Source organism: Nocardia sp. NPDC058519 (genome assembly GCF_042719755.1).
Lineage (GTDB): Bacteria > Actinomycetota > Actinomycetes > Mycobacteriales > Mycobacteriaceae > Nocardia.
In genome coordinates this window covers 434,354-524,863 of record NZ_JBHXNK010000001.1, presented here as the reverse complement: position 1 = coordinate 524,863, position 90,510 = coordinate 434,354, and the positions used below count along the sequence as shown (strand labels likewise).

The window sequence follows — 90,510 nt, the reverse complement described above, 5'->3', positions numbered from 1 at the left end:
CAACATCCCCTCCACGACCAGGCGATTGTTGGAGAAGTTACGGCCCACCCGGCCATCGGATTTCGGTAACAACAGCTCGAGCAGTTCCCACTGGTAGTCCGTCAGAACCTGATGCCGATCACCGACAGTCGCCGCCACGGCGAACATGATGCCCCACCCGAGGACCTATCGGACGAGAACCGGAAACTCGATTGGGAGACATGACCTAGGGCGTGGACATTGACCACGCGCCCGTTCTCGCGAACTTTCAACACCAGGGCGTCCGCGGCGACGAATGTGTAAGGGCGTTGATCGAGGGGTCGGGTGCGTAATGCTTCGACCTGGGTGTCGAGGTCGGCGGCCATGATCGAGACCTGCGACTTCGACAACTGTGTGACCCCGAGAGACTCGACGAGTTTCTCCATCTGCCGGGTCGATACTGCGAGTAGGTTGCAGGTCGCGACCACCGAGGTCAGGTCAGGGCTCGTTCAGCGCGTTTGCGGCGTTCGAGTAGCCAGTCGGGGAAGTAGGTTCGCGACCGCAGCTTCGGGATCGCCACGTCCATGGTCTCGACGCGGGTATCGAAATCTCTATGGCGGTAGCCGTTTCGGGAGTTGACTCGGTCCTCGCTGCGTTGCCCGTAGTCGGCGCCGCAGAGGCTGTCGGCTTCGGCGTTCATGATGGTGTGCACGAAGCTAGAGCATGTCCCGCAGCAGATCAGGGCTGGCCGCGGCGAGTTGGGTGTCGAAGGGCTTGCTCGGGTCGATACGCTGAATATCGGTCATAGCGTGATGTCTCCTTCAAGTGACTTCGGACGGTCTCTTCAAGGGTCACGCGGTGACCACCTCGTTTCCGGCTACGACACGCGCTCGGAGCTGGGCGGCTCCGCTGGTCGGGTCGTACACCACGCTATTGGACGCAACCTCGCCGAGGGCGCCCGCGTGCATGGTTGGACGCCACATTGCGATCGAGAAGCTCTGATCGCAGAGCGTCGGCGGTGTGCCGTGTCGGGAAGGAGTCGGCGGGTGCAAGACTTGAGCGGGCCCACCGGTAACCCCGCGCTTTCGTCGTCGAGGTGGCATCGGTGTCAGGCTTTGCCGAGAGGCGATTGTTCGAGAACTGAAGGTGGGGTCGTCGGTGGGTTTAACTCTTTGTGCTGGTCAGCCCCCTTCGTTTGCTCCTGACGATCTCGGCGAGGGGAACCGGGCCGCTTTCCTGTCGTTTGGCGGGGGATTAACGTTCTGACCAACGATCAGCGAGGGGCCGAGTGTCTGCTGCTGGTCTCGTGGCAACCCGCGGATAGGTGCCGCGCGGTTTGGCCCCCGCGAAAGTTGCGATCAATGCGTCGGACTTCCATTGCGACCGAGCATGATTCGCGAGTACGTCAATTTGCCTATCCGGTTACGGCGGTCGCCGCGCTGGGCTACTCGTTGGGGTTGGGCTCCGCGCACCGGTCCTGTCCGGGCCGGCGGGCTCATGACGCTCTATGTGGGGGTCGGGGGTTCGAGTCCCCTTAGCTCCACTCCACTCGTAGAACGGCTCATGCTCATGGAGAGCATGAGCCGTTCTCGTTTCGTCGTGCCCGCGAACTGGCGTGTCGAGGGATCAGCCCAGGTGGGCGCACAGCAGCCAGGCGGGAACCGACTTGCGGCCACTGGGCTCGTCACGGATGCCCTCGAACCGGAACTTCGGGCCGTCGGCCGTCGGCCCGAAGTCGCCGACTGGCATGTTGCCATGGATTCGCGCCGGCCTGCGTCGGCGGTGACCGGCGATGGCCCCGGAACGGGCACTTCGGGCAGGGTGGCCCGGTCGAACACCAGCGCGAAATACGACGCGCCCGGTGCGGCGGCGCGCACGATCGACTGCTGGTAGCTCGCCCGCGACTCGACCGGTATCGAATGGCACAGCGTGCTGTCGACGATGGTGCCGAAACGGCCGTCGTAGGCGGTGAAGGAGGTGACATCGGCGACCTCGAAGGAGGCGTTGGCCAGGCCGCGGCGGGTGGCCTCGGTGCGGGCCAGCTCGATCGCGGTGAAATGGCCAAGGCAGTTGGGGCTGGTTTTGAGGGGAGCGCGATAAAATTGATCATGCGGCGGAGTTTCACCTCGGAGTGACCTGCGATGGGCGCTCGACCGGCAGGCGATCAAACCGCTGCCTTCGATCCGTTGGCCGATCGGGCAGCGAGCGATGAGGCGCGGCTTGTGGACGTGGTCGAGGCATTCACGGCGGCATGGGAATCGGCTGGAACGCCACCCGATCCGGCGAAGTTTGCGCTGGAGGGTGACACGGTCCGCCGGGCCTCGCTGATCGGACTGATCAAGGTCGACCTGAAGTACCGCTGGCTGCGCTACGACCGTCCGAAGCGGCTCGCCGATTACCGGGTACGGTTTCCGGAGCTGCGATCCGGCCCGATGCCCCGGCAATTGCTCTACGAGGAGTTCCACATTCTGCGTCGCGTCGGCGTCCAGGTCGACGTCGACGAGTACGTGCGGGAATACCCCGAGTACGCCGAGGAGCTCGATGTGATCCTCCGGCCGGGTGACCCGTACGAAAGCACGCTCATGGAGCGGCCGAGCGTGCCGATCGCCGGTGAGGAGCTCGAGCCCGGGGACCGGATCGACGACTTCGACCTGGTGCTCGAGCTCGGCCACGGCACGTTCGCCAGGGTGTTTCTGGCTCGGCAACGCTCGATGCAGCGACTGGTGGCGGTGAAGGTTTCCGCCGACCATGGCACTGAACCCCAGACCCTCGCCCAGTTGGAACACGAATACATCGTTCGGGTGTACGACCAGCGGTTGCTGCCCGACCGCGTGCTGAAACTCATGTACATGCAGTACCTGCCTGGTGGAACGCTGGAATCGGTGCTGAAACGGGTCCGCGAGACCGCACCGGAGCAACGCGGTGGACGGCTACTTCTGGACGCCGTCGACGAGGCGTTGGCGGAGAAAGGCGAGATGCGTACCTCGAGCGTCGGCGTGCGTGACGAGATCGCCGCTCTGTCGTGGCCGGAGACGGTGGCCTGGCTGGGACGTCGGCTCGCCGAGGCGCTGGACTACGCCGAGCGGCGGGGTGTGCTGCACCGCGACGTCAAGCCGGCGAACATCCTGCTCTCCGCTGACGGGGTGCCGAAGTTGGCCGATTTCAACATCAGCTTCAGCGATCACCTCGCCGGCAGCAGTCCGGTGAAATACTTCGGCGGGTCCCTCGCCTACATGTCGCCTGAGCACCTCGAAGCGAGCCACCCCGCGCTGCCCGGCACTGTCGACGATCTCGACACGCGCAGCGACATCTACGCCCTCGGCGTCGTGCTGTGGGAGTTGCTGACCGGGCGACGACCGTTTGCCCGGATCGAGGCGAAGGATTCACAAGAATACGTCGAGCAGCTGCTCGAAGTGCGGCGCCGCCCGATCGCGCGGGAATTCCTGGACGATCTGCCCGCCGACTGCCCGGCCTCGCTGCGCCGAGTGCTGCTGACATGCCTGTCGCCGCAGCGGAAGGATCGGTGGGCCCACGGTGCGGAGCTGGCCCAGCAATTCGAGCTGTGCCTCGACTCTCGGGCCCGGGATCTGGTGGATGCGCCGCAGCGCAGCCGCCGGCCGACCGGGCCGCTGTGGCCGATACCGATTATCGCGATAGCGATCGGGGTACCGAACGTGGTCGCGGCCGGGTACAACTATTACTACAACAGAACTCTCATCGTCAGTAAACTCACCCCCGAGGCTCAGCAGTCCTTCAACTATGTCGCGGGGGTGCTGTATCCGCTTGCCATTGCGGTCGCCACAATACTGATTCTGTACATTTCGCGCCGCCTCATTCTAGTACTCGTAGGTCTGCGCTTCGGATGGACCTTTCTCGATGAGACTCTCACTCGGGCACGCATCGACGCGCTACGGCTCGGCAACCGGGTGGCGTGGATTGCTTTCGGGTTCTGGGTTCTCGGCGGTGTGGTTTTCCCGGTGCTGCTGAATCTGATCGCCGGGGGCGTTCCGAGCGGCACATACGCGCATTTCTTGCTGTCGGTCGTCGTGTGCGGCGCAATCGCGGTGGCGTATCCGTACTTCGCGATCACCTGGTACGTGGTGCGGTGCCTGTATCCAATTTTCCTGGTACGCGGGCGTTCCGACACCGCCGACGTCGACCACCTCCGCAGGCTCGCTGGGCGCACCGGCTTCTACCTCACCGTGGCAGCCGCGATACCGCTGGTCGGCGTCACCGGTATCACCTTCCTGCCAGGGACAGAAATCGAATCCGTTGTCTGGGCGGTCCGCATACTGGGTGTCGGCGGCATCGTCGGCTTCGTGCTCGTCTATTTGCTGTTCGACGTCATCGAGAAGGATCTCCAGGCGCTCGAACGCGTTGCCGGCATCCAGGTGACCATTCAGTGAGCGGCGTCAGCACTTGCCGGGCGGCATGATATCCCTCTAATGACGGCAGTGGCCTTGACTGGGCCCCGATCGCGGGTCCACCGGCTATGCGAGTTGTAGCTGTTGCTACTCGGTCGGTGGGTCTGCGATCCGGAGGCTGTCGCGACGCAGCCGCGCATCCGCTGTGAAGCTGACACAGCTGCAATCGACCGTCGTAACTCAGGCTTCGCCTTCGGTGTCGCGGCGGGTTCCCCAGCCGTCAATCGCGTTGTGAAACCATTCGAAAGGGTGGGGTATGTCCACATCGCTGATATCCGGTTGGCCGATGTGGGGATCCACCTTATCGAACGGCAGTATGGCTGACAATGCGTCGCAGACAGGTGAGCGGCCGAGAATGATGCTGCCCATCAACGATTCCCAATCATCCCATGGGGAATCTTCTTCTTCGTCGTCGATAAAGTCTTCGTCGCTGCCCAACGGTATCTCGCCTGGCATCTCTACCTCGGCCTCGCGATACTGCTCCTCGGTCGAGGGGGCGTCGGCCACCGCGAAGGCGAACAGGAGTTCGTCGAAAAACGAGTGCGGATGCTCAACCGGATGCAACCCGTGGGTCAGCATTTTGATGTGGCTTCGCATTGCTGTGCCCGCGTGCCGTAGCCACAGTTGATTCCCTGCGATGGGAAAGAGTGCGCGGGGATCGATCGAGTCGAAAGGTGATATCTCATCAATTTCACAGCTGTCGGCCATCGCGCGTAAGTAGTCCTGCCACAAATCGATCGTGCCGACAATGATGAAAGCTTGCCTTGGAGTGAGGAGTGTGGATCCGCTCCATGCGCGATCGTACTTTTCCGCCTCTGGATCAGCACGCTTCGTCTTCATTGAACCGGCTCGCTCCAGCTTGATCCGATTCTCCTCGCGAACGGAGTTCGGGTCTCGTATCCAGCGGGCAACGGTAGACAGTGATACGCCTGCGAGGCGAGCCAACTCCGGTTGCGTTCGTGCCATGCCACCGAGCGTACCAAGTGAAGTGTCACTGACATGTCAGCTGGTGCAGCAATCGCCGACGGCACTCGTCGATCGGTGGAATCAGCCCCGATTGCTACGAGCAGTACCTGACAGGCGCAGCCCACGCTAGGGAACCTCAGCATCGGATCCGGGGATACGCTTAGTCGGCTACCGTTCTCTCCACGGTTCTCCGCTCCTTCGGAGTGGACGCGGTGGTTACCTAGGTTGGCCGTGGGTGTCGCGTCGGGGGACACCGCGGCGTTCGAGCGCGGTCCGGATGGTGGTGTGGGCGACGCCGAGGTGCTCGCCGATGCGCTGGAGTGATTCGCCGTCGTGGTACCTGGTGATGGCGTAGTTGACCTCGTCGTCGCTGAGTCGTCGTTGTTCTCGGATGTTTGCGCCGCCGGTGCGGAGGATCGTCAGGACGCTGGCTTTAGCGAGTTGCCATTCGACGGCGAGATGCTTGTCGGATGAACCGGCTTCGTAGGCGGCGATGATCGCGCCGCGGTCAGCGTCGGTCAGTCGGCGCTGTAGCTGGTGTGCGCGCCGGGCTGCAACCCGGCCCGCTGGTGGTGGAGTCGGGACTCCAGGGTCTGGAAGCGTCGCCAACAGTGCCTGGATTGTGTCTACCTGTGCGTTTATGTTGTAGTAGCGTCCCCCAACGTCCACCTTGAAGAAACCCTCTCCGACTTGCGTCGGAGAGGGTTTCTTCTTGTCCTGACCGATGTCGTTCGCCATCGAAGTGTCCTCATTGTGTCCTAACCGCTTTCGAGAGTTCCGCCGACGCGGCGTCCCGGGAAGGAACTTGACCCTGGCAGGCTGGCAGTGCGTGACACCCAGCAAGAGGTCCGCCGCTGGTGAGGTCGACGCTGTTGCCTCCCTGGCTCCGCTGTGCCTAGGCTTTGCGATGTTGTCGTGAGGAGGGGCTCGTGTGTCAACCGAGCAGGATACGCCGGGAACAGATTTCGCGATTGTTCCCGCCGAGGTGACTGACGCGGGCGTCTACGTCGAGCAGGTCGCCACTTCACTGATCAACGAACTCAATTCGCTCGACCGCGAGGTCACGAGCGTCCTTGATAATTGGAAGGGTGCGGCCACAGACGCATTCGGTGATGGCTGGACAGGCACCAAGGACGGTGCTGCCACGGTGTTGGACGCACTCGCGGCCATGGGTGAACGTCTCGGCGTGGCAAGTAAGACCATTGCGGACCGAGATATATCCAATGCCACGAACTTTTCGTCGCTGGACCTACCGAAACTGAACCTGTAATGGTCGACAACGCTCGCGATTTCACCTTCGATACCGATGAACTCGACCGGCTAGTCAGCCGCGCCAACGGATTCATCGGGTTTCTCGCCGAAAGCCTCGACGGCATCAACCACCGAATCGCCACCATCCAACAAAACTGGCAGGGATGAGCGATGTGACTGAATTTGCGTTCGATGAATACGATCCGAAGAATTACTCGCTTGAGGTAACGGCCTGGCCGACGGATCCTGATACGCACACTGCCCTGCAACGCTATATTCGGGAGCGTTCCCACGGCAATTCGGTGGGATTTGCTGCTCCGATGATGAGCTTCGCGGGCGCCAACCTCGTGGGGATGGATTTGTCAGAAGCGTATCTTTTCGGCGCAAACCTCGATTCTGTGGTGATCGCGAGGGTGGACCTGAACAGAGCAGTGCTTAGTGGCGTCAGCATGAAGAGAGCTGACCTATCGGGATCGTACATGCATAAAGTCGAGGCTGTAGAGATCTATGGCCCGCACGTAAATCTTTCGCGGTCAAATCTTTTCAGGGCCGATCTCGTCGGCGCTGAACTGTTCGGTGCCAACCTTGTCGATGCCCAGCTCAGCTCAACAAACCTCGGAAGCTGCAATCTGGAAACAGCCGATATGCGCGGATGTCAGTTCGGCCCGAGTCGTACATATCTCTCTGACGCGCGAATGGCTGGGGTGCTGATTGAGGGGGCGATTGGCGAGATAGTAGGACCGGTATTTGTCGACGATGGCCGGCTGCTAGACGGGGAGGAATTGCAGGCGTGGTTCGCGGCCCGTGGCGCGCCTGATATGAAAGTATCTACTCGCTAACTGTTGTGGGTCATGAGGTTGTTGACGCCGACGTAGGGGCGAGATGAAGGGGACGGATCTCCCGGCGGCAGGATGGAAAACACCACATCCTTCGTCCGCTCGACAGGGAAGACCCGTCCGTGACCCACCGTAATGCCTACTTTCCATCGAAGGCCGTCGCCGCCTCGTGGCCCGCTGCCGTACCCGCCCGATCGCCCACGTCGCCGCGGAGATGGGTATCTCACGTCAGTGCGCCTCGAAATGGGTCAACCGATATCGCCGGTTCGGTGAGCTGGGCCTGGCCGACCGTTCCAGCGTCCCGCAGCATCAGCCCACCGCGACAGCAGGCGAGGTCGTGGCTCGGATCGAGAAGCTGTGCCGGGACAAGAAGTGGCCGGCACGACGCATCGCACACGAATTACGGTGCGACAGAGTCGATATTGCAGTCACCACCGTCCCGCGGCAGCTGCAGCATCTGGGCCTGAACCGGCGACGGTTCATCGACCCGACCGGCGAGAACAACCGCATACCACGCCGAATCGTGGCCCAACGACCTGTCCACAGGGTCCATGTCGACGTCAAGAAAGTCGGCCGCATCCCCGACGGCGGCGGCTGGCCCGCCCACGGCCGCGACTCCGCCCAGGCCAAGACCGTCGAAACCGCAAGAGGCGCGGCGCCAAAGCCGAATATGTCTACCTGCATTCCGCGGTCGACGGCTACTTCCGCCTGGCCTACACCGAGGCTTTCGACGATGAAAAGGCCGTGACCGCACGAGGATTCATGGACCGAGCACGAGCGTTCTTCGGGGCGCACGGCATCGTCTTCCTCGAGCGGATCGTCACCGACAACGGCTTCTGCTACCGAGCCGCCGACTTCGCTACCGTCCTGCGTGGTGCTCGCCATCAGCGGATCAGGCCTTACACGCCGCGTCACAACGGGAAAGTGGAGCGCTACAACCGGATCCTGGCCGAGGGGTTCCTCTACGTCCGTGAATGGACCTCAGAACGCCAACGGCCCACGCCTTCGGCATCTGGAATATCCACTACAACTACCATCGTCCGCATTCGGCTGCCAGGAACCAGCCACCAGCCAGCCGCCTCCGCGCGGGCGTCACCAACGTCATGGCCTCATACACCTAGTTGGACCAGTCCGGTCCGGATAGTCTGATGACTATGAAATCCATTCCGGCCCACTGGATCCCGCACTGACGTGAGGACGGTGAAGTCATCGGTTGGATCGATCTGGAGTCTCAGGCTCCTGACCTCGTTCCCATCGATCGTCTGGGCTGGTTCCTTGATCAGGTCTCGGACTGGGGCGACGCCGAGGAGGCGCTCGAGTACCGCGGTTTGCGATTCCTTGCGAACCGATTCCATTACCGCGGACACATGGTGCGAATCCGGCAACTCTATGAGGACCGCATCATCGTCACCACCGCGGTCTCAGACGCCATCGGAGATGTCGGCCAAGAATTCGTCCTTCCCTTCCCCGCCAGGACAGAACTCACAGAGGTCCAGACCCGCTGAGCGGCCCGTTCGGCGAGCACTGGTACGTAGCAATGTTCGAACAATCACAGCGGGTCGGCCGATCACCACGGCGGCGGTCGGCGATGACCGCGACGGCCCTCGGTCTCCGCCTCAAGGCGTGCCCGGACCGCGTCTACCGTGTGCTCCGGCGCGACGGGTTCGGGCCACACGATCACCCCGAACAGCACGAGCAGCGGCAGGCCGATCGCGACAGCGAAACCGAGCACCGTCATCACCCGTCCGCCCGCTCGCCTGCCAGGTTCAGCACCGGCGGTTGATCGTCGCGCGCTTCGGCCGCCGTGAGCCAATCGGCCACGTTGTCCAGCGACCCCGTCACGACCACTCGGAACGGGCTGTACAGCTCCCAGCCATAAGGCGGTTCGTGCGCCTTGCGGATCGCCATCGAGCGCAGCGCGGCCCGTTCGGTCAGTTCGTCCAGGCGGGGTTGTACCGGGCCGCTCACGATGTCCGCCGCTTCGGTTCCCACCGATCGAGCGCGGCGAGTAGCCGCCGGATCACTTCGGGTGGCGCGATTTCTACCGGGTGCGGTGGTTTCGTGTGCGGCGTGCGCTGGGGCAGTGTCACGGGTCCCCTGTGGGTCATTGTCGATGCGCCCACCGCCGCAGAGCTTTCGCCATCGTCGACGCTGCTCGCTACGCCCGATGTGCCGAGCAGCGTTGCCCGGCATACCCCGGCGGTGGGGCTGTGTGAACTGTGCGTCTGTCACGTACCGGGGTCCGGTGGTCGCGAACCACCGTGCGAGGTAGGGGGATTCCCCCTACCTCAGATCGTGGTGTGGCACGCCTACCGGGCCTTATCCTGGGAGGAACCTCCTCGCGGAGATCCGCACCCCCCGTCGACCTATCAGGGGTCTCTGCGAGTGGTCAACCCGCGAAGAAGGCAGGCCGCTATGTCGACCCCTGACGAACTCGCCGTGAAGGCGATCGGCGAACGCATCCAAGCAATCCGCACGCGTACTGGCCGGACACGTGCCGTTGTCGCTGGTCTGGTCGGCCGGTCCGAGGACTGGTTACGTGATGTCGAGAAAGGCCGGCTCCAGCACCCACCCGGCCTGGAGATGCTGCTGCGCATCGGTCAGGCACTGGGCGTGCGGGACCTGACCGAGATCACCGGGGAGCATGAGTTGCTGGTGGGCATCTCCCGGCGCGCAGGGCATCCCGTTGTTCCGGCGATCCGTGAGGCCATCGAGGGCGTGGACCTGACACCGGTCCCATCGCCGGTCGATACCGCCGAACTGGCCGCCCGCGTCGAACGCGCGTGGAGGCTGTGGCACACCTCCGATACGCCCCGGGCAGACGCCGGTGCGATGCTGCCCGAACTCATCCGAGATGGCCGCCGGGCGCTGCGCACCCTGGACGGGCAGGAACGCCGGGCCGCCGCCGCTGCCCTGTCGGGCGCGTACGCACTATCAGAACAGGTGCTTGCGTGGGTCGCTGACGCCCCGCTGCTCTGGCTTGCCGCAGACCGGTGCATGTCCGCAGCCGAGATTGCCGACGACCCGGTCACTCTGGCGTCCGCATCGTGGGTACTCGGCAACGTTTGGCGCAGCACGGGCCGCGAAGATGATGCGTATCGCCTGGCGGCCGATGCGGTCGCCCTGCTCGAACCTCAGCTCGATGACGACGCCGACGCGCGTGCGCTCTGGGGTGCCTGCCAGCTTCACGGCGCGATCACCGCCGCCCGCATCGGCCGCGAAGGCGATGCACTGCGCGGCATTGATCAGGCTATGGGTATGGCGAAGGCGATGCCGACCGGCAGCGCGCACCCGTGGACGCTGTTCGGCGTGGCCAACACCGAGATATCGGCCGTGTCCGTTCAGGTGGAGCTGCGAAAGTCGGGCGGTGCATTGGACGCGGCGAGTCTGGTCGACCCCGATTCCGTGCCGTCGATCGACCGGCGGGCACGGCTGTGGCTGGAACTGGCGCGTGCCTACGCCCAACAACGCGATTGGTTGGGGACGCTGGGCGCGCTGCGCACCGGCACAGCCGTGAGCGAAGAGTCCATGCGCTGCCATCCGCTGGCGCGGTCCCTGGCGGGCGAGTTGGTCACGCATGGGGGTCGGATCACCGAACGGGAATCGCGTGCGTTGGCCGGTCGATTGGGCGTCACGGCATGACCTTGCCGCGCAGGTGAGCGTGGTGTTCCGCTGTGCCCCAGTGTGCCAAGACAGGCAGAAACACAGTGGAAGGGGCGGTACGCATCGAACTGCGTACCGCCCCTGACCTGGGCCAGATGGACGGAGCCCCGCCCGCTGGAAATCCCTTGCGACACTGGCAGTGTGGGGTCATGGGTTCGAGTCCCCTTAGGTCCACTTTCGAGAGCGCCGCCGACAGCGGACAGACGGTCGTCGGTGATGCCCGTAAACGGCCTGCGTCATGCGCTACGAATGCCCGTTCCGGCCAGCGACCGCATCGGACGGTCATGTCATTGCTTCGGCACGTACGATGGGCCGGTCCAGTTCAGATCACCCTGCTTGGAACATGTGGCGTTGAAAGGGAATTCGGTCGTGTCGGACGTTGCCTTGTACTACCCGCACCTTTGGATTCGAGACGAGACTTGGCTGAAGTCGGCGCTCTTGCACTGGCCGCGGATTGCGCGCATGGTGCCTCGAGACGGCGATCACGGATACGGCGGATGGGGCAACGACCCGGAATCGGTAGGGCCGTGGCGGGGTTGCCTGCCTGGCGCAGTCCATTCGACGCTTGAGGCATATCCAGGCACACTCCTGGACATCGCGGTGGCGAACGTCGAGGAAGAAGTGGCCGATGCCTTTGCTGACATTGTCGGTGCGCGCGCCGATGAATTGCGGTCGAAGTACGGCATCGCAGGCATCCTGGGTGAGATGCCGCGCTATGGCTACCTGGCCAACAGTCGTTGCGCGGGCCAGGGTCTTGATGGTCTCGAGTGGATTCACGAACACAAGATGGTCTGGACGCTCACCGAGGCGTTGGTCGATGCTGAATTGGCGGTGAGGCACCACCGCTGGTTGGGGATGCATCCCAAGCTTGCGGCGGTGTACATGTGTTCGTTGGCCGAGCGGTTGGCACAACAGAATCGGATGGCCACGATCACCGACGAGCGGCACCTACTTCCCGCACTGAACGACTGGTCGGTCGCTACGATGGCCGCGTATCTCCTGGACGGTATCGGTGACTCATCCCCGGGAACAACCGCCGACGAGGTCGGCAGGCTTTTCACACTTCTCGCCGTGACGGCCGTCATCCCGAAAGACCTCGCCAGCATCCCGCTCGAGCAAATCCTGATGGTCAGAGAGCGGTTGCTGCCCAGGCAGCTTGCCTACCGCAAGTACCTGGACACCCTCACCGACACGTTTGCCGACCTTGCCACGGTCAACGAACCGACCGTCCTGCAAGAGCACCTGCGCATGCTGGTTCGCAGCGAGATCGAGCCGCGGGTCGCGGAACTCGAATCGGATCTGCGAACCGTCGGATTCCAACCGGTGCGTTCAGTGCTCGGTATGAAGGCGTTGACTCCGTCCGCTCTGGTCGCTGCCGCGGTGAATCAGATCGGCCTTCCTCCTGTCGTTTCAGCAGGGAGTGCGGCGGCGGCATGCTTGATCGGCGCCACCGCCGACGCCCGGCAGAAGTCTCGCGATGCGCGTGACGAATCGCCGGTCTCCTATCTGGTCGGCCTCAAACGCGACCTCTCACCAAAGGATGTGGTTTCCCGCGCACGCAATTTTCTCCACCGCCGGTGACCGTCAGGTGTGATCCCAGGGGTTGATGACAGGCACGTCCATCGGCTCGAAGTCTTTGACATTACGAGTCACCACCGTCATACCGTGCTCGTTCGCCGTTGCCGCGATCATCGCATCGCGCTCGGGGCGAGGATCCGGCACGTGCAACCGTGCGGCGCGTCGACCTACGGCCAGGTCGAGTGGCAGGATTCGGTTCGCGAATACGTCGAGCACATCGTCTTCGAGCCACCTGCGCAGCCGACTGCCTTGGGCGGAGTCGCGGCGTTCAATCCGGCAGATGCCGACTTCGACCTCCATGATCGTGACAACGCTCAGAAACAGATCGGATGGTCGCCGTTGCGCCGCCCATGAGCGCACCGCTGGGTCCACGGACTGTGACGATTTGCGCAACTCGCTGATGACGTTGGTATCGAGGAGAAAAGTCACAGGTCCGCGACCCTCAGCTCCACTTGCAGTGGCGCCGGTTCGAACTCGATTTCGTCATCCATGCTCAGCCGGGAAACAAGATCCTGACTGTCGGCCTTCAGTCGTCGATAGTCGTCAATAGACAAGAGCACAAAAGCGTCCTCGCCCCGATCCGTGATCACCACCGGCCCCTCAGTCGCAGCCCGTTTCGCAGCGCTGACATCCTGGTTGAACTCTCGAGCACTCATCGAAGACATTGCAGCGACTCCTAATGTAGGTACGTACCTACGATACCTCGGCTTGTGGCCGCCGCAAATAGTTCCAAGGGGTGAAGGTGGCCGACACGTTGCCCGGAGCAAGCCTGGTCAGGCGTCGATACGGTTGGCGGACCTGTGTTGGTCGCCCGACGTTCGGTGACCGGCACTCACCGCGAATACCGGGAACCCGTCGTCCCTGGGACACGGCTGGAATTGGACGCGCACCGGGCAGTTCCGGGGCGGGAGCTCGCCTTCGATGGAGGTGTAGACCCACGGTCCCTCGTCCAGTTCGACGATGGCGATCGTCAGCGGCTGCGCGCCGCGCATTCCGGTCGCGGCGCGATCCACTACCCGCCAGGACACGATCGAACCGGCGCCCGACGACGGCAGCCACTCGAGGCTGCCGGATGCGCAGGACGAGCAGCCGACAGTCACCGCCGCGTACAGCGTGTAGCAGCAGGTGCACCGGCGGATCATCAATATGTCTTCCACGTGCCGCGTGGTGTCTTCGCTGGTTCTACCGCTGGCGGCTGGATCGGGTGGGTACATCGGACCTCCGGGAATTGGCTTCGCTTCAGCGTCCTCCGACCACGGCCTCGCGGGGACGGTCGATATACCTGTTTTTCGGAAACCGGTCTGTTCTGAAGCCGGCACTCGGCAGGTGGCAGTGCCGTGGGTCGATCGGGTTCTGTCGTGGTGAACACGGCGTAACCTGGCGTTCTAGACCGTTCCTCCACCGAATGTGAGGCATGCTCGATGCCGCCAACCAGTCAGGGCGCGCTGGGAAATCTCCCCGCGGAATTGACTCAATTCGTCGGCCGAGGACGTGAGATCGCCGAGGTCAGACAGTTGTTGTCCGTGTCGCGGCTGGTGACCTTGACCGGTATCGGTGGAGTGGGCAAGACCCGGTTGTCGATCCGGGCGGCCGAGGACGTGCGCCGGGCGTTCGACGACGGGGTCTGGCTGGTCGAGTTCGGCAGGGTTCGCGAGCCGGATCTGGTGGCAGGGGCCGCCGCGTCCGCGCTGAAACTGACCGGGCGGACGGCCCAGACGCCGCAGGAGCTGCTAGTCGACTTCGTCGCCACGCGCCATCTGCTCCTGGTGCTCGACAACTGCGAGCACCTGGTGGACGCGATCGCCTCGCTGGCCGAATCGCTGCTGCGTGCCGCACCGCGGTTGCACATCCTCGCGACGAGCCGGGAGCCGATCGGCATCGGCGGGGAGGTGGTGGTTCCGGTGCCGCCGCTGTCGGTGCCAGGGGCGGAGAGGTCGCCGAGCCTGCGCGCGATGCTGCGCTGTGACGCGGTCGCGCTGTTCGTCGACCGCGCGCGCTCTGCCGTCCCCGGCTTCGAACTGACCGAGGACAGCAAGATCACCGTCGCGAGCATCTGCCGGCGACTCGAGGGCCTGCCGCTGCCCATCGAGTTGACGGCGGCCCGGCTGCGGGCGATGTCGCCGGAGCAGATCCTGCAACGGCTCACCGACCGATATCGACTGCTGACCGGTGGCGGTCGCGCGGCGCCGAGCCGTCAACAGACGCTGCGCCAGTGCGTCGACTGGAGCTACGACCTGCTGACCGACCGTGAGCGAGAGCTGTGGGCGCGAGTGACGGTGTTCGCCGGCGGTTTCGAATTGGATGCCGCGGAGGCGATCTGTGGTGACGGACTCGAACCCGGCGATGTACTCGACCTGGTCGGCTCGCTGGTGGACAAGTCGGTCTTGATCCGTGAGACCTGCGGTGCGGGCGGCGTCCGGTACCGGATGCTCGAAACGCTGCGCGAGTACGGCCGGGAACGGTTGCGTGCCGGCGGCGACGAGATGGCGTTGCAGCGCCGCCACCGGGACTGGTTCGAACGCCTGGCGCTACGGGCCTACAGCGAATGGATCGGGCCGAAACAGCTGGAATGGATCGATCGGCTGAACCGGGAACAGCCCAATCTGCGTGAGGCGATGGAGTTCTGCCTGGCCGGGCCCGACGAGGCGGGATCGGCCGAACGGATCGCGCTAGCGCAGTACGAGTTCTGGGTCGCGCGGCAGCGGGTCAGTGAGGCGCGGTACTGGCTCGGGCGCGTGTTGGAGAGACCAGGCGGGGCCACCTTGCCGCACATCGCGGCGCTGTGCGCGGAGACGGTGCTGGCCGCGATGCAGACAGACCTCGAGTCCGGGTCCGCGCGAATCGAACAGGCACGTTCGTTGGCCGAGGGCAGCGGCGACGAGGTGTTGTCCGCGTATCTCGATGGTGCGCACGGCTTGCTGTCGTTGTTCTCCGGCGACCTCACCGGTGCGCGGGCACAGCTCGAGCGGGCCGTGCCGGGGTTCGAGGCGTGCGGTGATGTCTTGCATCAGGTGTCGACCTTGCTCGGCCTCGGCGTCGCGTGCGGTCTGCTGCAGGAAGCGGACCGCGCCACGGCCTGTCAGGAGCGGGCGCTGGCGCTCACCACCACGCGCGGCGAGTCGGTCTACCGGTCCTATGCGATCGCACAGCTCGCCTATACGACGGTCGAGCGTGGCGACCTCGAGCGCGGATCGATGCTGGTCAAGGAGAGTCTGCGGGTCTCCCGGATGATCGAGGACGGGCTGAGCGTCGCGAGCTGTCTAGCGACCTTGGCCTTTGTCGCGGCCGAGCAGGGCCAGGCGCAGCGGGCCGCGGTGCTCGTCGGCGCCGCCATGGCGGTCGGAGAATCCGTGGGCAGCCAGGCGGTCGGTATTCTCGAGATGTTCGACCACCAGACCCAGGCGCAGCAGTACGCCATCAATGCGCTCGGGCAGCGCGCCTTCGAGGTGGCGCTGCGCCGGGGCCGCGATCTCGACATCGACGCGGCGCTCGCCTACGCCCTCGAGGAGGATCCGTCAGCGGCGGCGGAGGTTCCCGCCGCTATGGCCGTACTGACCCGCCGCGAGAAGCAGATCGCCGAACTCGTCGCGGAGGGTCTGACCAACCGGGCCATCGCGGAGAAACTCGTTATCTCGCAGCGCACGGCCGCAGGGCACGTCGAGCACATCCTGAGCAAACTGCACTTCGCGACCCGCGCACAGGTCGCGGCGTGGGTGGTCGCCCATCATCGAACGTAGCCATCCACGCCGACGCTAGGCGACCTCGGTGGTGGACCGGTCGCTGGTCAGCGTGAGCGCGCCCAGTGCGACGACCGCGCTGACGACCATGGCAATCGCCATCGGAACGGCCGTGTGTTCGCCGCCGATGCCGACGAGCGGCGAGATCACCGCGGCCAGCAGGAACTGGAGCGCTCCGAGGACGGCCGAACCGGTGCCCGCGGCTCGGCGTGCCTGCCCGAGCGCCGATGTCGTGGCATTGGCGATGACAAGGCCGAGGCTGCTCATCGCACACCAGAGCAGGGCGAGCGTGGCCCACAACGCGGGTCCGACGAGGCTGTTGACCAGCATCGATGCCGAGAACACGACAAGCAGCACGAGACCGATCCGCAGCGTCGCGCGATCACCGAAGCGGGCGACGAGTCCGCCGTTGGCGATGCTGAAGATGACCAGACCCAGCGCGTTGGCGGTGAAGGCGAGCGAATACCAGGTGGTCGACAATCCGTGGAGGTCCTGCAGGACGAACGGTGAGGCGGAGATATAGGCGAACATCACGCCGAAAGCGAACGCGTAGGCCAGCGTGTAGCCGACGTATCGACGGTTGCGCAGGAGGGTGCGGGCATCGCGCAGGGTCGCGGCGACCCCACCGGTGGTGCGCCGCTCTTTCGGGTGGCTTTCGGGCACCATCGTCAGCACGCACACGAACATCAGCACCGACAGCGCGGCCAGCGCCCAGAACACCGCGCGCCAACCGCTGCCCGCGACGATGACGCCACCGAGCAGGGGAGCGATGATCGGAGCGATGGCGTTGACGACGATCAGCAGGCCGAACAGTTTCGCCGCGGCGGCGCCCTGAGCCCGATCGGAGATGACGGCCCGGCCGAGCACAATGCCCGCGGCACCGGCGAATCCCTGGATGAAGCGTGCCCCGGCCAGCACTTCGATGGTGGGAGCGAGCGCGCATGCCGCGCTGAAAAGCGCGGTGACGAGGGTGCCCGCGAGTAGCAGCGGACGCCGACCGTAGCGGTCCGACAGCGGTCCGATGACGAGTTGCCCGAGGGCCAGACCGATCAGGAACGCGGTGAGCGTCAGCTGGATCGCTGACGCGCTGGTGCCGAATTCCGCTGCCATCTGGTGGACCGCGGACTGCTCGACAAGCGGGCCGACCCCGAGGACGGTCGCTCGTACCGGCTGCACGAAACGGAGTTGGCCGAGCACAACAATCGGCTGATCGACGACATGTGGACCAGCGGAATCCGGCGGCTCCTGGACGAGATGACTCCTGAGGAAGCCGCGAAACTCACCGAAGCCGCCGCGCTACTCGCGCGTCTCGGCGCGATGTCCGGTCCGGGCACCAAGTAGCTTGGCTTACCAGGGGCGCGCCGCTCGGAGGCACGCTGCCGCGGAAGCTGTTTCCGCACACCCACTCGACCGCCCAACGAAGAGAGCTGATCAATGCCGACCCCCACCGCGCGCGCACAAATCGGTGTCACCGGCCTGGCTGTGATGGGTAGCAATATCGCCCGCAATTTCGCCAAGCACGGCTACACCGTCGCACTGCACAACCGTTCCGTTGCCAAGACCGACGCGCTGCTCGCCGAGCACGGCGGCGACGGCGATTTCGTCCGCACCGAGACCGTCGAGGAGTTCGTCGCGGCGCTGGAGAAGCCGCGGCGGGTGCTGATCATGGTCAAGGCGGGCGACGCGACCGACGCCGTGATCGAGGAACTGGCCGCCGCGATGGAGCCGGGCGACATCATCATCGACGGCGGCAACGCCCTCTACACCGACACGATCCGCCGCGAGGCCGCCCTGAGCGAACGCGGGCTGAACTTCGTCGGCGCCGGAATCTCGGGTGGCGAGGAGGGCGCGCTCAACGGTCCCGCGATCATGCCGGGCGGGCCGAAGGAGTCCTACGAGTCGCTCGGCCCGCTGCTGGAGTCGATCGCGGCGCAGGTCGACGGCACCCCGTGCTGCACCCACATCGGCCCCGACGGTTCCGGGCACTTCGTCAAGATGGTGCACAACGGCATCGAGTACGCCGACATGCAACTGATCGGCGAGGCCTACCACCTGTTCCGCGACGCGCTCGGTTTCGATGCGGGCCAGATCGCGGAGGTGTTCACCCGGTGGAACTCCGGGGACCTGGAGAGCTACCTGGTCGAGATCACCGCCGAGGTGCTCGCCCAGGTCGACGCGAAGACCGGCAAGCCGCTGGTCGACGTCATCGTCGACGCTGCCGAGCAGAAGGGCACCGGCCGCTGGACGGTCAAGTCCGCGCTCGATCTCGGTGTTCCGGTCACCGGCATCGCGGAGGCCGTCTTCGCCAGGGCGCTGTCGGGCTCCCGAGCCCAGCGCAAAGCCGCGGTGGGTCTGGCATCGGGCACACTCGCGGACAAGCCCACCGATGTCGAGCAGTTCACCGAGGACATCCGGCAGGCGCTCTACGCCTCCAAGGTTGTCGCCTACGCGCAGGGCTTCGACCAGATCGCCGCGGGCAGCGCCGAATACGGCTGGGATCTGCGCCCCGGCGATCTGGCGACGATCTGGCGAGGCGGCTGCATCATCCGGGCCCGCTTCCTCAACCGGATCAAAGAAGCCTACGAACAGGACCCCGCCCTGCCGAGCCTGATCCTCGCGCCGTACTTCCGCGAGGCCATCGAGACGGCCATCGACAGCTGGCGGCGTGTGGTGTCCACCGCCACCCTGCTCGGTATCCCGGTCCCGGCGTTCGCGTCCTCACTGTCGTACTACGACGCGCTGCGCGCCGAGCGCCTCCCGGCCGCCCTCACCCAGGGCCAGCGCGATTTCTTCGGCGCGCACACCTACGAGCGCATCGACGCCGAGGGCAAATTCCACACCCTGTGGAGCGGCGACCGCAGCGAGGTTGCCGAGGGCTGAGCCGAACGCGGGTACGCCGGACAGGATCACCGGCGAGTCTGTGAACGAATGGCCCGGCTTTCGAGCTGGGCCATTCGTCTTTTTCGGAATTCTCGTGGGTGCGAATCACCCGGCGTTGCAGGTCGGGGTCGGGGCGGTGCCGCTGCGGCGGTCGAGCGTCCACTGGACGAGCTGCGGGGTGAGTGGTGAGTCGGCCGCTACGAGGCTCATGTGGCTGAGGCCGGGGAAGGTGCGGTAGTCGATCGGCTCGCCCGCTGTGCAGCGCGCATCGATCCAATTCTGTTGCAGCGCAGGCTTGACGAGTGGGTCGGCGAGTCCTTGCGCGACCAGTACCGGGGCGGGGAAGGGGCCGACGGGGGTCTGGCGCTTCAGCTTCGTGCCGAATTCGCCGTCGAGCAGGCGATCCGGGAAGACCTGATTCGGTATCTGTGAGCCGCGCAGGAGTGCGGGCAGGGCGTCTTTGCCGTTGAAGCACAGGTCTTGGATCTTCTCGACCCCGCGCTCCGAACCCGGGGTCAGGTGCTCGTCGAGCCGGAGTTCGGGGTAGAGGCGATTCCAGGTGGTCGCGATATAGGCCGAGATGGTCTTGCCGCCGACCTCGGTCTTGTCGGACTCCGCGAGGCCGAAGAGGTCGGCGGCGGGGGCGAAGGCGGCAACGCCTTTCACGTCGAGCTCGGGGGCGTAACCGCGCGCGATCTGCCCGGTCCACAGGGCCGCCTGGCCGCCCTGCGAATGGCCCCACACCACGGTGTCGGTGGTCGTCGAGATCTCGTCGAACTCCCGCGCCGCTCGCGAGGCGTCGAGGACGTTGCGCGCCTCGGCCTCCCCGACCAGGTACGGGTGGGTGCCCTGTGTCCCGAGCCCGATGTAGTCCGAGGTGACCGCGACCCAGCCGTGCTGGGTCACCATCTCCTGCAGCGCTGTCCCGGCGCCGTCGTCGAAGGGCGCTGCGGCGAGCGACGGCGCGCACTTCGGCGCGATCCCGGTGGTGCCGTGGGCGAAGGTCAGCAGCGGGTACGGATCGTCCGACGGGTGCTCCGGGGCGAGGATCGTGCCACTCGACACGGCGGCCGCGCCGTCGGGATGCGTTGTCGTATAGAGGATTCGCCATCCGCGCGCACCGTCGGGAACGCCCTGGTCGAGCGGCTCGGAGCGCAGCAGTCGGCCGGGTTCGGTGGGTGCGTTCGCCGGCGCCGTATAGAAGGCGCCGGGTTCGGGCAGTGGCACGCCGGAGAGGAGCCGAACGCTGCCGTAGGCGAGCAGCACTGCGATCACGAGCGCCGAAGCGGCGGCGATGGTGCGGGTCCAGCCGCGCGTGGTTCGGTGCCGACGGCGGTTGACGTCGCCGTGCCCCCGGAGCTCGAGCAGTGCGGTGAACAGCAGTTGCAACCCGAGGAAGACGAACCACGCCGCGACCCCGAACCGGAACAACACGATGGTGAGGACAGGCCAGGAGAACGCGACAACGCCGACGGTGATACTCGCGACCGCGGTGAGCCCCGCGGTGATACGCCGATCGACACTGCCCACCCGGCCCACATGGCCCCGGCCGTCACCGCGCACAGCCTGCCACGCGGCGAGCAGCCCGTGAACGATGAGCGCCGCCCCGATGAGGAAGGCGAGCCCCGGCGCCCCGGCACTCGGCCAGAGCGCCATCGCGACACCCAATACGACGAGCACGCCACCGAGCACCCGTGCGTGCAGTGGAACGCCGCCCCGAGTCTGCGGGATCAGGGCCGCCGCGATCCCCACGAGGGCGAAGCCGACTCCGGTTACGAGGGCAACGGTCTGCACTCGCAGGGGAGCGAAGAACAGCAGCGCGCCCACCCCTACGGCCGCGATCCCGATCGCGGCGCGAAGCGGTATCGACAGCGCGCCTACCGCCCCCAACACTCGGCTACGCACTGACGAGCCAGCTTCGGTCCCGGATGCCCCCGCCATTGCGTCTTCGTCCAACGAATCGTCGCTCAACTCAGCCTCTTTCGTCGCGGGTTCAGCCAGGACCCCTGATCGTCCGCCGCGACCAGAAGGACAAGCGCATCGAGGAGATCGAAGAATATCGTCTGGGTCGGTCAGACCGTCGTCGCCGAGCCATAAGGCCGTCCGCGGATTTCACCGGTCGGTTCGAGCGTGAAGGTTCCGTCAAGGACGATCGTCGGATCGGGTGTGCGCCGGGATGCTGCGGCATGATCGGCGAGTATGGGCGCAGTGGACGGTGAGCAGGCGTGACAGTGGTCCCCGAACCTGATCTCGAGCTTCGGAATTCCGTCGCCAGAGCCGCCGCGCAGGCGGATCTAGGGCGGCACCTCGCGACCTATACCGCGGCGGAACCGAGCACGCGCCGACCCGTTATCGAGGCGGTAGGTGTTGTCCTCTTCACGGTGGTGACGGTGACCGGGTTCGTGACCGGAGCCGAAATCATAGGCATTCTCGGTCTCACGATCGTGGGGATGCTCGGTGGTCGGTTGCTGTTCGATCTGCTGCGGTTGGGTTATGCCAACAGTCGCAACCGCAAAGCGCGACTGGATCTGTACGAGCACGGACTCATCGTGATCGTGCGGGGGGCTCCACGGACCATTCGCTACGACACCACCGCACTGAAGCGCAATGTCGTCCAGCTCGTGAGAAATCCAGCACCGGAACAGGTTTCGCACTCCTACACGCTCACCGACTCCGTGGGCGATCCGATCGTGGTGCGACACGCGATCGCCCATCCGGAGAAATGGGGTCCGGCGATCGACAAGGCCGTAACGGCCGCGCAATTGCCTCGGTCGATAGCGGTGCTCGACGCGGGTGGACGGCTCGACTTCGAACACTTCTGGATGACGTCCACGCGGATCGGTGCCGGGAAGCGATCGGCAGCGTGGTTGCAGGTGACAGATGTCGAGGTGAGCAAGGGGTGGGTGAGCATCCATGTGTCCGGACAGTCCACACCGCTGGAATCGCTTCCGGTGAGCCTGATTCCGAACTTCACCGTATTCCTGAAGCTGGCGGAGCGGATGCGAGCGGAGTACGGCCCGCCGCCGTCGTAGGGCGAGCATCAACGTTGCGTCAAGACGAGATCGGTTGTCCCGCAATATATATCAAGGAAGCGTCAATACTCGATAATGAATCTTTCCCGCCCCGTGCGCCGATGCCATCGTCTGAGATCGGTTCATCGGTGAAAGGGGCCAGGCGTGGCATCGAAAGTCGGGGTAACCCCGGAGCAAGTGCGTGGTGCGGCAGGCAAAATGGGTGATCTGCGCGATCGGATGAACACCATCCTCACCAACTTGGCGGCCTCCCTGGACGCCAAGGGTGCGCCCTGGGGCGGCGACGGTTACGGCAGCACCTTCGCGGACGGCGATCAGGGTTATATCGCGGCACGTGAGAACCTCACGACGGGGATCGGCAATACCGCCAAGACCTTCGACTCCTACTCCGATGGGCAGTACAAGGCCGTGGAATTACTGGCCCGCACCGAACAGCGGTCGACGGACTCGTTCACGTAACGCATGTCCATCACTATTCCCAGTGAGCTGGAATGGCTCGGCTGGATCGCCGGATCGGATTGGCCCGACGGCGACGAAGACCAGATGTGGGCGATCGCCGAGGACTGGCGCACTGCCGCCGCCGAAATCCGGGAACTGCTACCGGATTTGGCCGCTGCCAAGACGGCGACCATCGACGCGTACCCGTGGGGCGACGGCGTCGTGGCCATGACCACGGCATTGGACAAGCTGGACCGGGGCCCGGAGTCGCTCGAGGAACTGGCCAAGGTTCTGGACTACGTGGCCGAATCCGCGGATGCCCTGGCCACCGAGATCGAGTACACCAAGATCCTGGTCATCAGCTCACTGGGAATGCTCGCCGCCGAAATCGCGCTGGCATGGCTGTTTCCGCCGACCGCGCCCGCGGTGCAAGCGGCAGCGATCGCCATCACCCGCGTGGCGGTGCGGCTGCTGGCGAACCGGGCGATCGCCGCCATCGCGCGATTCGCCGCGAAGACCGGTATTGCCGCGGTCGCCAAATTCACGGTGAAGCATGTCGCCATCAGCACCGTGCTCGGGGCCGGGCAGGACCTCGCGATTCAGGCGTACCAGGTCGGCAAGGGGCATCGGGACGGGATCGACTGGGAACGAGTGGGCACCACCGCCTACACCGCCGCGGCTGCAGGCGCGGTCGGTGGTCCCGCAGGCGCGCTGTTCGGCAAGGCGGCCGGGAAATTGCCTGTGCCCGACGGGAAATGGACCGCCAAGGGCGTCAATGGTCTGAAGGGCGCCGCTGTCGGCGCGGGATCGGGCATGGTTGGCGCGTTGGGGGCTTGGGGCGTCGGCGGTATCGCCAATGGGTGGACGTGGGATCCGCGACTGCTCACCAGCGGTGCGGCCTACGGTGTGTTGACCGGTGGCAGTAAGGGTTTCCGTCATTCGCCGACCGGCGGTCGCCCCGGTGCGAACGGATTCAATGCGGCGGACCCCGCACGCTTCGGTGGACCGGACGGCAGTAGTGCGCCGGCGCGCGCCGAGAGCGGCCATCGCGCCGGGGATCCGGCTAACAGTACTTCCGGGGAAAATCGGTCGACCGGCGGCAACCAGCCTGGAAACAGTGGTACCGGGAATGCGGTTGGCGAGAACGGTTCCGGGTCGCGGGCTGGGGCTGCTGCTAGCAGCGGTGCCGGGAATCAGACTGGGCAACTGTCGAATTCGAGTGAGGGAACCAGCACCGCCGGCGGCGAAACTCGTTCCGGAATTCCTGGTGGCCCCGAAAGCGCGGGCGCGAGAGAAGGCTCGTCCGGGCAGAACAATGGGAACGAGTCCGGTGCTTCGCCGAAGGGGGCGACCGCGACACACGGAGGCGACGGATCGTCGTCGAATCCTGTGCACGAGAACGGAACCCCCTCGGTGTCCGAATCGCCACAGGGCGCCCGCAACACTGGTGACGGTGCCGCCGGCGGTGAGGGCTCGAACGGTGCGGCCGAAGGAAATGCGGCTGGCAGCCGTGCCGCTGTTGGTTCGGAAACCGTTGTGCAGGAGGGGAACAACGGTGTGAATCCCAGTGGCGAAGCTGTCAACAGCGCTCGTCCGGAGTCGAACCCCACACGGTCCGCACCGCCGACCGGGGTGGGTGACGGCAGCCAAGCCAAGCCGACCGGGGTGGGTGACGGCAGCCAAGCCAAGCCGACCGGGGTGGGTGACGGCAGCCAAGCCAAGCCGACGGCGGTAGGTGACGGCAGCCAAGCCAAGCCGACGGCCGGTGCGGAAAACCGCCCGCAGCCGACCTCGCCGAGGGGCCACGAACCGACCACGCCCCGGGCGGGTACCCCCGAACCCGCCGCGGCCGGTTCCGAGCCGCGCGCCGGTGCCGCCGAACGCCACACCAACCTGTTCGAGGTGCTACCGGGCGTCGAGGCCGGTCCCGCGGGAAAGGAAGCCACACCCCAGGCCAACACAGAAACCCGCGCTCCGCGAGAGGAACAGTCGCAGCCGGAGGTTGCGCCGAAGCCGGAAGGCGAGCAGGCGAAGAACCCCGACGCGGCGCTCGATTCTGCGCGGGACAAGTTGCGCGGATTGGGCATCGATCCGAGCGGTATGACGCCGGAGCAGATGCGAAATGCCGCGGACGACGCGTTCTCGAAGCGCGTGGACGAGTTCGCGGAGAGGACCGCGGCGCTCGAGGGAGCGGGGTTGCGGCCGAACGAATTGATGGCGCAGCGCCGGGAGTTGCAGGCGCAGATCAACGAGTTCATGAACCAGCGCCGGGAGCTTCGGGCCGATCTCGACGGACTTCGAAATACCACCGAGACCTCCCCGAACCCGACGCTCGATCCCCAACCGGCACCTGAGCCGCAGCCGACACCTGACAGGGAGCAAACCCCCGAGGGCGAGCAAGTACCCGCACGACAAGAGCGGCCGGACGAGTTTCCCGATACGACGTCGAAGATCCCGTATACGCCGCGATACTTCAGCGTCCCGCCGATCGAGGAGTTCGAGGCAGCTGCTCCTCCCGATGATTCTGTCTGGGAGCCGGAGCCGGAGCCGGAGCCGGAACCGGAGCCGGAACCCGACCCTGAATGCCTTGTTCCAACAGTGGGAGCTGACGACCGAGATGCTGGATAACGCCTATATCGAGAAGCTGACTTGGGATAGGCAGGCGGACGCCGCGTATCTCGCGATTCGGTCCGACCGATCGGGCCCGCGATGCGTGGCACGGAGTGAGTCGGCGCACGACTCCGAGAACGGCCTCGAGGTCGTTCTCGACTTCGAGGCCGACGGTCCGCTGCTCGGCGTGGAGTTGCTCGACGCAGCGAAGCAGTTGACTCCAGCGATGAAGGAAGCTGCCCTTGACATCACCTCGGGTAACCGCTCCGAGTAGAGGATGGGGTCCGGTCGTCATCGATCTGCAACCCGTTCACCCGGCCGTGGCCTCCATGCGCCATGCTTGTCCCGTGGTTATCGCGTCTGATGTCGTCCCCGTGCGTGGCAGTGAGTACTCGGTCCTGTTGCGCCGCGTCCGGGAGGCGGACCTGCTCGACCGGCAAGTGGGGTACTACGGGTGGAAGAGTGCGCTGACCGCGGTGGCTTTCGTTGCTGGTTGGGCGGCGTTTTTCGCCATCGGTGACTCGTGGTGGACGCTGGCCGTCGGGGTGTTCCTGGCGGCGGTGTTCTCGCAGATCGCGTTCCTCGGCCACGATGCGGGGCACAAGCAGATCTTCGCCGGGCGGCGGGCCAACTATCTGTACGGCCTGATCGCCGGCAATCTCGCGATCGGGCTGAGCATCGGCTGGTGGACCAGCAACCACAACCGCCACCACGCCCATCCCAATACCGAGGGCGCCGACCCGGACGCGATGGGCGTGCTCGCGTTCTCCGGTGACCGCGCGCGGGCCGGTAAGGGGTGGCGCCGATTCATTTTCCGCTACCAGGCGTGGCTGTTCTTCCCGCTGTTGCTGCTCGAAGGTGGCAGCCTGCACTGGAAGAGCATCGTCGCGGTGTTCCGCTGGCCGATCCCGAACCGCATCTGGGAAGGTGCGCTGCTCGCCACCCATTTCATCGGCTTGCTCTCCGCGGCGTTCCTGGTGCTGTCGCCGGGTAAAGCGTTGGTGTTCATCGCCGTTCAGCAGGGCCTGTTCGGTCTGTACATGGGCTCCACCTTCGCCCCGAACCACAAGGGCATGGAAGTTCTGCCCGAAGGTGACAACACCGACTTCCTGCGCAGGCAGGTGCTCACCTCACGCAATGTGCGCGGCAGCTTCCTCGTCGACACCGCCATGGGCGGCCTGAACTACCAGATCGAGCACCATCTGTTCCCGTCGATGCCCCGCGCCAACCTGCGCCGTGCGCAGCCGATGGTCGCCCAGTTCTGCGCCGAGATCGACGTTCCCTACTGCGAGACCGGCCTGTTCGAGTCGTACCGCCAGGCGATGGCCCACCTGAACGAGGTCGGCCGCCAGACTGTGCGGTAGCGCCTACTCGCCGACCGTCGCGTTGTAGGCGGCGGTGAGTTCTGCGAGCACCCCGTCGTCGGGCAGCGGCGCGCCGCGCAGATGGGTGGCGCGCAGTTCATCCATGAACCGGTCCCACATCGGGGGGCCACCCGCGGCCAGCAATTCCGCGCGCACGGTCAGCTCCGGCGCCGTGTGCAACCACCGCGCGCCCCACGCGCCCAGCGCGGCCAGCACTGGAACGAGCTGAATCGCGGCTTCGGTGAGGTGATATTCGACCTTCTGACGGTGGCTCGGGTCGTCGTCACGAGTGAGTAGCCCCGCGGCGACCAGTTTGGCGAGGCGAGCGGCCAGGATGTTCGAGGCAATGCCCTCGATGGATCCGGTGAGCAGCTCCCGGAAGTGCGTATACCCGCCGAACATGATGTCGCGCAGGATGATCAGGCTCCATCGGTCGCCGAGGAGCTCGACCGTCAGATTGATCGGGCAGCCCGACTTGCCCGGCGCCACCGGCAACTTCTCCGGAGAAACTGGTTGCGACATAGGATCAGTCTAGGATACGTTCGTGACTGCTTGCACATTGCAATCAGAAAGGGCACTCCGATGGCTCAGATGGTTCGCGTTCAGAACTTCAGCGTTTCCCGCGACGGGTACGGTGCGGGGGAGGGACAGAGTCTCGACCGCCCCTTCGGTCACGCCGACCCCGCTGACTTCATGTCCTGGGCGGGCGCCACCGCGCACTGGCCCAACCGCACCGATCCCGGCGGCACCTACGGCCTCGACGACTACATCACCCGCGACTTCCCCTTCAACATCGGCGCGGAAATCATGGGCCGCAACAAGTTCGGCCCGCAGCGCGGACCGTGGGAGAACTACGACTGGCAGGGCTGGTGGGGCGACACCCCGCCGTTCCACACCCCGGTTTTCGTCCTCACCCACCACGAGCGCCCGTCATTCACCCTGGCCGACACCACTTTCCACTTCATCGATGCCACTCCGAAGGACGCACTCGTCCAGGCCCTCGACGCCGCCGACGGCAAGGATGTGCGCATCGGCGGCGGCGTCGCCACGGTCCGCGAGTTCCTCGCCGCCGACCTCATCGACGCGATGCACATAGCAGTCGCACCGGTGGAAATCGGTGCGGGCGAACGACTGTGGGAAAGCTCCGACGAATACGACGACCGCTTCCACCACGAGCAGATCCCCAGCCCCAGCGGAGTGGTACACAACTTCTTCTGGCGCCGATAAATACCACCTGAACTGCGCAGCAGCGATAATGATGTGGTGCCAACAGATCCCGTGCTGCTCGACAACCTGACGCTGGAACAGTCCTCGATAGTCGCGAACAACGCGATGAACCGCGGCCGGGGACTGTCCGGCGTGAACAGCTACACCCGAGAACTCGGATTCGACCCCTACGAGGTACTCGCCGAGCGCCTGCGCGCCGACCCCACGGCACAGGTCACCTGGATCGACGTCTGTTGCGGCTCGGGCCGCGCGCTGCTCGAGGCAGAAGCGCGATTCGACCGAGAATTCCCGGCCGCCGACCTCACCATCATCGGCATAGACCTCGTCGACTTCTTCCTCGGCACACCCCGCACCCCCCGTCTGCGTCTGCTCGCCACCTCGGCGACAACGTGGACTCCACCCCGCAAGGCCGACCTGGTCACCTGCGTACACGGCCTGCACTACATCGGCGACAAACTCGCCCTCATCGAAGCGATGACGAGCTGGCTCGCACCGACGGCCCGATTCGCCGCCGACTTCGACCCCACCGAAATCCGCCGCCCCAACGGCTCCCCGGCAACCGACACCGTCATCGAAACCCTCCGAGCGGCCGGCTTGACCTACGACGTCCGCCGACACCAGATCCACGGCGACGGCCGCCCCGACTTCGCGGCCGTCTACCTCGGTGCTGACACCACCGCAGGCCCCGGCTACACCGGCCAGCCCTCGGTGGTCTCGTACTACGACTGGTGATTCAGGGGTCGGTTCAGGGTGCAACCGACGGAATTCAGCGGAGGGCGACCTCGGCGCCGCCCGAGAATGCGGAGTCGTGCAGTTCGAGTGTGGTCGGCACGGTTCCGGCGGGCACGTCGAAGACGACGACCACCTGGATCGAGTTTCCCGGGTTGATGTCCGACATCATGGCGGTGCCGTCGTTGACGTTGATTCCAGCCATGGTGTCGTTCTCGAACTCTCGGCCGCGGTCATCGATCATCGTCTGGTTGCTCGAGAAGTACGACTGCGGCTTGTTGCCGATGTTGGTCACTGTGAGGTGAACCAGGATGTACTCGCCCTGCGCCGTCTTCTGCAGGTAGGGGTTGTCTCCGACGACCTTGACCGGTGCGTCGACCGCGTTCACCGTGAACTCGAACTTGCCGTCGCGCACCGCAGTTCCGGCGGGCGCGGGGGCGTCTTCGTCGGGCAGTGGGGCTGCCGGGTTGCCGGGTGCGGTGGGTTTGCCCGCAGCAGTGGTGAACGTCGTAGTGGCCGTGGCTTTGTCGCTGCTGCCCGATAGTGCTGATACACACCCGCCGAACCCGCAGAGCGCGACGAGGACGCCGACCACCACCAGGATGATCGTGTTCGCGTTGCTCTTCTTCGGTGGTCGCGGTGGATACGGATACCCCGGTTGCCCGCCGTACGGCTGTTGTGGGTACGGCTGCTGCGGATACGGCGGGGTCGTCAAGTGTGTTCCTCTCGGGGGTCTGTTCAGGCACTTCCATTCGGTAGAGAGATCTCTGGTGACTATCGAGGTGTTACGTACCTAACAGAGTCCAAGTGTTTGGGCCGCGCGACGAGTGGGAAAGGGTGGTCAGAGGCGGGGGTCGGTGGGCACGGATTCCATGGCGAGGATCGCGAAAACCAGCTCGTGGACTCGCCACAACGGCTCGCCCGTCGCGACGGCATCGAGGGCTGCCAGGCCGAGGGTGTGTTCGCGGAGGGCGAGGGTGCGTTTGCGGCTGAGGGTGCGGTCGCGTAGGCGGGTGAGGTGGGTGGGGGTGGTGTAGTCGGGGCCGTAGATGATGCGGAGGTATTCGCGGCCTCGGCATTTGATGCCCGGTTGGGCGAGTTTGCCTTTGGTGCGGTGGGCGAGGCCGGCGTAGGGCTTGATGACCATGCCTTCGCCGCCCGCCTCGGTCATCTCCAGCCACCAGGTGGTGGCTTCGGCTTCGGCGGCGGGGTCGGACAGATCGACGATTCGGCGGCCGGTGGGGCGGAAGGTCACCGGGTCGGCGGCTACCAATCGGTCGCTGATGTCGAGGTGCCAGCCGTGGTCGCGGTCGGCGTAGGTGGCGCCTTCGGAGGCCAGGAGGGCGAACGGTGCGATCTGGACGCCGTCGAGTCCTGTTGTCGGCCAGCAGTATCGACGGTAGGCGGCGGTGAAGTTGTCGGCGTTCTCGGCGCGGGCGGCGGTGCGGTCGCGCAGTTCGCCGAGGTCGAGGCCACGGGCCAGGCCGGCGTCGAGGGCCGCGACGGCGGCCGGAAGTGCGGACCGCGCGGCCGCGCCTGCCGCCGCGTACTGGGTGCGGATCAGCCCGGCAGCCTTGGCCGACCAGGGCAGCAACTCGCAGTCCAGGAGCAGCCAGTCCGAATCGAGTTCGTCGAAAAGTGGTGTGGCTGCGGCACGTACGCGTTCCAGGAGGGCTTCGGTGAGGGCCGAATCGTTGAAGAACGACCGTCCGGTGCGGGTGTAGATCGCACCGGAGCACCCGTCGCCGACTCCGAACCGAGCCGCGGCCCGGTCACGGCACACGAGCACCACGGCCCGCGACCCCATGTGCTTCTCCTCGCACACCACCTTGTCCACGCCCGCCGCGCGATAGTCGGCGAACGCCTCCGTGGGGTATTCGAGATAACCCTCGACGGTCGAGGTCGACGGTGGGGACATGGTCGGCGGCAACCACAGCAGCAGCCGGGGGTCGATCGCGAACCGGCTCATCACCTCCAGCGCGGCCGCCGAGTTCTCGGCGTCGATGATCACCGTGCCGTGCTCGGTGCGGATGTGCCTGCGCCCGGTGACATCGGCGAGGTCGAGAGTCTCGTTGTCGCGGGCGGATTCGGCGTCGGCGAGCGGCCGGATCGGCTCGTAGTACACCTGCTCGGCCTGCACCGCGACGAACGTCTTCTCCGGGTAACGCATCGCCGTCAACTCACCGCCGAACACCGCGCCGGTGTCGAGGCAGACGGTGTTGTTGATCCACTCCACCTTCGGCGTCGGCACGTGCCCGTAGACGACCGTCGCCGCACCGCGATAGTCCCGGGCCCATGGATAACGCACCGGTAGGCCGTATTCGTCTGTCTCCCCGGTGGATTCGCCGTACAGGCAGAAGTCGCGCACCCGTCCGGAAGCCCGGCCGTGGTACTCCTCTTTGAGTCCGGCGTGTGCCACGACGAGGCGCCCACCGTCCAATCGCAAGTGGCTCACCAAGTCGTGGATCCACTGCGCGGCAGCTGAGACGAATTCCGGTGTCTCACTGTCCAATTGTTCGAGTGTCTCGGCCAACCCGTGCGACACCGTGACGTTCTTGCCACGCAACTTCTTGAGCAGCTTCTGCTCGTGATTGCCCGGCACACACAGCGCATGGCCGTTCGCGGTCATTCCCATCACCAAGCGCAGCACGCCCGGCGAATCGGGCCCACGGTCGACCAGGTCGCCGACGAATACCGCCTGACGCCCCTCCGGGTGTGTGGCATCGACCGGTCGACCCGCGTCGTCGCGAACCAGCGTCCACCCGAGTTCGCCCAGCAGCGTTTCCAATTCGGCCCGGCAACCGTGCACATCGCCGATGATGTCGAACGGCCCCGTGAGTTCACGCCGATCGTTCCACGCCTTCTCGTAGGTGATCGTCACGTCCGCCGGATCGCTGACGACGTGCACCTTGCGAAAACCCTCACGGCCGAGCTCGCGCAGCGAACGCCGCAGGTCCTGACTCTGCCGCTTGAGCACATTGCGACCGAAGTCGCGATCGGTGCGGCCCTGAGTGCGTTCCCACGCGACAGCTTCAGGTGTGTCGATGACGATCGCGACCGGCAGCACATCGAAAGACCGTGCCAGCGCGACCAATTCGGCCCGCGCGTGCTTCTGCACATTGGTCGCGTCGATGACGACCCGCCGACCGGCGCGCAGCCGGATTCCGGCGATGTGACCGAGCGCGTCGAAGGCGTCCTTCGTTGCGGACTGGTCGTTCTCGTCGTCGGCGACCAAGCCGCGGAAGAAGTCCGACGACAGCACCTCGGTGGGCTTGAAGTGCTCGCGGGCGAAGGTGGATTTACCGGAGCCGGAGATGCCGACGAGCGCGATGAGCGACAGTTCGGGGAGGTCGATGTTCATAGCGCGCCTTTACGTTCAGGCCCGGAGGCGGTAGCGGAGCGTGACCACGCAGGGCCGAGTAAAGGCGCCGATATCACAGGGGCCTTCCGGAAGAGCGCTAGTTGGGTGGGGGAGCCGGTCTGCGGGTCGTGGTCGCCGACCGGGCGGATGTCGACGGTGTAGCCGAACATCTCGGCTACACGGGCACACCATGCGGCGAATTCCGCACGGGTCCACTCGAATCGGTGATCGTCGTGGCGGTGACCGTCGAGGGTTTCGTAGTGCACGTTGTATTCCACGTTCGGTGTCGTCACGATCACCGCGCCGGGTGCGGCATGCCCGAAGACGGCGCGTTCGAGCGCGGGCAGCCTGGACTCGTCGAGGTGTTCGATCACCTCCATGAGCACCGCGGCGTCGAAGCCTCGCAGCCGGTTGTCGTGGTAGGTCAGGGCCGACTGGATCAGGGTGATCCTGGCCCGCTGGCGGTCCGACATCCGATCGAACTTCAAGCGCCGCTCCGCCATCGACAGCACCGCGCTGGAGACGTCGGCGCCGACGATTTCGGTGAACCGGGGTTCGGCTTGCAGCGCGAGGAGCAAAGCGCCCGGGCCACAACCGAGATCGAGCACCCGCGATGCGCCGGTCTCGGCCAGTGCGGCGAGCACAGCTTCTTTCCGGAGTTTCACCAGCGGCGTGCGGCGCTCGGCGGCTTCGACGCGTTCGACCGCGTCCCCGGGGATTTCGGTGTCATCGAGTGGCTCGTCCACCGAACGCAGACGTTCCAGCGCGGACAGCATCAGCGTCCGTCGCCCGGCCAGATAGCGCCGCGCGATCATTTCGCGGTCGGGATGGGCACCGAGCCAGCCCTCGCCCGCGCGCAACAGCTTGTCGACCTCGTCGGCATCCACCCAGTAGTGCTTGGCGTCGTCGAGCACCGGCAACAGCACGTAGAGGTGGTTCAGCGCGTCCGCCAGCCGCAGCGTGCCGGTCAAGCGGAGGTGGGTGTAGGGCGAAGGGCCCCATTCCGGGAACTGCGGATCGAGCGGCACCGATGTGGTCGACACCGTCCAGCCCAGCGGCGCGAACAGCCTTTCGACGATTTCGGTCCCACCCCGGCACGGTACGGCGGGCACCTCGATCTCCAGCGGAATCGCCGTCTGCGCCAACTCGGCGCGGTCGCGGCTGGTCCCGTTCAGTGCCGACCGGAACACCTTGCCCAACGCCACCGACAGCAGGCTCGACGCCACATACGGCCGATCGTTCACATAGCGCCCGAGCGCGGAACCGTTGTGGCCCTTGGCCGGTCGCGCCAACTCGACCGGGTCGACATCGAGCAGCAGCGCGACCGTGCAGCGGTCGGCATCGGCTCGAGGATAGAAGACGTGTGCCGTGCCGCCGGTGGTCGTGAACGACTGCACGCGGTCGGGATGTTTGACCACGAGGTATCCGAGGTCCGTCGCCGGCGTGTGAGTCGTAGAGATCGTCAAGAGCACTTGCTGATCCTGTCACGCCCCGCCAGCGGTTTTCGCCGAGTGTCAGATCATCGGAAGTCGAACGACGGCGGGATGGCGACGATCACGCCCGCCGCCCACGCGCCGTACACGGGGAGGTAGTCGGTCTGCCAGCGTTCGAGAGCGGCGAAGGTCTTCGTGCCGCGCAGGAAACCGAAGCCGAGGTGGCCCGACCACGTCAGGTTCACCAGCAGCACCACATTCATGCCGAGCGCGACCACCTTGTTCGGGGTGGAGCCGAATTCGGCGATGCGGGTGAGCATGGCGGCCAGCATCATCACGTCGACGACCAGTGCGGTGACCACCAGGAGTAGTTGCAGGCGGTCGAAGAAGCCGGGTGGGGTCAGCGGATCGCGGGCGGAGATCGTGTAGAGGAGCAGGCCGAGAACCAGAACGAGGATCAGGTCCATCAGGATGAGCAGATCGCGGTCGATGGCGGTCAGGCCGCGGGTGGTCGCGAGGGCCGCCAGCAGCGCGAGCAGCATGACGATGGTGAGCGGGGTGAAGACCCGGGTGAGCACCGGCGCGATGTTCTCCACGACGTTCTGTTTCGCCTCGACCAGCCACGCGGCGACGATCACCGCGCCCGCCGCGCCGAAGGGCAGCACCCAGTCTTCGATCACGGGCTCGATATCGAAGTCGAGGGTCCCGAACGCGCCGACCGTCAGCCCGATCAGCACGCCGCCGCCGAGCGCCAGCAAGGTCAGGTAGACGAACCATTCCCCGGTGAACCGGATGAAATCCATCCGCCGCCGCCCGGATCGCCAGTCACCTCCCGTGTATGCCAGGCCGACCACCAACCACAGCAGGATCGGCGCGTGGATCGCGGCGATGACCTCGGTCGCCCCGTCGGGCTCGAACGGATAGAGGTTGAGGACGAGTGCGGTGAGGACGAACGGGATGAGCAGCACCCCGGCCACCCGTGCCGAAACCTGTCGCTTCCACGCGAAATATCCGGCGAGGAAAGGCAATACGAGCAGGCTGAGGTTGCGGCCAAGCACGGGACCGTCCAGCCAGGTGAAGCCCGCCTTCACCGCGAGCGCGGCCCCTACGGCGAGTGCGAGGACCACCATCAGCTCTCGATTGCCCCCACCGCCCTGAGACTTCTCCGGCACCAGAACGAGCTGCTTCCAAAGTCTTTCGGAATGCTCGCGGGAGATCGCGTCCATGCTGCCCATTCGCTTCACCGCGACGATAAATGCCTCGTCGCCGGACAGTCCCGCGCCTTGAAGTGTCGAGATCTGTTCGCGCAGATGGGTTTCCATCTCGTCGACATCGGCGACCGAGACAGCGCGATGACGTTGGACGTACCCGCGCCACTGATCGATGAGTACCTGTAAATCCATCACGCCCATCCCTTCGCCACGCCTCGGCTGCATGGTGACGGCCGGACTGCTCGAGCCTCGCCGGGCCCACCGTGTCGAGGAAACCTAGCAGCTCCAGGCCTCAGGGTGCGGATGTCGCACCCTAGGGTGAGGATTCCGTTGAATAGCCTAACGACCGTGCCGAGGGCCCCGATGAAGTGTGCATGTACGCGCTACCGCGCGTAGGGGACACAGAATCGAGGAACCATGAAGAACGCAGTTCGGATGGGTGCGCTGATCGCCGTCGCCGCGGCGCTGGTCGCAGGCTGCACTGACGAGAGTGGTTCAGGGACAACCACTTCGACCTCCCGCGCGCCGGCCGCCTCGTCGGCAAAGCCCGCGCCGGGCACCCAGGCGCCGGGGTCGACCGCGCCCGAGGAGACCTCCGCACCTCGGCCCGGCGACACCACAGAGCCCGAAACACCGCGGGTCACACCGCCTCCGTCGATCATCCCGGTGCCCGACACCACAGCTCCCGCCCCCGCCAACAACATCAGTGGCCCGGGTCGCTGCATCGATACGTCCTCCACCGGCGTGCAGAATGCTCTGGCGAGCCTGACCGGCAGCTGGGTCGCCGGGCAGGCCTCCGCCGATCAGCCGGGCAACTGCGGTGAGCTGCTGTGGGTGCGCGCCATCGGCGGCAACTCCGCGGGCGCCCCGATTCACGTGCTGTTCTTCCACAACGGAAAGTACCTGGGCACAGGCACTTCCGAGCCGTACGCCTTCACCACCGTCGCCGGTTCGAGCAGCACTGCCGTCACCGTCGAGTACCGGTGGCTGGCCGCCGACGAACCCTTCGCCACACCCCAGGGCGGACCCGCGACGATCACCTACTCGTGGACCGGTTCGAGCGTCGTGATGAGTGGTCCGCTGCCGTCGCAGGTCACCCAGCCCCACCGCTGACGGGCATCAGCGCTCCGGATGCAGCACCAGCACAGTGATCTCACTGGGTGCGAACACCCGTAGTTGCGGACCCCAGAAGCCGGTGCCGCGGCTGGTGTAGAGCTGGGTGTTGTTCGCGTGCCTGCTCAGGCCGGCGACCACCGGCTGGTCGAGCCGGACGAGATAGTGGAACGGCCAGATCTGCCCACCGTGGGTGTGGCCCGAGATCTGCAGCGCGACGCCCGCCGCCGCGCTGTCGGCGATCTGTTTGGGCTGGTGGGCCAGCAGCACCACCGGGACATCGGGGGCGCCGCTCAGGGCGGCGGGCAGGTCGGGGCCGTGGCCGGGCAGGCCCTTGCCGGTCGGGTCGTCGATCCCGGCGACGACGAGCTGGTCGTCGTCGCGGGTGACGACCCGGTGCTGGTTGTGCAGCGGCTCCCAGCCGATCGACGCCATGTGGTCGATCCAGCCCTGCGCGTCGCCGAAGTACTCGTGGTTGCCGGTGATGTAGAACCGGCCAAGTGGCGCCTTCACCTCGGCCAGCGGGTCGACCTGGGCGTGCCGCTTCGCCACCGACCCGTCGGCTAGGTCTCCCGCGTGGCAGGCGATATCGGGCTGCTGCGCGTTGACCACCTCGACCACCCGCTCCGACCATCGCCGCCGGTCGAGCGCGGCGTAGTGGGTATCGGTGACGACCACCACGCGCAAACCGTCGAGCCCGTCGGCCAGCCCGCGGATCGCCACGTCGACGGTGCGCACCCGCGGCACCCGCCGCGCCTCGTAGACACCCCACGCGACCAGTACCACCGAGATCGCCAGTACCCCTGCCGCGACGAGCCGCGCGGCGAGCGCACCGTCGACACCGGCCACGGCCAGTGCGCCACGCGCGAACACCCCGATCACCGACCAGGAGAACACCACCCACAGGACCCCGAGCAGGGTGTCGCCGACGATCACCGCCGGATCGGACTGGGCGGGCCCGTGCCCGAGGAACATCGTGAGCGGCAGGCACCCGAGGGCGGCCACACCGATCGCCGTCCCGATCCAGAACAGCGTGCCGCTGCCACCGGTCGGTGCCGAGACCAACGTCCACCAGGGCACCCCGAACAGCAGGGCGAGGACCAGCGACAACATCATCAGGCGTACGGCGAGCTTCACGGGGTCCCGTTCTGGGCAGGGCGGCCGGGCGCGGCCACGAATCGACCTCCCAGGGTAGCGCTCCGTCCGGGGCGCTCCCTCGCCGAGAATCCGCAGCACCGAGCGCACGCGCGAAGCGGGCTGCCCCACTGCGTAATTCGATATTCCCGGGGATCGTTGTGCGCGCTATGCTGCCCGGCAGGGCCCCGCACGCAGGTTTCATACCGCGGCGGGTCGAGTGGGGAGCGGCGCGGCCGCACAAACGGAAGGTCAGTACACCGATCATGCGTGGCGTAATTGTGGGAGGGGCGCGGCAGCGCCGTCACAGATCCGGGCTGTTCCGGCGGGTCATGGCAGGTGCGGTGGTGGCGGTGCTGCCGTTCGGCGCGTCGGTCGCGCCCGCCGCCGCCGATGCCGACCCGTCCGCGATCGACTTCCGGGTGGACACGTCGATGGGGGAGATCAACACCAGGATCATCCGCGCGGCCGACGGCAACACCGATCGGGTGGTCTACCTGCTCGACGGCGAACGCGCCGAGGACGATCTGAACGGCTGGGAGAAGCACACCACCATCCCGGCACAGATGGCGAAGTTCAATATCAACGTCGTGATGCCGGTGGGTGGGCAGTCCAGCTTCTACGCCGACTGGGAGCAGCCGAGCAGCTTCGGCGGCGTCAATCCCGACGGGTCGCTGCTGCCGAGCGCGGACTCCGGTTCGGCGATCGGTGGCTGGGAGGACACCCAGGGCAAGGCCAACACCTACGAGTGGGAAACCTTCATCACCAAGACCCTCCCGGACGCCATGAAGGCCCGGCTGGGCTTCAGTTCGACCCGCAACGGTGTGGTCGGTCTGTCCAGCGGTGGTAGCGCGGCATTGTTGATGGCGGCCTACTACCCGGAGCAGTTCACCTACGCGGGCTCGCTGTCGGGCTATCTGCACATGTCCATGCCGGGCATGCGTGAGGCGCTCGGCGGGGCGATGATCGCCAGCGGTGGGTACAACATCGAGGCGATGGCACCCGCGGGCAGCGAGAAGTGGCGCCGGATGGACCCCTACGGCTTCGTCGAGAAGCTCATCGCCAACAACACCCGCCTCTACGTCTCCGCGGGCAGCGCCAAGCCCGCCGACCAGGATCTGTCCTCGATCGACGCGATCACGCAGGGCATGCCACTGGAGGCGATCGCCCTCGCCAACACCCGTTCGTTCGAAAAGCGGGTAACCGCACTGGGTTACGAGAATGTCAGCTACGACTTCCCCGACATCGGCATTCACAACTGGGGCACCTGGGAGCAGGTCGCCATCCGCCTGATGCCGGACATGGCACGCAATATCGGCAAGCCACTGCCCGCGGGCGCGACGCCGCCCGGCGGTGGCGCACCGCCCGCCGGTGGACCACCGGCCGGTGGACCGCCCGCTGGTGGCGAACCGCCGAAGTAGCCTCTGCCACAACAGAAACCGCCGCTACCCGTGTTCGGGTAGCGGCGGTTCGTGCTTGTGGAGGTCAGCTGGTCTTGATCGGGGAGACGGTGGTCAGGCCCCAGCGGGTTTCGGTGTGGACGTCGATGTCCGCCGGTGGCGCGGCGAGGGTTCGGATGAGGCGTTGGAGTTCGCCCCAGTCGCGGGTCCAGTCGTCGGCCAGGTAGGCGGGGATGGTGCGGGACTGCATGAGCAGGCCGGTCCAGCCGAGGGGGCCGCCGCCGGTGTCGCCCTGCCACGTCTCGGAGACCTGTGCGTTGAGCTTGTCGGGCTGGATCCGCCAGATCGGCATCTCCGCGACACCGTGTCGATGATCGAACGGGCGCTGGCACGGGAACGCCAGTCCTACATGCCAATCCGCGAGGACCGGGTCGGAGCTGCCGACGACGGTGTTCAGGCTCGACAGCTTCGGCAGGCGCGGCGGGGTGAGCGCGAGCCACTGCATGGGGTTGGGCTCGCCCGCGTCGGCGACGAGCCGAACGGCTGTGGTGCCTGCGGGAATTCGATCCAGTGCGACCGGGATATTGCGCCAGCCCGGAGCGCCACCGACCGTCGGCGGGATCACATCGCCCAGGGCGGTGATGGTTCCGTCGCCGTCGCGACGAGCGAACTCCACCCGCAACCGCTGCCCTGGCATGCGCGAACCATCGGGCGCGGTGGACTCGATCCGTCCGGCGACCGTCAGAATCAGCACGCGGTACGCCGGATTCTGTTGTGCGGCAGCGAGATCCATTCGATACCACTGGGTCGTCAGCTGCGTTCGCTGCGGCTCACCACTCGAGTAGCTGCCGAGCACCGGTGTGCGTTCGGGAGCGAGGCCGAACGGCAATGCGACCGTGCTCCCGTTCACTCCCGCCACTGCGGGCCCGGACACGCCCGGTGGTCCCGGCGGTCCCGCATTCGGACCGCTCGGCGGTGCGCCTCCACCCGGGCCGGGCCCCGCGCCGCCGGGGCCAGGTCCCGAACCCGAAGGCGGGGCGGCGGATTGGCCCGGGCCGGGATCAGGGGCGAGGCTTCCGACACCGTTCGGGGTGAAGCCGGTGTTCTCGGCGGCCAGCCCGTCGGCGACGGTGCCGCTGTACGGGGTGAGCAACGAGTCCGCCGTATTCGTCTCGACGAGAACGTCATCCGCCATCGCGCACTGATCTCCCGCCAGCGCGCGCAGATTCGACAGCCCGACCGAGTAGGCCGGATACTGCGAAACAGCCGCGGACACCAGCGATCCCACTTCGAACAACACCATGGCCGCCGCGGCGATCGTCAGCGGCGCGACAGCCGATACCCGGCGCTTCAGTCCGTCGGTACCGCGATCGGTGGGGTTCGCGAAGGGCGCCCGGTAGTACTGGCACAGGGCAGTGAGCAGCGCTGCGGCCGTTGCCGCGAGGAAGATCGTCGATACCTCGATGCCGCCGAGGGTGGGGGCGCGGTCGGGCCAGGGGACTCCGTAGCCCGAGACGTACCACCAGCCGTTGGAGCCGGTGAAGCTCACGGCCAGCAGGAACAGGACGGCGGCGGCGAACAGGGTGCGCAGGTAGCCGGGGCGGGTGCGGGTCAGGGCGACCGCGGTGATCGCTGCGAGTGCGGCTGCCAGGCCCGCGTAGACGCCGAAGTGGTGGGTCCACTTGGTGGGGGTGAACATCATCAGCAGCAGGGCCATGAAGACGACGGCGAGGATTCGGGTGACCGGTCCACGGGCGGTCGCGGGGATCCGGTCGCGGCGCAGAGTCGCGACGATGCCGACGGCGAGGCACAGGAGCATCGCGAGGATGCCGAAGCGGCGGGCCAGGGAGCCGTCGGGGTTGACCGACAACAGGGAATCCCAGCGGGTGCGTTCCTCGAACCAGGACATGTCGGGGCCGACGAGCTGGCGGACACGGGTGGCTTCGAGGACGGTCGAGAAGGTCTGGTCGGCGAAGACGACGACCAGCACGAGAGTGCCCGCGGCGACGATCGGGACCACGAGTGCGGTGTACCGGAGGAACACGGCTCCGCGAGTGCTCGCGACGGTGCCCGAATCCGGTGTGGCACGGGCGATGATCGTCCGGAGGACGGGCCGCGAACCGGCCAATAGTGCTGCCACGCAGATCAATCCGGTGGGACCGGCCGCGAGGGAGAACGCGGCGATCAGCACCGCGACGGCGGCGGGCAGCAGGCGGCGGGTGGCGATCGCCCGTTCCATCGAGCACCAGGTGAGGAGCGCGCCGACCGCGATCAGCGGTTCGGGGCGCAGGCCGTTGTTGTAGGGAAGCCAGATCGCCAGGAACACCAGCGCCGCGGTCCAGCGCGCCACTCGGCTCGAACTCACGCCGGAACCCAGGCGTGGCAACACTTCCCGGCTGAGCACCAGCCAGCACACGAACCCGGCGAGCAACGCGGGCAACCGCATCCACAGCCCGGTCTCACTGACCCGGGTCATCTGCGCGAGCACCTCGTAGGGCCACCCGAACGGGGCCTCGGCGACCTGGAACCACCGGTAGTAATTGGCGGTGTAGCCCGCTTCCTTCGACGCGCGCGCCATCGTGAGGATGTAGCCGTCGTCAGAACTGTTGGCGCCGATCACATGCCACCCGACCAAGGTCGCCGCGACCGCCACATCGAGACCGCTGAATCGCCACCAGCGTGCGGGCAGGATGCGACGCGCCCGACGACCGTCGCGAATATCGCCGCGGTGCAAGCAGATCAACGCGAGCAGCGCACACAACACCGCGCCGATGATCGCCACCAGTTTCCAGCCACTCGGACTCGACGAGAACCGCGCATCGATCTCGGCATGCAGCCGCGCGTCCCCCATCCGTCCACGATCCAATTCGGTGAAGACGCCGACCACTTGCGGCCGCATATCCGCGTCCACGGTCGTCTTCATCGGCGATCCGTCGGCCCTGGTCATGCGGGTGAGTTCGGCGGTCGTGCTCGCCGCAGTGGAAACCACCGTCAACGCACCGCATCGAGCATCCAGCGCATTCGCAGGCACAGCGTTTCCCGGAGCGCCCCCGCCATCCGGACCGGCCGGTGGCTTCGTAGGCGATGACTGTGCACCGCCGGGCGGAACCGAGCCCGAAGGGGGAGGGCTGCCAGGAGCGGGAGCACCGTTGGGCGGCGTGCTGCCGGGAGGCCGGGTGCCGGGCGGTGGGTTGGCCCCGGCAGGCGGGGGCTGCGTGCCCTCGGCGTCGGCGCCGGGCGCGGCCGCTCGCACCGGATCGGTGCCTGCGATATCCGCGATCGACGCACTCAACAGCAGCTTGTCGCGGAGCACCACGGACAGCGTCCGACCGGCTCCCGGCCGGTCCTCGATCCGCGCCACCAATCCCTTCGACCCGGCGCGCGGCGCCTGGGCGGGCACTGTGGACAGCACGGTCCCGCCGGTCATATCGCGCAACGCCGTACACGGAATGCTCAGATCGAGCGACAGCGGCACGTAGTCCACGAGCGGCGCGCTCAGTTGCATCGACTGCGGCTGCGGCCAATCCAGGCTCGCGCGCTGCTGCTGAACCGGCAGCAACGGAGTCGCCACCGCCAGCGCCACACCCAGTGCCCCCGCCGCGATCCCGATTTTCTGCATTCGGCCGAAGCCGGAAGAATCTCCACCCACAAACGAGATGCTAGCCACTGTCGTTCGGTCGTTGTCGCCTCAGCGCGGGCGACGGAGTTCGGTGACGGCGATCCGCGCCGCCTCACCGATGGCGGCGTCGACCACCGGCAGCATCGGGTCGGCGCGGGCGGCGCGGGTGAAAACCGCTACCGCTACCGGTGTTTCGCCGGGGAACTCGACGACGGCGACTTCGTTGCGGATCACCCCGATCGTGCCGGTCTTGCCCGCGACGAGCACTCCGCGATGGGGGAATCCGGCGGCGATACGGTGCGGCCAGATCTGCCTGCTCATCACCGTGCGTGCGAATTCGGTGCTCGCCGTGGACAACATGTCGCCCGACCACAGCTTCCACAGGAACCGTGTCATCTCCTCGGGTGTGGTCGCGCTGGCGTAGGAGGGGTCGTAGGCGGAAACCGTCCACGCCTCGTCGTTGTCGGCCAGCGCCGCGAAAGCCTCCGCGGTGCTGTGGGTATCGGTATCGCGCACGAGGCTGCGGTGCTGGTCGGCCGTGCCGCCGACGATGCGGGTATCCGTCAGGTCGAGTTCGTGTACGAGCTCGCCCACCGCGGCGAGGCCGACTTCGCCGAGCAACACGTCGGCGGCGGCATTGTCGGACACCGTCATCATCGACGTCGCCAGATCGCGGCGGCTCAGCGTGACCGGATCACGCAGTGCCGCAATGCCGGTCGGGCCAGGAGTGCAGTCGGCGGGGTTGATGGTGAGTCGGCCCGCGGGGTCGATCCGGTCGCGGTCGACCTGCCGCAGGAACGCCGCCAGCAACAGCAGCTTGTAGACCGACGCGATCACCACGCGGTCGCGCCCACCGACAGAGACCTCGCCGGGGGAGCCGTCGCAGCGCCGGGCGTGTAACCAACCGGCACAGCCCGCGTCCGCGAACACGGCACGGATCCTGGCACTCGCCGAGTCGGCAATGCCCAGCACGCCGTAACCGTCCCGGCTCGCACCGGGCGGACTGATCGCTTTCGGCGCGTCGAACGTGCTCATCGCAGCCGCTCCCGATAGAGCACCCGATCCAACGCATCGGCATGCGCGCCGGCATCGACCCGGCGAATGACCCTGACCCGCACGGCAATCGACTGCGGCGCCAGCGTGAGCCAAGCCACCCCCGGCGTCGGTGTCGGCAGTGTGGCGGTGACGCCGAAACTGGTGCCCGCGGCGACGGCGGCCAGCACCGCCCGATCGTCGGGAGCCGCGAGCGGCGCCGCGTCGAGCCCACGTTCCCGCAGCAGATCGATGATGCTGTCGAAGGCGGGTGGGTTCGCGGCGCGAGGCGGATGCGCGAAGTTCAGCCCGGCCAGCATCGGGAAGGTCGGCCGCTCGGCGGTGGTGGTGCGGTGATCGGCGGGCACCACCAACCAGCGCGGTAACTTCACCACCGGTCCGGCCTCGACACCGTCGACCAGCGCCGGATGTTCGACCACCGCCACATCGCACACCCCCGCCCGCACCTCGGCGACGAGATCGACGGTCGTGCCCAGCGTCGTCGCCACGCTGCCACCCGCGGCGCGCAGACCCGTGACACACGCGGTGACCAGCCGATCGGGCAGCGCGCTTGTCGCCGCGAACCGCACGGTCCCGCTGAGCTGCGCGATCCGCTGTGATTCGGCGAGCAACCGGTCGGCGTCGTCGACGAGCAGCCGGGCACGCGGCAACAGGTGCCTGCCCGCCGTGGTGAGTAGTGCGCCCTGGTTGGTGCGGCGGATGAGTTCGATGTCGAGATGCTGTTCGAGGCGGCGCAATCCCTGCGACAGGGGAGGTTGGGTCATGTCGAGCGCCGCTGCCGCCCGCCCGAAGTGGCCCTCGTCCGCGACGGAGACGAAGAACCGGAGGTGGCGGATCAGATCCATATCGCCATTGAACCAGCGCGCTTGCCGCCACTCGGTCGATCGGCGAGACGCCGCCGGTGACGATCGGCCGTCTGCCCGGCCTTACCGCTTCCGACCTGCGGTGATATTGAGCGCGACTTGTCCAGGCCGGTGTCCGATATTGGCCTCGTGGTGGCAGGCGATGATGTTGTGCACCGGTGACCCCCACCGCACTGAAGCACCGAGCGCCGCGCCTTCGAACCCGATTCGCCGCCGTCACGCTGGCGATCTCGGCCGTGACATCGACCGCCTGCTCGAGCAATGACGTAGTACCGGCGCCACCGTCGACATCCGCGCTCGCCTCGTCGACCGCGCCTTCATTCGCCGAAATGGAGGCGAAATACGGTGCACGACTCGGCCTCTCGGTCGTCGACACCGGCAGTGAGGCGACGGTGAACTACCGCGAGGGTGAACGCTTCCCGATCGCTTCGACCTTCAAGGGTTTGGCGTGCGGGGCTCTCCTGCAAGCACATCCGCTGTCCACCGGCTACTTCGACCAGGTCATCCACTACACGGCGGCCGACATCGTGGTGAACTCCGCCGAGACGGAAAAGCACATCGACACCGGGATGACCGTCTCCGCGATCTGCCACGCCGCGATCACCGTCTCCGACAACACCGCGGGCAACCTCATCCTCCGATTGCTCGGCGGCCCACCGGGTTTCACCGCCTTCCTGCGCACCCTCGGCGACCATGTCTCCCGTCTCGACCGCTGGGAGCCCGAGCTCAATACCGCCATCCCGGGCGATGAACGGGACACCACGACCGCCGCCGCCCTGGTCGCCGACTACCGCGCCCTGGTCCTCGGCACAGCCCTCGCCGACCCCGAGCGCGCCCAGCTCACCGACTGGTTGCTCGCCAGCGCCACCGGCGCCAAACGCATCAAAGCGGGCCTGCCCGCCGACTGGAAGGTCGGCGACAAAACCGGCACCCCCGCCTACGGCTCCGCCCTCGACGTAGCCGTCGCCTGGCCGCCCGGCCGCGCGCCGCTCGTCCTCGCCGTCCTGACCACCAAGCCCGAACAGAACGCCGAGCCGTCCAATGAACTCGTAGCAGAGGTAACGAAAATTGCTGTGGGCGAGATCAATTAGCGCAATCGGCCCTACCGACCAGGAGATCCATACCCCATGACGCGAACCCTCACCTCTTCCGCGACCATTCGCCGCGCCGTCGGAACCGCGGCGCTCGTCGCGGGTGTCGCCGCGATGGTCGCACCACCGGCTGCGGCCACCGTCACCAGCATCGCGCTCGCGCCCACGTTCACCATCGGCCTGCACACGATCGGAACGGGCTGCCCCTACACCGTCAACGTCACCGTGGACGACAACACCAAGCCGGTCTACTTCTTCGAAGAAGGTCAGGGCCCCAGCGGCTTCGCCGAGGCGATGCCGGTGAACGGTGTCGCCAAGGCCACCTGGATTCCGTCCAGGACCGACATCACCTACATCTACGCCGTCCAGCCGGACGCATGGCCCGAGACCAGGCAGTACGTCAGCGTCGGCACCGGCATCAATGCCGGCTCCGCCTGCATCGCCCTCTGACCCAGCCCAGCGAACGGCCCGATGAACTCGTCTGTTCATCGGGCCGTCGTCGTTGGATGAACTTCCCGCTCAGCCGACCTGCCACCCCGACGCCACCGACCGCGCGCACCGTCGCGGTTCATCGCCCGCGGCGACGAAAAGGGCGGTGAGCATGGGGATTCCGAGGTCGAGTGCCGTCGGCGGGAGTGGTCCGGTGGCGACGAGGCCGGCCAGTCCGTGGCCGATGGCCCAGCTCTGGGTCGCCAGGTCGAGCGGGTCGGTGTCGGCGTGGAACCGGCCGGTGGACCGAGCCGATTCCACCGCGGTGACGAGGCGGTGCAGGGTGGCGTCGGCGGCCTCGGCGTCTTCGAGATCGAAGCCCGCGTCGAACATCAGCCGGTACAGGTCCGGGTTGGCCATGGCGTTGGACAGATACGCGCTGCCGAGTGCCGCCAGGTCGTTGACCGGGTCGTCGGTGGTCGGCACCGTCGTCAGGCGGGTGGCGAGGCGGGTGAAACCTTCCTGCCGGACCGCGCGCCACAGGCCGTCCATGCCGTCGAAGTAGGTGTAGACCGCCATGGTCGATACCTCGGTGCCCGCGACCAGACCGCGCAAGGTGACGGGTTCACGGGCGCCCACCATGTGCGCCGCCCGTTCGATCAGCATCGACCGCACCGCGGGATTCCTGGTTCTGGCCATAGCGTCAGAGTACATATCAATGCTATGTTATGGGTCGGAACCCTCGGACGATGGGAGAGATCGTGGCTGTGGAACTGGTGAATCCGGACGGACTGCCCAAGCCGGAGGTGTATCGGCAACTCTCGATCGCGACCGGGTCGCGGCTGGTCTTCCTGGCCGGGCAGGTCGCGCGCGATGGTGACGGGAATCCGGTCGGCGCAGGGGATTTCGCCGCTCAGGTCGAGCAGGCGTATCTCAATATCGGCACCGCGCTCGGGGCGATCGGTGGTTCGTTCGACGATGTCGCGAAGCTGACCATCTATGTCGTCGACTGGAACGCGGACAAGTACCCGCTGCTCGGCGAAGGTGTCGCCAGGGCGGCGGCGAAGTTGGGGGTCGATCCGGTCAAGCCGATCACGCTGATCGGGGTGGCCGCGCTCGGTGAACCGGATCTGCTCGTCGAGGTCGAGGCGACAGCCGTACTCGACTGAGGATCACGGCACTCCGGCCACCAGGACTTCGGTCGATGCCGAACGGTATCGACCCGGGGCCGTGTCGAATTCGCGTTTGAAGGCTTTACTGAAGGCGTATTCGGAGCTGTAGCCGGTGCGCCTGGCCACGGTGGACAGTGGGTGGTCGGTGGCGCGGAGCAGGTGGGCGGCGGTGAGCATGCGCCAGCGGGTGAGGTAGGTCAGTGGGGGTTCGCCGACGAGGTTGGTGAAGCGTTTGGCGAAGGCGGCGCGGCTGAGACCCGCTCGGGCACCGAGGGATTCGACGGTCCAGCCGTGGGCGGGGTCGTCGTGGACGGCGCGCAGAGCGCGGGAGATGTCGGGGTCGGCGACCGCGGCGGCCCAGCCGGATGTCTCCTCGGTCTCCGCGAGCCGGGCGCGCAGCAGGTAGAGCAGCAGCAGATCCAGTAGCGGGGGTATCGCCGCGTCGGCGCCGGGGTGGGTGTCGGTGAGTTCGTCGGCGAGCAGGTCGACAGCGGCGCGCAGCGACGGATGGGTGCCGAGCCTGGCCGGAATGTGCACCACCTCGGGCAGCTCCGCCAGCAGCGGGTGGGTCCGGTCGGCGGCGAGCTGGTAGGAACCGCACAGCAGGGTCGCGGGCGCACCCGGTCCCGCCACGATCCGGACATCCTCGGGTCCGGCGGTCTCGGTCACCGGGCTGTCGAGCTGGTCGAGCAGAGCGTGGGCGACACCGCGCGGCATGAACACCGCGTCACCGGCACCCAGTGCCAGTGGCTCCGCGGCGGGCCGCGTCAACCAGCACGAGCCCTGGAGCACCACGTGGAAGCCCGCGCTCTCGATGCGCGGATACGCCCGGCCCCACGGCGCGTGCCGCACGAACATGCCGGAGGCCGGGCTGCCGGTCTTCGCGGTGGCGAGTACGTCGCTCAGTAGGTCCATGTTCGAAAACGGTACTCGTCGAGACGATTGGATATCTGGGCAAGATTCTGGATGATTCAATGTCTCACATATGGCTCATACGCTGAGTTCATCAGCCCGATGAACAAGGAGAACGACATGAAGATCGCCGTCTACGGAGCCAGTGGCCACGTCGGAACATTCGCGGTGCGGGAGCTGCGCGAGCGCGGCATCGAGACCGTGGTCGTCGGCCGCGACGCCGAGCGGCTCGCCGGTCTCGGCGCCGAGGTCCGCGTCGCCGCCGCCGACGATCACGCCGCCCTCGTCGCCGCGTTCGCCGATGTCGACGCCGTGATCAGCACCCTGCCCGACTACACCGGCACCGGCGAAACAGTCCTGCGCGCTGCCATCGCGGCAGGCACCCACTACGTCGATGTCGCTGGCGAACAGCTCTTCGTCGAGAAGGTCTTCGCTGAATACGGCCCGCTCGCGGTCGCAGCCGGCGTGACGCTCTCGACCGCGACCACCGAAGCTGGGATCTTCGGCGACCTGCTCGCCCACCTCGGCGCGCAGCGGCTCGGCGGCGCCGACGAGATCGTCCTGAGTCACGTCGCCGCGCCCGGCGGCGAGGGCTCGCGCGGGAGTATGCGCACCGTCTTCGAGAATCTGGAAGTCTTCACCAGTGGAGGCTTGTCCTGGTCCGACGGCGAATTCCATACCGGCCCCCAGCCCCGCCGCGCTACCTTCCTACTCCCTGACGAGACGGAACCTATTGCAGTGATGAAGTTTCCACAACCCTCGGTCGTGACCATTCCGCGCCACACGGCGGTGCGCTCGGTGGAGGGCGTACTCGCGAAGTCGATCTTCGAGATCGTCGGCACCGTCACCGAGGCCGATCTCGATGCGGCGCCCGAGACGCCGTCGGTCCCGGCCGCGTACTCGATGGTTGTCGACATCCGTCGCGACGGCCGGACACTGCGCGGCATCGGCAGCGGTCCCGACGCCTACCGCAACAGCGCCCAACTCGCGGTCGAGGTCGCGACGCGCATCGTGAGCGGGGCGGGCAAGCCGGGCGCACACTCACCCGCCGAACTGTTCGAGCCGGTCGAATTCCTCGACGACCTCGCTACTTTCGGTATGACCTGGTCGCTCCGGTGACGGTGCGCCTACGCTGGATCGCCGCGCCCGTCGCCGCTGTGGCCGCGCTGGGCCTGGTGGCGTTCGGTGCGCGCGATACCGAAACCTCATGGTCGAGTGCCTGGGCGACCGCGCTCCAGTACCCGATCTACCAGAACTGGTCCGCGATGGGTTTCTCCGATCAGACTGTGCGACAGGTGATTCGCCTGTCGCACGAGGGCCCGCAAGTCAGAGTCCGGTTGTCGAACCGCTACGGAGAGTACCCACTGCCTGTCTCGGCGGCGACGGTCGCCGCCAGTGCGGGCGGAGCCGCTGTCGTCCCGGAATCGGTGCGGGCGTTGACCGTTGGTGGGCAGTCCACCTTCGTGATTGCACCAGGGGGCGAAATGGTCAGCGATGCGGTGGACACGGCGGGGGCGTCGATGGCGGTGACCCTCTACTTCGCCCAACCCACCGGCCCCGCGACCCAGCACGGCCAGGCGCTCGCCACCACCTACCGGGCACACGGCGATCACGCCGCCGATCCGTCGGCGGCACCCTTCACCGATACCTCCCAATCCTGGTACTACCTGGCAGGCGTCGACACCCTGCGACCGAGCGCGGGCGATGTCACCGTGGCCTTCGGCGACTCGCTCACCGACGGCTACCGCTCCACCCTCGACGCCGACCAGCGCTACCCCGACCAGCTCGCGGCGGCGGGCCACCACGGCCCGGTGGTCAATGCCGGAATCAGCGGCAACAGGCTGCTCACCGACTCGACCGTGCTCGGCGACAGCGCCCTCGCCCGTTTCCGCCGCGACGTCCTCGAACAACCGGGCGTCGGCACCGCCGTCGTGTTGATCGGGATCAACGACATCGGGCTGTCGGGTAGCGCGGGGCCGGACGGGGCGGTCTACCCGGAGGTTTCGACAGATCAGCTCATCGCCGGATACCGCGAACTGATCACCCAGGCGCGGACTAACGGTGTGTACATCGTCGGCGCGACCATCCCGCCGTTCGCCGGGTCGACCTACTTCTCGCCAGAGAAGGAGCGATTGCGCACCGAGGTGAACACTTGGATCCGGGAGTCGGACGCGTTCGACGAGGTGGTCGATCTCGAACAAGCGCTGACCGCACCCGGTGATCGCACCCGCCTCGCCGCGGCGTTCGACAGCGGTGATCACCTGCACCCCAATGACTCCGGCTATCGCGCCATGGCGGTGGTCATCGCACGAGCCCTCGCCACGTGATCACCGTCTCGCCGCACGGGCCGCGACCAGGCTGGACGCTGACCCGTACCCCAACGGCCGGTGAACCCTGATCGGTCGAGTGGCAGGTAGGGCGGGGGCTCGATATGCTCGATTCCGACTTCGAAACAGGCTGCCTTGCTGCGTGTTTGATCGACCACTGATGGCTGGGGGCCTGTGAGTACTGCGGAAGTACTGCCGATGGCGCAGACGGTAGCCGCACCGGAGGCCTCCGGTGACAGCGCCGGATCCGCGGTGCTCGGCGCCGGGGTGGCGGTGGTGGCGATCGCCGCCGTGACCGCGGTCTTCACCCCGCAAGCCGTCGGCATCCCGGTGCTCGCCGCCGCGGTGGCCGCGGCACTGTTCGGCTGCCCCGCGGTCTGGTTCGCACTGCGTCAGCGCGCGCGGGCGCGCGCGAGTCTGGCCACCGCCCAGCGTGCCGAACAGCAGCTGGCCGCCACCGTGGCCGAGGCGAGCGCACGCCTGACCCAGGCCGACGAACACACCGCCGCGTACGCCTGGGAAGCACAGGAGAATTCGCGGCGGGGCGCGGCGGCACTGGCCGCGTTCGCCGGTGCCGCGGGCCGTATCCAGGCGATGACCACCTCGATGCTGGCCGAGCTGCGGGAGATGGAACACCGCCACGCCGACCCTCGGGTGCTCACCGACCTGCTCCACATCGACCACCGCACCGCCCAGGCCGGACGACTCGCCGACAGCATCGCGGTCCTGTCCGGTGCGCGCACCGGCCGCCGCTGGGCGAAGCCGATTGCGATGGAATCGATTCTGCGCGGCGCGATGGGTCGCGTGGCCGGGTATCAGCGCGTGCGGCTGAGGGCGATCGCCGAGATCGGCATCGCCGGGCATGCCGCCGAAGGCGTGATGCACACGCTAGCCGAACTCCTCGACAATGCCTGCAACTTCTCGCCGCCCACCACCGAGGTGCACGTCTACGCCGCGGAAGTGCCCGCGGGCGTGGTGATCACGATCGAGGACAGCGGCCTGATCATGAGCGATTCCGCGCTGCGCCGCGCCGAAGCCGCCGTCACCGGCCGCGATCACAAGGGCAAGGGCGCCGACCTGGCCTCGCTGTCGGGAACCCGGCTCGGGCTTGCCGTGGTCGGGCATCTGGCGCGCAAACACGAACTCACCGTGTCGTATCGGCCGTCGGCGATCGGCGGCACCGCGGTCGTCGTTGTCGTCCCGCGAGAGCTCACCGCGCGCGCCGAACGTCGCAGCCGCAATGTGGTGGCCGCGCCGCGCTTCGCCGAGCCCGCCACGCTGAGCCAGTTCGACAGTCCGATCCCGCGCAGAACCGACACCGGCACCATGGATTTCAGCGCGCCTGCCGGTCAGCACGCGCGACCCGAGCCCGACACTGCTCCGTCCTCCTCGCCCACACTGCCGAAACGCCGCCGGGGCGACACCCTGGCCCAGGTCCACCCCGAAGGCCTGTCTACCGCGCCGGCCGCCAAGGCGCCACCGGCCAAGCCCACCGCCCTCGGTGCCTTCCAGCGTTCCGCGCCGGGCCGCACCACCGCAAGCCACGAACCGGGCAGCGCCGCCGCGGCTCCCGACCCACAGGAGGACCGATGACCACCACCGCCCCCGCGAATCTCGGCTGGCTGCTCGAGAAGCTGCTCGCCCGCACCCCGCGCGCCAGGCATGCCCTGCTCCTGTCCGGTGACGGGCTGAAGATCTGCCATACACCCGAACTCGATGTCGATCGCGCCGATCAGCTGGCCGCCATCGCCGCGGGGTTCCAGAGCCTGTCGCACGGGGCATCCGTGGAGTTCGGTGACGGGCGTGGCGGCGTTCGCCAGTCGATGACCGAGTTCTACGGCGGCATCCTGTTCGTGGTCGAGGCCGGGCGCGGCGCGCACTTGGCGGTGGTCGCCGCCGAGGACGCCGATGCCGGTCTGGTCGGGCACACCATGCACGAGCTGGTCGAACAGCTCGGCGAGCACCTGGCGGCGGCGCCCAGACGCGGAGCGATCGATTGACCAGGGCAGGTCGCGACGACGATCCCGACCGCTTCTACACCCTGACCGGCGGCCGGGCGCCCGCGACCGAGGACTTCGACCTGGTCACCCTGGTGGTCAGCGAGTCGGCCCCCAGCGCGGGCATGTCCTCGGAGCAGGCCGCGGTCCTTGACATGTGCCGGGCGCCGACCGCGGTGGTGGAGATCGCGGCCGAGCTGCGCCTGCCCGTCGGTGTTGCCACGGTCGTGCTGTCGGACCTGCTGGCCGCGGGCAAGATCACCGTGCGCCCACCGCTGTCGGCGGCGATGTCGCTGGATGCTTCCACCCTCGAGAAGGTGCTCGTTGGACTTCGCAAGCTCTGAGAACGTGCCCGAGCGGGCTCGAGCGCCGCTACACAGCACGGCAATGCATGGGCTGAAGATCGTGGTCATCGGCGGATTCGGTGTCGGCAAAACGACATTGGTGCGTTCGGTGAGTGAGATCCGGCCACTCGACACCGAGGCCACCATGACCGATGTCGGGGCAGGCGTCGACGACACCAGCGGTGTGCCGGGCAAGTCGACCACCACCGTCGCCTTCGACTTCGGCCGGATCACCCTCGACGACGAACACGTGCTGTATCTGTTCGGAGCGCCTGGGCAGCAGCGGTTCTGGTTCCTGTGGGACCGGCTGTTCGCCGGTGCGCTCGGCGCGATCGTGCTGGTCGACCAGCGCCGGATCAGCGACTCCTGGTACGCGATCGACCGGCTGGAGCATCAGGGCACCCCGTTCGTGGTCGCCTGCAACGACTTCGGTGATTCCCACGCCGCCGACGATGTGCGTGAAGCGCTCGATCTCGATCCGGCGGTGCCGCTGGTGATGTGTGACGCGCGCTCGCGCGAATCGAGCAAACAGGTGCTCATCACCTTGGTCGAGCATCTGTATTCCGCTGTCCCGCAGGGAGAAACCGTCTCATGAGCACACCGACCGGCGCGTGCCCGATCACCGGCGCGGTGCCGTTGAGCGGCCCCGAGTTCCACATCGAACCGCACGAGGTCTATCGGCGGATGCGGCGCGACCACGGTCCGGTCGTGCAGGTGGAACTGCCCGGCGGGTTCCCGGCCTGGCTGATCATCGGTTACCGCGAACTGCACCAGGTGACCAGTGATCCGCTGCTCTTCCCGCGCGATGTGTCGCTGTGGAATCAGTGGCCCAATGTGCCCGACGATTGGCCGCTGCTCCCGATGGTCGGGCGGCCCATGCCCTCGATCTACTTCACCGCGGGTGCCGAACACCGCAGGCATCTGGCGATGGTGGAACCCGCGCTGGACGCGGTCGACCACTTCGAATTGCGCCGTGCCTGTGAGGAAATCGCCGACCGGCTCGTCGACAGGTTCTGTGGTCGAGGCACCGCCGACCTGATGGCGGAATTCGCGGTGATGCTGCCGGTGCTGGCGCTGGCGCGCATTCTCGGCCTGCCCGATACCGATGCGGCCGACCTCGCCCTGGTGATGAAACTGCTCGCAGACGGCGGCGCCGACGCCCAAGCCGGGCACGCGCGCTTCGCCGAGCACATGGCGCGGCTCCTGGCAGCCAAGAAGGCCCGTCCCGGCGGGGATCTGGTGTCGCTGATGCTGGCCGATCCCGAGCCGTTCACCGACGAGGAATACATGATGGACCTGATGGCGATCACCGCCGCGGGCCATCTGCCCACCGCCGACTGGCTGGGCAGTTCGATGCGGTTGATGCTCACCGACGACCGTTTCGCCAACGCGCTGGGCGGCGGCAGGCGCAGCGTCGGCGAGGCCATGAGCGAAGTGCTCTGGGAAGAGGGACCGACCTCGATCCTGGCCGGGCGGTGGGCCGCGCGCGACACCCGCCTGGCCGATCAGACGATCCGGGCGGGCGACATGCTGCTGCTCGGTCTCGCCGCCGCCAATCTCGATCCGCATGTGCGCCAGTCGTTCACCGAGGGCGGCTCGGTGCCGACGGGCAACAACGCCCACTTCGCGTTCAGCTATGGCGAATACCGCTGCCCCTTCCCGGCGCAGCAGATCGCGGAGATCATCTCCAGGACCGGGATCGAGGTGCTGCTCGACCGGCTCCCCGACATGGACCTCGCAGTACCCGCCGACCAACTCACGCGGCGACCTTCGGCTTTCCTTCGGGGCATGACCGCTCTGCCCGTTCGTTTCACACCAGTTCGACCCGTCGGAGGTTTCTCGTGAGTTCGCCATGCCCTTTCGCCATCGACCCCATGGTCGGTGACCTCGACGGAGAGACCGCCCGACTTCGATCACTCGGCCCGATCACCCGGATCGACCTGCTCGGCGTGCCCGCCTGGACCATCACCGACCACGCCGTCGCGCGCCAGCTGACCACCGACACCCGGCTGGTCAAGGACATCAACGCGTGGTCGCTGTACGCCGACGGCGTGGTGACGAACCAGTGGCCGCTGATCGGCATGGTCGACGCGGGTCGTTCCATGTTCACCGTCGACGGCGCCGAGCACCGCAGGCTGCGCCTCAAGACCGCGCAGGCACTGGCCCCGCGGCGGCTGGAAGAGCTACGCCCGGTGATCGAGCAGCTCACCGCCGAACTCCTCGACGACCTCGCCGCCGCCGGTGCCGACGGCGCGACGGTGGACCTCAAGGAGGTGTTCGCCTACCCGCTGCCGATGCGCGTGGTCGGCGACCTGATGGGAGTCGCGCGCGAGGACCACGCGCAGCTGCTCGACTGGTACAAGAAGTTCTTCTCGGTGATGACCCCGCAGGACGAGCGACTGCGGGTGATCGGCGAACTCGACGTGTACTTCACCGACCAGGTAAGGCAGAAGATCGCGGACCCGGGTGACGACCTCACCTCGGCGTTCATCAGCGCCGACGAGGGCGGCGAGCCGCTCACCGAGGAAGAGGCGATCGGCAATATCAAGGCGCTCGTCGCCGCCGGGCACGAGACCACCGTGAGCCTGATCATCAACACCGTGCGCGCGCTGCTCGGCGAACCCGAACAGCTGGCGAAAGTGCTTGCCGGCGACGTGGAGTGGAAGCAGGTGATCGAGGAGTCGCTGCGCTGGGACGGCCCGGTCTCGCACCTGCTGATGCGTTTCGCCACCGAGGACATCGCCGTCGGCGACACCATGATCGCCAAGGGCGAGGGCGTGGTGATGTCCTACCGCGCCGTCGGTCGCGACATCGCGGTGCACGGCGAGACCGCCGACGAGTTCGACGTGACGCGCTCGACCGCCAACCGCCACTTGGCTTTCGGCTACGGCCCGCACATCTGCCCCGGTGCCGCCCTGTCGCGTCTGGAAGCCGCGATCGCGCTGCCCGCGCTGTTCGCCCGCTTCCCCCAGCTGCGACTCGCCGTGCCCGACAGTGAGATCGGCAATCTGCCGGTACTCACCCAGAACGATCTGGCCGCGTTGCCGATCATCCTGAGCTGACCGGCGTCGCGTCGCGCCCGGTGGATCCTTCGCCGGGCGCGACGCTTTCCGGGCTACAGGCCCAGATCGCGGCCGATCAGTTCCTTCATGATCTCGTTGGAACCCGCCCAGATCTTGGTGACCCTGGCATCCATCCACGCCCGCGCGACCCGGTATTCACGCATGTAGCCGTAGCCGCCGTGCAGCTGCACGCACGCGTCGAGCACCTCGTTCTGCACCTGCGCCGACCACCACTTCGCCTTCGCGGCGTCGACCGCGGACAGCTCACCGGCAGCGTGCGCGGCGATACCCTGATCGACGAACGCCTGTGTCACTTCGACTTTGGTGACCAGCTCGGCGAAAAGGAACTTGTTGTACTGGAAGCTGCCGATCTGCTGACCGAAAGCCTTGCGCTCCTTGGCGTATTGCAGCGTCTCGTCCAGGATCGCGGCAGCGTGCGCGAGATTGGAGACCGCGGCGCCGATGCGTTCCTGCGGCAGCCGCTCCATCATGGCGATGAAACCGCGGTCGAGCTCGCCGATCCGGTTGGCGTCGGGGACGCGCACATTGTCGAAGAATAGTTCGGCGGTATCGGATTCGGGCTGGCCCACTTTGTCGAGCTTGCGCCCGCGGGTGAACCCTTCCATTCCGGTCTCGATCGCGAACAGGGTGATGCCCTTGGCCTTCTTCTCCGGGCTGGTGCGTGCGGCGACGATCACCAGGTCGGCGTTGAAACCGTTGGTGATGAACGTCTTCGAGCCGTTGACGATCCAGTCGTCACCGTCGCGCACGGCGGTGGTCTTCAGCGCGGCCAGGTCGGAACCGCCCGACGGCTCGGTCATGCCGATGGCGGTGATGATCTCGCCGGTGCAGAATTTCGGGAGCCAGCGCTGCTTCTGCTCGTCGGTGGTGAGCTCGACCAGGTAGGGCGCGCACACGTCGTAGTGGATGCCGAACGAGGACGACAGCGCCGCGCTCGCCTTGGCCAGCTCCTCGCCGAGCACGGCGTTGAACCGGTAGTCGCCCGCGTCGCTGCCACCGAACTCCTCGGGCACGCAGAGGCCGAGGTAGCCCAGTTCGCCTGCCGCGAGCCAGGTTTCGCGGTCGATCGCCCGCTCTTCGACGAAGCGTTCGGCATTCGGCTCGATCGTGCGCTTGATGAACTCGGCGACCGACGCGCGGAAGGCGTCGTGGTCCTCGGTGTAGACGGAGCGCTTCATGGTGTCCTTTCGCTGACTTACTGTTCGGGCCGTTCGCCCAGCAGAACCAATGACGCCCGGACAACTCTGGCCGCGTCGGGTTCCTCACCGCTGATCACATCGGTGTAGATGAAGGTCTCGGTGATCCGCACCAGCAGCAGGGCCAGCTCGGACACCGGCAGGAGCGGATCGAGAGAATCTGCCGAAATCTCTTCGGCCAGTAGATCTTCCACGATCGCCACGATGCGGTGCTGGACCGATCCCGCGCGCGTGGTGAGCAGTCGCAGCGCCCGTTCGGGTTCGCGCAACAGGAACTGGCGGAAGGCGTGGGAGGTGTTGGTGGCCTGTGCGAAATCGCCGAGGATCGTCGCGATGCGGTACGCGCCGCGACCGGGAGCGGCGGCGGCCGCGCGACGCAATGTCGGTTCGGCGACCGACCAGATGACCTCGGCGAGCAGTTCGTCGCGCCCGCCGACCCACCGGAACAGCGTCGCCCGGTTCACTCCGAGCGCGACGGCGAGTTCCTTCATCTCGAGTCGGTGCCCGGCCAGGAATACGGCCCTTGCGGCCCGGAACGCGCTCACGGGATCGGGCCGCGCTGCCGCGTCCTGGAGTCGTTTCTCCAGTGCCGTCTGCTCGATCACGTCACCTCCATGCACCGTTTCCTACAGTGTATGAACCGTGCAACGTCTGTCAATATGTTGCACTCCGGGCACAAAAAAGGGCACAAAAAAACTCCCCGGTCACCATGACCGAGGAGTTCTCGTTGTAGCCCCGACGGGATTCGAACCCGCGCTACCGCCTTGAGAGGGCGGCGTCCTAGGCCGCTAGACGACGGGGCCAGAACAACAGCTCACCGGGGTGAGCCGCGCGAACATACGATAGCCGACGACCTGGTGATCGACCAAAACGGGGGTTGACCGCCCCTCGGCGCCGGGGCAAGGTGGGGCCATGACCAGCAAAGAGCTGCGCGGTGGGGTGGAGATGAGCAATCTCGATCAGCCGCTGTTCGACGGGGCGCAGGCAACCAAGCGGGATCTGGTCGACTACCTCGAGTTCGCCGGGGAACGGTTGCTCCGGGTGGTGCGTGGTCGCCCGCTGTCGGTGGTGCGGGTTCGGCCGGGGCAGGAGCCGTTCATGCAGAAGAACCTCCCGAAATACACCCCGGAGTGGGTGCCGCGGACGCAGGTGTGGGCGGAGAGTTCTCGCCGGGAGATCACCTACGCGCTCTGCGACGATCCGCGGACACTGTTGTGGTTCGGTAATCAGCGGGCGGTCGAGTACCACGTGACGCTGTTCCTCGCGGAGCGGGTGCCAGAGCCGACGCACCTCGTGCTCGACCTGGATCCGTCGCCGGGACAAACCTTCGGCGACGCGGTGGCGGGCGCTCGGTTGATCCGGGACGCCCTCGCCGCCGACGGGCTGGCGGGTGCCGTGAAGACCAGCGGGTCCAAGGGTTTACACGTTTTCGTGCCGGTGGTGCCGGGAATCGACGTCGAGGATGCCGCCGCCGCCACGCGGGCGGTGGCGGCCAGGGCCGAACGCATCGATCCGTCGGTCGGCACGACCGCGTTCATCCGGGAAGACCGCGAGGGCAAGGTCTTTCTCGACGCCACCCGGGCCGGCGGCGCCACCGTCGCGGCCGCCTACAGCCCACGCATCCGGCCGGGTGTCACGGTGTCGTTCCCCCTGCTCTGGTCCGATCTCGACAACGTGACACCCGCCGATTTCACGCTGCGGACTGTACCGGAGCTGATCGGCGCCAACGATCCATGGGAATCGGAAATGCCTGCTCCACAGCAACTTCCCCAGGATCTGATCGACGAAGGCCACACCATCCCGGTGGCCAGGGTCCAGGCGATGCACGAAGGCAAACGACGCGCGCGAGCCCGTCGGGAAGCATGACGGGCCGCGCTGCCGCTTACGGTGCGTAGCGCAGGATGCCCGCGATCTGTGCCCCATCGGGCATGTCCTGAGCGCGCACCGCGAGGACGTCGCCGCCGGTGAGCAGGACGCGGCGGGTGATCTCGTCGAGTACACCAGGGGTTTCGGTATCGGTCGGGTCGCCGAAGACGACCGCGCCCTCCGGGGAAACCGTCCCGGGAACCGAGGCGTCGATATCGACGAGCACGGTATCGATCGCTCCCGCGGTCGCGGCACGCGCGAGGTCGGAGACGTCGGTGCTGGCTCGGCCTTCACCGCGACGTTTGTCCAGCAGTTCGGCCAGTTCGGCCAGTTGCGTCGAGTAGTGGCGGTCCAGGATCTTTCTGGAGCGTTCGGCGAGGTCTTCGTCGGAGACGTGCTCGGGGTTGCCGGGGATGCTCTCGGCCAGCAGGCCGTCGTAGCTGCTCACCGACCGGTACAGAGAATCACTTGGCTCGGAGGCGGCCAGAATGAGCGGAACGTCGCGTCCGGCCAGGACGGCTCGTAATTCGGCGTCGATCGCGCGGGCGTACTGGCGCACCCGCATCTTGCTGCCTTCGTCACCTTGGACACGGCCTTTCGGGGCCCGATCGCCGAGGCTCGCCTTTCCGGCATAGTCGGCGGCACTGCTCGGAAGTCCTTCGACAGGCACGGTCCGCGCGGGTCGATCCGGGGTGACCTCGACCAGACGCACCCCGCCCTCGGCGAGTGCGAGCACGAACGCGGACTGCGGGAAGGTCACGGCCCGCACGAGTCGCGGGAGGTAGAACCGATCCCCGACGGTTTCCGCGGCGCTGAGCGCGTTGGGCAGCCGGTAGGTGCGGATTCGGGTCGGGGTGGCGAGGACGACGAGAGTACGAGCTTGGTACCGCCAGAACTCGGCGTCCTCGATCACCGCGTCGAATTCCTCCTGCAACGCTGTGCGCGCGCCGGGGTCGGTGACGAGGTCGAGTGTTCGCCGAGCTTGGTTGGAGAACGCGATCCGGTTCTGGTCGGGGTTCGCCGTATCGGATTCGGTGGGCGTGTAGATCGAGACGCACCAGCTATCGGTCACTGCGGCGAGAGCTTTGAGCTCGCCCCGGCTGGGGATATCGGTGTGTAGCACGACGGCCTCCGCATCTGTTGGTCGGACGACGCGCGCCGACACCAGCTTGTGGACATAGCACTCCCGCGTCAGCATACGCTCGGCTAACAGGCATTCGGCGCGCGTCACCGGCTCGGTCTCGGATGACGCGGGCGCACTGCCGAATTCGACAGTGCGCCATCGCTGTTCGGCGGCGATCAGCCGGCGAGTGACGCGACGCCCGCCTGGGCGAACTTCTCGTCGAGGTCGCCGCTCGGGGCGCCCGCTACACCGATGCCCGCGATCGGGGCGTTGTTCGCCTTCACCGGGGCGCCGCCGCCGAGGAAGAGAGTGCCGTCGATGTCGGCCAGGTGCGGAGCCGACTCCAGGCGCTTGGCCAGTTCGGTGGTGGGGGCGTTCCAGGAGACGGCGGTGAAGGCCTTCTGCTGGGCGGCGTCGTAGGACTGCGGGCCCGCGCCGTCGCCGCGCAGGGTCACGATGACGTTGCCGTTGCGGTCGACCACCGCGACGCTCACGCGCTGGTTCTCCTTGGCGGCGGCGTCGAGGGCGGTCTGCGCGGCCTTGGTGGCGGCGGCGATCGACAGGTGGGTGGACTGGGCCAGGTTGGCGTCGGCGGCGTTGACGACGACAGGGGTGCGGGTCGCCGGGTTCTGATCCTGCGCCTGCACGGTCACTACGCCGACCACACCGGCGGCGACGACACCAGCGGTGGCGCCGGCGATGATGAGGCGATTGCGGGTGGTGGACTTGGCGGACATGGCTGCTCCTGTGCGGCTCTCGGCCGGTCGGCGGTCTGCCGTGGCCTGTTGATATCCATCCTGTTCGCTCGGCGGCCCCGCCGAATCGGCGTAGTGGCTGTACTCCACGGCCGGATCGGCCGACACTCGAGTCATCCGATCGGATGACCCACCGCGAGCGATCGCCGGGGAGAATTAGAGGTTGCCCAGGCTGAGCCCTTTCTCGGCCGCCTCGATAGCGGCGGACCGGCGGGTGCGACGAAGGAATGCCCGCAGGAGGGAAGATCGAGGTCGATCGGGGGCAAACCGCGGCGCCAGCCGCCGAAAGCACAGGTGGATGGCATGACTCAGTTGCTCGGCGCCCAGCGCGACGACACGCGCCTGCTCGCCGTCATCGTCCACAGTGCCTTCTATGTACTGCTGGCCGCATCGTTGATGCGGTGGCTGATCCGGCACAGCGAGACCCGCTCGACGCCGTTGATCGTCGTTCTTTCCCTGACTTTGGCGGTGCTGTACGCACTGAGTGAGTTGCGGCAGTCGGGTCGGCTCGTGTGGTTCGCGATGCTGGTACTCACCTGGTCGGTGCTGGTGGTGCTCGCGCCGAGTTTCGCCTGGTGCGCGGTGCCATTGGTGTACACGGGCCTGCGGATTCTGTCGGAGCGGGTCGCGGTGATCCTGGTCGTCGCGCTCACCGCGCTGGTGGTGTCGAGTCAGGTGCGCATCGCCGGGTGGCTCGATCCGAATCTGGTGCTCGCCCCGCCCGCGGTGGCGGCGGTGACCACGGCCCTGTTCGTCGGTATGCGCCGTCAGGCCGAACGGCAGGCCGCGCTGATCGATGACCTGGTGCGGACCAGGCAGGAACTGGCGGCCACCGAACGCAGGGAGGGCACGCTGGCCGAACGGCAACGGCTGGCCATGGAAATCCACGACACCCTGGCGCAGGGACTGTCGAGCCAGCGCATGCTGCTGCAAGCCGCCGACCTGGTGTGGGACAGCGATCCGCAACTCGCGCACACGCACCTGCGATCGGCCGCGGCCGTCGCCGAACGCGACCTGACCGAGGCGCGCCGGTTCGTCCACGACCTGGCCCCGGCCGACCTCGCCGCCGGTGGCTCGCTGCCTGCCGCGCTGGCCGCACTCGCCGAGCGAGAGACCACCGACACCCTGACCGTGCGCTGCCATATAGAAGGCACACCGGGCCCGTTGCCCCAGCGGGTCGAGGCCACCTTGCTGCGCATCGCCCAGGGCGCGCTGGCCAATGTGCGCGAACACGCGGCGGCGGCCACCGCCACGATCACGCTGACCAGCCTCGACGATCAGATCGTGCTCGACGTCGCCGATGACGGGCGCGGCTTCGATCCCGAGGAACCGGCAGACCCCGCACAACATCGCGGACACGGCCTGCCCGCGATCCGGGCCAGGGTGCGGCAACTCGGCGGCACCTGCACCGTGGAGTCCGCGCCCGGCGACGGCACCGTGCTCTCCGCCGCCATCCCGCTCGCCACCGGCCCGACGATCACCAGCGCAACCTCGTTCGACAGATAGGCGCATTAGCATCGGCGTCTGTGACCACCACCGTGCGCCTGTTGATCTGTGACGATCACGCTGTCGTCCGCGCCGGACTGCACGCGCTGCTGTCGAGCGCGCCCGATATCGAGGTCATCGGGGAGGCCGCCGACGGACCGACCGCGGTCACGCTGGCCGCGAGCCTGCACCCTGACGTGGTGCTGATGGATCTACAGCTCGGCACTGACATGGACGGCGTCGAAGCGACCCGCCGGATCACTGCCCAGCCCGCCCCGACCCCGCACGTCCTGGTGCTGACCACCTACGACACCGACGCCGACATCACCCGCGCGATCGAGGCGGGGGCTACCGGATACCTCCTCAAGGCCGAACGGCCGGAGGAACTGTTCGCCGCGATCCACGCCGCCGCGAGCGGGCACACCGCCTTGTCCGCCCCGGTCGCCGCCAAGGTGATGGCCAAGATGCGCAACCCCGGCCCCACACTCACCGCCCGCGAGCGCGACATCCTCGGCCAGCTCGCCCACGGCCTGGGCAACCGCGAGATCGCCCGCGCCCTGCACATCAGCGAGGCGACGGTGAAAACCCATCTGGGCCGCATCTACGACAAACTCGGCGTCGACACCCGCGCCGCGGCGGTAGCGGTGGCCACCGAGCGGCGTTTGCTCGCCTGACCGGTCCGACCTACGCGGGCGCCAGAGTGGCGGCGCCGAAGGACACGCGGAAGCGCTCGCACCAGATACTGACCGACTTCACCGTCGACAGATCGGTGCCCGCGGGCAGCTCATAGTTCTGGCTGCCCTCGTTTCCTTTCAGGGAGCCGAGGTCGATGTGGTTGCCGTCGTCGAAGTTGTGCCAGTCGTCGACGATCACCGGCTGATCGGTGAGCCAGACGTGCAGGTCGGGCCCGTCGGAGGTGTTCAGGTCGACGATCCGGAGCACGATTGTGCCCTCTGACGTGCGCTGGAGCTGCGCGGTGCCGGAGGTGCCGTGCTCATGGGAGATGAAGGCGCCCTCGGCGATCACCGGGGGCGGCGCACCGTCCACCGCGACGATCGGTGCCTCGTTGACGGTCACCGTGGTGAACAACCGCCAGGGCTGGAACAGGTAGAGACCCACGGTCACGGCCGCGACCAAGCCGATGGCGATGACGGTGAACAGGGTCCGGCGAGTGCTCATTGCGCCTCCTTCTCACCCATCATCCCCCGGCGCGGCCCGTACCGCTTGCCCGAATTGCCGGAAAAGAAACGTGACCGGGGTCTCCGAATCGATATGAGCCCCGTCACATTACGACGCTATAGCGACAGTAATGTGATTACGGATTTATTACGGTCGACCAGCGGTGAACAGTGTTCCTTTGAACAATATCCGCTACAAACAGGTCCGTGATCGGTACGTGATCTCAGCACGCATTCCGGCTACATTCGATCACGGCTTGAACAACAACCCGAGCCGAATCGAATCGCAGAACGCCGGAAAGCCTGCCCCGCGATTCGAGGATCCCCGACATGACTGAGGGGCAGGGACGCGGTAGTTTTCATCATCGAGTCGGTGGGCGCAGGCAGGAAATACTTTATGTCTTTGAATCGCAAGTTCACCACCCGTGCCCTTGGTATTGCCGCTGTTGCCGGCGCGATGATCGCCGTTCCGGCCGGTCTGACCACCGCAACCGCCTCGGCGAACAACTGGGACGCCGTGGCACAGTGCGAGAGCACGGGCAACTGGAACATCAACACCGGTAACGGCTACTACGGCGGCCTGCAGTTCTCGCAGAGCACCTGGGAAGCCTACGGTGGTGCGGGCACTGCCGACAACGCCAGCCGTGAAGAGCAGATCCGCGTGGCCGAGAACGTGCTGGCCGCGCAGGGCCCCGGTGCCTGGCCCGTGTGCAGCGCCTACCTGTAAAGGGCGCTGACAAGTAAACTTTCCTTGTCGGGAAACGAATTACCCGCTATTCGATGCACACGTCGAATAGCGGGTTTTTTCGTTTTCCGGAGAATCCAGCCGATACACCGTGAGCGATGCGGCGAGCATGCGTGAATCCGACGGATCGGCCGGGTCGAGGCCGGTGAGTTCGGCAATCCTGCGCAGTCGATAGGTAAAAGTATTCGGGTGCACGTGAATCAGCCGTGACGCGGTTTTGCGGTCGCCACCGTGCACGAGATGCGCCTCCAGCGCGTCGATCAGGTGCGGACTGCTCAGGAGCGGAATCACCCGCTGCGCCAGACGTTCTCGGGCCGGACCGGGCCGGGTGAGCTGGTATTCGAGCAGTAGATCGTCGAGTCGATAGCAGCCGCCGGGCTTGCCGCGTAGTCGCGCCAATTCGGTCAGTTCGGTCGCGTCCTTGGCCGCGGCCGGAATCGCATCACGGCTGACACCGGAGAATTCGGCCAGATACACCGGTACACCGAACTGTGCGCGCAGGCGGTCGGCGAGTTCGTCGAACTTCGCCGCGTCGACGACGTCGGTTTCGGAACTGTGACTCAGCAACGCGATGCCGTGGGCGCCGTCGAAGGTGGCCGGGGTGGTGGTGCCGGTGAGTTCGTCCAGGGCGCGCTGCAGTACCCGGATCCGCCGCCTGGTCACCAGGTTGGCCGCGGTGCCGACGCGGGGTGGCTCGCTCAGGTGAACCGCCAGCACCGTGTACTGGTCGGCGAGGATCGTGTCGGCGCGGGCGGCGAGTTCCTCGGCGGGCAGACCGCGGACCAGCGCCGAACACAGCTCCCGGCGCGCCTCGCGTTCGGCGTGATAGATCGACTGCTCGACCTCGGTGTAGGTCTCCACGACCGTCATATTGATGTGACGCAGCAGATCGAGCAGGCGGCTGCCGACCCGCGCCATCTCCGCGGTCTCGGTGGGCAGGGCCAGCGACAGCGCCTCGGCGAACACCGACTGCGCCGACCCGTGGATCGCGCCGATCAGCATCGGCAAGGGCAGCCGGTCCTCGGCGTGGCGCTCGGCGACCGGGGCGACGAACGCCGCGACCTCGGCATAGGTGAACTCCCGGTCGGCGCCGATCGCCTCGAGCACGGCCCGCCCGCACGCGTAGATGGTCGGCAGCACTTCCGCGGTGAAGTGGCCGTCGGGTAGCTCGGCGGGTGCGTTGGCGCCGAGACCGTCGGCGAGCATGCGCTCGGAAATCTGTGGCCATCGTGTCAGCAGACGAGCGGTCAGCGCGGGCAGCGCGGGGAGTTCGGAAACGGGGTGTTCGGCGAGCATGACTCGATTGTGTCCGACGACAGGCCGGTACAGGAGCATCCGAGCGAAAACGAACAGAACTTGGCTCCCGTGCCAATCTTGTCCAGAGTTTCTCGTTCCCCGGTGCAGTGACATCACTGTGCCCTGGGTCATAGATTCGCAGAGTGCGTAAGAGCTACCTCGATCGCGCCGCGTGCTCTCGATCCGGAAGGCAGTCCCACCTTGACCCGTACGTCCAACCCCTGGTTCTTCGGTGGCGGCAGCAGCCTATGACCGTCGACACGTCGGCAGCGACCTGGCACGACGCGCCTGTGCTGCCGCCCGACGACCCGTTCTACGCCACCCCGCCCGGTATCGAAGCGCTCGCGCCGGGGACGGTGGTGCGGTCGCGGCCGGTGGAGGTCGCGCTGTTCGGGGTGTTCCGGCAGCGGATCACGGCGTGGCAATTGCTCTATCGCACCTGCGATCTCGACGGTGCGCCGGAAGTCTCGGTGACGACGGTGCTGCTGCCGTGGGGTGCGTCGGGGCCACGGCCGCTGGTGTCGTTCCAGTGCGCGATCGACGCTGTTGCCCCGCAGTGCTTTCCGTCGTACGCGTTGCGGCGCGGTGCGTGGACGCTCGGTTCGATCGCGCCGCTGGAGCTGCCGATCATCGCGATGGCCCTGGAGCAGGGGTGGGCGGTGTCGGTGCCCGATCACGAGGGGCTCGGTGGTCGGTTCGGGGCGGCACGTGAGCCCGGATACCGTGCGCTGGACGGGATTCGGGCCACCCTCGCCTTCGCCCCGGCGGCGCTGGCGCCGACCACTTCTGTTGCCCTGTGGGGCTATTCGGGCGGTGGGCTGGCGACGGCGTGGGCCGCGGAACTGGCCGCCGAGTACGCGCCGGAGCTGAACATCGTCGGCGCGGCGGCGGGTTCACCGGTGGGTGACCCGGCCGCCGCCTTCGAGCGCCTCAACGGTGGGTGGTTCGCCGGGTTCCCCGCGGCGTTCGTCGCGGGTTTGCGGCAGGCCTATCCCGAGCTCGGTCCGCTGCTGCACGATCACCTCGACGCGCGATACCGCGGTCTGCTCGGTGAAGCCGAAGAGCGCAGTACCTTCGCGCTGCTGCTGCGGTTCGCCCGTCGCGATGTCGCCCGGCATCTGCGCGGCGGCATGGGGGAGTTGCTCGCCGAACCCGTCCTGCGCCGCATTCTCGCCGACATCGAACCCGGCACCCGCGCGCCCGCGGCACCGCTGCTCATCGTCCAGGGGGTGAACGACGAGGTGATCGCCGTCGCCGATATCGACGCCCACGTGCGGCGCTATCAGCAGGCCGGGGCGACGGTGCGCTACCTGCGGGTGCGCCGAGGCTCGCACCTACCGCTCGAATTCCTCATCGTGCCTGCGGTTCTCGACTGGCTCACCGACCGATTCGCCGGCCGTCCCGCGCCGACCGGTACGTGCACCGTGGCCTCTGTCGCCCGTTCACCGCGTGCCATCCGCACTCATCTCGTGTTCGTGCGCCTGGTGCTGCGCATGCTCGGCGGTATGCCGATCGGTGGGATGGATACGGGGGTCTCACCTGAACGAGCCGGCCTGTGTCGCGGCGATTCCGAACATGCGCACGTTGTCGCTGATGCCGCGGTCGCCGTCGAATGCTGAGTCCGTGCTCTCGCCAAGGCGGGTGGTCGGTCGGGTCTCCACCACGGCGGTGAGCTGAGCGCCGCCCTGCGTCGGCCCGCTGACGGCGGCGAACTCATCGGTGGAGCTCACCGGGCCTCGGCCTCGGCTGTCGCTCGCAATCCTGCCTCGGCGTGCGCGCTCACCCGAAACACCATCGCCGCGGCGACAGCGAGTTCGCGCGCCGCGTCGTTCCTCGACGGTGTCATCCCCGCGTTCCTCACTACCGGGCCTCATCAGCGGCCGTCGAGAACATAGATGCGCCACGTCCCGGCAGCGGTTCGCCGCGAACCGTTCGTCCCCCGCACGGCATCTGTGTCGGTGAGGGGTTTCACCGACGTCGTCGTCATCACCGCGGCGTCGGTGAAGTACTACTGCCCCTGGGAGTGACGGCGGCGCCGCCGCTCGCCGAGTGGAGCCGCAGGGGGGTTCCACGGGGTCGGCGGCGCGCCCTCCCAGGGCATCTGAACCCGATTGCCGGACAAGCACTTCCGGTAATCGGGTTCCTGCACTGCGCCGTGACCGTGAGGATCAGCTCAAGCCGGCGACGATCGCGGCCCGCACCGGATCACCGGCGGGTAGGCCCTTGGCCACCCGGCGCCACGCGTTGCGCCCCGCCGTGAGTGAGCAGCGCACCGCGTCGGTGACCGCCGAGGTGTGCGTGCTGCCGAGTGCGGCACCAGGCAGCAGCGAGATCTCGAGATCCTCGGACATGGTGAGCGCCCTGGTGACGACCTGCCCGGTGAGCGTGCCGTCGGCATCGGCGTAGAGGACGACGAGCAGTTCGGTGCGCTCGGCACCGAGACTCACCGCGACCCGCACGATGTCGCCCGCCGCGGCCCGGGCGCCGAACGAGTGCACCGAGATCCGCGTCTGCTCCGCGCCGGCGGGCGAGCGGGTGAATTCGATACCCAACTCCTGGTCGAGCTGTTTCTGCACCGCGCGGATCGCCGTCGTCTCGCCCTCCGACGACGCGGCGAGCGGTTGCACGGTCCAGCCGGGCACCGCCATCACGGCGCGGCGCGCGCTGAAGGCGGCCGAGCTGGGCGACACCGCGCCGCCGCGTAACAGTCGCTCGGCGATCCGTGCCCCGGCGGCGGCGGACTCCGCGTCGACATCCGGGCTGTCGGACTCGGCGAACGCGATCAGCACATCGATATCGACCGGCAGACTCAGGCGGTCCGCGTCATGATCCGGCGCCATCACGGTGTCTCCTCGTTGTCCCCGTCGCGGGCGTCGAGCTGCGCGCGCACTGCCTCGCGAAGCAACTTGGCGCCTGCCGCGCGTAATCGCTTGACCTTCTCCTGGCTGAACCGCAGGTCGCGGGCCACCTCACCGGTTGTCTGCACATCGGAATAGCTGCCGTCGGTGGCGATCACGAAGGTCGCGCGGAGCACGGCCGCGGTCTCCGCGTGCGCGATCGAGGCCAGCGCGTTCCGCAGAATAGTGCGGTCGGCGAGCCGGTTCTCGGCGTCGCCACACCGATGGTCCTCGAGTACCAGGACGGCCGACTCGTAGTCGACCCGGTGACCGGGGTGGCGCTTCTCGGCGGTGCGACTGCGCCGATCCTGCAGCACTTGCCACTGAAGCTTCTTGAGCACCAGCGCTTTCCAGTGCCGGATCCGCTCGGTGGGCAGCGTCGCGGTGAGCTCGACCATCGTGTCCTGGGCGACATCTTCGAAGTCGCTGCGCATATCCGGGTCGAGCCGATCGAGGACGTAGCGCGCTTTGATCGCCGCATAGCTCGACATGGTGACCAGGTCGGCGCCGAAGATGTGGTCGATGACCGCGGGACGTAGACGTTCGGGGACTTCGCTCCACGCGGCGCCGAGCCACCGGTCCAAGGGCTCAGAACTCACCTGGTACCCCCACTCGGCCTGCGATGGGCACACCACGGCTCGTTTCCTCGACGCCGTCGATGCTACCCGCGCCGCAGGCCGGGCCGAGGTGGGACAGCGGACCGCGGTGCGGGATCGAACATGTCGCATCGCGGAGCCTCCTGTCGGGTCGATCGGCTCCTACACAGATGCGGTTGCCGCCCTCAGCGGTTCGCCGATGGCCACGCGCGATCAGGTCGGGCACGCCGGGGAGGCGACCATGAACGAGAACGCGATCTGGCAGTACCAGGCCTTTTCGACCTTCCACTTCCCGTCCTCGGCGACGAAGTTCACGATGATCGGCTGCGGCGGGCTGTTGTTGATCGACGCGGTGCCGTCGGCGAGCATGCCGGGTGGTGCGGTGCGGGTACCCGTGATGGTGATCGTGATGGTGGCGCCGCCCTGGCGGGGGGCGTCGGCGACCCGGTTCGGCAGTTCGGGGTCGCTCCCGATGCCCTGGATGAGCTCGAGCTTCTCGGCGTTGGGCACTGTCGTGTCGAGCAGCAGCCGCATCAGCTGCCCGACCTCGTCGGCACTCGGCAGTGGCAGCGGTGCGGAAATCTCTTGCGCTACAACTTTTGTCGGCTCGGTGGTGTCCTCGGCGGCGGCACAGCTCGCCGACATCGCGATCACGGCGAGCAGGGCAGCCGCGGTCAGGGTGCGTCCGGCGCTGTGTCGTCTCGACAACGTGGTCCTCTGGGGCAATCGATGGTGTGCTGGAATTCAATCGTATCGGGGCATTCTCGGGAGGGTCTGGCGGTGATGCCTGGCGGGAGACGGGGGAGACATGGCGGTCGAATCGACCGATGACTCGGTGCTGATCGAGCTGACGGGTGCGCCGCAACGATGGCTGACCCTGTGCCGCGATGCCGTTGCCGCCGGGCCCGATGCCGCGCGCGGGCTGTTGGAGCACCGCCGGGAGACAGGTGTGCTGGCACGGCAGTCGCTGGCTCGCTGGAAGAACCTCGCCACGGACGACGATCTGCTCGAGGAGGAGGCCGAGGATCCCGATGCGCAAGACCGCCGGATCACCGCGGATCTGTCCGCGGCGCGCGCGATGGCGGTGCTGGCGCAGGCACTGACCGGTTCGATCGATACCGACGACGCGTGCGAGACCTTCCTCGATCACGCAGAACGCGCCGGGCTGACCTCGGTCGGCACCATGTTGCTGCCCGCCGGTATTCCGATCACCAGTGCGAATGCCCCGCTCGGCGAGATCGTGCGCCATCTGCTCGGCCAGGGCGGTCGCGCGGCGCGCGGGTACGCCATCATGGCCGCGCTCGAGCTGGCCGGGCACACCCTTCCGGTCGTGCGCGCCAGCCGGATCAGCGTGCTGTTCTCGAGCTTCGGCGGCGGTGGCGAGGTGGGCGTGCTTCGCCTCGACCAGGTTCGTGGCGGACCGAGCGGCCTGCATCCCGACCCGGCGCGGATGGGCTTCCTGCAGGCCGATCGCGAATTCACCGACAGCCTCGAAAGAGCGTGGCGTATCAGCAGACTGGCCGGCACCGACGCGTGTGTGCTGTGGTCGGTCTCGACGCACGGCAGCGCACCGGCCAACGACGTCAACGGCGCGTCGATGGGCGCGGCGTTCGCGGTCGCCCTCGACGACCTCGCGCCGCGGCACGCGCTGCTGCGACGGCTACGGCCCCGCCGGCTCGACCCCGAGTGCGCGGTCACCGCCGGGCTGTCCGGCGCGAACCTGACGGCCGTCGGCGGCTACGCGGGCAAACTGACTGCCGCGCAACGCTCGTCGCTGCGCGTGGTGGTGGCGTCGGAGGCCTATCGGGAAGCCGCGGGCGAGGCACCACAGAACTACGCCGACCGGATCTCGGCCGCCCGCACCGTGTCCGAAGCGATCGCGAGGACTCGCACACGGGCTAACCTCGCGCTGTGGATCGTGTCCGTCGCCGCGGGTCTGGCCGTGCTGCTGGCGGTGGTGTCGGTGACCAACCTCGTCCAGATGCGCATCGAGAACACGGCCGCGCGAGCGGAATCGAATTCGCGGCTGTTCGCCGGCGTCGCCCGCGGCGGGGGCAATCTCAATCCCGCACTGTCCCAGCAGATCGCGCTCGCCGCCTATCGAACCGCCCCGACCGAGGAAGCGCGCTCGGCACTGTTGGAGAACACCGCGACGAACGCGCCCATCCGGATCAGCCCGGGTGTCGTGCTCGGCCGCGGCGTGGTCTTCGATCCCGACGCACCACGCGTCGCGACCACCCCGCAGGGCGACGTGATCGCGATCGGCGAAGGCGACGGCTCCGTGGAATTGGTGCGGGTGACCGAGTCCGGCGTCGACCGGTGGCCACGGTTCGCCACCGGCAGCGGACACATCCGCGGCGTCGCGATCAGCGCGAATCACGAATGGTTGGTGGTCGCGGGCGACCTGCGATCGGCGGTGTGGAACATCGCCGACCCCGGCGCACCGCGCCAGGTGAGCGAGCTACCGCTGTCCGGCCGGATGCCGTCGTCGGTCGCGCTGAGTCCCGACCTCGAGTTCGTCGCCATCGGCACGCACAGTGCGACGATTTCGAGCTGGCGACTCGGCGACGATCCCGCGCACCCGATCGCCATGCCGATGCTGTCCTTCTCGGGCCAGCGGGTGGAGGTCGCCCTGAGCGATCGCACGCTGGTCGCGGCGGCGCCGTCGTTGTTCGGCGGAATCTGGACGACCACTGTGCGCGGCTGGAACACCGCGACCCTCGACCGCGATCGGACACCGGCGTTCGACCGCCGCATCGAACGGCCCGGCGGTGCGGAGGCGAGGTCGGTCGAGTTCACCGGCGACGGCACCGTGCTGGCCGTCGGTCTCAATCCGGGTGAGGTCGCGCGCTGGCGAGTCGGTGCGACCACCTTCGACCCGATGCCCGCTGTGACGAGGGGCGCCAACGAGTACCTCGACGTGTCGCTGACCGCGGACGGTCGATCCGCCGTGATCGTCGGCGGCGACACCAGGGCCCGCATCCGCGACCTGGACACCGGCGCGGAACTGGTCACGCTCCCGATCGAGATGGTCGCGCATGCGCGCTTCCTGCGCGGTGGAAGATCGCTGGTGACCACGAGTTTCGACCATGCCGTGCACGTTTTCGAGTTGCCGGGTCCGGTGGTGTCGACCAGCTCGCTGACGCTGTTCCGGTTTCCGCTCGACCAGCCCGTCCTGCCGCAGGAGCTGTTCCCGCACCTGCGCATGCTGGCCAGAACGCCCTTCGCCACCGATCGAACGCTGCTCGACGGGGATCCCGCCGGTCTGATCGACGTGGTCGCGATCGCCCCGGACACGACCAGAGCGGTGACCAGAACCGAATCCACGATCCAGGTATGGGACATCACCGACCCGGTGCATCCGCGTCGGGTCGGTGCGCCGCTCAGCGCGGCAGGCGTCGACATCCGCGCCATCACGTTCAGTCCCGACGGCGCCTTGGCCATCGGCCGCAGCCTGACCCAGACCGTCGAAATGTTCGACGTCTCCGGCGAACCCCGATTGCGGTCGAGTGTCCGATTCGGCCGTGGCTACCCGACCTCGCTCGCCTTCAGCCCGGACGGCAGCATGCTCGCCGTCGGCAGCCACCGCACCGGCAATGTCAGCGTCTTCGCGACCACACCGGACGCGCCGCCGATCGCTGAACTCTCCGATCTGCGAACCCCGGGACAGACCATGTCGCTGGCGCTGAGCTCGCGCGACACCCTCGCGGTAGGCACTTTGACCGGCGCCTTCGTCTACGAGATCGGCAAGCCGGGTACGCCGCCGCGCGCTCTGCCCGTCCCCGTGGGTGCCAATGGCTCCGCTGGTTCGGTCGCCTTCGATCCGGACGGTACCCGGCTGGCCATCGACGACATCGTCAGCGGCACCATTCTGCTGTGGGACTACTCCGACCCCGTGAACCCCACCACGTACGCCACCATCGCTCGGGGTCAGCGCCACCGGCAACCCACCATGCTGGCCTTCGCCGCGGACGGCGCCGTCCTCACCGAATCCGCCGTCGACGGCACCCTGCGTCGATGGCGCACCGACGCCGCCGCCCAGGCCGACCGGATCTGTGCCAGCGGCACCACCCCGATCACCCGGGAGGAATGGGCAGGCGCGCTTCCCGGCCACGCCTATGTGAACACCTGCCCGGCGCGCTGATCAGTGACCGCCCGACCGGCGGATTCCGTATTCGTGTGACGCTGTGTAGCGGTGCCCCTATTTCTTGGGGCAATGGAAATCTGTCCTTATCGGATGGATCGATATAAATCTCATCTAGTTCTCAGGATTAGTTAACAATTATTGGGTATCGCGCGAAAATGCCAGGTGGGGACGCCGTTGTGGCTGAACTGTTACCAGCATCACTAAATCAGGAAAACCGTAACTCGTGGCGTTTGAGCGTCGATACGCCATTCGTAAGCCAGCTCCGGCTGGGCCTATGCGAGAAACAGAGGAATTACTATGATCCCCGTTATCATCGACACCGGTAGCGCCGCCCTGAACGGCCTCTTCGATACCTTCGGCGCCGCACTGCACGGTCTGGTCAACACCCTGTGGACCGGTTCCTTCGGCGGCTGATACAGCCCCATAGGTTGATGAAACGACCTGGTCCTCGCTAGCGCGTGACCGACGAGAAGGCCTCGCACCAGATGGTGTGGGGCCTTCCCTCGTCAGTGAGTGTGGGGTGCTCGATCGGACACGTGCTTCGGGCCGTGCGAGTCGGCGCACGGGTGGGAATCGCGGTGGCCGATGTCGAGGAGTTTCGGGCTGGCGTGGTCGACCTGCAGGGTGACGTGCTCGATGTGGTGGTCGTGGTCGAGCATGTGCGCGATGTCCTCGCGGACCGCATGGCAATCGTGGCCGGGCTGCACGAGAACGTGGGCCGACAGCGCGGGGGAGCCGGAGGTGATCTCCCAGATGTGCAGGTCGTGCACCTCGGTGACGCCGTCGCGCGCGGCCATGTCGCGGCCGATCAGCGCGGGGTCGAGGTGTTCGGGCGCGGCCTCGAGGAAGATCCGGCTCGACGCCTTGATCAGCCCGATACCGGCCTTGATCATCAGCGCCACCACGATCAGCGTGGCGACCACGTCGGCCTGTACCCAGCCGGTGAGGATGATGACCAGCCCGGCCACGGCGGTGGCGATGAACGCGAACAGGTCGTTGAGGATGTGCTGGTAGGCGCCTTCGACATTGAGGCTGGTGCGGTCGGCGCGGCTGATCATCCAGGTGGCGAGCACGTTCACGACGATGCCGACCAGCGCGGTGATCAGCACCAGCCAACCGTGCACCTCCGGCGGCTCGAACAGTCTGCGGATCGCCTCGTAGCCGAGCCAGAGCGCCAGCAGTAGCAAGGTCAGACCGTTTGCCTGGGCCGACAGGATCTCGGCCCGCTTCCAGCCGAACGTCATCCGCCCGGTCGCCGGTCGCGCCGCGAGCCGGATCGCCCACAGCGCCAGCGCGATCGAGGCGGCGTCGGTGGTCATGTGCGCCGCGTCGGAGAGCAGTGCGAGCGAGTCGGCGATGATGCCGACGGTCACTTCGCCGATCAGGAAGGTGACGATCACCGCCAGCGCGCCGGCCAGCCAGCGCCGATCGCTGTCGGCCGATACCCCGTGGTCGTGCCCATGCCCTGCGCCCATCGCGTTCCCCTCTTCTGCGGTTCGATCGGTCGCAATCATATGCACACATCGCTATGTGTGCAATTCGTTCTTGGTCGAGCATGGTCTTCGCTGGTCATCGGATGTTGCCGAGTCCGAATCCACCCTATGCCCGAGCGTACGGTCGCGGTGCTGCGCACCGAATCACTCTCGAGAGTGAGGTGCGGTGGACTGTTTGCCGACACACTGGGACGTCGTGGAAGTACTCCGGGAACATCCGTCGCCGCTGGACGCGCTCGTCGCCGCCGTCGTGACGGCCGCGACCGTCGTGCCCGCGCTCGTTGTCGGTGCGCCGTGGTGGGTTGTCTGGTTATCGGTCCTCGCGTCGGTGCCGGTGTTGTGGCGGCGTCGGGCTCCGGTGGGAGCGCTGTGCGTGGTCGGCCCGGCGATCACCGCCCTCGGCTGCGTGCACGCGTTGCCGGTGCTGCCGTTCGGCACGGTTGTCTGTGTGTACACCGTCGCGGCGTACTGTTCGGCGCGGCAGCGGCGGATGACCTTTGTGCTGGTCGCGGTGGGAATTCTGGTGTCGCTGCTGGTGCCACGCGAGACGGCCGACTCCTACGCCTATGCCGCGATGTCGTTCATGACGGCATGGGCACTCGGGTCGGGGGTCCGCGCGAAGCAGGCCCAGATCGACGCACTCGCCGAACGGACCCGGCGCCTCGACGACGAACGCGACGCCGCCGTGGTCCGCGAGCGGCTGCGGATCGCCCGGGATATGCACGATGGGCTCGCCCATACGGTGGGTGCGATGATCGTGCGTGCCGAGACCGGTCCGCTGCTCGACCGGGCGGACGCCGACGTGGCCTTCGCGGCGATCGCCGACGGTGGGCGTGACGCCTTGCGCGAACTGCGCCACAGCATCGGTGCCCTTCGCGAGGACGATCCGCCGCATCAGCCAGGGGTGGCCGCCATCGCCGATCTCGTCGCGCTCGCCGAACACCGGGGTCTGGCCGCTCGTTTCACCGAACACGGAGCCCGCGTGCCGATCTCACCGCAAGCCGATGCCGCCGCGTACCGGATCGTGCAGGAGGCACTGACCAATACGGGCAAGCACGCGAAGGCGACACGGGTCGAGGTGGCGCTGATCTGGTCATCGAGTCGGCTCGGAGTACGAATCGCCGACGACGGCACCGGGGCGGACGGTGGTCGGGCGGGTGACACCGGTGCGGCGGGCTTCGGTTTGGTCGGGATGCGTGAACGGGTGCACGCCTGCGGTGGCCTGCTGCGGGTGGAGCCGACGCGCTCGGGTTTCGTGGTATCGGCCGATCTGCCGCTGGCACAGGGGAGTTGACGATGCGAGTACTCGTCGTCGACGACCAGGAATTGTTCCGCACCGGGTTCCGCCTCATCCTGGAATCCGAACCCGACATCGAGGTGGTGGGGGAGGCTTGCGATGGCGTGGAAGCGGTGACGGCGGCCCGGCGGCTCACGCCCGATGTGGTGGTGATGGATGTGCGGATGCCGCGACTGGACGGGGTGGCCGCCACCGCTCGCATCTGCGCGGAGACTGCGGCAAAAGTGCTGGTACTCACCATGTTCGACATCGATGAGTACGTATATTCCGCCTTGCGGGCGGGTGCGAGCGGGTTCCTGCTCAAAGACGCGCGCAGGGCCGAATTGATCGGTGGGGTGAGGGTTGTCGCCGCCGGCGACGCGCTGCTGGCCCCCTCGGTGACGCGGCGGCTGATCGCCGAGGTCGCCGCACGTGCGTGTCCGCATCCGGAAGCGTCCGCGCAGCTGGCCGGGCTGACTCCACGGGAACACGACATCCTGCGAGAACTCGCCGCAGGCCGTTCCAACACTGAACTCGCGGCCCGGCTGGTCGTCACCGAACACACGGTGAAAACCCATGTCAGTTCCGTTCTCTCGAAGCTGGGACTGCGCGATCGGGCGCAGGCGGTGGTATTCGCCTACGAATCCGGGATGGTCGCGCGTGGGGACAACCAGCTGCCGGGCGGTATGAGGTGATCTCACTCGCGTGAGCGAGGCCAGTCCACTCGTCCGGGCGATGCGCCGGAGCCACCTCCACCGTGACGATCAACGGGTGACTTCTACTGAAGAGGCTGTGCGCGAGAGGTTCTCCGGGCGACCCGGTCGGCGAATGCCCGTTCGGGCATCGATGGTGTGGTTGGCCGCCACTGTGAGCTCGGCGTTGTTGTGGAGTATCGGTACAGGTCTGCACCCGATCCCCGGAATCGCCCTGCTGGCCCCACTCCCGGTGCTGTGGCTGGCCCCGCGACACTCTGCTCCGGCGGTGTACGCGGCGGCGGTGCTGTCCTGGCTCGGCGGCAACGCCGGATACTGGTCCTACTTCACCGAGACTCTGGAACAACCCGTATCGACCGCCGTCGCACTGCTGGTCGGCAGCGCACTCACCTTCGGGGCGTGTGTTGCCCTCTTCCGAAAGCTGCTGTTGCGGGCCAGATTCGGGTGGGCCGCGCTCGCGCTACCCGCCGCGTGGACTGCCGCTGAGTTCCTGTTCGGTCAGGTCGGCGGGATCGGGGCGTGGTGGAGCATCGGATACTCCCAGGCCGGCGTGGACCCGATCGTGCGCGTCGGTTCGGTGACCGGGGTGTGGGGCATCAGCTTTCTCGTGCTGGGGGTGCCCGCCACCGTGGCCGTACTGATCGCGCCCGGGATTCGAAGTAGCCGGATACGGCCCCGCGTCCCGGGCTTGTCAGGCCGATCCTGGTCGATGAGGTCGGCGGTGGCGGGCATGGCGGCCCTCGCGCTGACCGTCGCGATCGGGGCGGGACTGTGGTGCTCCACGGTGGCAAGTGACGGTCCGGTGGCGACGGTCGGATTGGTCGCTCTCGCGCAGCCACCGATGTACGTCCCCGTCGCGTCGCCCGACGGCGCGCGGATGATCGCAGAGGCGATCGCCGCCATCGACCAGCTCGCGGATCAGGGCGCGGAAGTCATCGTGTTCTCCGAGAAAGCTTGGCATGCAACCCGATCCGACCTCTTCCTGTTGCGCGACCCGCTCACCGCCGTCGCTCTCCGCCGCGACGTCCACGTGGTCGTCGGCCTGGAACTCGAGCAACCCGGCGGCACCGTCAACGCCGCCATCGCCTATCCGGGCGAAACCATCTATGCCAAGCGATACCTCGTCCCCGGGCTCGAATCCGGACTACAGCGCGGCTCGGTCCCGCGCCAGATCCCCGGCCGCTCCTGGGCACTCGCGATCTGCGCCGACCTCGACCGCCCTGCCCTCGTTCGCCAGAACCGCACCGACGGCGCGACGCTCCTCCTCGCGCCCGCACTGGATTTCAGCGTCGACCACTGGTTACACAGCCGGATGGCCGTCCTGCGGGCCGCCGAATCGGGCATCGCTATCGCCCGCCCCGCCCAGCTCGGCGAGTTGACCGCGATCGACGCGCGGGGCGCCGTTCGAGCTTCGCTCCGCAGCGACATCACCGAAACCCGCATGGCGCTGACCGAAATCCGCACCGCCGGTGATCGCACTCTCTACGTCCGCTGGGGCGACTGGTTCGGCGCACTGTCGATCGCCCTCACTGTGGCCGGTGTACTCGTTGCCCTCCGCCGCACGGCCGAGACGACCTCGTGAATGCTCGATCAGTCCTGATCGGGCCAGGTCTCGGCGACGATCAACCGGCCCGCCGCCAGCCGCAGCGCGTAGTGCTCGGCGATCACCCCGGACGGATAGGTCGGCCAGAACGACACCGCCCCGGTCGCCTTGTCGATGACGTACACCGAGCCGCCGATCGGGATCGGCCGATCCGCTGGCGCGTGCAACGGCTGAACCGCGAACACGGTGAATCCGTCGGCGAATTCGATGATCTGCCGATCGTGCCCCGGTTGCTCGGCGGGTAGGTGTTCGGCCGCCACACGAGTGGCCTCGGCCCGGTCGACCGGCGTGTGCGCGTCGGTCGGATAAGCATGGATGTCCACGTTGTTCACTCCTCGCGGCGATTGTCGTCGCCCTGATGCGATCGTGGGAGGACTTCGCTCAAATGCGCGAGCCCGGAAGAACGAGCGAGCCCGGCGTCCCTGCTCCCCCCTCCTGGAGCAGGCCCGGCCGGGCTCGCAAGAACTACTTTCCGGCATGGGCCCAGCAGGATCCTGAAGAGTTACTTAAGGCGCGGCGTTGTCATCGGCGCGGTCCACCGCGATATCCCCATATGACGGACAACTCCTGCGGTGCGCACTGCGCGCGCCTGTGTACCAGGGACGGGCTGGCCGAGGTGCTGGCCACCGACCGCGGCCTGCTGCACTGGCGGGCGATGCGCAGTCTCGGCGATGCCGGCCTGGCCGAGCACGCGGTGCAGGAGACCCTGCTGCGCGGCTGGCGTTCCTGCCAGGACTTCGACGGTCGCAAAGGCAGCGTGCGGACCTGGCTGCTGGCGATCGAACGTAATGTGATCATCGATATCGCGCGGGCCAGAGCCGTGCGGCCCGGTGATGTGGGCTGGGACGACATCACCGAGGTATCCGTCTGTGGCGGACCGGATTTCGCCGACGGACTGATCGACGGGCTGCTCGTCGACCAGTTGCTGGCCAGGCTCCCGGAACCGCAGCGCGCGGCGGTGACCGAGGTGATCCTGCACGACCGTGGGTACCGGGAAGTCGCCGCCGATCTCGGTGTTCCGGTGGGCACCGTGAAGACCCGGGTGCACTACGCGCTGCGATCTTTGCGGCAATTGCCAGAAGTTGCCTGAGGTCGACCGCTGATCGCTCATCTGGGCATCTGACCAGCGTCTTTTCATACTTCCATCCAGTTACATTTCGGTAACTGTGCTTGCCCTGTGGCCGTCAACGTTGCAAGAGTGAACCACTGGGTTTGGTGTTACCAGGTGTTACCAATGGGAAGGGAGGGGTGCTCCGGTCCCGGAGCACCGACCGAACATGCAACCAAACATCATCAAGGCCGGAATCTGCTCTACCGTCTCCGCCGCGGTGGTGGTGTCGCTGTCGGGGTTGGTCCCCGTGACCGCCCACGCCGCCCCTGAACCAGCAACCAGCGAGCAGCTCGCCGGTAAGACGATCTTCCTCGACCCCGGTCACCAGGGATCGGCGCATTCGGAGGACCTGACCCGCCAGGTCGACGACGGCCGCGGCGGCACCAAGGACTGCCAGACCACCGGCATGACCTCGCTGAACGGCATCCCCGAACACACCATCAACTGGGACGTCGCCCAGCTAGTGCGGGCGTCCCTGGAGGCACTGGGTGCCGACGTGGTGCTGAGCCGCGCCGACGACACCGGGTGGGGCGGCTGCGTCGACGATCGCGCCCGCGCCGCCAACCAGTCCGGCGCCGACGTGGCCGTGAGCATCCACGCCGACAGCGCGGGCCCCGACCAGCACGGATTCCACATGATCGTGCCGCAGCTCCCCATTCCCGACACGGTCGCCGACAACGCGCAGTCCGGCGGTGGGCGGCTCGCGTCGAGCGCGGTCCGTGACGCCTACCTGGCGGCCGGCTTCTCGCCCGCGAACTACGCGGGCGTCCTCGCCGGCCTGCAGACCCGCGAGGATGTTGCAGGCCCGGCGCTGACGCAGGTGCCGCTGGTATTCGTCGAGATGGGCAACGGCGCCAATGTCGTCGACGCCGCCCGGCTGGAATCGCGCGAAGGTCAGCTCGAGCACGCGGTCGCCATCACGACCGGCGTCGTCGGGTTCCTGCTGAACAAGCCGATCCCCGCCTTCGCCGCCGCACCGGGTCGGGTGCCGGTCGCGACCACCGCTCAGAAACCCGAGCGCGCACCTGCGGCCGATCCGGTCGAACCCTCGCAGCCGTCGAAGAAGCCCGGAGGGGCCACCGCGTCGACCCCGGAATCCGAGGGGACGGCACCGGCCAAGGCGCCGACCTCGACAACTGCCAAACCCCCAGCCCCCGCGCCTGACCAGGTACCGGCTGATCCGCCCCCGCTTCCCAGTGGCTCGAGCGATCTGACGGGACCGAACGGGGGTCCGACACCGGGCGGCGCCACCGGTCCCTCGGCTGAGGCAATCCCCGCGCGTGCCCCCATCGCGGATCCGGTTCCGGTGGCACCCGTGCGCACCGCGGCACCTGGCGCCCCGGCCCGTACGGCGTCACCCGCGGCTCCCGCCGCACCCGCCCCGAAGAACCGCGGCACCGCACCCAAAACCGAGGCAACGCCGGACGAATCCAAGCTCGATCTGAGCACCCTCGGCGGCCCGATCACCACGGTCATGACGCTGCTCATGCCCCTGGCTCAGGCCCTCGGTATGGACCAATCGACCATCCCCGGCCAGCTGATCAATCTCGCGTACACCCTGGTAGGCATGGTTTTCGGCCCGTCCTGACAGTTCACCGCACCCACGCCGCCCACTCCTGATCCAGGGGGTGGGCGGCGTGCTGTGTGGCAGCGGGGAGGTGGCACCATGGGTGCGGTGATTCCTGTCGTGATCGTTGCTGGGTTTCTGGGTTCGGGGAAGACGACCCTGCTCAACCACCTGTTGCGCAACAACCGGGGGACCCGGATCGGGGTGGTTGTCAACGATTTCGGGGCGGTCAATATCGACGCGATGCTGGTGGCGGGGCAGGTCGACGCGATGGTCTCGCTCGGCAACGGGTGCGTGTGCTGCGCGGTGGACGTGTCCGAACTCGACGATCTGTTCGCGCAGCTGGCGCAACCGCGCAGTGCGGTGGATGTGATCGTGGTGGAAGCCAGCGGACTGGCCGAGCCGCGCAATCTGATCCGGATGGTGATCGCCAACCCGAACCCGCGCATCGGCTACGGCGGGTTGGTCGAAGTGGTCGATGCCGAGCTGTTCACCTCCACCAGCACGCAACATCCTGAGCTGGTGACCCACCTGCGGATGGCGGATCTGGTGCTGGTGAACAAGGCCGACCGCGTCGAGGCCGAGGCGCTGGCCGGTCTACGCGCGCAGTTGGCCGACTGGGTGGGGCAGGTGCCGGTCTACGCGACAACGCACGGCCGGATCGATCCCGGCCTGCTGTTCGACGATCGGGTACCCGATGAGCAGAAAGTGGCCGAGCAGCTGAGTTTCGACACGCTGCTCGACGACCATGACCACGACGACCCCGACCACCGGCATCTGCACGATGACTACGTCTCGGTGTCGTTCACGAGCGAGCGCGCCTTGAATCCCCGTGCGCTGGTGGGCTTTCTGGAGGATCCGCCGTCAGGTCTGTTCCGCGCCAAGGGATATGTGACCTTCGCGGTGGCAGGGGAGCGACGCAAGTTCGAAGTCCACCTGGTGGGCAGGCACGTGGTCTTCACCCCCGGCAGCTGGGCACGCGGCGAGCAGCGCGTCTCGAACCTGGTGCTGATCGGCGCCGGACTCGACGCGGACGCGGCGCTGAAACGCTTGCACGACACCGTCTTCGACGGTGAGACACCCTTGGATGAGCAGGAGATGCTCGGCGTGTGGCGTTACGCCGTGCAGTGACCATCAGCCGCAGGCGTTGACCCACTCCGAAAGTCCGTCGGCGAACAACTGCCGCTTCCAGATCGGCACTTCGTGCTTGATCCGGTCCACCAGCTCGGCACACACCGTGAACGCCTCGGCCCGATGCGGCGCGGCCACCGCCACCACGATCGCCAACCCGCCGATCGTGAGTGGTCCGATCCGGTGCGTCGCCGCGACCGGAAGTCCGCTCGCCTGCGCCACTTCCGCGCAGATCGCGTGCAGGAAGCGCTCGGCCTGTGGGTGTGCGGAGTACTCCAGCGAGGCGACCGCTTGGCCGCCGTCGTGGTTGCGTACCTTGCCGGTGAACACCACGATCGCACCGAATTCCGGCCCGTCGACAGCCTTTTCGACAGCGAGGGGGTCGAGATCCTGATCGCTGATCGTGGCCAGCCGGACCGCACCGAAGTCACTCATGGTTGCCGCCTCCGGCTACTTGCGCTAGCAGATGATCCAACAAGGGTTCCAGCACGGCGATGCCGTCCTTCACCCCACCCGGCGAACCGGGCAGATTGACGACAACGGTGCGACCGGCCAGCCCGGCAACACCGCGACTCAGCGCCGCCAGGGGGAATTTCGCGGTCCCACGCTGACGGATGGCATCGGCGACGCCGGGCAGTTCCCTGGTGAGAACGGCACGGGTGGCCTCGGGCGTCGCGTCGGTCGGGGAGGCGCCGGTGCCACCGGTGGTGATGACGAGCGCGGGAGCTCCGCTCAGCGCATCGGTCAGTCCAGCGGCGATCTCGGCATCGGCGTAGACCAGCGGTCCCCGCACCGAAAACCCTTGTGCGGTCAGCCAATCGACGAGGACAGGCCCGGTGGTGTCGGTGCGTGTTCCCGCCGCGGTGCCGGTAGACGCGACGACCACGACGGCGGTCCGCGAAAAGCCCTTGGCATCAGCTGATTCCGCCTCGGCGCTACCTGCCGCATCGCCGCGAGCCTCGGTGGTCAGCGGCGCGGATTCGACACCGGCACCCGCGTTCACCTGCGCCAACCGGTCGAGTGCCGGTGCGCCGGTGTCGGACCGACCCTCCGGCCGCACCCAATGCCCGTGCTTTCCACCCTCTTTGGTGACCAGCCGGACTCCGTTCATCACCGCGGCGGGATCCACCGCCTTCACCATGTCGTGCAAGGTGAGCCCGGCGACAGCGACAGCCGTGAGCGCTTCCATCTCGACCCCGGTCGGGCCCTTCGTCTTGGCCGTCGCCTCGACCGTGATGGTGGTCTCGGTGAACCCGAACTCCACCTTCACCGACGACAACGCCAGCTGATGACACAGCGGAATCAGCTCGGAAGTCTTTTTCGCACCGGCGATTCCGGCCAAACGGGCGGTGGAGAGCACATCCGCTTTGGGCATACCCTCGGCCCGCACCAACGCGACCACCTCGGCGGTGGTCTGCAATTCGCCTGCGGCGACAGCGATCCGGGTGGTGTCGGCTTTCGCGCTGACATCGACCATGCGCGCCCGACCCTCGCGGTCGACGTGGGACAACTCGCTCATAGCGTCAAGATTCGCACAGGGACACCGGCGGCCAGCGAGGTGACCTCGGCGGGTACGTCGACGAGCACATCGGCCCAGGCCATGCCCGCGATGAGATGCGAGCCGGGACCCGAGATCACTTCGACTCCGGCCTCGGTCAACAGGCCGCGCAGGTATTGGCGGCGACCGGCGGGGGAGCGCAGCGGTGTCAGCAGGGTCGTTTCGCTGCTCGCGACCTCCGGCAGGCCGGCCAGGGCGCGCACGGCGGGGCGCGCGAACACCGCGTACGACACCATCGTGCTCACCGGATTGCCCGGGAAACTGAGTACAGGGACCTCGTCGACCACCGTGTAGCCCTGCGGTCCGCCGGGTTGCACAGCGACCGAGCCGAAAGTCCCGCCGAGCGGACCGAGCACATCCTTGACGACCTCGAAGTCGCCCTTGGACACGCCGCCGGAGGTGAAGACCAGGTCGGCGACGTCGGTCGCCGCGTTCAGCACCGAGGTGAACACCGCGGGGTCGTCGGTGCTGTGCGCGACCTCGACCACCTCGACACCGTCGGCCCGCAATGCCGCGGCCAGGGCGATGCCGTTCGAGTTGTAGATCTGCCCCGGCGCGAGCGTGCTCCCGGCGGGTCGCAGTTCGTCACCGGTGGTGATGCAGACGGCACGTAATCGAGTGCGCACCGGCACGGTCGGGAGGCCGACGGCCGCCAGCGCCGCGATATGCCGGGGGGCGAGCACCGTGCCCGCCCTGGCGACGAGCTCGCCGGTCCGCACATCGGTACCGGCTTCGCGCACGAATTCGCCACGCCCACGTCCACGTTCGACCACGATCCGATGGTCACCGGTCTGCACATCCTCGACCGGCACCACACAGTCGGCACCGGGCGGGATCGGCGCACCGGTCATCACCTTCACCGCCGAGCCCGCGGGCAGCGCGTCGGTGCCCGGCTTACCCGCCGCCACCACGCCGACGACCGGCAGCGTGACCGGCGTGACGGCCACATCGGCCGCGCGCACCGCGTAGCCGTCCATCGCCGAGTTACGGAACACCGGCAGGTCGATCGGCGAAACCACATCGGCCGACAGGGTGCGGCCGAGCGCATCGGGTACAGCCACCCGTTCATCAGGGCGGTCGGCGAGATGGGCCAGCAGCGCGGCGACGGTGTCGCGGTACTCATCGACGCTGCGTGCCGACGCGGTAGCGGGCCGGGGAGTCATGCTGTCAGCTTAATCGCCGCTGTCGGGGCCGGTCAGGGTCGCGTTGCTCACGGTGGCGGGGCATTCGCGGTGAGCTGACGAGTTCGCGAAGAATCGGCCCGGCGCACGGAGTGTGACGGGCCTTACGAGTCATACTGTAGAGATGACGCTGGTCGAGATGGGGATACCCGCCGTGCGATCGGAGCGTCCGTCCCTGGACGGCAGGCCCGATACGCCGTTCCTCGTCGACCGCTTCGGCCGGATCGCCCGCGATCTGCGCGTGTCCATCACCGAGAAATGCTCGCTGCGCTGCACCTACTGCATGCCGGAGGAGGGCCTGCCGCCGATTCCGCGCCAGGAACTGCTCACCGCCGACGAGATCGTGCGGCTGGTTTCGCTGGCCGTGCGCGAGCTGGGCGTGCGTGAGGTGCGGTTCACCGGCGGCGAACCGCTGATGCGCCGTGAGCTGGAGCAGATCATCGCGGGCTGTCACGCGGCGGTGCCCGGCACCCCACTGGCCATGACCACCAATGGCGTCGGCCTGGAACACCGCATTCACAAGCTCGCTGCGGCCGGTCTGACCAGGGTCAATGTCTCCCTCGACACCGTCGACCGGGAAGATTTCACCCGCCTCACCCGCCGCGACCGCCTGGAATCGGTCCTCAACGGCATCCGGGCCGCGCGCGACGCGGGCATGGCGCCGGTGAAGGTCAACGCCGTGCTGATGCGCCAGAACCTGGCGGGCGCGGCCGACCTGCTCGCGTGGTGCCTGGCCGAACAATGTGAACTGCGATTCATCGAGGAAATGCCCCTCGACGCCGACCACGAGTGGGCTCGCGATCACATGGTGACCGCCGCCGACCTCCTCGACGTCCTCGGCGAGCGCTTCACGCTGACCCCCACCGTCCGCGCCGATCCCTCGGCTCCGGCCGAGAAATGGCTGGTCGACGGCGGACCGGCGACGGTCGGCATCATCGCGACCGTCACCCGCAAGTTCTGCGACAGCTGCGACCGCACCCGGCTCACCGCCGACGGCATGCTGCGCTCGTGCCTGTTCAGCGACCAGGAGTTCGACGTGCGCACCGCGCTGCGGGCGGGCGCCGACGACGACGAGGTCGCCGAGCTGTGGCGCGGTGCGATGTGGCAGAAATGGGCCGGTCACGGTATCGACGCCGCCGGTTTCGTCCCCCCGGAACGCACGATGGGAGCCATCGGTGGTTGAGGTCCGCTATTTCGCCGCGATCGCCGACGCGGTCGGCAAGAACACCGAATCACTCGACCTCCCCGACGGCGCCACCGTCGCCGACCTCCGAGCGACCCTCGCCGCCACCTACGGCTCGGATGTCGACGGCCTCGTCGGCGTCTGCGCCTTCCTCATCGGCGACGAGCTCACCCGCGACCCGTCGGCCATGCTCCGCGACCGCGTCGACGTCCTTCCGCCCTTCGCCGGCGGCTGAGGGCCCATGGTCCAGAGCAAAGCCCCGGACGTGGCGGCCTACCTCGCCGAACTCCCGGACGCTCGCCGCGAGGCCGTGACCAGGCTGCGCGAGCTGTGCCTGACAGAGCTGCCCGGCTTCACCGAGGTCATGTCCCACGGCATGCCCGCCTACGAACGCGACGGCACCGGCGAAGTCGCCTTCGCCAGCCAGAAGCAGTACATCTCCGTCTACTTACTCCGCTCCGACGTCCGAGCGGCCTTCGCCGACCGCCTCGCGGACCACGACATGGGCAAAGGCTGCCTACGCTTCCGCAAAGAACCGGACTACGACCTGGTCCGAGACCTGTTGCGCGCCATAGCATCCGGTGAAGGCGCGACGATCTGTTGAGCTAGCGGATCAACAGTCGGCCGACACACCTCCTAGCGCCACCAGGTGTCGAGGGGTGTCACCGGGACGGTGCGCTTGTGGCGGGTGTTGGTGAAGATCGATTCCACGCGAGCGGCCACCTCGGGGGTGACGTCCTTGCCTTCGAGGTAGTCGTCGATCTCGCTGTAGCGCAGGCCGAGGGCTTCCTCGTCGGGCAGGGCGGGGCGGTCGTCTTCGAGGTCGGCGGTGGGGACCTTGGACCAGATGCTCGACGGTGCGCCGAGTTCTTGCAGCAGGGCCGCGCCCTGACGCTTGGTGAGACCGGTGAGGGGAGTCAGGTCCACACCGCCGTCGCCGAACTTGGTGAAGAACCCGGTGACCGCTTCGGCCGCGTGATCGGTGCCGACCACCAGCAGGCTTTCCTGGCCCGCGAGGGCGTACTGGGCGACCATCCGCTCGCGCGCCTTGATGTTGCCGCGCACGAAGTCGCGTAACCGCTCGTGATCGAGCGCGCCCGCGACCTCGACGCCCACGGCGTCGGCGCTGGGGCGAATGTTCACCACGACCGTGCGATCGGGGTCGACGAAGTTCAGCGCGGTCTGCGCGTCGTGCTCGTCGGCTTGTACGCCGTAGGGCAGCCGCACCGCGAGGAACTTCGCCTCGACACCGTCGGCGCGCAGCTCCTCGACGGCCAGCTGGCACAGCCGCCCGGCCAGCGCGCTGTCCTGTCCGCCACTGATCCCGAGGGCGAACCCCTTGGCAGGGGTGGTTGCCAGGTAGTCCTTCAGGAAGTCGACGCGCCGCCGGACCTCCTGCTTCGGCTCGATCTCGGGCAGCACACCCAATTCGGCAATGATCTGTTCACGCAGTGTCCCCATGCCGTCTCACTCTACTTGTGGGGCAGGGGAAATGACCCGGCGAACGAGCCATTCCCAGTTGTCGCCGATCTGCGTACGTGTGTAGCCGAGCACCTCGACCTGGTGGATGACCAAGGCCGCCGACAGCGTGGACAGCAGTGTGTCGGCGATCAGCGGGACTTCACCGTCGACCCCGGCCGCGCGCAGGAGCAGCGTGACGTGCGCCTTGTGCAGGCCGTACGGTCCGTCACCGAAGCGCCCGTTCTTCTCCGCGGCCTGGTGCAGATCGCCCTCGACCTCGATATCGAGCAGCCGGGTGCGCCCGAACGCGATCAGCCGTTCGACCGGGTTCGCCGCGGGACCCAGCGGTGCGGGCCCGAACATGAACGCGGCCTGGAACTTCTGCTCGGAGTGATCCAGCAGGGCGAGCATCAACCCGGTGCGATTGCCGAACCGGCGAAAGACCGTGCCCTTGCCGACACCCGCGCGCTTGGCGAGCGCGTCCATCGTCAGTCCGTCGACGCCGTGCTCGCGCACCAATTGCTGGGCCGCGTCCAGCAACAGGGCGCGGTTTCGGGCGGCGTCGGCACGTTCGACCGGCTCCGCGCTACCGGGCAATGGCCGCCCGATGCCGAGCAGGGGCGGCTCGTCGGACCTGGGTGTGCCATAGCTCACGCCGCTCACACGTCCTCCGCGGGAAGTAATCGGACCGAGGTCCGGTTAATGTCGAATGAAACTTGGATCATCCCACTGAGTACACCAGGAGTCGCCATGAGCGAGACCCGCATCCTCACTCTCGTCGGAAGCCTGCGCGCGGGCTCCATCAATCGCCGCCTGGCCGAGGCTGCCGCGCAGACCGCGCCCGCCGGTGTCGACATCGCCATCTACGAGGGTCTCGGCGAGATCCCGTTCTACAACGAAGACCTGGACGTGCCCGGCGCGGTGCCCGCGCAGGCCGAGGCGCTGCGTGCCGCCGTCGCAGCGGCCGATGCTGTCCTGCTGGTCACTCCCGAATACAACGGCACCCTGCCCGCCGTGCTGAAGAACGCCATCGACTGGGCCTCGCGTCCGTATGGCGCCGGTGCGATCAAGGGCAAGCCGGTCGCCGTGGTGAGCGCCTCGATCAGCCCGAACGCCGCGGCGTGGGCGCACGGCGACGCCGTCAAGTCCGTCGGCGTGGCGGGCGGCGTCGTCGTCGAGTCGGCGCACGCGCAGTTCGCGACCATCGGCGAGCGTTTCGCGCAGGCTCATCCGGCAGAGGATGCCGAGGCGCTGACCCAGCTCGGCGCGACCGTCCACCAGTTGGTCGCCGCGGTGAACGGCACGTTGATCTCGGCGTAAGCTGGCGGTTCGGCAGGGGCGTCGCATCCATCACGGGTGCGACGCCCCTTCGCTGTCCACGAAGTTTGCTGAAGACTCGCCGGTAGACGAAATCGTGATCTGAACCACTGTTTCACCTGCTCGCCGGTGGCCCGTCCTGGGACTTACCGCGTGGGAATTACATCCGTGCGACTCGCAACACCTTGTGTTGTTCCCATCTGTCGGACACTAGGTGTAGTGTCTGTCGTACTGGAAGACGGTGTGGAGCCACCACTGATCGGGCCCAAGGGAAGGGGTTGCGAGCAGGGCTTTCTTCGTCAGATCCAGGAGTTTGCGCAGCATCACCCGTTCGTGCATTGCATACGGATCACAGGCTGTGGATCAGGCATAGGAGAGAGGGACTTCCATCATGACCATCACCGTGTACACCAAGCCCGCTTGCGTGCAGTGCAACGCCACCTACAAGGCTCTCGACAAGGTCGGCGTGGACTACGAGATCATCGACATCTCGGAGAACGACGAGGCGCGTGACTTCGTCATGGCGCTGGGCTACCTGCAGGCGCCGGTTGTCGTCGCGGGTGAGGATCACTGGTCGGGCTTCCGTCCCGACCGCATCAAGTCGCTCGCCGTCGCGGCTGCTTAGTTCGCGCCGGTTCGCCGGTAAGGAGGCGCCATGCCCGAGCAGATGACTCCGGGCGGGCTGGTCTACTTCTCCAGCGCTTCGGAGAACACCCATCGTTTCGTCGAGAAGCTCGGTCTCCCGGCAACTCGACTTCCACTGCACACCGCTGATTCGCTGCGGATCGACGAACCCTACGTGCTGATCACCCCCACCTACGGCGGTGGTCGGCACGTCATGGGTGGACAGCGTCCCGACAAGGACCTCGTTCCGCGGCAAGTCGCCAAGTTCCTCAACGACCCACACAACCGTGCGCTGCTGCGCGGGGTGATCGCGGCCGGCAACACGAACTTCGGCGATACCTATTGCGTTGCAGGGGACATCATCTCGCAAAAATGCGGGGTGCCGTACTTGTATCGCTTCGAACTCATGGGAACCGCTGAGGACGTCGCGCGCGTCCGAGAGGGATTGGGATTGTTTTGGCAACAGCAACCACAGCACCGGCAGGAAAGTCAGCACGCTTAGAGCAGTCCGCGGTGCGCGGCGAGGCGGGCGAGGTGCTCGACTACCACGCTCTCAACGCGATGCTGAACCTGTACGGCCCCAACGGCGAGATCCAGTTCGACAAGGATCGCGAGGCCGCGCACCAGTACTTCCTGCAGCACGTGAACCAGAACACCGTCTTCTTCCACAACCTGGACGAGAAGCTGGACTACCTGGTCAAGGAGAACTACTACGAGACCGAGGTGCTCGACCAGTACGGTCGACCCTTCGTCAAGCAGCTGTTCCAGCAGGCCTACGCCAAGAAGTTCCGGTTCCCGACCTTCCTCGGCGCGTTCAAGTACTACACCTCGTACACGCTCAAGACCTTCGACGGTAAGCGCTACCTGGAGCGTTTCGAAGATCGTGTCTGCATGGTCGCGCTGACGCTGGCCGCCGGTGACGAGGTGCTCGCGCGCAACCTGGTCGACGAGATCATCGACGGCCGTTTCCAGCCCGCCACCCCCACCTTCCTCAACTCCGGCAAGAAGCAGCGCGGCGAGCCCGTGTCCTGCTTCCTGCTGCGCATCGAGGACAACATGGAGTCCATCGGGCGCTCCATCAACTCCGCGCTGCAGCTGTCCAAGCGCGGCGGCGGTGTGGCCCTGCTGCTCAGCAATATTCGTGAGCACGGCGCGCCGATCAAGAAGATCGAGAACCAGAGCTCGGGTGTCATCCCGATCATGAAGCTGCTCGAGGACTCGTTCTCCTACGCCAACCAGCTGGGTGCGCGTCAGGGCGCGGGCGCGGTGTACCTGCACGCCCACCACCCCGACATCTACCGCTTCCTCGATACCAAGCGCGAGAACGCGGACGAGAAGATCCGCATCAAGACGCTCTCGCTGGGTGTGGTGATCCCCGACATCACCTTCGAGCTGGCGAAGAAGAACGAGGACATGTACCTGTTCTCGCCGTACGACGTCGAGCGCATTTACGGCAAGCCGTTCGCCGATGTCGACGTCACCGAGAAGTACTACGAGATGGTCGACGACAAGCGCATCCGCAAGTCGAAGATCAAGGCGCGCGAGTTCTTCCAGACCATCGCCGAGCTGCAGTTCGAGTCGGGCTACCCCTACATCATGTTCGAGGACACGGTGAACCGGGCCAACCCGATCAAGGGCAAGATCACCCACTCGAACCTGTGCTCGGAGATCCTGCAGGTCTCCACCCCCTCGGAATTCAACGACGATCTGTCCTATTCCAAGGTGGGCAAGGACATCTCGTGCAACCTGGGTTCGCTCAACATCGCCAAGGCG

85 protein-coding genes, 1 tRNA gene and 4 pseudogenes (1 of these 90 running past the window's edge) are annotated in these 90,510 nt (G+C 67.2%); 51 read left to right on the top strand and 39 right to left on the bottom strand.

Features of this window, described 5'->3' with window-relative positions:
* Positions 1-206: 206 nt before the first annotated feature.
* Positions 207-764, bottom strand: a pseudogene (locus tag ACFWPK_RS02390) (transposase); the annotation flags it as partial.
* 820 nt (positions 765-1,584) lie between these two features.
* Positions 1,585-2,012: pseudogene (locus ACFWPK_RS02385) on the bottom strand (class I SAM-dependent methyltransferase); the annotation flags it as partial.
* Between the two features lie 87 nt (positions 2,013-2,099).
* Here ACFWPK_RS02385 and ACFWPK_RS02380 point away from each other — a divergent pair.
* Positions 2,100-4,364: a protein kinase gene (locus ACFWPK_RS02380; RefSeq protein WP_378912734.1), complete on the top strand. Its 2,265-nt coding sequence runs from the start codon at positions 2,100-2,102 to the stop codon at positions 4,362-4,364.
* Positions 4,365-4,562: 198 nt separating this feature from the next.
* On the opposite strand, the gene ACFWPK_RS02375 is transcribed toward ACFWPK_RS02380, so the two are convergent.
* Both ACFWPK_RS02375 and ACFWPK_RS02370 read right to left on the bottom strand, forming a co-directional pair.
* Positions 4,563-5,348, bottom strand: coding sequence for a LacI family DNA-binding transcriptional regulator (locus ACFWPK_RS02375; protein ID WP_378912733.1), 786 nt, complete (start codon positions 5,346-5,348; stop codon positions 4,563-4,565).
* A gap of 216 nt (positions 5,349-5,564) precedes the next feature.
* On the bottom strand, positions 5,565-6,086 hold the full coding sequence (locus ACFWPK_RS02370; protein WP_378912732.1) for a helix-turn-helix domain-containing protein: 522 nt from the start codon (positions 6,084-6,086) through the stop codon (positions 5,565-5,567).
* Between the two features lie 193 nt (positions 6,087-6,279).
* Here ACFWPK_RS02370 and ACFWPK_RS02365 point away from each other — a divergent pair, with 193 nt between their 5' ends.
* From ACFWPK_RS02365 to ACFWPK_RS02350, 4 genes and pseudogenes are all read left to right on the top strand, one after another.
* On the top strand, positions 6,280-6,618 hold the full coding sequence (locus ACFWPK_RS02365) for a WXG100 family type VII secretion target (RefSeq protein ID WP_378912731.1): 339 nt from the start codon (positions 6,280-6,282) through the stop codon (positions 6,616-6,618).
* A complete protein-coding gene (locus ACFWPK_RS02360; RefSeq protein ID WP_378912729.1) occupies positions 6,618-6,767 on the top strand; it encodes a hypothetical protein in 150 nt (49 codons plus the stop codon). The genes ACFWPK_RS02365 and ACFWPK_RS02360 overlap by 1 nt, the downstream gene beginning before the upstream one ends.
* On the top strand, positions 6,764-7,438 hold the full coding sequence (locus tag ACFWPK_RS02355) for a pentapeptide repeat-containing protein (protein ID WP_378912728.1): 675 nt from the start codon (positions 6,764-6,766) through the stop codon (positions 7,436-7,438). Before ACFWPK_RS02360 ends, ACFWPK_RS02355 begins: the two co-directional genes overlap by 4 nt.
* Positions 7,439-7,557: 119 nt before the next feature.
* Positions 7,558-8,556: pseudogene (locus ACFWPK_RS02350) on the top strand (IS481 family transposase).
* 446 nt (positions 8,557-9,002) lie between these two features.
* Here the strand turns inward: ACFWPK_RS02350 and ACFWPK_RS02345 are convergent.
* Both ACFWPK_RS02345 and ACFWPK_RS02340 read right to left on the bottom strand, forming a co-directional pair.
* Positions 9,003-9,173 carry a hypothetical protein gene (locus ACFWPK_RS02345; protein WP_378912727.1) on the bottom strand — a complete coding sequence of 57 codons (171 nt, stop codon included), beginning with the start codon at positions 9,171-9,173 and terminating at the stop codon, positions 9,003-9,005.
* A complete protein-coding gene (locus ACFWPK_RS02340; RefSeq protein WP_378912726.1) occupies positions 9,173-9,403 on the bottom strand; it encodes a hypothetical protein in 231 nt (76 codons plus the stop codon). Before ACFWPK_RS02340 ends, ACFWPK_RS02345 begins: the two co-directional genes overlap by 1 nt.
* A gap of 447 nt (positions 9,404-9,850) precedes the next feature.
* On the opposite strand from ACFWPK_RS02340, the gene ACFWPK_RS02335 reads away from it, so the two are divergent.
* Both ACFWPK_RS02335 and ACFWPK_RS02330 read left to right on the top strand, forming a co-directional pair.
* A complete protein-coding gene (locus tag ACFWPK_RS02335) occupies positions 9,851-11,077 on the top strand; it encodes a helix-turn-helix domain-containing protein (RefSeq protein WP_378912725.1) in 1,227 nt (408 codons plus the stop codon).
* 621 nt (positions 11,078-11,698) lie between these two features.
* Positions 11,699-12,679, top strand: coding sequence for a DUF6236 family protein (locus ACFWPK_RS02330; protein ID WP_378912724.1), 981 nt, complete (start codon positions 11,699-11,701; stop codon positions 12,677-12,679).
* Between the two features lie 3 nt (positions 12,680-12,682).
* On the opposite strand, the gene ACFWPK_RS02325 is transcribed toward ACFWPK_RS02330, so the two are convergent.
* From ACFWPK_RS02325 to ACFWPK_RS02315, 3 genes are all read right to left on the bottom strand, one after another.
* Positions 12,683-13,105, bottom strand: coding sequence for a type II toxin-antitoxin system VapC family toxin (locus ACFWPK_RS02325; protein WP_378912723.1), 423 nt, complete (start codon positions 13,103-13,105; stop codon positions 12,683-12,685).
* The gene (locus tag ACFWPK_RS02320) at positions 13,102-13,332 is read right to left on the bottom strand and encodes a type II toxin-antitoxin system Phd/YefM family antitoxin (RefSeq protein WP_378912722.1); all 231 of its coding nucleotides are present in this window, start codon (positions 13,330-13,332) and stop codon (positions 13,102-13,104) included. Before ACFWPK_RS02320 ends, ACFWPK_RS02325 begins: the two co-directional genes overlap by 4 nt.
* A gap of 117 nt (positions 13,333-13,449) precedes the next feature.
* Positions 13,450-13,689, bottom strand: coding sequence for an OB-fold domain-containing protein (locus ACFWPK_RS02315; protein WP_378912752.1), 240 nt, complete (start codon positions 13,687-13,689; stop codon positions 13,450-13,452).
* On the opposite strand from ACFWPK_RS02315, the gene ACFWPK_RS02310 reads away from it, so the two are divergent.
* A complete protein-coding gene (locus tag ACFWPK_RS02310) occupies positions 13,637-13,795 on the top strand; it encodes a hypothetical protein (RefSeq protein WP_378912753.1) in 159 nt (52 codons plus the stop codon). The two genes, ACFWPK_RS02315 and ACFWPK_RS02310, sit on opposite strands and share 53 nt — an antisense overlap.
* Before the next feature lie 302 nt (positions 13,796-14,097).
* The gene (locus tag ACFWPK_RS02305) at positions 14,098-16,413 is read left to right on the top strand and encodes an ATP-binding protein (protein WP_378912721.1); all 2,316 of its coding nucleotides are present in this window, start codon (positions 14,098-14,100) and stop codon (positions 16,411-16,413) included.
* Between the two features lie 15 nt (positions 16,414-16,428).
* On the opposite strand, the gene ACFWPK_RS02300 is transcribed toward ACFWPK_RS02305, so the two are convergent.
* Positions 16,429-17,523 (bottom strand): multidrug effflux MFS transporter, encoded by a 1,095-nt coding sequence (locus ACFWPK_RS02300; RefSeq protein WP_378912720.1) that lies wholly within the window; start codon positions 17,521-17,523, stop codon positions 16,429-16,431.
* 3 nt (positions 17,524-17,526) lie between these two features.
* Between ACFWPK_RS02300 and ACFWPK_RS02295 the strand changes: the two genes are divergently transcribed.
* Both ACFWPK_RS02295 and gndA read left to right on the top strand, forming a co-directional pair.
* Complete coding sequence (locus ACFWPK_RS02295) at positions 17,527-17,754, top strand: hypothetical protein (RefSeq protein ID WP_378912719.1); 228 nt, start codon at positions 17,527-17,529, stop codon at positions 17,752-17,754.
* A gap of 93 nt (positions 17,755-17,847) precedes the next feature.
* Entirely contained in the window at positions 17,848-19,293 is a 1,446-nt protein-coding gene (gene gndA, locus ACFWPK_RS02290; RefSeq protein ID WP_378912718.1) for an NADP-dependent phosphogluconate dehydrogenase, read from the top strand.
* A gap of 105 nt (positions 19,294-19,398) precedes the next feature.
* Here gndA and ACFWPK_RS02285 read toward each other — a convergent pair whose 3' ends face one another.
* Positions 19,399-21,198, bottom strand: a complete 1,800-nt coding sequence (locus tag ACFWPK_RS02285) for a lipase family protein (protein ID WP_378912717.1) — start codon at positions 21,196-21,198, stop codon at positions 19,399-19,401.
* A gap of 320 nt (positions 21,199-21,518) precedes the next feature.
* Here ACFWPK_RS02285 and ACFWPK_RS02280 point away from each other — a divergent pair, with 320 nt between their 5' ends.
* From ACFWPK_RS02280 to ACFWPK_RS02260, 5 genes are all read left to right on the top strand, one after another.
* A complete protein-coding gene (locus ACFWPK_RS02280; protein WP_378912716.1) occupies positions 21,519-22,325 on the top strand; it encodes a DUF6585 family protein in 807 nt (268 codons plus the stop codon).
* Between the two features lie 144 nt (positions 22,326-22,469).
* The gene (locus ACFWPK_RS02275; protein ID WP_378912715.1) at positions 22,470-22,784 is read left to right on the top strand and encodes a WXG100 family type VII secretion target; all 315 of its coding nucleotides are present in this window, start codon (positions 22,470-22,472) and stop codon (positions 22,782-22,784) included.
* Positions 22,785-22,787: 3 nt separating this feature from the next.
* The gene (locus ACFWPK_RS02270) at positions 22,788-25,391 is read left to right on the top strand and encodes a hypothetical protein (protein ID WP_378912714.1); all 2,604 of its coding nucleotides are present in this window, start codon (positions 22,788-22,790) and stop codon (positions 25,389-25,391) included.
* Positions 25,351-25,647, top strand: a complete 297-nt coding sequence (locus ACFWPK_RS02265) for a DUF2283 domain-containing protein (RefSeq protein WP_378912713.1) — start codon at positions 25,351-25,353, stop codon at positions 25,645-25,647. Before ACFWPK_RS02270 ends, ACFWPK_RS02265 begins: the two co-directional genes overlap by 41 nt.
* 73 nt (positions 25,648-25,720) lie before the next feature.
* A complete protein-coding gene (locus ACFWPK_RS02260; RefSeq protein WP_378912712.1) occupies positions 25,721-26,737 on the top strand; it encodes a fatty acid desaturase family protein in 1,017 nt (338 codons plus the stop codon).
* 3 nt (positions 26,738-26,740) lie between these two features.
* Here ACFWPK_RS02260 and ACFWPK_RS02255 read toward each other — a convergent pair whose 3' ends face one another.
* On the bottom strand, positions 26,741-27,259 hold the full coding sequence (locus ACFWPK_RS02255; protein ID WP_378912710.1) for a winged helix-turn-helix transcriptional regulator: 519 nt from the start codon (positions 27,257-27,259) through the stop codon (positions 26,741-26,743).
* Positions 27,260-27,319: 60 nt separating this feature from the next.
* On the opposite strand from ACFWPK_RS02255, the gene ACFWPK_RS02250 reads away from it, so the two are divergent.
* Both ACFWPK_RS02250 and ACFWPK_RS02245 read left to right on the top strand, forming a co-directional pair.
* On the top strand, positions 27,320-27,964 hold the full coding sequence (locus ACFWPK_RS02250) for a dihydrofolate reductase family protein (protein ID WP_378912709.1): 645 nt from the start codon (positions 27,320-27,322) through the stop codon (positions 27,962-27,964).
* A gap of 36 nt (positions 27,965-28,000) precedes the next feature.
* Entirely contained in the window at positions 28,001-28,696 is a 696-nt protein-coding gene (locus ACFWPK_RS02245) for a class I SAM-dependent methyltransferase (RefSeq protein ID WP_378912708.1), read from the top strand.
* 34 nt (positions 28,697-28,730) lie between these two features.
* On the opposite strand, the gene ACFWPK_RS02240 is transcribed toward ACFWPK_RS02245, so the two are convergent.
* From ACFWPK_RS02240 to ACFWPK_RS02225, 4 genes are all read right to left on the bottom strand, one after another.
* Entirely contained in the window at positions 28,731-29,408 is a 678-nt protein-coding gene (locus tag ACFWPK_RS02240; RefSeq protein ID WP_378912707.1) for a DUF4352 domain-containing protein, read from the bottom strand.
* A gap of 126 nt (positions 29,409-29,534) precedes the next feature.
* The gene (locus ACFWPK_RS02235; protein WP_378912706.1) at positions 29,535-32,054 is read right to left on the bottom strand and encodes a polynucleotide kinase-phosphatase; all 2,520 of its coding nucleotides are present in this window, start codon (positions 32,052-32,054) and stop codon (positions 29,535-29,537) included.
* The gene (locus ACFWPK_RS02230; protein ID WP_378912705.1) at positions 32,051-33,526 is read right to left on the bottom strand and encodes a 3' terminal RNA ribose 2'-O-methyltransferase Hen1; all 1,476 of its coding nucleotides are present in this window, start codon (positions 33,524-33,526) and stop codon (positions 32,051-32,053) included. Before ACFWPK_RS02230 ends, ACFWPK_RS02235 begins: the two co-directional genes overlap by 4 nt.
* A 47-nt stretch (positions 33,527-33,573) precedes the next feature.
* Positions 33,574-34,899, bottom strand: coding sequence for a permease prefix domain 1-containing protein (locus ACFWPK_RS02225; RefSeq protein ID WP_378912704.1), 1,326 nt, complete (start codon positions 34,897-34,899; stop codon positions 33,574-33,576).
* 216 nt (positions 34,900-35,115) lie between these two features.
* Here ACFWPK_RS02225 and ACFWPK_RS02220 point away from each other — a divergent pair, with 216 nt between their 5' ends.
* Positions 35,116-35,811, top strand: coding sequence for an LppP/LprE family lipoprotein (locus ACFWPK_RS02220; RefSeq protein WP_378912703.1), 696 nt, complete (start codon positions 35,116-35,118; stop codon positions 35,809-35,811).
* Between the two features lie 6 nt (positions 35,812-35,817).
* Here the strand turns inward: ACFWPK_RS02220 and ACFWPK_RS02215 are convergent, their stop codons facing one another.
* A complete protein-coding gene (locus ACFWPK_RS02215) occupies positions 35,818-36,948 on the bottom strand; it encodes a metallophosphoesterase (protein ID WP_378912702.1) in 1,131 nt (376 codons plus the stop codon).
* Between the two features lie 329 nt (positions 36,949-37,277).
* Here ACFWPK_RS02215 and ACFWPK_RS02210 point away from each other — a divergent pair, with 329 nt between their 5' ends.
* Positions 37,278-38,366, top strand: a complete 1,089-nt coding sequence (locus ACFWPK_RS02210) for an alpha/beta hydrolase (protein WP_378912701.1) — start codon at positions 37,278-37,280, stop codon at positions 38,364-38,366.
* A 64-nt stretch (positions 38,367-38,430) separates the two neighbouring features.
* Here the strand turns inward: ACFWPK_RS02210 and ACFWPK_RS02205 are convergent, their stop codons facing one another.
* The 3 genes from ACFWPK_RS02205 to ACFWPK_RS02195 form a co-directional block, all read right to left on the bottom strand.
* On the bottom strand, positions 38,431-41,994 hold the full coding sequence (locus ACFWPK_RS02205) for an arabinosyltransferase domain-containing protein (RefSeq protein WP_378912700.1): 3,564 nt from the start codon (positions 41,992-41,994) through the stop codon (positions 38,431-38,433).
* A 39-nt stretch (positions 41,995-42,033) separates the two neighbouring features.
* On the bottom strand, positions 42,034-42,927 hold the full coding sequence (locus ACFWPK_RS02200) for a serine hydrolase (RefSeq protein WP_378912751.1): 894 nt from the start codon (positions 42,925-42,927) through the stop codon (positions 42,034-42,036).
* Between the two features lie 68 nt (positions 42,928-42,995).
* Complete coding sequence (locus tag ACFWPK_RS02195) at positions 42,996-43,862, bottom strand: LysR family transcriptional regulator (RefSeq protein ID WP_378912699.1); 867 nt, start codon at positions 43,860-43,862, stop codon at positions 42,996-42,998.
* A gap of 176 nt (positions 43,863-44,038) precedes the next feature.
* Between ACFWPK_RS02195 and bla the strand changes: the two genes are divergently transcribed.
* Both bla and ACFWPK_RS02185 read left to right on the top strand, forming a co-directional pair.
* The gene (gene bla, locus ACFWPK_RS02190; protein WP_378912698.1) at positions 44,039-44,971 is read left to right on the top strand and encodes a class A beta-lactamase; all 933 of its coding nucleotides are present in this window, start codon (positions 44,039-44,041) and stop codon (positions 44,969-44,971) included.
* Positions 44,972-45,007: 36 nt separating this feature from the next.
* Complete coding sequence (locus ACFWPK_RS02185) at positions 45,008-45,421, top strand: hypothetical protein (protein ID WP_378912697.1); 414 nt, start codon at positions 45,008-45,010, stop codon at positions 45,419-45,421.
* Positions 45,422-45,490: 69 nt separating this feature from the next.
* Here ACFWPK_RS02185 and ACFWPK_RS02180 read toward each other — a convergent pair whose 3' ends face one another.
* Positions 45,491-46,099, bottom strand: a complete 609-nt coding sequence (locus ACFWPK_RS02180) for a TetR/AcrR family transcriptional regulator (RefSeq protein WP_378912696.1) — start codon at positions 46,097-46,099, stop codon at positions 45,491-45,493.
* 50 nt (positions 46,100-46,149) lie between these two features.
* On the opposite strand from ACFWPK_RS02180, the gene ACFWPK_RS02175 reads away from it, so the two are divergent.
* Positions 46,150-46,569 carry a RidA family protein gene (locus ACFWPK_RS02175; protein ID WP_378912695.1) on the top strand — a complete coding sequence of 140 codons (420 nt, stop codon included), beginning with the start codon at positions 46,150-46,152 and terminating at the stop codon, positions 46,567-46,569.
* Positions 46,570-46,572: 3 nt separating this feature from the next.
* Here ACFWPK_RS02175 and ACFWPK_RS02170 read toward each other — a convergent pair whose 3' ends face one another.
* Positions 46,573-47,487, bottom strand: coding sequence for an AraC family transcriptional regulator (locus tag ACFWPK_RS02170; protein ID WP_378912694.1), 915 nt, complete (start codon positions 47,485-47,487; stop codon positions 46,573-46,575).
* A 117-nt stretch (positions 47,488-47,604) separates the two neighbouring features.
* On the opposite strand from ACFWPK_RS02170, the gene ACFWPK_RS02165 reads away from it, so the two are divergent.
* The 8 genes from ACFWPK_RS02165 (at position 47,605) to ACFWPK_RS02130 (ending at position 55,214) form a co-directional block, all read left to right on the top strand.
* A complete protein-coding gene (locus ACFWPK_RS02165) occupies positions 47,605-48,603 on the top strand; it encodes a saccharopine dehydrogenase NADP-binding domain-containing protein (protein ID WP_378912693.1) in 999 nt (332 codons plus the stop codon).
* Positions 48,600-49,811: an SGNH/GDSL hydrolase family protein gene (locus tag ACFWPK_RS02160; RefSeq protein ID WP_378912691.1), complete on the top strand. Its 1,212-nt coding sequence runs from the start codon at positions 48,600-48,602 to the stop codon at positions 49,809-49,811. The genes ACFWPK_RS02165 and ACFWPK_RS02160 overlap by 4 nt, the downstream gene beginning before the upstream one ends.
* A gap of 198 nt (positions 49,812-50,009) precedes the next feature.
* Complete coding sequence (locus tag ACFWPK_RS02155; RefSeq protein WP_378912689.1) at positions 50,010-51,404, top strand: sensor histidine kinase; 1,395 nt, start codon at positions 50,010-50,012, stop codon at positions 51,402-51,404.
* Complete coding sequence (locus tag ACFWPK_RS02150; protein WP_378912688.1) at positions 51,401-51,811, top strand: roadblock/LC7 domain-containing protein; 411 nt, start codon at positions 51,401-51,403, stop codon at positions 51,809-51,811. The genes ACFWPK_RS02155 and ACFWPK_RS02150 overlap by 4 nt, the downstream gene beginning before the upstream one ends.
* Complete coding sequence (locus ACFWPK_RS02145) at positions 51,808-52,152, top strand: DUF742 domain-containing protein (RefSeq protein ID WP_378912687.1); 345 nt, start codon at positions 51,808-51,810, stop codon at positions 52,150-52,152. Before ACFWPK_RS02150 ends, ACFWPK_RS02145 begins: the two co-directional genes overlap by 4 nt.
* A 43-nt stretch (positions 52,153-52,195) precedes the next feature.
* Positions 52,196-52,747: an ATP/GTP-binding protein gene (locus ACFWPK_RS02140; protein WP_378912685.1), complete on the top strand. Its 552-nt coding sequence runs from the start codon at positions 52,196-52,198 to the stop codon at positions 52,745-52,747.
* Entirely contained in the window at positions 52,744-53,997 is a 1,254-nt protein-coding gene (locus ACFWPK_RS02135; RefSeq protein WP_378912684.1) for a cytochrome P450, read from the top strand. The genes ACFWPK_RS02140 and ACFWPK_RS02135 overlap by 4 nt, the downstream gene beginning before the upstream one ends.
* Positions 53,994-55,214, top strand: coding sequence for a cytochrome P450 (locus ACFWPK_RS02130; RefSeq protein ID WP_378912683.1), 1,221 nt, complete (start codon positions 53,994-53,996; stop codon positions 55,212-55,214). Before ACFWPK_RS02135 ends, ACFWPK_RS02130 begins: the two co-directional genes overlap by 4 nt.
* A 53-nt stretch (positions 55,215-55,267) precedes the next feature.
* Here the strand turns inward: ACFWPK_RS02130 and ACFWPK_RS02125 are convergent, their stop codons facing one another.
* The 3 genes from ACFWPK_RS02125 to ACFWPK_RS02115 all read right to left on the bottom strand — a co-directional run bounded on the left by ACFWPK_RS02125 (position 55,268) and on the right by ACFWPK_RS02115 (position 57,234).
* Positions 55,268-56,413: an acyl-CoA dehydrogenase family protein gene (locus ACFWPK_RS02125; RefSeq protein WP_378912682.1), complete on the bottom strand. Its 1,146-nt coding sequence runs from the start codon at positions 56,411-56,413 to the stop codon at positions 55,268-55,270.
* Positions 56,414-56,430: 17 nt separating this feature from the next.
* Positions 56,431-57,036: a QsdR family transcriptional regulator gene (locus tag ACFWPK_RS02120; RefSeq protein ID WP_378912681.1), complete on the bottom strand. Its 606-nt coding sequence runs from the start codon at positions 57,034-57,036 to the stop codon at positions 56,431-56,433.
* A 125-nt stretch (positions 57,037-57,161) separates the two neighbouring features.
* Positions 57,162-57,234: transfer RNA gene (locus ACFWPK_RS02115), tRNA-Glu, on the bottom strand.
* Positions 57,235-57,343: 109 nt separating this feature from the next.
* Between ACFWPK_RS02115 and ACFWPK_RS02110 the strand changes: the two genes are divergently transcribed.
* Positions 57,344-58,297, top strand: a complete 954-nt coding sequence (locus ACFWPK_RS02110) for a DNA polymerase domain-containing protein (RefSeq protein WP_378912680.1) — start codon at positions 57,344-57,346, stop codon at positions 58,295-58,297.
* Positions 58,298-58,313: 16 nt separating this feature from the next.
* On the opposite strand, the gene ACFWPK_RS02105 is transcribed toward ACFWPK_RS02110, so the two are convergent.
* Together ACFWPK_RS02105 and ACFWPK_RS02100 are read right to left on the bottom strand one after the other, a co-directional pair.
* On the bottom strand, positions 58,314-59,420 hold the full coding sequence (locus ACFWPK_RS02105) for a hypothetical protein (RefSeq protein WP_378912679.1): 1,107 nt from the start codon (positions 59,418-59,420) through the stop codon (positions 58,314-58,316).
* Positions 59,421-59,596: 176 nt separating this feature from the next.
* A complete protein-coding gene (locus ACFWPK_RS02100) occupies positions 59,597-60,157 on the bottom strand; it encodes a heme-binding protein (RefSeq protein WP_378912678.1) in 561 nt (186 codons plus the stop codon).
* 321 nt (positions 60,158-60,478) lie between these two features.
* Here ACFWPK_RS02100 and ACFWPK_RS02095 point away from each other — a divergent pair, with 321 nt between their 5' ends.
* Both ACFWPK_RS02095 and ACFWPK_RS02090 read left to right on the top strand, forming a co-directional pair.
* Positions 60,479-61,681, top strand: a complete 1,203-nt coding sequence (locus ACFWPK_RS02095) for a sensor histidine kinase (protein WP_378912677.1) — start codon at positions 60,479-60,481, stop codon at positions 61,679-61,681.
* 20 nt (positions 61,682-61,701) lie between these two features.
* Positions 61,702-62,334, top strand: coding sequence for a response regulator (locus ACFWPK_RS02090; protein ID WP_378912676.1), 633 nt, complete (start codon positions 61,702-61,704; stop codon positions 62,332-62,334).
* Between the two features lie 10 nt (positions 62,335-62,344).
* Here the strand turns inward: ACFWPK_RS02090 and ACFWPK_RS02085 are convergent, their stop codons facing one another.
* Complete coding sequence (locus tag ACFWPK_RS02085; RefSeq protein WP_378912675.1) at positions 62,345-62,839, bottom strand: DM13 domain-containing protein; 495 nt, start codon at positions 62,837-62,839, stop codon at positions 62,345-62,347.
* 396 nt (positions 62,840-63,235) lie between these two features.
* On the opposite strand from ACFWPK_RS02085, the pseudogene ACFWPK_RS02080 reads away from it, so the two are divergent.
* Positions 63,236-63,562: pseudogene (locus ACFWPK_RS02080) on the top strand (transglycosylase family protein); the annotation flags it as partial.
* A gap of 42 nt (positions 63,563-63,604) precedes the next feature.
* On the opposite strand, the gene ACFWPK_RS02075 reads toward ACFWPK_RS02080, so the two are convergent.
* The gene (locus ACFWPK_RS02075) at positions 63,605-64,879 is read right to left on the bottom strand and encodes a PucR family transcriptional regulator (RefSeq protein ID WP_378912674.1); all 1,275 of its coding nucleotides are present in this window, start codon (positions 64,877-64,879) and stop codon (positions 63,605-63,607) included.
* A 248-nt stretch (positions 64,880-65,127) separates the two neighbouring features.
* On the opposite strand from ACFWPK_RS02075, the gene ACFWPK_RS02070 reads away from it, so the two are divergent.
* Both ACFWPK_RS02070 and ACFWPK_RS02065 read left to right on the top strand, forming a co-directional pair.
* Positions 65,128-66,498, top strand: a complete 1,371-nt coding sequence (locus ACFWPK_RS02070) for a lipase family protein (protein WP_378912673.1) — start codon at positions 65,128-65,130, stop codon at positions 66,496-66,498.
* Positions 66,499-66,774: 276 nt separating this feature from the next.
* Complete coding sequence (locus ACFWPK_RS02065) at positions 66,775-66,906, top strand: hypothetical protein (protein ID WP_378912672.1); 132 nt, start codon at positions 66,775-66,777, stop codon at positions 66,904-66,906.
* A gap of 141 nt (positions 66,907-67,047) precedes the next feature.
* Here the strand turns inward: ACFWPK_RS02065 and ACFWPK_RS02060 are convergent, their stop codons facing one another.
* The 3 genes from ACFWPK_RS02060 to ACFWPK_RS02050 form a co-directional block, all read right to left on the bottom strand.
* The gene (locus ACFWPK_RS02060) at positions 67,048-67,719 is read right to left on the bottom strand and encodes a hypothetical protein (RefSeq protein WP_378912671.1); all 672 of its coding nucleotides are present in this window, start codon (positions 67,717-67,719) and stop codon (positions 67,048-67,050) included.
* On the bottom strand, positions 67,719-68,375 hold the full coding sequence (locus ACFWPK_RS02055) for a hypothetical protein (protein ID WP_378912670.1): 657 nt from the start codon (positions 68,373-68,375) through the stop codon (positions 67,719-67,721). The genes ACFWPK_RS02060 and ACFWPK_RS02055 overlap by 1 nt, the downstream gene beginning before the upstream one ends.
* A 210-nt stretch (positions 68,376-68,585) precedes the next feature.
* Entirely contained in the window at positions 68,586-69,080 is a 495-nt protein-coding gene (locus ACFWPK_RS02050) for a hypothetical protein (RefSeq protein WP_378912669.1), read from the bottom strand.
* A gap of 100 nt (positions 69,081-69,180) precedes the next feature.
* Here ACFWPK_RS02050 and ACFWPK_RS02045 point away from each other — a divergent pair, with 100 nt between their 5' ends.
* Positions 69,181-72,516: a WD40 repeat domain-containing protein gene (locus ACFWPK_RS02045; protein ID WP_378912667.1), complete on the top strand. Its 3,336-nt coding sequence runs from the start codon at positions 69,181-69,183 to the stop codon at positions 72,514-72,516.
* Between the two features lie 509 nt (positions 72,517-73,025).
* Here the strand turns inward: ACFWPK_RS02045 and ACFWPK_RS02040 are convergent.
* The gene (locus ACFWPK_RS02040) at positions 73,026-73,994 is read right to left on the bottom strand and encodes a cation diffusion facilitator family transporter (protein WP_378912666.1); all 969 of its coding nucleotides are present in this window, start codon (positions 73,992-73,994) and stop codon (positions 73,026-73,028) included.
* Positions 73,995-74,208: 214 nt separating this feature from the next.
* Here ACFWPK_RS02040 and ACFWPK_RS02035 point away from each other — a divergent pair, with 214 nt between their 5' ends.
* The 3 genes from ACFWPK_RS02035 (at position 74,209) to ACFWPK_RS02025 (ending at position 77,583) form a co-directional block, all read left to right on the top strand.
* Positions 74,209-75,306 (top strand): sensor histidine kinase, encoded by a 1,098-nt coding sequence (locus ACFWPK_RS02035; RefSeq protein ID WP_378912665.1) that lies wholly within the window; start codon positions 74,209-74,211, stop codon positions 75,304-75,306.
* A complete protein-coding gene (locus tag ACFWPK_RS02030; RefSeq protein WP_378912664.1) occupies positions 75,303-75,983 on the top strand; it encodes a response regulator in 681 nt (226 codons plus the stop codon). The genes ACFWPK_RS02035 and ACFWPK_RS02030 overlap by 4 nt, the downstream gene beginning before the upstream one ends.
* Positions 75,984-76,059: 76 nt before the next feature.
* On the top strand, positions 76,060-77,583 hold the full coding sequence (locus ACFWPK_RS02025) for a nitrilase-related carbon-nitrogen hydrolase (protein ID WP_378912663.1): 1,524 nt from the start codon (positions 76,060-76,062) through the stop codon (positions 77,581-77,583).
* 8 nt (positions 77,584-77,591) lie between these two features.
* Here ACFWPK_RS02025 and ACFWPK_RS02020 read toward each other — a convergent pair whose 3' ends face one another.
* Positions 77,592-77,927, bottom strand: coding sequence for a hypothetical protein (locus tag ACFWPK_RS02020; protein WP_378912662.1), 336 nt, complete (start codon positions 77,925-77,927; stop codon positions 77,592-77,594).
* A 230-nt stretch (positions 77,928-78,157) separates the two neighbouring features.
* On the opposite strand from ACFWPK_RS02020, the gene ACFWPK_RS02015 reads away from it, so the two are divergent.
* The 3 genes from ACFWPK_RS02015 (at position 78,158) to ACFWPK_RS02005 (ending at position 81,413) form a co-directional block, all read left to right on the top strand.
* Positions 78,158-78,694, top strand: coding sequence for a sigma-70 family RNA polymerase sigma factor (locus ACFWPK_RS02015; protein WP_378912661.1), 537 nt, complete (start codon positions 78,158-78,160; stop codon positions 78,692-78,694).
* 187 nt (positions 78,695-78,881) lie between these two features.
* Positions 78,882-80,303, top strand: a complete 1,422-nt coding sequence (locus ACFWPK_RS02010) for an N-acetylmuramoyl-L-alanine amidase (protein ID WP_378912660.1) — start codon at positions 78,882-78,884, stop codon at positions 80,301-80,303.
* A gap of 78 nt (positions 80,304-80,381) precedes the next feature.
* Positions 80,382-81,413 carry a CobW family GTP-binding protein gene (locus ACFWPK_RS02005; RefSeq protein WP_378912659.1) on the top strand — a complete coding sequence of 344 codons (1,032 nt, stop codon included), beginning with the start codon at positions 80,382-80,384 and terminating at the stop codon, positions 81,411-81,413.
* A 3-nt stretch (positions 81,414-81,416) separates the two neighbouring features.
* On the opposite strand, the gene ACFWPK_RS02000 is transcribed toward ACFWPK_RS02005, so the two are convergent.
* The 3 genes from ACFWPK_RS02000 to glp are packed head-to-tail and all read right to left on the bottom strand — an operon-like array spanning position 81,417 to position 84,134.
* On the bottom strand, positions 81,417-81,848 hold the full coding sequence (locus tag ACFWPK_RS02000) for a molybdenum cofactor biosynthesis protein MoaE (protein WP_378912658.1): 432 nt from the start codon (positions 81,846-81,848) through the stop codon (positions 81,417-81,419).
* Complete coding sequence (moaCB, locus tag ACFWPK_RS01995) at positions 81,841-82,932, bottom strand: bifunctional molybdenum cofactor biosynthesis protein MoaC/MoaB (protein ID WP_378912657.1); 1,092 nt, start codon at positions 82,930-82,932, stop codon at positions 81,841-81,843. The genes ACFWPK_RS02000 and moaCB overlap by 8 nt, the downstream gene beginning before the upstream one ends.
* Positions 82,929-84,134 carry a gephyrin-like molybdotransferase Glp gene (glp, locus tag ACFWPK_RS01990; protein ID WP_378912656.1) on the bottom strand — a complete coding sequence of 402 codons (1,206 nt, stop codon included), beginning with the start codon at positions 84,132-84,134 and terminating at the stop codon, positions 82,929-82,931. Before glp ends, moaCB begins: the two co-directional genes overlap by 4 nt.
* A 142-nt stretch (positions 84,135-84,276) precedes the next feature.
* On the opposite strand from glp, the gene moaA reads away from it, so the two are divergent.
* The 3 genes from moaA to ACFWPK_RS01975 are packed head-to-tail and all read left to right on the top strand — an operon-like array spanning position 84,277 to position 85,939.
* The gene (gene moaA / locus ACFWPK_RS01985; RefSeq protein ID WP_378912655.1) at positions 84,277-85,335 is read left to right on the top strand and encodes a GTP 3',8-cyclase MoaA; all 1,059 of its coding nucleotides are present in this window, start codon (positions 84,277-84,279) and stop codon (positions 85,333-85,335) included.
* Positions 85,328-85,570, top strand: a complete 243-nt coding sequence (locus tag ACFWPK_RS01980; protein WP_062983935.1) for a MoaD/ThiS family protein — start codon at positions 85,328-85,330, stop codon at positions 85,568-85,570. Before moaA ends, ACFWPK_RS01980 begins: the two co-directional genes overlap by 8 nt.
* 6 nt (positions 85,571-85,576) lie before the next feature.
* The gene (locus ACFWPK_RS01975; RefSeq protein ID WP_378912654.1) at positions 85,577-85,939 is read left to right on the top strand and encodes an iron chaperone; all 363 of its coding nucleotides are present in this window, start codon (positions 85,577-85,579) and stop codon (positions 85,937-85,939) included.
* A 32-nt stretch (positions 85,940-85,971) separates the two neighbouring features.
* Here ACFWPK_RS01975 and nadE read toward each other — a convergent pair whose 3' ends face one another.
* Together nadE and ACFWPK_RS01965 are read right to left on the bottom strand one after the other, a co-directional pair.
* Positions 85,972-86,796 (bottom strand): ammonia-dependent NAD(+) synthetase, encoded by an 825-nt coding sequence (nadE, locus tag ACFWPK_RS01970; protein ID WP_378912653.1) that lies wholly within the window; start codon positions 86,794-86,796, stop codon positions 85,972-85,974.
* Between the two features lie 6 nt (positions 86,797-86,802).
* A complete protein-coding gene (locus ACFWPK_RS01965; RefSeq protein WP_378912750.1) occupies positions 86,803-87,450 on the bottom strand; it encodes a TetR/AcrR family transcriptional regulator in 648 nt (215 codons plus the stop codon).
* Between the two features lie 96 nt (positions 87,451-87,546).
* On the opposite strand from ACFWPK_RS01965, the gene ACFWPK_RS01960 reads away from it, so the two are divergent.
* The 4 genes from ACFWPK_RS01960 to nrdE all read left to right on the top strand — a co-directional run.
* Positions 87,547-88,116, top strand: coding sequence for an NAD(P)H-dependent oxidoreductase (locus ACFWPK_RS01960; RefSeq protein WP_378912652.1), 570 nt, complete (start codon positions 87,547-87,549; stop codon positions 88,114-88,116).
* 388 nt (positions 88,117-88,504) lie between these two features.
* A complete protein-coding gene (gene nrdH / locus ACFWPK_RS01955) occupies positions 88,505-88,738 on the top strand; it encodes a glutaredoxin-like protein NrdH (RefSeq protein ID WP_378912651.1) in 234 nt (77 codons plus the stop codon).
* A 30-nt stretch (positions 88,739-88,768) separates the two neighbouring features.
* Positions 88,769-89,239 carry a class Ib ribonucleoside-diphosphate reductase assembly flavoprotein NrdI gene (nrdI, locus tag ACFWPK_RS01950; RefSeq protein WP_378912650.1) on the top strand — a complete coding sequence of 157 codons (471 nt, stop codon included), beginning with the start codon at positions 88,769-88,771 and terminating at the stop codon, positions 89,237-89,239.
* A gap of 59 nt (positions 89,240-89,298) precedes the next feature.
* On the top strand, positions 89,299-90,510 hold the 5' portion of the coding sequence (nrdE, locus tag ACFWPK_RS01945) for a class 1b ribonucleoside-diphosphate reductase subunit alpha (protein ID WP_378912749.1). It continues 870 nt past the right edge of the window; only the first 1,212 of its 2,082 coding nucleotides appear in the window; it begins with the start codon at positions 89,299-89,301; its stop codon lies off the right edge, out of view.

Bases quoted from the DNA above. Each gene is read 5' to 3' on its own strand.
- ACFWPK_RS02185 (WP_378912697.1), top strand. From the start codon at position 45,008: ATGACGCGAACCCTCACCTCTTCCGCGACCATTCGCCGCGCCGTCGGA.
- ACFWPK_RS02270 (WP_378912714.1), top strand. From the start codon at position 22,788: ATGTCCATCACTATTCCCAGTGAGCTGGAATGGCTCGGCTGGATCGCC.
- ACFWPK_RS02170 (WP_378912694.1), bottom strand. From the start codon at position 47,487: ATGGACCTACTGAGCGACGTACTCGCCACCGCGAAGACCGGCAGCCCG.
- ACFWPK_RS02065 (WP_378912672.1), top strand. From the start codon at position 66,775: ATGCGCCACGTCCCGGCAGCGGTTCGCCGCGAACCGTTCGTCCCCCGC.
- ACFWPK_RS02075 (WP_378912674.1), bottom strand. From the start codon at position 64,879: ATGCTCGCCGAACACCCCGTTTCCGAACTCCCCGCGCTGCCCGCGCTG.
- ACFWPK_RS02255 (WP_378912710.1), bottom strand. From the start codon at position 27,259: ATGTCGCAACCAGTTTCTCCGGAGAAGTTGCCGGTGGCGCCGGGCAAG.
- ACFWPK_RS02375 (WP_378912733.1), bottom strand. From the start codon at position 5,348: ATGGCACGAACGCAACCGGAGTTGGCTCGCCTCGCAGGCGTATCACTG.
- ACFWPK_RS02135 (WP_378912684.1), top strand. From the start codon at position 52,744: ATGAGCACACCGACCGGCGCGTGCCCGATCACCGGCGCGGTGCCGTTG.
- ACFWPK_RS02210 (WP_378912701.1), top strand. From the start codon at position 37,278: ATGGCAGGTGCGGTGGTGGCGGTGCTGCCGTTCGGCGCGTCGGTCGCG.
- ACFWPK_RS02005 (WP_378912659.1), top strand. From the start codon at position 80,382: ATGGGTGCGGTGATTCCTGTCGTGATCGTTGCTGGGTTTCTGGGTTCG.
- ACFWPK_RS02175 (WP_378912695.1), top strand. From the start codon at position 46,150: ATGGGAGAGATCGTGGCTGTGGAACTGGTGAATCCGGACGGACTGCCC.
- ACFWPK_RS02045 (WP_378912667.1), top strand. From the start codon at position 69,181: ATGGCGGTCGAATCGACCGATGACTCGGTGCTGATCGAGCTGACGGGT.
- ACFWPK_RS02085 (WP_378912675.1), bottom strand. From the start codon at position 62,839: ATGAGCACTCGCCGGACCCTGTTCACCGTCATCGCCATCGGCTTGGTC.
- nrdH (WP_378912651.1), top strand. From the start codon at position 88,505: ATGACCATCACCGTGTACACCAAGCCCGCTTGCGTGCAGTGCAACGCC.
- ACFWPK_RS02070 (WP_378912673.1), top strand. From the start codon at position 65,128: ATGACCGTCGACACGTCGGCAGCGACCTGGCACGACGCGCCTGTGCTG.
- ACFWPK_RS02100 (WP_378912678.1), bottom strand. From the start codon at position 60,157: ATGTCCGCCAAGTCCACCACCCGCAATCGCCTCATCATCGCCGGCGCC.
- ACFWPK_RS02095 (WP_378912677.1), top strand. From the start codon at position 60,479: ATGACTCAGTTGCTCGGCGCCCAGCGCGACGACACGCGCCTGCTCGCC.
- ACFWPK_RS02015 (WP_378912661.1), top strand. From the start codon at position 78,158: ATGACGGACAACTCCTGCGGTGCGCACTGCGCGCGCCTGTGTACCAGG.
- ACFWPK_RS02060 (WP_378912671.1), bottom strand. From the start codon at position 67,719: ATGGCGCCGGATCATGACGCGGACCGCCTGAGTCTGCCGGTCGATATC.
- ACFWPK_RS02360 (WP_378912729.1), top strand. From the start codon at position 6,618: ATGGTCGACAACGCTCGCGATTTCACCTTCGATACCGATGAACTCGAC.
- ACFWPK_RS02320 (WP_378912722.1), bottom strand. From the start codon at position 13,332: ATGAGTGCTCGAGAGTTCAACCAGGATGTCAGCGCTGCGAAACGGGCT.
- ACFWPK_RS02305 (WP_378912721.1), top strand. From the start codon at position 14,098: ATGCCGCCAACCAGTCAGGGCGCGCTGGGAAATCTCCCCGCGGAATTG.
- ACFWPK_RS02355 (WP_378912728.1), top strand. From the start codon at position 6,764: ATGAGCGATGTGACTGAATTTGCGTTCGATGAATACGATCCGAAGAAT.
- ACFWPK_RS02380 (WP_378912734.1), top strand. From the start codon at position 2,100: ATGGGCGCTCGACCGGCAGGCGATCAAACCGCTGCCTTCGATCCGTTG.
- ACFWPK_RS02220 (WP_378912703.1), top strand. From the start codon at position 35,116: ATGAAGAACGCAGTTCGGATGGGTGCGCTGATCGCCGTCGCCGCGGCG.
- ACFWPK_RS02250 (WP_378912709.1), top strand. From the start codon at position 27,320: ATGGCTCAGATGGTTCGCGTTCAGAACTTCAGCGTTTCCCGCGACGGG.
- ACFWPK_RS02125 (WP_378912682.1), bottom strand. From the start codon at position 56,413: ATGAAGCGCTCCGTCTACACCGAGGACCACGACGCCTTCCGCGCGTCG.
- nrdI (WP_378912650.1), top strand. From the start codon at position 88,769: ATGCCCGAGCAGATGACTCCGGGCGGGCTGGTCTACTTCTCCAGCGCT.
- ACFWPK_RS02150 (WP_378912688.1), top strand. From the start codon at position 51,401: ATGACCACCACCGCCCCCGCGAATCTCGGCTGGCTGCTCGAGAAGCTG.
- ACFWPK_RS02195 (WP_378912699.1), bottom strand. From the start codon at position 43,862: ATGGATCTGATCCGCCACCTCCGGTTCTTCGTCTCCGTCGCGGACGAG.
- moaA (WP_378912655.1), top strand. From the start codon at position 84,277: ATGACGCTGGTCGAGATGGGGATACCCGCCGTGCGATCGGAGCGTCCG.
- ACFWPK_RS02335 (WP_378912725.1), top strand. From the start codon at position 9,851: ATGTCGACCCCTGACGAACTCGCCGTGAAGGCGATCGGCGAACGCATC.
- ACFWPK_RS01975 (WP_378912654.1), top strand. From the start codon at position 85,577: ATGGTCCAGAGCAAAGCCCCGGACGTGGCGGCCTACCTCGCCGAACTC.
- ACFWPK_RS02300 (WP_378912720.1), bottom strand. From the start codon at position 17,523: ATGGCAGCGGAATTCGGCACCAGCGCGTCAGCGATCCAGCTGACGCTC.
- ACFWPK_RS02370 (WP_378912732.1), bottom strand. From the start codon at position 6,086: ATGGCGAACGACATCGGTCAGGACAAGAAGAAACCCTCTCCGACGCAA.
- ACFWPK_RS02010 (WP_378912660.1), top strand. From the start codon at position 78,882: ATGCAACCAAACATCATCAAGGCCGGAATCTGCTCTACCGTCTCCGCC.
- ACFWPK_RS01960 (WP_378912652.1), top strand. From the start codon at position 87,547: ATGAGCGAGACCCGCATCCTCACTCTCGTCGGAAGCCTGCGCGCGGGC.
- ACFWPK_RS02000 (WP_378912658.1), bottom strand. From the start codon at position 81,848: ATGAGTGACTTCGGTGCGGTCCGGCTGGCCACGATCAGCGATCAGGAT.
- gndA (WP_378912718.1), top strand. From the start codon at position 17,848: ATGCCGACCCCCACCGCGCGCGCACAAATCGGTGTCACCGGCCTGGCT.
- ACFWPK_RS02140 (WP_378912685.1), top strand. From the start codon at position 52,196: ATGCATGGGCTGAAGATCGTGGTCATCGGCGGATTCGGTGTCGGCAAA.
- nadE (WP_378912653.1), bottom strand. From the start codon at position 86,796: ATGGGGACACTGCGTGAACAGATCATTGCCGAATTGGGTGTGCTGCCC.
- ACFWPK_RS02155 (WP_378912689.1), top strand. From the start codon at position 50,010: ATGGCGCAGACGGTAGCCGCACCGGAGGCCTCCGGTGACAGCGCCGGA.
- ACFWPK_RS02165 (WP_378912693.1), top strand. From the start codon at position 47,605: ATGAAGATCGCCGTCTACGGAGCCAGTGGCCACGTCGGAACATTCGCG.
- moaCB (WP_378912657.1), bottom strand. From the start codon at position 82,932: ATGAGCGAGTTGTCCCACGTCGACCGCGAGGGTCGGGCGCGCATGGTC.
- ACFWPK_RS02345 (WP_378912727.1), bottom strand. From the start codon at position 9,173: ATGACGGTGCTCGGTTTCGCTGTCGCGATCGGCCTGCCGCTGCTCGTG.
- ACFWPK_RS02040 (WP_378912666.1), bottom strand. From the start codon at position 73,994: ATGGGCGCAGGGCATGGGCACGACCACGGGGTATCGGCCGACAGCGAT.
- ACFWPK_RS02110 (WP_378912680.1), top strand. From the start codon at position 57,344: ATGACCAGCAAAGAGCTGCGCGGTGGGGTGGAGATGAGCAATCTCGAT.
- glp (WP_378912656.1), bottom strand. From the start codon at position 84,134: ATGACTCCCCGGCCCGCTACCGCGTCGGCACGCAGCGTCGATGAGTAC.
- ACFWPK_RS02235 (WP_378912706.1), bottom strand. From the start codon at position 32,054: ATGAACATCGACCTCCCCGAACTGTCGCTCATCGCGCTCGTCGGCATC.
- ACFWPK_RS02180 (WP_378912696.1), bottom strand. From the start codon at position 46,099: ATGGCCAGAACCAGGAATCCCGCGGTGCGGTCGATGCTGATCGAACGG.
- ACFWPK_RS02225 (WP_378912704.1), bottom strand. From the start codon at position 34,899: ATGGGCGTGATGGATTTACAGGTACTCATCGATCAGTGGCGCGGGTAC.
- ACFWPK_RS02310 (WP_378912753.1), top strand. From the start codon at position 13,637: ATGGCGATCGTCAGCGGCTGCGCGCCGCGCATTCCGGTCGCGGCGCGA.